Origin of the sequence: Pseudomonas sp. Irchel 3E19, assembly GCF_900187585.1 — a bacterium.
GTDB classification, from domain to species: domain Bacteria; phylum Pseudomonadota; class Gammaproteobacteria; order Pseudomonadales; family Pseudomonadaceae; genus Aquipseudomonas; species Aquipseudomonas baetica.
Map to the genome: position 1 here is coordinate 1 of NZ_FYDT01000028.1, position 88,958 is coordinate 88,958.

Consider the following 88,958-nt stretch of genomic DNA (forward strand, 5'->3'; position numbering starts at 1 on the left):
GCGTTCGGGCGGGTCTATACATGCCTGGATTGGTTGCACTGAAGCACAACAAAGCAATCATCGCCATGAAGGACCGCTTGAAGGCCAACGGCAAGGCCCCCAAGCAAATCATCTGTGCAGCGATGCGCAAACTCCTACATTTTGTCTACGCCGTTCTTAAATCGGGCCAGCCATTCGACCCGAAAATTGCCCTTGCCCGATGAGGGGCAAGACGGTATCTACAGGTTTATCCATGTAGGAGGGGCCGCAGGCTGCGATCTTTGCTTTAACGATGCAAAACGTACTGCCCGCTAAACGTCACCGCATCCTCATCACTCCCGGCATTGACGATCCGTGTATTCAACGTCAACCGCGCCCGCCCATAACGCTGATACATCGCCAGAAACTTCTTCCACACCGCCGCCTCCGGCGCCGGGCAAATCGCCGTGGCATCCCCCGTCACCGGCAGTGGATAACTGATCTGCCCCTCCTGAATCACGATGTGCCCGTCCGCAATCCCCTCTTCCTTCAAGCGCAGGTGCAACCAGCCCCAACCGGCCAGCACTGCGCCGCAATAGAGGCTGCCGCCGAACATGGTGCTCTTGTGATTGACGTTGGGCTCTAAAGGCAAATGCAGACTCAACTGCTGTGCCTGCCAGTCGAGTACCTTGAGGCCCATTTCCCGGGTCAGAGGGATGTCGTGATGCAGCACCGATTGCAGATAGTGAGTGTCCGGGTTCATTCGTTTTCCTCCCCATGGCTGCTGTCGCCGAAGTTGAGGCCGTGTTTGCGCAGCTTGTCGTGCAGGGTCTTGCGCGGAAGGCCCAGCGCTTCGGCGAGGCTGCGCACCGAGCTGTGGGAGCGCGCCAGTTCGGCGGCAATCAATGATTTCTCGAAGTTTTCCACTTGCTCGCTGAGGCCTCCGGCGTTGACTTCAACAGCCGTGCCGCCGCCTTCGGTGCCGCTGTTGTCCAGCGCCAGTTCCAGGCCGAGGGCGAAGCGCTCGGCGGCGTTCTGCAATTCGCGCACGTTGCCCGGCCAGGTGTGGCGCAGCAGCAAGGCGCGTTGCGCCGGTTGCAGTTCATGCGGCGGCAAACCGTGGCGGGCGCTGGCTTCATCGGCGTAATGCTGGAACAGCACCAACGCATCTTCGCCACGCTCGCGCAGTGGCGGAATACGCAGCGGCGCGACGTTGAGGCGGTAATACAAGTCGGCACGGAAGCGGCCCTGATCAGCCGCCTGGCGCAGGTCTTCCTTGGTTGCGGCGATCACGCGGATGTCCAACGGGATGAGCTGATTGCCGCCCAGCCGCTCGACCACGCGCTCCTGCAGCATGCGCAGCAACTTCACCTGCACGTCCATGCTCATGCTTTCGATTTCATCGAGAAACAGCGTGCCGCCATTGGCGAATTCGAACTTGCCGATGCGGCGTTTCTGCGCGCCGGTGAACGCGCCCGGTTCATGGCCGAACAACTCGCTTTCCACCACCGATTCGGCCAGCGCTCCGGCGTTGATCGCGACAAACGGGCCGTTGCGCCGGCTCGAAAGATCATGCAGCGCCCGAGCGACGACTTCTTTGCCGGCCCCGGTTTCGCCGAGGATCAACACGTCAGCCTTGGTCGCCGCCAGCGCGCCGATCTGCTCGCGCAGGCGCAGCATCGGCGTTGAGTGGCCGACCAGACGCGCGCTTAGTTCATTGCGATCGCTCAGGGCCAGACGCAGGCTGCGGTTGTCGAGCACCAGGCGACGCAGGGCCAGGGCACGACGTACGCTGTCGAGCAAAGCATCGCTGGCGAAGGGTTTTTCGAGGAAATCATAGGCGCCGGCGCGCATGGCCTGCACGGCCAGCGGCACGTCACCATGGCCGGTGATCAATAGCACCGGTAACTCAGGGTCTTGAGCGTGCAACTCGCTCAGCAACTCCAGACCGTCCATGCCCGGCATGCGGATGTCGCTGACCACCACACCTGGCCAGTCGCGTTCCAGTTGCCCGGCCAACCCTTGGGCTTCGGACAGCGGCAGAATTTTCAAGCCAGCCAGATCCAGTGTCTGGCCGAGGGCCTGACGCAGGTGCGGATCGTCGTCGATCAACACCACCTGAATGCGATTGTCGATGGTCATGCACTTCGATCCTCGGACGGTTGCAGGCTGACCCCGGGCGCACCGGCGCGCAGCCGCAGGGTAATCAAGGCGCCACCTTGCTTGTGGTTGGCGAACGACAGTTCACCACCGAAGGCGCGCATCAGGGTTTCACAAATGGCCAGCCCCAAGCCAAGGCCTTGAGTGCGGGTCTTGGTGGTGTAGAAGGGCTCGCTGGCGCGACCGAGGGCTTCCATGCAGAACCCCGGGCCGTTGTCGCGAATGTACAGATTGACGCCTTCGGCGGTGGATTCGGCACTCAGCCACAATTTGCGCGGCGGGCCTTTTTCGGTGAGGGCGTCGAGGGCGTTGGCCAGCAGGTTGCCGAGCACTTGGCGCAGGCGCGTTTCCCCGGCCTCGACCCACAAGGTGGCGGCGGGCAGGTCGCGGATCAACTCAACTTCCATGCTGCGCCGACGTTTGGCCAGCAGCGCCAGTGCATCGTCCAGCGCCGGTTGCAGGGCAACGCTTTCCGGGGCGTGGCGGTCGCGGCGGGCGAAAGCGCGCAGGTGGGCGATGATCGAGGCCATGCGTCCGGTCAGTTCGCTGATCAGTTTGAGGTTGCCGCGGGCCTCGTCGGTACGTTGGTGATCGAGCAGTACTTCGGCGTTTTCCGCGTAACTGCGGATCGCCGCCAACGGTTGGTTGAGTTCGTGGCTGATGCTCGCTGACATAGTCCCCAGCGCTGACAGTTTGCCGGCCTGCACCAGATCATCCTGGGCGCGCACCAGTTCCTGTTGCGCCTGCTCGCGTTCCAGTACTTCCTGCTTCAAACGGCGGTTGAGGCCTTCCAGATCACTTGTGCGTTCGGCGACGCGGCCCTCCAGCTCACGACGGGCCTTGGCCTCGAACGCGATGCGTTCCAGATAGTGGCGACGGCGCTGCATCATCAGGCCCACCAATAGCATCACCACCAACAGTGTGGCGCCGCCGATCGCCACCACCGTGCGCACCGGCCGGTCGATCAGTGTGCGCGGGGCGAGGATGCTGACGCTCCAGCCGGTTTCGGCGATGTCGTGGGTTTGCGTCAGCCAGGCGTCGTGGCTGAGATTCAGCGGACGCGGTTCGCGGGTCGGGTAGGGCTGGATGGCGGTGATAGCTGCGCGCTCGGTATCGCTCAAGACGCGGGTCGAGCGGAAGCGCCATTCAGGACGCGAGGTGAGGATGACCACGCCGTTATGGTCGGTCACCAGCAGTTGTTCCGGCGTTTTACCCCATAGGCTTTCGGTGTGGTCGAGATCGACTTTGATCACCAGCACGCCAGTGATCTTTTCACCGTTACGCACGGCAGCAGCGAAGAAGTAACCGCGCTTGGCCGACGTGGTGCCGAGACCGAAAAAACGCCCGAGACGCCCGGCCATGGCTTCGCTGAAATACGGGCGAAAGGCGAAATTGCGGCCGACGAAGCTGTCGTGTTTGTCCCAGTTCGACGCCGCCAGCGTTTTCCCGGTGGTGTCCATCAGGTACATGACTTCGGCGCCAGTCTGCGCACTGATATTTTTCAGCAGGCGGTTGGCATTGCCTTGGGTGACACCATCGTCCGGCGCCCCGAGTACAGCGCGTAGCGCCGGCAAGTCGCCGAGTATCTGCGGCAACACTTCATAGCGGTGCAGGGTGCCCAGCAGGTTGGCGACGTAGAGGTCGAGGGTCTGGCGATTCTGGCCGGCCAGTTCGCTGCGGTAATAGCGCTCGGCCAGATGCTCCAGCGGCCACAGTAAAGGGGCCAGACAAAGTGCCAGCAGGGCGAGGCTGCGCCAGCGAGGTCTGCGTGGGATAGATGGTTTCATGAGCCGGATGCGCCTGTAGTGACAGGCGCATTATGCCTAGGCTCAGGCGAAGACGTCAGCGTCCTTGAGCAGCGCGGCAGCCTGATCCTTGGCCGACAGCTTCGGCGCTTCGTCCAGCTGCCAGTCGATACCCAGAGCAGGGTCGTCCCAGCGAATGCTGCGCTCGGACGAAGGGTCGTAGTAGTTGGTGGTCTTGTAGAGGAATTCGGCGAACTCGCTCAGTACTACGAAGCCATGGGCGAAACCTTCCGGCACCCACAGTTGACGATGGTTTTCAGCCGACAGGCGCACTGCTACCGACTTGCCGAAGTGCGGCGAGCTGCGGCGTATGTCCACGGCCACATCTAGCACTTCACCGACAGTGACGCGCACCAGTTTGCCTTGGGTGTTTTCCAGTTGGTAATGCAGGCCGCGCAGCACACCTTTTTGCGAGCGCGAATGGTTGTCTTGAACGAACTGAGTGTCCAGACCAGTGGCTTGCTGGAAGGCCTTGGCGTTAAAACTTTCGTAGAAGAAACCGCGCTCGTCACCAAACACCTTCGGTTCGATGATCAGAACACCGGGCAAATCAGTGGTGATGACATTCATGAGGATTTCCATAGGCAGGTGTGAATGGCCGACATTCTTGCGCAAAGTGCCGGCGGATGCGAGCGCGCGAATAACCACGCTCAGGGGTTGCGCATCCTCTGAAGCAATGGCGATATAGGCGCCTGATAAAATTCCAGGGGTCGTTCCATGCCGCTCGCCATGTTGATTCACCGCGCCAGTTTGCCCAGCCCGCAGGTTTCACAGGCACAGGCCCTGCAATGGCTGACCGAACATTACGGGCTCAGCGGCACGTTGCAGGCCCTTGGCAGCCAGCAGGATCTCAACTATCGCGTCGACAGCGCACGCGGGCGGTTTGTGCTGAAAATCTGCCGGGGCGATTACGCCCTTGTCGAGTTGCAGGCCCAGCATGCCGGGCTCAAGTATCTGGCCGAACATTGTGCTGTGACCGTGCCACGGGTGATTGCCGCCAGTAACGGTCAGGACCTGCTGACGCTGCAAGTCGATGGCGAGCCGGTGCATGTGCGGCTGCTGGATTACATCGAAGGCCAGTCGCTGACCCATCTCGATCACTTGGGCCATGAGGTGGTGACCGGGTTTGGCCGGCTCTGTGGTGAGATGGATCTGGCACTGGCCGGGTTCGACCATCCGGGCCTTGAGCGCACTTTGCAGTGGGACGCGCGCCATGCCAGCGCACTGATCAGCCATTTGCTGCCAGTGATCAAGGACGACCAACAACGCGCATTGATCGCCGGCATCGCCGAACAGGCTGAGCGCCGCTTGCAGCCGCTGGCGGACAAACTGCCGGTGCAGGCGATCCACATGGACATCACCGACGACAATGCCGTCTGGCAGCGCGACGCCCAGCGCCATTGGCAGTTGCAGGGCGTGATCGATTTCGGCGACCTGATCCGCACCTGGCGCATCACCGATCTGTCGGTGACTTGCGCTGCGTTGCTGCACCACGCCGGCGGCGACCCGTTTGTGATTCTGCCGGCGGTGCAGGCTTATCATGCGGTCAATCCGCTGCAACCCGAGGAACTGCAAGCGCTGTGGCCCCTGATCGTCGCGCGGGCGGCGGTGCTGGTGCTCAGTGGCGAGCAGCAGGTCAGCATCGATCCGGGCAACGCTTACAGCCGCGACAACCTCACCCACGAGTGGGAAATCTTCCGCGTCGCCACCTCGGTGCCACTGGCGCTGATGGAGGCAGCGATCCTCACCGCCGTCGGGCAAGCCTTGCCGGAAATCAATGGCGAAGGTTTTGCGCCGTTGTTGCCTGGCTTGGTCGGGCGCGAATTCGCATTGATCGATCTCGGCGTTCTCAGCCCGCATTTCGAGGCCGGCAACTGGGAGCAGGAAGGTATTGATCAGCGCCTGCTGACCGAAGCGGCGGCCGTCCATGGTTTGGCGGCGAGTCGTTACGGCCAATACCGTTTGTCGCGTACTCAACCGGACAGTGCCGTCGAGCCGGATACCTTGCCGCTGCATGTCGAGTTGCGCGTGCCGAACGGTACTACCGTGGAAGCGCCGTTTGCCGGCGTGCTGCATCAAGCGGCAGACGGTGCGCTGCAACTCGATGGCCCGCAGCTCAGCGTGCGGTTGTGGGGCGTGACGCCTTCGCTGCACAGCGGCGCGGCGCTGGTCAAAGGCCAAGTGCTGGGCTCGGTGAGCAAGCCGTTGATCGTGCAACTGAGTCGCGGTGCGCAACTGAATGCGCCGCTGTTCTGCACGCCATCCCGTGCGGCGGCGTGGCAGGCATTATGTCCGTCGCCGGCAGCCTTATTGGGCCTGGCCTGCGATGCCGTGCCGGAGCTGGACGCGAAAACCCTGCTGGACCGCCGTGACGCCAGTTTCGCCCGCACGCAAAAGCACTATTACGTTGACCCGCCACGCATCGAACGTGGCTGGCGCAATCACCTGATTGACATGCAGGGCCGTTCCTATCTCGATATGCTCAACAACGTCGCGGTGCTCGGGCACGGTCACCCGCGCATGGCGGCGGTCGCTGCCCGCCAGTGGTCGCTGCTCAACACCAACTCACGCTTCAACTACGCGGCGGTGGCCGAGTTCTCCGAGCGATTGCTCAAGCTGGCGCCGCAAGGCATGGATCGAGTGTTTCTGGTCAACAGCGGCAGCGAGGCCAATGACCTGGCGATTCGTCTGGCGTGGGCCTACAGCGGCGGGCGCGACATGATCAGCGTGCTTGAGGCGTATCACGGCTGGACGATCGGCGCCGACGCGGTATCGACTTCGATTGCCGATAACCCGAAAGCCCTCGAAAGTCGCCCGGACTGGGTGCATCCGGTGACCGCGCCGAACATTTATCGCGGCGAATTCCGCGGCCTCGATTCGGCACCGGATTACGTGCGCAGCGTCGAACATCACTTGGCGAAAATCGCCGAGCACAAACGCCAACTGGCCGGGTTTATCTGTGAACCGGTGTACGGCAATGCCGGCGGCATCTCGCTGCCGCCAGGCTATCTGAAGCAGGTGTATGAGTTGGTGCGTGCGCAGGGCGGTGTATGCATCGCCGATGAAGTGCAGGTCGGTTACGGGCGCATGGGCCATTTCTTCTGGGGTTTTGAAGAGCAGGGCGTGGTGCCGGACATCATCGTCATGGCCAAAGGCATGGGCAACGGCCAGCCACTCGGCGCGGTGATCACTCGCCGGGAAATCGCCGAGGCGCTGGAGGCCGAGGGTTACTTTTTCTCGTCGGCCGGCGGCAGTCCGGTGAGCTGCCAGATCGGCATGGCCGTGCTGGATGTCATGGAAGAAGAAAAACTCTGGGAGAACGCCCAGGTGGTCGGTGGCCACTTCAAGGCACGGCTCGAAGCATTGATCGATAAACATCCGCTGGTAGGGGCGGTGCATGGTTCCGGGTTCTATCTGGGCGTGGAACTGATCCGCAATCGCGAGACTCTGGAGCCTGCGACCGAAGAAACTACGCTGCTGTGCGACCGCTTGCGCGAGCTGGGCATTTTCATGCAACCGACCGGCGATGATCTGAACATCCTCAAGATCAAACCGCCGATGGTCACCTCGCGGCGCAGCGTGGATTTCTTTGTCGACATGCTGGACCGGGTCCTCGAAGAAGGCCTGTGACCCACGATCCTTTGGAGGCGCTGTCGGAATTCAGATTTATATCGATCATTTATGTTGCTTTGCAGATCGAAGGTGATTTGTAAGCTTTTAAAGCCGATATTTATCGGTTATAAAGTCGCCGTTGCTTTGCTAACCCTCGATGGTTTCCAGGAGTCCTGATCCGATGACCACTTTGAAAAGTACCCCGCGCGCCGATGGTTTCCACATGCCGGCCGAGTGGGCGCCGCAGACTCAGACCTGGATGATCTGGCCCGAGCGTCCGGATAACTGGCGTCTGGGCGGCAAACCGGCGCAAGCCGCTCACGCGGCAGTGGCCAAGGCCATCGCCCGTTTCGAACCAGTGACTGTTGCGGTCTCCGCCGGCCAGTACGAAAACGCCCGTGCGCGTCTCGATGTACCGAATATTCGCGTGGTCGAGATGTCCAGCGATGACGCCTGGGTGCGCGACAGCGGCCCGACTTTCGTCATCAACAACAGCGGCGAAGTGCGTGGTGTGAACTGGGATTTCAATGCCTGGGGTGGTTTCGATGGCGGCCTGTACTCGCCATGGAACCGTGACTCGCAGGTCGGCGGCAAGATCCTTGAAATCGAGCGCAGCCCGCGTTATCGCACCGAAGGTTTTGTGCTGGAGGGCGGCTCGATCCACGTCGATGGCGAAGGCACGCTGATCACCACCGAAGAATGCCTGCTCAACCGCAATCGCAACCCGCATCTGGGTCGCGAAGAAATCGAAGCGGTGCTGAGCGCCAATCTGGCTGTGGATAAAATCATCTGGCTGCCGGACGGTCTGTTCAACGACGAAACCGACGGCCATGTGGATAACTTCTGCTGCTACGTGCGTCCCGGTGAAGTACTGCTGGCCTGGACTGACGATCCGCAGGATCCGAACTACCCGCGCTGCCAGGCGGCCATGAAAGTGCTGGAAAACAGCACCGACGCCAAAGGGCGCCCATTCACGGTGCACAAGATGCCGATTCCGGGGCCGCTGTTCGCCACCGAAGAAGAGTGCGCCGGGGTCGACCCGGTGGACGGTACGCAGGAGCGTAATCCGAGCGTGCGTCTGGCCGGTTCTTACGTGAACTTCCTGATAGTCAACGGCGGCATCATCGCCCCGAGCTTCGACGATCCGATGGATGTTCCGGCCCGGGAAATTCTGCAAAACCTGTTCCCGCAGCACGAAGTGGTGATGGTGCCGGGCCGCGAACTGTTACTGGGCGGCGGCAATATCCACTGCCTTACCCAACAGCAGCCAGCGCCGCGCAAAGAGTGAGTTGAGTCGTAACAGCCCTAGTTGATTCATAAATCAGCCGGGCGACGATTCACGCGCCCTGTACCTGAAGAAGCCCGCAGCCCGATTGGACTGCGGGCTTCTTTGTATCCGCTTGTCGACAAACCGCAGACCTTGGCATAGCTCTTGTATCGGACAAAGCGCACTAGGGAGGGAGGAGAACTTCAACAGTTCTGTCATAAACCTTGGATAACTTAGCCGCTCATGACCGGGGAGAGAGCGCTGAAATGAACGCCGAAGTGAACGTAGTCAGCGAGCGGACTTTGCATCCCATGGCCGTAAACGGCGAATCGCTCCAGATTGTCGCGCACTTTTTGAAGTCCAATGGAACGCGTCAGATCAGGGAAGCTGATCCGCGCCGGATGATGATCGAGCGCTACCCCGCTGGCCTGTTCAGCGAGGCCGAACTGGAAGCGTTGTGGGCTGTGATGCAAGGATAAGAAGTACAACAGGGATGGGTAAAAGCGCTGCCGGGATGGCGGCGCTTTTTTATGCACGATACAAAACCGATGTGAACACTGAACCTGTGGGAGGGGGCTTGCTCGCGAAGGCGTCGGGTCAGTAGACATCATGGTTCCTGACCCACCGCATTCGGAAGCAAGCCCCCTCCCACAGGTTTTTGCGCTGATTTAGAAGCTGTAGGTACCCGTCATCACCACGCTACGCGGTGCACCCGGCATGATCTGCGCGGCGCTGGTCGCCGACGCGTAGTACTCGCGGTCGGTGATGTTGTTCAACGCCCCACGCAAATCCCAGTCCTTGAAGCGGTACCCGACCAGCGCATCCCAACGGCCATAGCCCGGCAGCTCCGTGGTGTTGGCGTTATCGGCATAACGTTGGCCGACCAGGGTCAGGCCGGTTTCGCCGTACCAGCCCATTTCCGGCTTCCAGGTCAGGAACAGACTGCCGTTGTGCTTGGCGACGTTGTTGATGCGTTTGCCTTCCAGACCGTTGTTGTCCTTCTCGATGGTCGCATCCTGCACGCCGACGCCACCGCGCATGTACCAGTTGCCGACGAGTTTGCCGGTTGCGGTCAGTTCAATGCCCCGTGAACGTTGCAGACCGGTCATGACGGTCAGGGTCGGGTCATTGGGATCAACGGTGCGGCGGTTGTAGAGCTCCAGGTCATAGACCGCCAGCGTGGTACTCAGGCGATCATCCAGCCAGTCGCTTTTAACGCCGATTTCTTTCTGCTTGGTCAGCTCGGGGCTCAGGTCGTTGCTGTTGCCGGCCGCGCCCGGAGTGATGCCGATCAGACCACCGCCTACGGGCGAGAAGGTCTTGGACCACGAGGCGTAGAACGAGTGATTTTGCAGCGGCGTCCAGACCAGACCCACGCGCGGGCTGGTGCTGTGGCTGTCACGATCTTCGGTAATGTTCCTCAGCTTGTTGGTCGACTCGATGTCGAAGGTGTCGTAGCGCAGACCCGCCAACAATTGCCATTGATCGTTCAGCCGCAGTTGATCTTGCACGTAGACCGCGCGGCTTTCGACTTCGGTGTGGCTGTTGCTGGACAACTGCATGCGTCCGGTATGGCGCAGTTCGCGGTTGGGGTTGAACAGGTCCAATGCCGGCACCGGCTGGGAACCTCGGCCGGTGGCGGCGTTGTACAGCTTCGGGTCACGGCGCTGACTGCCGGTTTCGATACCGGTGAGCAGGCGATGCTCAAGGCCAAAGGTATCGAAACCGCCTTCCAGCTCGAGGTTGTTGTAGACGTTGCGGGTGCTCAGATCCTGTTGCCAGTGCTGGCGCGTGACCTTATTGGTCGCCGGGGTGTAACCGGTCAGATAGGTGTTGTCGAAATCGCTGTCGAGCTTGAACACGCCGAGGGTCTGGCGCAGTTGCCAGTTGTCATTGAGCTCATAGGTGAGTCTGGAGCGCAGGGACTGCGTCTTGTCGTCGATAAAATCGTGGTCGTTGCCGTAAGTCGTGTCGCGGCCCACGTCCGCCGGGCGACCGTTGACGCCTGGAATACCGCGATCCGGCGTGCGGTTGTAGCGGCTGTATTCGTACTGCACCAACCAGTTCAGGTCGGGTGTCAGTTGCCAGCTCATTGACGGCGCGAACAGTTGGCGGTTACCGCTGACGCCATCGCGGAAGCTGTTTTCATCCATGTTGCCCATGTTCAGGCGCAGGCTGATGTTCTCGCTCGGGTCGGTGCTGAGGTCGGCGTACAGGCTGCGCAGATCTTCGCTACCGCCTTGGGCTTCGATGGTCGAGCGACGTCCGGCCTCGGGTATTTTGCTCACGCGGTTAACGATCCCGCCCTGACTGCCACGGCCGTACAGCACGGCGGCCGGACCTTTGAGCACTTCGACGCGTTCGATGTTGTGCAGGTCGCGCTTGTACTGGCTGTCGTCGCGAATGCCGTCCAGATAGAAGTCATTGCTGGCGTCGAAGCCGCGGATGCGCAAGCTGTCGAAGCGGGTGTCGGCGCTGCTGCTGACGTTGGGCATGCCACTCAAGGCATCGCCGATGTCGTTGGTGCCGTAATTGGCAACGTTCGAGGTCTTGATCGAATCAATGGCCTGCGGCACATAGCGCACCGGGGTCGAAGTGCGGGTCGCGGTGTTGCTGACTTTGACGCGCGGGTCATCGGCCTCTTCTTGCGCCTGGGCGCTGATGGCGGTCGTGGGTAACTCGGTTGCAGAGTAAGCAAAACCACTCGACAGAAAGGCAGAAAGCCCAAGGGTGACGGGCGTGAGACGGAACGGGGCAGGCATTGAAAAGCGCATCCGAAAAGGTGGAAGAATTCTAGGGTGCGAATGGTAATGCTTTGCATTTACTTCCTTTAATTATTCGTGAAAAGTTCCCCGGTCTGATTGTTTCAATTTGTGTCGAAATGGACACAACCTGACCGTTCGGACAATTCGCCCGATTCACGAAACAGACTGAAAGCCATTACGGCGTTTTTCCGCAACGGCTTCAGGCTTAGGCTGCCGGCCTCGATTTTTCCCACATTCCTGCCGGAGTTTTCTGATGATCCTTCACTACATTTACGACCCTCTGTGCGGCTGGTGTTACGGCGCAAAACCGTTGGTGCAGGCGGCACAGCAAGTACTGCCGGTGATCGCTCATGCGGGAGGCATGATGAGCGGCGCCAACCGTCAGCGCGTTTCGCCACAGTTGCGCAATTACGTCATGCCCCATGATCGGCGTATTGCCGAATACACCGGACAGCCCTTTGGCGAGGCGTATTTCGAAGGCTTGTTGCGCGATGACACCGCCGTTTTCGATTCAATACCGCCGATCACCGCCGTCATGGCAGCTGAGACAGTCGACGGCCGAGGACTCGAAATGCTCGGGCGTTTACAGACGGCGCATTACGTAGGAGGGCGGCGAATTGCCGATGAGTCGGTCCTTCTGGAGTTCGCTACACAAATGGGCTACGTCGGGGAAACCTTTCAGGCTGCGTTTAAATCCGTTGATGCAGAGCCACATATAAAAGCCACTCGCGGGCTGTTGGCTCAACTCGGCGGGCAGGGATTTCCCACGTTTGCGCTGGAACATGACGGTCAATTCACGCTGCTCGACATCAGTCCCTGGCTGGGCAAGCCGCAAGACTTCGCCGATTGGTTGGCTGAGGCCGTTGAAGTCAATACAACCGGCGAATCCTCTGCGTTTTGTGGTCTCGACGGTTGCGCTTGAAGCGCACTGGATTCACTGTTTACGCGCATTTCCGTGCAAGGAGTCAGCGAAAAATTTACGTTTCTTAGACGATTTTCGCCTATTTAAAGACGATTCTTGAAATTGACACAATGTTCAGGGCACGGCTAGGATTCGCCCCAACGCCTGTGGCCAACCGCCATGACTCAAAATAATAAGAAGGCCCGCCACGACTTTGTCGTGGGCGGGCCTTTTTGTTTCGGGGTGAAAAAAGAGTGCTTTAGCGCCGTTTCAGCCGTTCGACACAGCGCGTTTCAACCCGTAATAAGGAAAACAAAATGTTGAACAAGCGGATCAGTCTGATCGCATTGGGGATGTTGAGCGCCACTTCGGCCATGGCTAACGACCAGGCCGAGTCCAAGGGTTTTCAAGAAGACAGCAGCCTCAAAGTGCTGCTGCGCAATGCCTACATCAATCGTGATTACAAGGACGGTAGCCCGGACAGAGCCGAGTGGGGCCAAGCGGCCATCGGTACGTTCTCGTCCGGCTTCACCCAAGGCACCGTCGGTGTCGGTGTGGATGCCTTTGGTCTGTACGCCCTGCGTCTGGACGGTGGCAAGGGGCGCAGCGGCGCTGGCGGCATCGACTTCTTCAAGCAGGGCGACAGCGGCAACGCGGCTGACGATCTGTCCAAATTCGGTGCAGCGGTCAAATTCCGCGTCTCCAATACCGTTCTGACCTACGGTGACCAGATGCCGGCGCTGCCGGTGCTGAACTACGACAACTCGCGCCTGCTGCCGGAAAGCTACACCGGTACGTTGATCACTTCCAAAGAGATCAAAGGCCTGGAGCTGAACGCCGGTCGTTTCACCGCCGAATCGCGCAAGAGCGCTGAAGGCCGTGACAGCGGTGGCTTGAAGTCGATCAATGTGTTGGGTGGTAGCTACCAGTTCACCGAACAGTTCAAGGCAGCGCTGTACGCTTCCGACGTCGAAGACGTGATGAAGAAACAGTACGTGAACGCCAACTATGTGTTCCCGATCGACAAGGATCAGTCGCTGACTCTGGACTTCAACGGCTATCGCACCAAACTTGACAAGTCCTATGCGGACATCAAGAACACGGGCGGTCAGGACAACAAAATCTGGAGCCTGGCAGCCACGTTTGCCACAGGCCCACACTCGTTCACCGTGGCACACCAGCGCAGCACCGGTGACAGCAACCTGGGTTATCCATACGGCGGTTATCAGAATGACGGTCGCCGTCAGGGTGACGGTGGCAACACCATCTACCTGGCCAACTCGTACTGGTCGGACTTCAACGCTGAAGACGAACGCAGCTGGCAGCTGGGCTACGGCCTGGACTTCGGCGCATTCGGCGTACCGGGTCTGAGCTACAACTTCGCTTACGTGCGTGGCGATAACATCACCACCGACACCAGCAGCGGCGGTACCGAGCGTGAGATCTTCAACCAGGTCAAATACGTCGTGCAAAGCGGTCCGGCCAAAGACCTCAGCGTGAAACTGCGCAGCTCGATCCTGCGCGTTTCGCAGAAATCCGCCGACTACAACAGCAGCGGTAACGAGTTGCGTGTATTCGTGGACTACCCGATCAACATCTTCTGATGCCTGATCAAGTGTAAGAAACATGAGAAAAACCCCGACTGGTTCGGGGTTTTTTTCGACGGTTTTTCGATGAAAACCAGAAGAAACCCGTGTTTTTGTCATGTAAAAGTTGTTTTTGAGGCGCTGCAAACGCCGTTTCAAACAGGGCTTTAAATGCCTGAAATTCTTTCTCATGGACGCAAATTCTCCACCTAATAGATTAGGCCGCTCAACGCAGCGGAGAATTTGGTAATGATCGTTTTGAACAGAGAAGTGGGCGAATCGCTACGGCGCGACAAATATGTCAACGTCCAGGGTGGTGACTTCAATCTCTACGGTCATTTTGCCGACTTCGTCAGACTGACCAAAAGTTGGGAAAACATGGAGCCTGACAGTTACTACGGTCAGGCCGAAGCCGGCATGCGTTACCGTCGTTACAGCGACTTCGAGTACAACCCCAAGACGCGCGAGTTGAAGCAACTCGAGCATCGCGCCTACGTGCAGTCGAAAGAGAACAACGCCTATGTTGGCGGCCTGGTCCGGCACTTTCAGGACTTCTCCGATGAAGTGATTACTTCGCCGGTGATGCGCAGCCTGATCGACACCGATTTCGAAGTGTACAAAAGCGTATTGCCGGAAGAGCTGCACGATGAAGTCTGGCAGTGCCAGATCCATCAGATCCGCATCGAGATCAAACCCGGCAAACAGCTGGAAATCACCCCTGAAGGGATTCACTGCGACGGTTATCCGTTCAGCGGTGTGCACTTCTGGGGCCGCAATAACGTCGAGGGTGCGGAAAGTCGTTTGTATGACACCCACGAGCATCAACTGGCGTCGACCACCTACGAGGAAATTCTCGACACCACCTACTTCCTCGATCGCGATATGCGCCACTACGTGACCCCGGCCCGCAACCCGCACACCCATGCGATGGCGTACCGGCAGATTCTGGCGATTTCCTTCTCGCGGCCCGGGACCGCTTTCGACATTGTTCGCTAATCAGATCACCCCAATCGACGGCGTCGAGTGCTCGACGCCGGTGGTGCTGCGACGCGCCACGGCCAAGGATGCGCAGCGCATGGAGCGCTTCTTCCGCCAGTTCGACGAAGTGTCCTTCTGCGAATGGCAGGACGCCAAATGCCTGCGCGGCGTGCTGATCCAGAAAACCACCACGGCCTATCTGGCCTTCGACGTCGCCGGCGAAATCGTCGGCGCGGTGTTGGGCGGCATGCTCGGCAGTCGTGGCACGATCAATCATTTGGCGGTCAGCCCGCGCTATCGCAGCCAGGGCGTCGGTCAACGTCTGGTTGAAGCGGCGTCGTCCGACATGAAACGGGTCGGGGTATTACGGATGTTTCTGTTCGTCGACGATGCTAACCTCGCAGGCAAGCGATTCTGGACGGCCCAGGGTTTTTGCGAACCCCATGGCGAGCGGACATTTGAGAGGGATCTATGAATGAAACGTCCGGCAGTGCGCCGCTGATGGTCAACCATCAGCCGTCACGCACGTTTGCCGAAGCCAGCCCGGTGGTGGCCGGATACTTCACGGTGGCGTTTGTGTTCGGCTTGATGGCCGTCAACGCCGGGCTGCCATTGTGGCTGCCGGTAGCGATGTGTTTATTCGTGTATGCCGGCGCGTCACAATTCGCCGCGCTGGCGTTGATCTCCAGCGGCGCGTCGCTGACCACCATTGTGCTGACCACTTTCCTGATCAACGCGCGGCACATGCTGATGTCGGTGTACATGGCCAAGGCCCTGCGTGCATTGGGACTCAGCCGTATGGAACGTTGGTGTTACGCCGGTGGCCTGACCGACGAATCCTTTGCCTTCCACAGCGTGAAACTCGGTACTGGCGCGCCGGTCAACGTGCGTTATCTGATCGGCTTCAACCTGTTCTGCCACACCGCGTGGGTGCTCGGCGGTCTGCTTGGCGCGGTCTGCGCACAGTACGCGGCGCACCTGATCAAATACCAGCTCGACTATGCCCTGACGGCGATGATGCTCTACGTGCTGGTGTCGCTGTGCAATACGCGCAACAAACTCATCGCCGCTGGGGCTGCGGTGCTGTGCATGGGCGCGCTGAGCCTGGTCGGCAATTCGCCGTTCAATGTGTTTATCGCCACGTTTGTGGGCTGCGGAGTGGGTGTATGCCTGACCAAACGTTCCTGATTCTGGTAGTGGCGCTGATGATGGCCGTGACCTTCCTGCCACGCGCCTTGCCCCTGCAAGTCAACACCGAGCACTGGCCGCCGTTCGTTGCGCGGGCGCTGGAATACCTGCCGGTGGCGATCGTCGCTGCGATCAGCCTGACTCCCTTGTTGATCAAGGATCAGCACATACAGCTCGATCGCCCGGAATTCTATGCCGCAATTCCGACGTTGTTATGTGCGTATTTCAGCAAAAACCTCTTTCTCAGTGTGGCGGTTGGGACGGCTGCGTACATTGCGCTCGGCTCGTTCATGTAACGGCAGATCGACGACATTGTTCAACGCCTGGCTCGACAACTCCGGATTGTTCACCGCCAGGCGCACTTCAAGGAAATCCTCGAATCCGGGGAAAATCGTCAGGCCGTTCTTCTGCGCAGCCTCGCGCGAGACCATGCCGACCGCGTCCATCTGCGTGATCAACGACAGCGTCAATGTTTCACTGCACGAATAGACCATGCGCTGACCGTTCTCGTGATTGCCCAGCCCGGCGTCGAGAAAACGCAAAAAGCTGTGGGAATACGGACAATCTTCCGCAGGACGCACCTGAAACTTATTGCCCAGCAACGTCAGCGGATCGTTCTCCTGCCCGCAATGCGCGCCAACCACCTGCACCTGTACATCGGGCAGGACGATGCTCGGCAACCCTGGCCGCTGCGGGCCTATCAGCACCGCCAGGTCGAAGTCTTCGTTCTTCAGCTTGCTGAGGTTTTCCATCGACTCGGCGTAGCTGAACTCCATCTGATAATCGGGAAACACCTCGATCAGGCGCCCGATCATTCGCCGATTGAAATCCGGCGACAAGGTGTTGTTCAACGCAACCTTCAACGTGCGCTGGCCCGGCACCTTCAGCGCCTCGACCTTTTCTTCCATCTGTCGCGTGGCAATCAGCACTTTGTCCATATAAGGCGTCAGCTCAGTGCCTTGCGGCGTCAGCGTCAGCCCTTTGTTGGAACGTCGAAACAAGCGGAAACCGAACTGCTCTTCGACCTTGTTCAACTGCGCGGCCAACGCCTGCACAGTCAGGCACGAATGCTCGGCTGCGGCCGACAACGAGCCGGTCTGCACGATGCGCATGAGGTTGCGTAAGGTTCTGCTATCCATGGGTAATGCCCTCTGAAGTGGGCTGGGTATTGTTGTTTACGAGACTGCCGGTCAGGCGCCATATGCTGGCTATATTCCTGTACCTGAGCATAGTTGTCGCGGGTTTAGTAGCGAATTGATGTCCTCGCCGATGGCTGGAGGCTGACACAGGATCGGGGTTTTTGGTGACGTGGGGGTGATGGGGGTCAAAAAAAGTGCGTGGTTTTGGTGCGTGGGGGCGATTTTTCACGGGGAAAAGGCTGACAACGTTAGTGGTTTTGGCCTGCGAAATACGTGGATGCGTCTTAGGCGAACTTGCGATCGAGCTGATAGCGGCGATTCGTCAAAGCAGATGAAGTAGCAGTGGTGAGGCATCAAGCCTATGTGGCTACAGATCTGTGTAAGGTAAGCGAAGTGATTGCATCAAAAGAAGCGGCCAATATGGAGTGCCAAGTTGGCAACAGGCTTCATCACGTTATTGAAATTCAGGAGCAACCGTCCATTGCACGAATTCCTACGGACAAGACTGCCCAAGCCATGTTGGAAGCACGAACTATTCGGCAGCGGTTCGATTCGGTCGACGAAATGCTCAAATCCGGTCATATCCGAATCCCAATCAACGGGGAATGTGGTAACCAGTAATACGCTTACGGAGCTTTTTTATCGATTTATTCGTATATGTACTAGTATCAAAGCAAGACAAATCTGGAGAGGCTCAATGACTACCTCATCCCCAGCCCTCACCCCACGCGAACAACTCGACGCCCCCGAAGCCGGCCGCGTTGCGCTGAAGTTCTTCTTCAACCTTATGGAGCGTTGGGGCTGCAGCGCAGAGCAGCAACGCACATTACTCGGCGGCGTTGGTAACACCACTTTCTACAAATACAAACACCTGCCGAACATACGTCTGCCTAACGACACCCTTGAGCGCATCTCCTATCTGATGGGTATTCACAAGGCGCTGAGCATCATCTTCAGCAATAGCCGTGAGCGCGCCTATACGTGGGTCAGCAGTCCAAACACAGCGGCGCCGTTCAACGGGCAAACTGCATTGGATTACATGCTGGCGGGGAGAGTGATCGACATCGCCGATGTGCGTCGCTATCTCGATGGGGTGCGCGGTTGAAGGCGCCCGATTTGGTTGATGTGCCGTGGCCGCGAGCCTACCGGATCGTCAACAGCAGCTTCCCGCCGATTGCGCTGTTCGAAGACGTGCTCGATCCCGAAGATCTGGAAGTTGCCTACGCAATTGAAGCGCTGACCAATGATCGTCTGATCGAGCAGGCCGGGGTTCTCGCCCGCGTGCGTCCCGAAGATCGACTTTCCGGTCCCGGCTCGACTCCGGTGATGGCTGCGTTTACCCACATCGGCAAACGCAGTCGTTTCTGCGATGGCACCTTCGGCGTTTACTACGCCGCCAGCAGTCAGGCTGCGGCCATCTCCGAAACCTGTTATCACCAGGAACGATTTCTTGCGGCGACTCAGGAAGCAGATCTTGAGTTGACCATGCGCACTTACGTCAATCGGGTGGTTAAACCGTTACACGACATTCGTCACGATCACCCCGAGCTGCACAATCCGGATCCTGAGGCTTACGGGCCGTCTCAGCTATTCGCCCGGCAACTGCGCGAAACCGAGTCGTGGGGTCTGCTCTACAACAGCGTTCGCCTGCCGGGCCATGAATGCATTGCCGCGTTTCGGCCGCCAGCGGTATCGATTCCGAAGCAGGGCAAGCATTTGCGCTATGTGTGGAGTGCGAGTCAGCAGAAGATTTCGTTTGTGCTTGAGATCAGTCAGGTCTGAAACGCAAAAGCCCTCGCATCGGCGAGGGCCTGAAACCGGCGTTTACATCAACGGCTTGTCCGGCGGCGCATCCATCACTTTCACTACATCATCGATCAGCGCTTTGCTTAACTCCTGCAGATACTGCGAGGCATAAGCGTGAAGATCAGGGTCCCGCGAGATTGAAGTGTCCGCAGTGAGCAGTCGTGAAATGTGAAGCAAGTGGGATGCGTGGGAAAGGGCGGCTATCACCGGCACACCACGGTTAGTGCGGAACATCGCTTGATTGGATTGGAAGGAAAAGTGGGTGAGGCCGAGGGTTTTCAGATCTTGAGAGTGGGTCATTTCGCTTCACCTGCCGTTCGAGAAGGACGGCGTGAAGTGACCGGGGTTACTGACGGATCGATGGCTTTCATTTGTGAACTCCCTGTATCAAATGAGAGCTGCCAATTCGTTATCAGACGAATGGGTGGCAGCTATGCGCGGGCTGATAAACCGGAGATACAGGAACCCGGCAGACCCGAAGGTCTCCCACGCACAGCCGCCATTGCACGATAATGCAGACACAAAAAATGCGCCGGCAAACGTGAGTTGGGGCGCTGGTGCGCCTGTATCTTACCCGGGTTATCAGGCCCGGTCGCTGAATTGGCAGCGACGGGTTTGACGGTAGCTTGTGGAGAACGGATGCGCAATCGTGGCCAGGTGGTGGCTGCTGGTGTTTCTTTATGGTGCAACATTTATGTTGCATGTGTAGCAAATATGTTGCACATTCGCTTTACCGAAACGGCGAGTGATGCACATGAAGTACAGCGAGTTTCGGCGATGGTTGAAAGCCCAAGGCGTAGAGTTCCAAAACGGCAAGGGTAGCCACTTCAAGGTTTCCTTGAACGGCAAATCAACTGTGTTTCCCGACCACGGAGCCAAGGAAATGGGCGAAGGGTTGAGAAAATCGATAATCAAACAGCTGGGCCTCAAGGATTGAGACCCAGCTGTACCCCATGAGAGGAATCGTGATGTTCGAATATGCGTTGGAAGTTCACGAAGAGCCGGACAGTGTCTGGTTATCCTGCGCAGAAATTCCAGAGATGCACGCCGTTGGCGACACCCTTGAACAGGCGCTCGACAGTGCTATCGATGCCATCGAGACCGCCCTGTCGATATACGTCGATGATCGCCGATTGATTCCGACAGGTGATGCGGGGGAGCAGAAAAGTGACGCGGTGTTGCGGCTGCCTGCACTGACTGCGGCAAAGGTTGCGTTGTGGAATACGCTTCTAGAGTCTGGGGTCAGCAAAGCTGAACTGGCACGACGCTTGGGTGTACAACGACCTCAGGTAGATCGATTAGTCGATTTCTTGCATCACTCCAAGATCGAGAATGTCGAGCGTGCTTTGCAGCAGCTTGGGCGTCGGATTTTGCTTTCGGTTGAGGCTGCGTAGGATTGTAGAAGGCCCCCGACAGCGATTGCTGTCGGGGGCTTTTCATTTGGGCTGGAAAAAAAACCAGAAACAACAAAGCCCCTGCATTTCTGCAGGGGCTTTGTTTTGTATGGTGCGGCACCAGGAGTCGAATCAAAAAATAAGTCATTGTTTTAAATATAGTTATCATGCGATCAAGTTCAGTTCTACCTCTTGGAATATCCTCAGTTTGTTCTCAGTTCTACATTTCCGGTGTCGCCGGCGACAACACATCAATTCGCCCCTGTCCGTTCATGGCGAATTTGCGCGTTGAGGCCCCTTTCGCCTCAAGGGTTGGATTCCGTGCCTCCTCTGCATCGCTTCAAATGAGGCTATAGTCGCCTCATAACCCTTTTTCAGCGCGTCAGCACCTCTTATCTTCTTCGGTCCTTTACGGTTTAGGCGCTAAACGGTAGTGTCAGTAGTGGCATTGCGCCGTCAACGATTCATGTGGGAGTCTGGGCATGGAAAGCCAACGTAAAATCGTCCTTCCAGAAGATATATTCGATCAATCCAATAAGTGGAATTGGGTTGCCAGATGATGCTACAGCCAATTTTTGAGGGCCAGCCTTGGACGTCCCTTAGCCAACGCGGCATGTCGCCAAATCCTTTATATAAGTCACGCTGTACAAATCAGATTCAGATTATCCAAGATAAAGATACAAGTAGGCATTTATGGATTATCACATGCTTGCTACGTCGTTTCGGTCTAGTTGCGCAGGCCGGAATGTAATTACATGCCAATTTGAAGCCGCAGATATTTAAATCTGCAGTTGAAGGTTTAGAACTATGGCGAAAAATAGTGTTGAAGCAAGCTTGCCTCATACAGCGGTTGCGACTTGGGGTGGATATATATATCAAGGAAAAATTGCGCTGTATCACTGCCTTAGTTTGATGTTGGAAAATGCGGTTGATAGTAAAAAATTCGCCTTGCAGCTTGATAGTATCGATGATTTTGCCATTTTATTAGATGGTGTATGTCAGTCCATGCATCAAGTTAAAGCGTATAAAAGCGATGACTTTTCCGCTTATTCTGAGGCGATAAGCGAACAAGTCGAAAAGTCAAAGGCATATCCTGGGTGCAAGGTCTTATTTCATGTCTCCAAGGACATTATCCTCCCTGCTGATTTCAGTAGTCTTTACTCGCCTGCAGTTTTTTATAGTTACAAGAAAATTGCACAAGCGGAAAGTTACTGTGCGCTATCAGAAGTTGACTCGCTACTGGAAAAGCTTATATGCGAGTTTTATAGTAAGTATGAGCCTGGCTCAAAACATAAAGCTGTATCGGATTATTTACAATGGTCGAGAAATCTTCTAGAGGATATTATAGTAAGTAAGATAATCTCGATGCACGCTGAAATCCAGCTTACCAAAGGGGCGGTTCAGCGTCAGATTGCAAATAGAGAGAAAATTAGTTTCTTGGATTTTTTCGATATTTTATCTGCCGAGTTAACTTCTGCCATACTTTGTGAGAGTTATTTCTTTTCGATAATAATTAAAGACATTGGTAGTTACTATTCCGATTTTTGCGATGAGAACGACTTGGCGCGTGAGGATTTAGATAAGTTAGGAAGGTGCGTTGCTAGGATTAATAAATTTGATATTGAAAAACTAAAGGTGTTTATGCGTTCAATTCTACCTAGTAAAAAAGGACGGTTTAACTCCTTGGCGGAATACAAGGATGAGTCTGTAAACTCTGATGATCTCCAGTATGGATTGTTTAGAGTTTTCGATGATCTAATTGAGCCTGACTTCAATGATGGGACACGGAACGCAGGTTTTTTCTGGGAGTTTTCTGGGTGCAGTTATTACCCAACGGCAATTCACCAAGGAAAGAAGAGTGCCGGTGCTATTTGTAAAAAAATTGTCGATAATGCCCTAAAGCATGATGTTGAATTTCTCTATGAAAGTGGAACATTGATAACTACTGATATAGATGCAGATTCTATATTTTCGGTCGCGAATGTTGGGCCGCGAGGTGGAGCACTTCATGATCATACTAAATTTAATAAGTTTAAAGATGTAGCGTTGGTGTCTATTGCTAATTTGCCAAGCGGGATTAAGAAATGAAGCAACTCTTAGCTGAATTATTCTCTAGACATAATTATTCAGAGACGTTGACTGAAGAGTTTAGCCTGTTCGCACCTGACGATATTAGTAAGGAGGCCTACTGGCTGGTTGTAGAGTCCTCGCCGCGAACTGTAATTGAAAACCAGCATTCCTGGCTGACTAAATGCCGAGAGATATACCGAAACCCTGCGATCGAGAAAAATACGAGCCTAGTTTGTATTTGGCCTGTCGAAAAAATCACGGATAAAATTATTTCTGAAGTTCATGCTACGGAAGAAGATTTATTTTTTTTCAAGAAACATGTGCTCTACCATACAGATGCCGAGATAGTTAGCCTCAATGAAAGGCTCGGAGAGGGGAATGTTGCAGATTTGATTTTAAGCTCGGTGAACAATCCTGATGTTTTTTCCAGTTATAAAAACTCTTTGGGTACTGAAAGCTGGGAGGAATTAATTTATAGGGTGGTCATAAAACTTGGATTCATAGATATCGGAGAAGGTGAGGCGGCTGATATAGAAGGGCTTTACATTCGACATCGCGAAAAAATTAGCAACACAAAACAACCGGAACTCTTATCCTTTATTGAGTCCAGTGTGCTTGATTTGAATGTTGATGGATTTGATAGCGCCGAGTCTCTATTGAAAAATTTGGTTGATAAAATAGCTGAGGCCGGCCATGAAGTTAAATATTAAGAAACTTGTTCTGAAAAACTTCAAAGCATTTGCGGGTCATCAATTTGAGATTGGTAGTTGTAACTTGGCAATCTTGGATGGGCCTAATGGGTTTGGGAAAACCTCTTTTTTTGATGCTGTAGAGTTTCTTCTGACCGGCGATATTGGCCGCTACAACAACTTGGAAAACTCCGTAGTTGATAAACGCTCGATAGCCTTAGGCAGCCCAATAGTCCATGACCAAGCGGTTCCAGGGGCTGAAATTTCAATTGTGGCGGAAATTGAAACCAGTCATGGACTATTCTATTTAAAAAGAAGCGCGAGTAAGGATAAGCTGGATAAAGGGAAGGGGCTTGGATTAAAGCTGTTTAAGCTCTATGAGTTGACTAGCATAGATGGGGAGGGGCGGTTAGTTCAGGATGAAGAGTCTTTCTTAGGAACAATACTTGGGGTCGGTTATCTACGAGATTTCAAGCTTTTTCATTACATCGAGCAAGAAGATAATACAGCTATTTTAAAGAGCAAAGCGTCGACTAAGCAGCAGAAAATTGACCACTTGTTTGATGTGGGGGATTACAGAGAGAAAATTAAAAAAATTGACAGCGCGAAAGAGTTGATCGCTAGCCTAAAGACAACTGCGAAAAGGGAAGACTTGAATTCGCGAAAAACAGAGATTGAGCAGTTGCATCGATCTGTTAATGTCGGGGATGAAAACGTCAGTGAACCTTTTCAAAGATTAATCCCTGCTACTCATCAGCCATGGGATCATGAAGATATCGTAGTCAATTCTTCAATTATAGCTACCTGGTTAGGTGATGAAGGGGCATTGAATAGGCTTAGGAAATTTATAGAAGGAGTAGATAATTTTATTAACTTCAAATATAACTCTAAGATTGATAAGGTCCTGAAGCCAAAGCAGGAGGCACTTGAGAGCCTACTAAGGTTTGGTGGTCGTCTGGATTCGATCGCAGTATATAGAAATGATGTCGCTCTTTATGATTTTGGTGTGGACTTTTTAAGTAAATTTGAAAGCGGGATTCCCTCGTCGTTAAAAGAAGATTTGAAGTTTGATTCTGAAGTGTTTGATAGTTTTGGTTTTGAGTTGAACTACAATGATTTTTCACAGGCTGTTGCTGAAATAAAATTGATTGTGGAGAACTCAAACGCCGTCGAACTTGCTTACAATGAATTGAAGGCTGCTAGAGATCTATTTGTTTCTAAGTACTCCTCTGAACATATAAATCATGATGATGCCAATTGTCCTGCATGTGGCTATGACTGGAAGTCGTACGACGAGTTACTGCGTCACATGGAATCCCAAAGATTAGTTCTAGAGACCCTTGTTGATGTTAATGGAGAAGCGCTGAAACGAAATATAGAACTGTTTGAAAGGAAAGTCTTAGGTCCTATTCGCAAAGCTATAGGCGAACACGCTACTGTTCAGAAAGACTCTATAGATTATAAGAAAAAAATCACAGAGCTTCGCGAGGAGCAGGTTTCGTATTTGCGTAAGCTTGTGCGCGCATACTTATCTTATGATATTGATGTAAGACCTTTTTACTGTATAAGCTTTGACTTGCAAGAATCTTTGGACGTTAACAGGCTTGGTGAGGCTGTTAGTGCTTTGTATCGCGTTGTCGATCATGATTCTATTGATGAGGATTTTCAAGAAATTTTTGAGCAAGTATTTCTGGAAGATGATAATGCGGCTTTAAGTATTGAATTGGATTCGATTGATAGAAAAATTTCCTATGTGAAGGCAGCCTATACTAGAAGTATCTATGGCGATATCAAGGACAAGGAAAAATCCTATAGTGCGGCCGAAGATATTTACAAGAAAGCCATTTATCTGGATAAGGCTCTAAGTAAGCTCAGGGGTATTTATAATGAGAATTTGAACTCTTATGTAGCGTCAATTGCTAAAGGCATTGAAGTGCTATTTCATATATATTCAGGGAGGCTTTTGCAGAACTTTCAAAGTGGTCTTGGAATTTTTATTGAAACCGATGGTAAAAATCTATCATTTCGAGAAAACCCTAAAAAATTGCATGATGTAATATTCTCTATGAGTTCAGGGCAGCTTTCTTCGTTGGTGCTTTCATTTACGCTGGCTTTAAATAAGAGGTACGCAAGGAACGCTATTTTGTTAATTGATGATCCTGTCCAAACACTAGACGATATAAATGTTGCTGGGTTTGTTGATTTGTTAAGGACGGAGTTTTCAGATAGGCAAATAATTCTTTCCACGCACGAAGATGAAATGTCGGCTTATATGCAATATAAATTCAAAAAGTATAATTTGGATGCTGAGGGTTTAGACTTTAAGCAAGTCTTTGCGGTTAATTAAGGGCTCTGATTTTTATGTGTGCCTGCTTCAGTTGTTAAAGAGACCATCTTGGATGGTCTCTGTATTATGTATTGATGGTGAGGTGCTCAATGTGGGTGGTTGGCTTTGCTGATGATTTGGAATTGCCAAGACTTTCCTAGGCGAAGAGTGAGTAAGTTTACGGTCAATATATAGTAATAGCGCGTTGATTCTGCTCGCTGGTTCACCTGCTGATTTAAGAACCAGACTAGATGTTTTCGCTGCCAAGTCCACGGATTGTCTCGGTGCCAGCGCACAGCTATAGCTTCTTGGATGGCTTTTGCTTGGTGTAGGTGGCGCTGACGTGTCGTTTGCGATCCGCTCATGACTCCCGCGAGGAATACCTCCATATCGAATGGCTTGCTCATGCTCGGCCACCGATGTAAGCCGAAACTACGTCGATACGACCGTGCCCCAGCTCATAGCTGATTTGTGCGCGTGCCTCCTGATCGAGGTGTTGGTCGAGCTGGTAGCAACTACCTCCTTTGATTGGCGCAAGTTGGTTTGTAATCTGCTCATACCGTTCGCATGCGTAGGCCGCACGCAATTCGTGGAATCCCTTGAGGTTGTGCGCGTGAAGGATGTCCCGTGCAGGGCGGATGATTCGCTGTTGAAAGTCTAGGTAGCTTTCGTTCAGTGCAAGCAAGTTGTCGCTTCCGACGGGAGAGGCCTGCTTGGCGTACGTGAGCGCTTCACGAATATGATTATCCACCCAGATCCAACGAGGCGCCGACGCACCCGAGCGGCCACCTTTGGTGCCATCTTGAATGTTGATCTTACCGTATCGTTCGGCCTCCCTTTGCAGTCGAGGAATATCAGCCAAAATGGCCTCTCGCAGGCGCATGCCGGTTGCTCGCGCCAACTGAGCGATGGCCGCGGCGCGCGGCTGCAGATGTTCGGAGAGGACGTCGACGATACGTTTTACGTGATCGCGGTCCTGGCCTTGCGGAGGCATGGTGCGGACGCCGGTGCGCGGCATCCTAAGCGCCTTGCTCGGACTCGCCACCCTTACATACTGATCACCACGAAGCGCGGCCATGGTTCTGTTGACGCTGGACAATCGGTTTTGCGCAGTCGCGATTGCAAGCTCACCATTTTCAACTTGCTGGCGTAGGTACCCGGCGTAGTCCAGCAAGGTCTGCCGATTGATCTTCCTCGCATCGTTGAATCCCGGCCCACCTTCGGACCGGCACCAGCGCACAAACGCCCGCCACCGATCACTGTGCGCTTTGACCGTGCCGTAATGCCCGCCGCCAAATAGATCTTTCAGCGCCTGCGGCCCGGCATAACTCAGTTGTCGCCCATAGCCAAAATTGCGCCCATCCCGTCTACCGACCAATGCCATGATCCAACTCCTCTCGAAGCCAAAATCCTTGAAGCTTTCCCCACGTCATCCCGCCACGGATGTTGAGTGTTATCAGGGATCAAGGCCCCTGCGACCTGTGAGGGTTGTCCACTAACGCGGGACTGGCGGCTCTTTACGACCGGGAGCTTGGGCATCTCATGATCTAACCTCCTGAACACCTCCGAAGAAGTGGGCGGGTGGAGGCTGCACCAGCTGACGAGACCGGTGCCGCGAGATCCTGAGTCGGGTGAAGGCAGTGAAGCGATGACCGGGGCATGCCTGACTGTCAGTCAGGTGCAGTCCACTCCGTGGGTTGCGGTACCATCATCTGCATCGCTGTTGCTGGTGACTTCGGTGTTTGTCACGCCGAATGTCACTAGAGGGACTGCCGCAAAGCCTTGTACGAATTGGGCTGCAGCAGCGGTAGGAGCGCCCGTCTCTTTCCGGAAGAAAGAGACGGGCGCAGGTTGGCACAAGGAAATGGCCAAGTGGATAGGTTGCTGCAGGACAGCTATGAAAGGGGATGAGTTGCCGCAGTGGGCACACTGGTAAAAGTAGGCATCCATCACATCGCTGTGACCGTGCGAGCCGCCGGACGCTAATCGCACTTTGGGAGAACCATCACTGTGTGGCGTAGACTCAAAGGTTCTGGCTACCTGGGTTGCTGTCAACGACAGCGCTTTGCCCGATCTTTTCTACGCCTGTGGATAATTCGTCATCTTGATCCTGGAGGAGTAACGTCCGCCCCGAACTGGCTCACTGAGATGATTGCTTTAACTGCACGGCAGAAATGCCGTCACTGAATAAAAATCAGCCGCGGCCTAACTCCCCTCAATCAAAGCCCGCTCTTCCAGCCAGATCTCTTGAACAAACTGATCTGTAATCGCGTAAATCCCATGCCCGCGTCGCATGATGATGTTCTCGGCAACCAGCGCAATCACTACCGGTTGAATTTCTTCGACCCGCACCTCTCGCCCGACGGACTTTGAATATTCAGCCGCTGCGTCTGTGGAAAAAATTCCGCGAGCATCGCCTTCTGTAGAGGCGATCTTGTTGAAAACAGCTTGAGCCAGGCTACCCAGTTGCTCGACTTTTTCCAGCTCGATGTTTGCCGCCGCCGAGCGTAGTGTGCTGGCGATTACTGGTAGGAAAACATCTGGCTCGCCCTCTTGCTGTAAGAGTTGGCGTAGGGCCTTCAGCATTTCTTCAGGTCGATTTCCCAAAGTGTTGAACGCTTCGACAGCGGCTTCGAGGGACGGCAACTTGTCCTTCTTCACTGTCATTGCGAGTCGGTTGAGCAGGAATTCAACGTAATCGCCTTTCAGCAACGGGTAGGCTGCGGACGTGGCGCCGGAAAAGGCGTGGTTGCGTTTGGCGGTCAGTTCGCTGACTTGCGCTCTGTGCGAACCGGTTCCGATAAATAGAAAGTACCCCGGCGTTTTCGGGCGAGGGTTGATGGCGTCGCGGGCAGCCTTGAGTGCCAGGAGCAGCTGATTGCCGTCGTCTGAGGAAATGGCGTGCTGCACCTCGTCAATGATCAACACCAGATCCGTCTTGGCTTGATCTACGACTTCGGTGAGTGCTTGCGCCAGTGTTGGGCCGTCGACGTTGCCAATGCTGTCTAGTTTGAAGCCGAACTTGAATCCAGCGGCGCCGATTTCAACATTGCTGACTCGCTTGAATGTTTCCAAGGCAGAGGAGCCCGGCGTTTGCAGATCTTTCAGGGTTTCCCGGATGGCGTTGTGCACAAGCGTTGCCGGGTTGGCCAGAGTGTCGCTCCATAAGTCGACGTAGATGACCAAAGCACCTGCTTCTTCCAAGGCCGGGATAAGGTCGTTCCTCAGAAACGTCGTTTTGCCTGTGCGGCGCAGGCCAGATAGAAATAAACCTGAGCGCAGACCTTCGTCGAGCACACCTGGATTGAGAAGCTGGTTAGCCATTGACTCGGCCAGTTCTGGGCGCTGAAAAATGCTGCTCATACGATTACACCTTTTTATGTGTACACCATAATTATTGCTATTTCATAATTTAGCATAAAGATGGAAATGTGAACCGTTGGTTCAAAGTCCGCGCTTTCGAAGTGTGTAAGAGGAAGTGTGGCGAGTCGGGGGAAGTGTGCGGGGAGGGGAGGCGCTATTTACGTTGAAGGTGAATTTGCCAGACATATAAATGCCCCAGAAACAACAAAGGCCCGCATTTCTGCGAGCCTTCGTTTTGTATGGTGCCGGCACCAGGAGTCGAACCCGGGACCTACTGATTACAAGTCAGTTGCTCTACCAACTGAGCTATACCGGCGTGTGGGCGACGATTATAGCGACTGGATAATTTCTGTAAACCCCTGAATTCAGACTATTTTTGCATCCGCTCGAATCAAGCCCTGCGCAGCACGTTTCGCAGCGTTTGCACTGCTTTCAATGTGCGGCTGTTTTGCAGGGCAGACAGCTGTGCTTCGGCCTGTTCGGCGCGTTGTAGAGCATTGGCCAGTTGTTGGGCGGTGTCGAGTTCACTGGCGCTGATCGGGTGGGCGAAGGCGTGGCCTTTGCACAGTTGGAAGTTGTCGAGGTTGCACGGCGGGATGTCAAAAGCCGGTTTGAGCTGTATGTATTCGTCGGCGAGGAACCAGGTGTTGAGGCCGTCGAACAGGATCGCTTGATATCCGGCGTCGGTGACCAGCGGTTCCCAAGTGTGATCGCGGTCCCATGGAGTTTCGATGACGATGATCCAGGGGCGGAAGCGAGTGAAGTCCATGCCGCGCAAGACGCTTTCTTCGTGGCCTTCGACGTCGATTTTCAGAAAGTGGATCGGCCGATCGGCGGCATATTGTTCGCAGATCGACGTCAGCGTACGGGCCTTCACGGTGAGGCTGCGCACGTCCATGCCTTGATTTTTGTGGTGCTGGGCGATCGCCGGATCGGCTGTGGACAGGCCGGTGTCAGGGATGGCGTAGAAGGTCATTTCGCCGGGCTGATCGCTGGCGATGCATTGCACGGTGGCGTCGCGGGGGCGTTGCTGGCAGAGGGCGTCGTGGTAGTCCTGCATCGGTTCGACGTTGACGCCTTGCCAGCCGTGGTCATAGAAAGCTTTGGTGACCGAGTCGTGATTTGGATCGTTGGCGCCAACATCGATGTAGAAGCCGTGTTCGACTTGCTTGAGGGCACGCCACAAGCGGACGTCTTCGAAATTCTGCGCATAAGAAATGAACGTCACGGTCGCTTCCTGTCGGTCTGATTGTTCTTATTTGGAGGTGCGCTGGCGGCACGCTGTGGACTTGTATAGCAAGGCTGGCGATGCGCCGCAATTATTCGATTCGAACCCGTGAATTTCGGCGGTTATGTCGTTTTTATTGGCGGCTTATGCACAACCGGCTGGCACGAATCCGTGCTTAAGCGGTTATTTGTGGACTCCTTCTCATTTTGTTTGCAAATCCCTGTTTTATTGGTTTTTTATCAATATGAACAAAAAATGACCAGCGCTGTTAAAGGCTCGAAACAGGCATGGATATTGGATCCACCGAGAATTCATCAACAGAGTTATCCACAGGGAGTCGATGATTTATTCGCGTTCGGCCAACAGCAGCAGATTACGTGGTGTGAGGGCTGTTTCGCAGAAGGTGCCAAGGCGTACGACGTATCCCTGCTCGGCGAGGAAAAGTGCCCGGTCCAGATTCAGCCAAAGCTCCAATGGCCGTCGGAATAATCCTCGCAACAATTCCAGGTTACGAACTTCGGCTAACCGCTGCCAACCGGCAGTTTCCAGTGCCGGCCAGTCTTGCCCGCCGATTGTGGATAACTCTTTGAGCGCAGCCAGATCGTGGCAGTAATTGGCGAACGGTTTGTCCAGCCAGGCGCTGGGCAGGGAGGGTGTTGGCAGGTATTCGTTGATGCCGCGCAATTGCCGTTGCAGGAGGTCGAAGGCCAGACGGCGGGCCATTGATGTGTCGCGCTGGCGTCGGACTCGCGCACCGGCAGTGACGGTTTCGCTCATTGGCAGGGCCAGATCTTCCTGCGACAGCTGTAGGGCGGATTTCAAACCGGCGCAGGACAATGCCTGATAGGTGGTGCGGTTGATCCGGTTGTAGCAGCACGGGGCGATGGCCAGTTGTTTGCAGCCGCTGGCGGAGGCGAGTTGCATCAGGCGCACATGCAGATCGCCGCAGGCGTGTAAGGCGACCGGTGTGTGTTGGGCGTTCAACACAGTCGCTGCATCTGCCGCCAAGACATCCTGCTCGACATGCAAGGCATGCAGACGATGGCGCTGGCTCAGCGCCTGACCGCTGGCAACCAACGCCGGATCGTATTCAACGCACGTCAGTTGTTGCCCTTCACGCAGCAGGCGTCGACCCAAATGCCCCTTGCCGGAACACCAATCGAGCCAGTGCGTCGGTTGCGAGGCAAAAGACAGACGACTGGCAAACGCTTCAATCTGCAGCCACTTGCGCCCCGGCACATCGACCTTCAAGCGATGTCCCGCAGCTTCCAGCGCATGCCCCGGCAACTCACCGACTGCGCTCAGCGCAGCCGATATCGCCGCCAGTGAGGCAAAAGGCTCCGGCGCATCCACAAGATCGGCAGGTTGGTTGTGTGTGTTTTCCGCATCGTCCAGCGACCGTCCGCGTAGCCACAAGGCCAACTCCGGGTAGGACGCTTCCCAGGCAAGCGAAAGATGAGTGAACGGACGAGGTTTCCACAGCGCCTGATGCTCAATCAAGAAAGCATCCAACGCGGTGAAGCGGGCGAGTAGCTCCTCGCCCGTCAGCACACAGGAGGAATCAGCGTCCTTGGCAGGCATCGACGCGTAACCATCGCTCCAGCTGTTTGAATGCCTGAACGAGAACAAACGACATCAGCAGGTAAATGACGCCAGCGGTAAAGAACATGTCCACTGTGAGGTAGTTACGGGCAATGATCGTGCGGGTAATGCCGGTGAGTTCGAGCAAGGTCACCGTGCTCGCCAGAGAACTGGCCTTGAGCATCAGAATGACTTCGTTGCTGTAGGCCGGCAGGCCGATGCGCGCGGCGCGGGGCAGGACGATATAGAACAATGCCTTGGCCTTGGACATGCCCAGTGCGCGTGCGGCTTCGATCTCGCCCGGCGGGATGGCTTGAATGGCGCCACGCAGGATCTCGGCGATATAGGCGGCGGTATGCAGGGTCATCGTGGCGACGGCGCACCAGAATGGATCTCGCAAGTACTGCCACATGAAACTGTCGCGTACGGCGTCGAACTGAGCCAGGCCGTAGTAGACCAGGAACAGTTGCACGAGCAGCGGAGTGCCCCGAAAGAAAAAGATGTAAGCGTAAGGAAATGCGCGAACAAACCAGAGCTTGGAGGAGCGCGCGATACCCAGAGGGATCGCCAGCAACAACCCGAGAATAACGGCGATGCCCACCAGTTCGAGTGTCAGGACGGCGCCCTGAAAGAACTTCGGCAGCCACTTATAGATGACTTCCCATTCCATTACGTCGTCCTCACGAAGCCACGAGCGGCGCGTTTTTCCAGGAAGTGCATGGTGACCATCGCCAGTATCGTCAGGCCCAGATACATGACGGCTGCGACCAGATAGAAGGTGAATGGATGTTTGGCGAAGGTCACCGCGTTCTGCGCATTGCGCATGATTTCCTCCAGGCCGATCACCGACACCAGCGCGGTGTCTTTCATCAGGATCATGAACAGGTTGCCAAGGCCTGGCAGGGCTATACGCCACATCTGCGGCATGATCAACCGGGTGAAGATCCGCCATTTCGACAGGCCCAGGGCCTGGCCGGCCTCACGGTGACCTTTCGGAATGGCCAGGATGGCGCCACGAAAGACTTCCGTGGCATAGGCGCCAAAGCACAGTCCGAGGGCGGTTACGCCGGCCACAAAGGGGCTTAGCGCCAGGTCTGGATTGCCAAAGTATTCGCCAATGGCATTCATCGTCTTGACGGTGCCGAGGTAGATCAGCAGAACCCAAAGCAGTTCCGGCACACCACGTACGATGGTCGAGTAGGTTTCGCCAAACCATTGCAGCGGCTTGTACGGGGAAGTCTTGGCCAAAGCGCCGAGCAGGCCGAGCACCAGACCCAGGCACAGGGCGGTGAGAGCGAGTTGGACGGTCATCAGCGCGCCGGCAGCGAGGGCCGGGCCGAATCCGTAGAGGTCGATAATCATGGGTTTCTGTTCAAATTGCGGCAGGCAAAGTCGGGAGCTGGCGCCGTCGAATCACGGCGCCAGTCCCACAGGTCAGGATCAATAGATGCTGAACGGGAAGTACTTGTCGTTGATCTTCTTGTAAGTGCCGTCGGCGACGATTTCCTTCAGCGCGGCGTTCAGCTTCTCGCGCAGTGGGTCACCCTTGCGCACAGCGATGCCGATCTTGTCGCTTTCTACAACCGGGTCGCCCTTGAACTCGTAGTTCTTGCCAGCGTCGCTTTTCAGCCAGTCATAGTTGGCGTACTTGTCGGCGAGAATTGCGTCGACACGACCGGAAGTCAGGTCGAGGTAGGCGTTTTCCTGGGTGTCATAGAGTTTGACGTTGACATCGCTGCCGTAGGTGTCATCCAGCCAGGTACCGGCCAGCGTGGCACGCTGCGTTCCGATGGCCTTGCCCTTGAGCGAGTCCTTGTCGGTCTTGAAGTCGACGTTTTTCGGTGCGATGAATTGCAGCTTGTTCGAGTAGTACGGGTCGGTGAAGTCCACCGCGCCTTTGCGCTCGTCGGTGATCGACAGCGAGGAGATCAGGAAGTCGAATTTCTTCGCGTTCAGGGCCGGGATGATGCCGTCCCAGTCGGACGTGACCACGGTGCATTCGACTTTCATCTTCGCGCACAGGGCGTCGCCGATGTCTTTGTCGAAGCCGACTACGTTGCCACTGGCGTCTTTATTGTTGAACGGCGGGTAAGCCGCTTCGATGCCCATCTTCAGGGTTTCGGCCATGGCACCGGCGCTGAACGCCAGGGTGACGGCGGCGGCCAGGAAGACCTTTTTAAAATTCTGCATGCATGTTGCTCCGTTAGCGGTTGCTGGACATGAATTGTTTGCAGCGCGCCGAAAGCGGGTTTTCGAACACCTGCTGTGGCGATCCTTGCTCTTCTATAAGGCCTTGATGAAGGAACACCACTTCGCTGGAGACCTGACGGGCGAAGCCCATTTCGTGGGTCACGAGCAGCATGGTGCGGCCTTCTTCGGCCAATGCGCGGATGACACTAAGTACTTCCTGAACCATTTCCGGGTCAAGTGCCGAGGTGGGCTCGTCGAACAGGATCACCTTCGGCTGCATCGCCAGCGTGCGGGCAATCGCCGCACGCTGTTGCTGACCGCCGGACAGTTGCGCCGGGTAAGCATGGCGCTTGTCGGCGATGCCGACCTTGGCCAGCAGCGCTTCGGCGACTTCGATGGCCTCGGCCTTGCTTTGGCCGAGCACGCGACGCGGTGCCTCAATGATGTTGTCGAGGATGCTCATGTGCGGCCACAGATTAAAGTTTTGAAATACAAAACCAATCTCGGAGCGCAGGCGATTGATCTGCTTGCCATCGGCGGCAACCAGTTCGCCATTTTTGGCGGCCTTGAGCTTGAGTTCTTCACCGGCCACCAGGATCTGGCCCTGGTGCGGGTTTTCCAACAGGTTGATGCAGCGCAGGAACGTGGACTTGCCGGAACCGGAGGAACCGAGGATCGAGATCACATCGCCGTCGCGGGCGGTCAGCGAGATGCCTTTGAGCACCTCAAGCTGTCCGTAGCGTTTGTGCAAGTTGCGGATTTCAAGCGCGGGCGTGGCCTCAGCCATGTGCGTTCCTCATATATGTTGCACTCCTGCTGTTGGTTGACCTTCCTGGCGAGGCGGCCAAGCTAGCATAGCGTTTCAATGGCAGCCAACAGCGCCGGGAGCGGTAAACGGATGGCATGTGACAGGTTGTCGCATCGGCGCAGCAGACTGTCGCCCCATCAACAACCGAACGGGTGCTTGATCGTGCAAACCCGTGAGTGTCGCGTAAAAAAAGGCGCGATGTTGCCAGCTTTGGCGGGGTGTTGGAAGCGCTATCCGGCCGAACGTTCCCGATTCGCCCTTTTATTGTGCATCCCACACTTTTTCAGTGTGTTTCTGGTGCGCTGATTCGTTTGAAAAGTGAGTCGCAGGGTAACGCTCTGGCGGATTGCCATTAAATCCAATGACTTGCGATGACTGTCGGGTCCCGCGCAAAGCCGCGGCACAGAAGACTTTGAAACATTTTGGCGCAAAACTTGCGTGCAGAATAAGGAACGCCCCGTTGGATTCTTTTTACGAGAAGGGAAAACCAGACGGGCCGGACGCAATCGCTTTCCTTGCAAAGGTAGTTCCGATGAGCAGTACCCCAAGCTCCAATGGCCTCGAACAGGGGCTCAAACCGCGTCATGTGACCATGTTGTCGATCGCCGGTGTTATCGGCGCCGGTCTGTTCGTTGGCTCCGGTCACGCCATCGCTGCCGCAGGCCCCGCCGTGCTGTTGGCCTACGCCGCCGCCGGTACCCTGGTGGTGCTGGTGATGCGGATGCTCGGCGAAATGGCGGTTGCTTCGCCCGACACCGGCTCGTTCTCGACTTACGCCGACCGTGCCATCGGGCACTGGGCCGGTTTCACCATCGGCTGGTTGTACTGGTGGTTCTGGGTATTGGTGATTCCGCTGGAAGCCAACGCCGCCGCAACCATTCTGCACGCCTGGTTCCCCGACGTAGGCATCTGGGCGTTTGCACTGGTCATCACCCTGCTGCTGACCGTGACCAACCTGTTCAGCGTGAAGAATTACGGCGAGTTCGAATTCTGGTTCGCGCTGATCAAAGTGCTGGCGATCATCGGCTTCATCATCCTCGGTCTGGCGGCCATCTTCGGCTACCTGCCAAACAGCCAGGTCAGCGGCGTTTCGCACCTGTTCGACAGCGGTGGCTTCCTGCCTAACGGCATGGGTGCGGTGTTGGGTGCGATCCTGACCACCATGTTCTCGTTCATGGGTACTGAAATCGTGACCATTGCGGCCGCGGAATCGAAGGACCCGGGCAAACAGATTTCCAAGGCCACCAACTCGGTGATCTGGCGGATCGGCCTGTTCTACCTCGTATCGATCTTCATCGTTGTGGCCCTGGTGCCATGGAACGATCCGACCCTGGCCAACCTCGGTTCCTACCAGACCGTGCTTGAGCGCATGGGCATCCCGAACGCCAAGATGATCGTCGACATCGTGGTGCTGGTCGCTGTAACCAGTTGCCTGAACTCGGCCCTCTACACTTCGTCGCGCATGCTGTTCTCCCTCGGCAAGCGCGGTGATGCACCGGCCATGTCGACTCGGGTCAACAAAAGCGGTACGCCTTACTGGGCGGTGATGCTGTCCACCGGCGCCGCTTTCCTCTGCACATTCGCCAACTACGTGGCTCCGGCTGCAGTGTTCGAATTCCTGCTGGCCAGCTCCGGCGCCATCGCGCTGCTGGTGTACCTGGTGATCGCGTTCTCGCAACTGCGTATGCGTAAACAGCGCATGGCGCGCGGCGAGAAAATCGCCTTCAGCATGTGGCTGTTCCCGGGCCTGACCTACGCGGTAATCATCTTCATCGTCGCGGCCCTGACCATCATGCTGTTCCAGGAAGCGCACCGCGTGGAAATCCTCGCGACCGGCCTGTTGAGCCTGCTGGTAGTCGCTGCCGGCCTGCTGGTGGCACGCCGCCGCAAGCTGGAAAAACGCGGCGCGGTGGTGTTGAACTGATCCGTAACGCGTAACGCGTAACGCAAAACGGCCGCTGTCAGTGATGACGAGCGGCCGTTTTTGTTTGAGAGCTTTGTTCAGTCGGGATGAACCCAGTCCTCAATGCGTAATCCGGAAACACGTTCAAATTCCCGCACATTGTTCGTGACCACGATAAGTCCAAGTGACCGCGCGTGGCCTGCGATCATTTGGTCGTACGGCCCAATGGGTGTTCCCGCTTTCGCAAGTTCAGATCGAATCATCCCGGTCTGTGCTGCTGCGTCATTATCGAAAGGCAAGATTTCCAATCGCGCAACGAATCCTTCGACAACCGCTAGATTCTTTTCTGGGGCCGCGGACTTTTCAGCACCGTAAATAAGCTCCATGAGCGTGATAGCGCTGATGCACAATTGCCCGGAATGTCGATTGAAAGCTTCCCGGACAATTTGTGGTTTGTTTTTAATGGTGAAGATGCAGATGTTGGTATCCAGCATGTATTTGATCATCAGAACGACTCGCGCTCCTGATCAGCGGGTTGACCACGGTCAGCCATGAAATCAGATGTAACGTTGTCGCCATCGAACCAGCTGTCCCAGCTTTCGCCCGCGGGCGTGATGACGCGAGTTCTACCAATGGCGATTACTTCTACGCGTTTGACATCGCCGGGCATCGCGACTGCCTTGGGAAGTCGAACAGCCTGGCTTCTATTGCTCATGAAAATTGTGGTTTGTTCCATATGCGTCCTCCAGGGGCTACGCCTGTGCTGGACCAAAGGATAGGTTGAGACTGGGATATGTCAATGGGATATACCTAACCCTCAGACGAAGGGTTATCCAATCTCCATACAAAACGGCCGCTGTCAGTGATGACGAGCGGCCGTTTTTGTTTGAGAGCGATGGTTACTCGCTCTTCTCTTCCTGCGACTTGCCGTAAGTATCCAGCGCAATCCCGAAATCGGTGATGAACTGCGGTTCGCTCAGCCAGGCCTGGGCGGTTTCGATGTCCATGCCGTCGGCCCACATGCGGTAGTCGATCAGCATGTCGGCGGCCAGGTGGGTGGCGGCCATGCCTTCGTTTTCGGCGTTTTCCATGTCCAGCAACTCAGGATGGTCAACGATGATGAACGCCAGTTCACGCAGCAGGGTCAGCAGCATCTCGTTGCGGCTGACGGCTTCGGCGTCGCGCATTTTGCTGAACATCGCCAAGGTGTATTCCGGGATCGGCTCGGCGAGGTGGCCGAGGTCTTCGTCCTGGTCCAGCGGCTTACGGCCGACCATACGGATTTGCTTGGCTTTGGCCTTGGCGCGTTTGGCGCGTTTCTGTTGTTTGTTCAGGGATGCCATGGGAACTCAGTTCTTCTGTTGGGTTTGTGCAGCGATCGCGTCGGACGCTGCCACATAGTCAGCCTGGAAGGCCGGGGATTCGATCCACGCCAGCGCGCCGGCCTCGTCGGTTTCCTGCGACCACTGGCGATACTCGATCAGCGCAGCGAGGATGAAATCCATTGCGCCTTCTTCGCCTTCCTGCTCGTAGACCAGTTCCAGCAGCGGGTCTTCGAGGAATGCGGTGCACATCGCTTGCTGGCTGACCTTCTCGGCGTCGATCATTTTCTTGAACAGTTCAGTCAGGTCCACCGACTCGAAGTCGATACGGTCGTCGTTCGGGTCCAGCTCGACCGGCGCCTCGGCGCGTTTGCTGCGGTTCTGCCTGGCCTTGGTTTTAGCCCGGGCGGCGCGTTTTTGCTGCTTGTTGGCGGAGGCCATGGTGTGTTCCGTCGTGCGTTGAAAGGGTTCAGCTGCGTGGCACTGGCCACCCGGGTGTATCGGGGGCCAGTGCGCCGGTTTGCAGCCAGGTCAGAGCGATAGGCCATAGTGTGGCTTGGTATGCGCTGCGAAAAAAGGCGAAATGTCCGACTTGTTGTTCGCCGATGTCCTGCGGCTCGATGCGCAGGTGAGTTTTTGCAGCGTTTTCGAAGTAACCGAGCAGGCGTTCGACGGCCGGGATTGTGCCGTAAGGATCGTCGCTGATGCTGATGGCCAGGGTTTTTGCGCGGACGTTAGCGAAGGGCAGGCGGCCCGTTTTCGCCAGCATCGCCCGGCCGCTTGGACGTCGTTCATAGCGCGGGGCAGGCGTGCTCCAGTCGCGAACGACACCCGCCGGCGTGTCTTCCAGCCAGCCGAGGCGTTTACCGGGGAAGTAGCCGCAGATCAGCGTCAGCAGCGGCATCAGCAGGTGCCACTTGCCGAACATGCGCCAGCGCTGTTCAGGGGCGTAATCGCGCCAGTAGGCGAACTGCGCGCCGACGGTGACCAGCCGTCGGATGATCTGTCCGGATTCACCGAGGCCTGCCGCGCAGCCACCAAAACTATGCCCGACCACATCGATGGGCTGTCCGGGAAATTCCCGCTGCGCGCGCCGGAGCATCGCCTCGAAGTCCAGCGCGCCCCAATCGGTCCATGAGGCGTTGAGGCCTTTGATTGAGCCGGGGCGCGACTCACTGATGCCACGGTAATCGTAGGTGATGACGTCGAAGCCATTGGCGAACAGATAGGCTGCGAAACGCGAGTAGTGACGGCAGCGCACCGAAGTGGCGGCATTGATGATCACCACCGGGCGCTGGGTGTCGGGCAGGGCCTGACGCCAGGTGAAACCTCCGAGTACAAAACCGTCGGCGGCTGTTTCCTTGAAGGATTGACTGACCGTTGCTGTATCGCGCGAACACGCTGTGCTGCATGAGCTCATGAGAACCGGGCCTTGGCGGAATCCAACCGAGAATGAACTTCAACGTGGTGATAGTGCAATGAATGGGGCGCACTGCAGTCCAGGTTTAGATTAATTGCATCTCGGGAATCTGTGACGCGGTGCGTCACGAATCGATCGCCTCGTTAAGGCGCAACCCACTTCGCGACCATAGCGATTAGTGGCGAAGGATCGACGCGAGTACAATCGCGCGCCTCATATTGGGATGGCAAAGGAAGTACGGCTTTGAAAGGGATTTTGCGTTTCGGCTCGGTAATATGCCTGTTTTTGATGATGGCCGGTTGTGGAACCATGATTGGTCGCTTGAACGGCGCCTCTGAAGAGTCTTACTACAAAGGCGTCGATGGCAACCTGCACTTGCTCGGCGTGAGAGGAGGAGACGGTATGGCAGAGGCTGTGATCTGTTACATCATGATCGTGTGTCCGTTGATCACTGTTGTGTCCCTTCCGGTAGATGCTGCGCTGGACACGGTCTTGCTGCCAGTCGACTACGTCAACACCCTCTGAGGGCGATCCTCGCTTATCGCCGAGTGCGCTTGCCTTTCGGCTTCTTCACAGGCTCCTGCACTTTGCGATAAATCCACAATCCGAACACCCCGATAAACAGCAGGAGCGCGGTGCCTAAGCTTTGCGACACGAACTCGATCCAGAACCGCCGGGGTTGCAGGGCCAGGGTATAGGTGTCTTTCGGGCCGCGATTGGTTGTGGTGATGGAACCGCTGGTCCAGCTGTCGAACAGCATCCAGATGGATGCGCCGATAGCGAAGGTAATCAGAACGCCAACGAGTACGGTCAGCCAGAAGGTCGCCCGGCTTTGGCGATACGGCGGCGGATGGGGCAGGGGGATGCGGGTTCTTTTCTGGTTCATCAGATGGCTCTGCGAAAGTCCTCTTCGCGGTCAGGAAACCGCTGTTTCTTGATGTTGTTCAGTCAGCATCTGCCACGCGTCTGATGATCGCCCGGCGAGGTGCGCGCACTCGGCAATCACCTTCAGAATTGCGATCACATCCGATGTCAGCGCTGTGCCAAGACAGATGCGCACGCCCGTGGTTGCATGCCCGTCGGCAAAAAAAATCCCGCTCCCGGCCACGTAACAACCGCGCTCGCTGGCCAACCGATCCAGCGCCAACATGTCCGTGTGTGCTGGCAACTCGATCCAGTGAATGAACCCCCCGCGAGGTGGCACATACACGGTCCCCGCAGGGAAATTCGTGCGTACCAGCGCTTCGACAAAGCTCGCATGCGAAGACAGTTGCGACCTGAGCCTGGCGCAGTGCTCTTCCATGTATCCGCGCCCGATAAATTCGTTGAGAACATTTTGTGCAAGGCTGGACACCGCCAGGTTGCGCGAAAATATCTGCGCCAGAATGGCATTGCGGTACTTGCCAGCCAGACACCAGCCAACGCGATAGCCGGGCGCGATGGTCTTGGAGAATGACGAGCAGTAAATCGTCTGCCCGCTGCTGTCGTAGCTCTTGATCGCGCGCGGGCGTTCGCCTTCCGGTACCAGGTCGAAGAAGATGTCGTCCTCGATGATCGGCACGTCTGCTTCGCGGGCGATCTGCGAAAGTCGTGCGCGGGTTTCATCGGGCATGATGAAACCACGAGGATTCTGCAGGGTTGGATTGAGAAAGATCACCGAGACCTTTTTCAGCTTCAACGCTTCTTCGAGATGATCGACGTCAAGGCCGAGTTTGCCGTGCGTGCGGATGGGCAAGGCGCGCATGCCCAGGCGTTCGATGGTCTGCAGAATGCCGTAATAGGTCGGGGTTTCGATGGCGACCGTAGCGCCTTTCGAGGCGACGGCTTCGAGGGCCAGTTCCAGGGCACTGGTGTCGCCCGACGTCACCAGAATATCGTCCGGCCCGCAGACCACACCGCGGGTCAGCATCAGCCCGGCGATGCGTCGTCGCAGCGCTGGCAGACCGGGTGGCGCGACCAGTCCGGTCAGCGAGTTGTCAGCCTTGCCGGCCAGCGCCGAAAGGCACTTGTTGAGGAGCACATCGGGTGTGAGGTCGCTGTGCAGCACCGCTGAATTCAACGAAGCAGTCGTGCGCGAGGCGGCTTGGGAGAGCATCGCGACCACTGCATGATTGACGTTGACCGTGACACTGGAGAAATCAAACCCACTGGCGGGTTTTGCCTGCCCTGAGGCTGAAACGAAGTAGCCGACGCGCGGTTTGGTCGAAATATAGGCATCGGCTTCCAGGTCAGCCAACGCGCGCTGAACGGTGGTGATGCTGGTTTCAAACATTCGCGCCAGGGTGCGGATCGAGGGCAGCTTTGCTTCGGCTGCCCACTCACCGCTGTCGATCTGACGAATAATCCAGTCCTTGACTATCTGCCAGCGCTTGTCCGGCAAATCAAACCTGTCCATAAGTTCTCTGTTGTGTCTCGAAACAATTCAGAGAAAGTAGAGTAAAACGCCCCCCGTTGCAGCAACTATGACGATGTTGAGCGCAACCAGGCCGAAGGCGAATCGGATCAGATTGTGCTCTTCATGCCGGTTGGCGCCCGCCAGCCCGGTGATCAGCGACAGAATCGACAGCGATCCCAGCGCCCCGTGCCCGGCGGCGCTGTTGACCATCGCGGCCAGCCACGCCCCGTGTTCGCTGCTCAGCGCGGCGATGGACGGCATGACGAGGGTGTTGCCACCAACGTTGGAACCAGTGACATAGCCGGCAAGCCCCGCCAGCACTGCGATGGTTGGCGCCAGGGAAATCCCCGACAACGATTGCAGCGTGCGCTGCGCTTCGACCAGGAATCCGGCGTTGACCATCACCTGCGAAAGTAGCAGGAACAGAAAAATCGTCGTGACTGGAAACTTCGCCCGGTTGAACAGAGCGCGCCACGGGAAGCCCGCCGCAGCGCTTTGCCGAATCGCCATCCACAAGGCGACGATCATCAATGCCAGCCCAGGGGACGCCAATGGCTTCCATGAAACGTGTTCGCCTTTGACGATCCACAGCGCATCCCAACCCGATAGAACAAACAATCCTCGCGACGCAACGCTCACCCCCAGCAAGGCCAGATAGGGCCACGCCGCGTTCGGCCAGTGCACCCGTTTTCTGCGTTGCGCGAACGAGATGCCCAAGCCAACGCAGGCCACGGCCAGACCGGCCAGCACACCGGAGACTTCCGGCCCGATCCACAGATTGATCGAAAACAGCACCGCGACAAACAGCGTCGTCACCCCGATTAGCCCCAGCCACGGCGATACGCTGCGGATGCCGCCCTGCCACATGGCAATCGCGGCCAGGCAGAGGAACACCGGCGCACTGATCAGCGCCGAATGACTGCCGAGGGTTGCCGCCGGCAAGTGCGCTAGCAGCGCGCCGATCACCGTCGCCAGCCCCAGCGTGCCCCACGGCATGATGACCATCCCGGCGAGCGCGATTTTCATCCCCGACTGTCGCGTGAACAGGCCCATCAACAGCGGCACCGTGGCGATCAGCGAGACGCCGAAACCCGTCATCGCTTCAAGTAACGGCGCCAGCCCCAGTACGATGAAGATAATCTGCGCCGGCGGTGTCCAGCCGAGCTCTTTGACCCAGGCGCCGATAGCCTGAGGCGCACCACCGCGCTCGACCAGAATGACAAAGGCCAGCCCCGGTACGATCACGCAAGCGGTGCTGAGGAACAGAATCGTGGTGTCCTGAAAGATTGCAGAAGTGATCGCGACGGATACGGCCCCTGCAGCGCCTGACAGCCACAGTACGAGCACCAGTGCCACGCCCGCCAGCGCGGCTTGTACCGGTGGGCGGCGGGCGACCAGAATTAATGCGATGACCAGAACGATGGGGGACATTTGCAACAAGAGAGCGCTCATGCACAGGTTTCCAGAAAACAGGTAATGCGCTCTGACGACTTGAAAGGTGCAGAGTGTTTGCGGGGCGCGAGGTATGGCCAGGCACGGGATCGCCAAGGCTTGGAGAAATACTGGCGAGTTTTTCTGTGCGGGGAGAGATACAGATTTCGGGTTTTTTCCAATACACCCGGGGGGGATGAATACCGAGAGAAGCGGGGCGAGGAGGAGGGGATCAAATCGCGGGCATAAAAAAACCCTGAATCTTGCGATTCAGGGTTTTCGGTATTTGGTGCCCAGAGACGGAATCGAACCGCCGACACGGGGATTTTCAATCCCCTGCTCTACCGACTGAGCTATCTGGGCAACGGGGCGCATTAAAAGGGTTTTTCGGATTCTCGTCAACGACTTTTTTAAAATTTCTTAAATTAATTCCGTCGCTTACGATCCGACCCCCGATTTTGTGGGCTTACTGCGCAGGCGGAACGTAGCCTTCGGCCTGAGCGTATTCCTCGCCGGAGAAGTACTTGTCCATTTCGCCCTGCAGAAATTTGCGATCTTCGGCGTTCATCATGTTCAGGCGTTTTTCGTTGATCAGCAGAGTCTGGTGTTTCTGCCAGTCGGCCCAGGCCTTGGCCGAGACGTTGTCAAAAATGTCCTGCCCTTTGGCGCCCGGGTACGGTGGGCGTTCCAGGCCTTCGAGTTGTTCTTTGTACTTGCGGCACATTACGGTGCGGGTCATGGCGACTCTCCTGCATTCAAGACGGCGGCCGCGCGTTCGAGCAAGGTTTTGACCGGGGCGGCGAGGCCCAGGCGCGGCGGGGTGGCGAGGTTATACCAGAGCCAGTCGGCCTCGGCCACGTGATGGCTGGCCTCCTGCACCTGAACCAGCCAGGGTTCGATGGACAGCTGGAAATGGCTGAACGTGTGCACGAGGCTCGGTAGTGCCTGTTGCTCGCCCAGTGCCAGCGAATGCTGATCGGCGAGATGTTGCAGGTCGTCGAGGTCGTCGAGTTCCGGCAGGCTCCACAGACCGCCCCACAAACCGGTCGATGGGCGGCGATAAAGCAGAATCGCGCCCTCGCCATTGGCCAGCATCGGCATCAGCGTGCGTTTCTGCGGGATGGCTTTGCGCGGCTTGGGAATCGGATAGCGCGTTTCCAGGCCAAGCATGTGCGCCTCGCAGCCACGTTCCAGCGGACACAGCAGGCAACTCGGCTTGCTGCGCGTGCACAGCGTCGCGCCGAGATCCATCATCGCCTGGGTGTAGGCGTTGACCCGATCGTGCGGCGTAAAGCGCTCAGCGTTGGCCCAGAGCTGTTTGGCGACCTTTGGTTCGCCTGGGTAGCCCTCTTGCGCGGTAAAGCGCGCCAGCACGCGTTTGACGTTGCCGTCGAGGATCGGCGCGCGCAGGCCCATGCTGATACTGGCGATGGCGCCAGCGGTGGACAGGCCGATGCCCGGCAGGTCCGTGAGCTTTTCGACGTCGCGCGGAAACTCGCCGCCGTACTGGCTGACGACTATTTTCGCGGTCTTCTGCAAATTGCGCGCGCGGGTGTAGTAACCCAGGCCCGTCCACAGGTGCAGCACTTCGTCCTCCGGCGCTTCGGCCAGTGCTTCGACGGTCGGCAGCGCAGCCATGAACCGATCGAAGTAATTGAGCACGGTGCTGACCTGAGTCTGCTGCAACATGATCTCCGACACCCAAACCCGATACGGGTTGATGCCTTGCTGCCATGGCAAATCGTGGCGGCCGTGGCGGTCGAACCAATCGAGCACCGCCTCTGAAAACTGCTCCGCTCTCATCGCTTGAACAGCCCCTTCAATGCGTTCTTCAATTCCGGGCTGACCTTGTCGCCGAGTTTCTCGTTGATCTTCTCGCTGAGCTTGTCGCCCGCCAGTTTGGTCGCGACCTGGCCGAGGCGGTCGTTGTCCACGCGGCAGGCCTTGGCGCCCAGTTCCAGCGGCCCACGGCAGCGCAGCGGCCACTCAATGCCGACGAACTTGTCGCCGACCTGACAGGCCGGATCCGGCATGGCGCTGGTGTCGCCTTCGACGATGATGCCGACGCGGTAATCCATGCCCAGCACGCGCAGATCGATATCGCCGTCACCGTTGACGGTCATGCCCGGAATGCGCACTTTCAGATCCGGGTTGCTGGCGATGCCGTTGCGCAAGGTCAGGTTGCCCTTGAGTTCCTGGAATGGCGTGTCCTTGCCGCGTGGCTCGCCGCTGAGGGTTTTGCGGTTGAGCGTGGCGATGCCTTTGCACAGTTGCTGTTCAAGGTTGGCGTTGAGCAGCACGCCGTTGTTGATCACGAAACTGGCGTTGCCGTTAAGCGTATCGATCAGCGCCTGCTGGCTGTTGCCGCTGCCGGTGATATTGCTGGTGAGGGTCACCAGACCTTTGACGGGCGGGTTCTTGCCTTGGCTTTCGATGATTTTTTCTACAGGCACGCGATTGAGCTTGGTCTGCAGGTTCAGCACTGGCGCGCTCGGGCGTACATCTAGGGTGCCATTGGCGGCGAAACCGCCGTTGTACAGTTCGCCGCTCAGGTTGGTCAGGGTCAGCAAGCCGCTTTGGCCGGTGGCTTTCAGTGCGGCGTTCTGGATCGGCAACTTGTCGATGGTCAGTTGGCCAAAAGTCAGGTCGGCGTCGACGTCGAGTTTGGCCAGACGCTCAACCGGTAGCAGGCGCTCGGTGCTCCAGGCGGTTTTGCTCGGTTTGTCCGGCAGCGGCGTGGAGCCGGCACCGGCCATGGCATCGGCTTCGGTGCTGGCGACTTCGGCCTGACGCACTTGCGTGGCGCTGTTGGCTTGTGCCGATTTCGGCGGCAGGTAGCGGTCAGCGTTGAACGTATCGGCCTTGAGAATTGCCCGCAGCGATTGTTTGGCGAAGTCTTCGACGGCGATGCGGCCGCTGAAGCTGCTGTCGTCGAGTTTCAGGTTGATGTTGTCGAAGGCGACGCTGGTCGGCGTCGCGGCAACGCGGCTGACCAACTCGACTTTGCTCAGGCTGCCTTCGGCCATGGCCGGTAACTTTTGGCCGATGCTGTCGATGAATTTCGCCAGATCGAACTGGGCGATCGAGATGCCGCCGCTGATCTGAGGGGTCTTATCCAGATCGTTGGCTTTCAGTTCTCCGAGGGCACGCAACTGGTTGGCGGAAATCTTGATCCCGGTCCATTCGGCGACGTTCGCCGCTTTATCCAGCAGCATCTGCCCTTGGGCGGAGAAGGTCATGGACTTGCCTTGCAGCGGGTCACCGGTCAATTCGCCGGACAGCTTCAGGTCTTCGAACTTGTAGCGTTGCAGGGCGCGTTCGATGCGTAACTCGCCATTGAGCTCGGTGCGTACCCGCAGCACAGGCTGATTGGTGCTGAGAAATGCGGTGGCTTTCAGCGGGATATTGGTCGAATCGTGTACCGCGCCGGTGCTCAACTGGATGCTTTCAGCGCTCAATTGCTTGCCGGTCTGCTCGTCGTTGTACTGCACGCGGGCGTTGTTGACGGTCAGGCTGTCGATGTCGAGGCGGATCGGCTGCGGCGGTTTTTCCGCCTGGGCGGTGGCCTCGGCAGCGGGTTCGCTGGCAGGCGGCGGGCTGCCGGCAGGGGTGGCAGGCGTCGGCAATTTGCCGATGTCTTCCCAGTTGCCATGGCCGTTCTTGTCGCGGTTCAGGCGCAGGTTCAGGCCTTCGACGCGCACGTCGCTCATCTGTACTTCGCGGCGCAGCAGTGGCAGTACGCGCACGGAAAGGCCGAGCATCTGCAAGTCGGCGAACGGTTCGGCGGGTTTGATCAGGGTCGCGACGCTGGCCTCGTGCAACTCCAGGCCGAGCCAGGGGAACAGGCTCCAGCCGATGTCGCCATTGAGCGTCAGCTCGATGTGGGCCTTGTCGCGGGCTATCTGGCGGATCTCGTCTTTGTAATCGTTGGGATCGAAGAGGTGGGTCAGGGCAAAGCCTGCCGCCACAATGATCAGCAACAGCCCGAGAAGTACCAGACCCAGGATTTTGCCGAACGCTTTCATGGGCGAGTCCTTGTAGTTAGTCGAATTCGTAATTTAGCCGGGGAGTATAGCGCTGCAACGGCCCGGTTCGGGGTGAAGTCATGTTGCCAGTGCCTCCAGCGGCACGTGCAACTTCGCGGCGATTGCCTGGGCTTAAAGGTGTCCGGCAGGCGCCAGCAGGCGCAGTTCGGCCCCCGCTTGCGACGCCATTTTCTGCGCTTGGTTCAACAATCGCTCCGCGACCCCACGGCGCCGGGTAACTTTTCGCACGCATAAATGGGACAAATACCAAACGTCGTCGTGCCTTTGCAGACGGCCGGCACCGAGCAAGCGGTCGTTGAAGCGTCCGGCGATCAATGCACTATCGGCCAAGGCACTTTCAATCAGGTCGGCCCCTCCGGAAAACGACGCGTACAACCATTGCGGCGCATCGAGGTAGATCTTTTGCAGATCCTGCTGATCCTGATAGCTGGCGTCTTCAAGCATCTGAACGATAACTGGCATGGATTTTCCCGTGTGCGAGGCCCTGTGTAGGAGCTGCCGAAGGCTGCGATCTTTTTCAAAATCAGGATCAAAAGATCGCAGCGTTCCGCAGCTCCTACAGGGGAGGAGATCAGATGATGCAAAAAAGGTGATATCAGTTTGGTTTTTCTGTCACGTGCAAATGGTAACCTTCGCCGGTTCGTCCGTCCTTCTGCGACTTAACGTCGCGCCTTCAAGGAGCTTCACCCCAAAAAAGGTCATGCCTGCGTGCATAAGGCCGGGGGTGAACAGTGGCTGGCGAACCATACTAATAATTGGGGGATACACAATGAGCACGAGCATCACGGCGGACGGCCTTCGCGCCGACCAGCCCGCGTTCCTGTCCAAGGAACGCATCATCGCCAAGCCCGGTTTCAACCGCTGGCTGGTGCCACCGGCCGCTCTGGCCATCCACTTGTGCATTGGCATGGCCTACGGTTTCTCGGTGTTCTGGTTGCCGCTGTCCAAGGCGTTGGGCGTCACCGCTCCGGTGGCTTGCGCACCGGACATGAGCTTCATCGCACAGGTTTTCTCTTCGCAATGCGACTGGCCGATCTCGATGCTCGGCTGGATCTACACCCTGTTTTTCATCTTCCTTGGCTGCTCGGCGGCCATCTGGGGCGGCTGGCTTGAGCACGCAGGGCCACGCAAGGCTGGCGTTGTGTCGGCATTGTGCTGGTGCGGCGGTCTGCTGATCTCGGCGCTGGGTATCTATACCCACCAGATCTGGCTGATGTGGATCGGCTCCGGCGTGATCGGTGGTATCGGTCTGGGCCTGGGTTACATCTCGCCGGTGTCGACGCTGATCAAGTGGTTCCCGGACAAGCGCGGCATGGCCACCGGCATGGCGATCATGGGCTTTGGTGGCGGCGCGATGGTCGGTGCGCCTCTAGCGACCGCGCTGATGAGCCACTTCGCCTCGCCTGAAGGTGTTGGTGTGTGGCAAAGCTTCGTGGCCATGGCTGCGATTTACTTTGTGTTCATGATCGGTGGCGCCTTGGCCTACCGCGTGCCGCCAACCGGCTGGAAGCCTGAAGGCTGGACTGCTCCAGCCAAGAAAGCGTCGAACTCGATGATCACCCACCGTCACGTACACGTGAATGTGGCGTGGAAAACCCCGCAATTCCGTCTGGTGTGGCTGGTGCTGTGCCTGAACGTATCGGCAGGTATCGGCATCCTCGGCATGGCTTCGCCACTGCTGCAGGAAGTGTTCGGCGGCAAATTGCTCGGTGTTGATGTGCCGTTCGGTCAACTGGATGCCGGGCAACTGGCTTCGATTGCCGCGATTGCTGCCGGTTTCACCGGTCTGCTGAGCCTGTTCAACATTGGCGGGCGGTTCTTCTGGGCGTCGTTCTCGGACTACTTGGGCCGTAAAAACACCTACTTCGTGTTCTTTGCGCTGGGTTTTGCCCTGTACGCGCTGATTCCGAACATGGGGCACTTGGGTAACGTTGCGCTGTTCGTGGCGGCGTTCTGCATCATTCTGTCGATGTACGGCGGCGGTTTTGCCACCGTTCCGGCGTATCTGGCCGACCTGTTCGGCACGCAGATGGTTGGCGCGATCCACGGTCGTCTGCTGACTGCCTGGGCTGCGGCCGGCGTGCTCGGTCCGGTGCTGGTGAACTACCTGCGTGAGTATCAGTTGAGCATCGGTGTTGAACGCGCTGCCGCTTACGACATCACCCTGTACATCCTTGCCGGTCTGCTGGTGTTGGGCTTCCTGTGCAACCTGCTGGTGCGTCCGGTGGCCGACAAGTACTTCATGACCGATGCTGAACTGGCCGCTGAACAGGCGCTGGGTCACGACAAAGGTGCTGATGCGAACACCGTTCTGGAGTGGAACGCCGCACCGGGCAGCAAGCCATTGGCGATCGCTGCGTGGCTGGCGGTGGGTATTCCGTTGGCGTGGGGTGTGTGGGTGACCCTGCAGAAGACGGCGGTATTGTTTCACTAAGTAAACGGTAAACGCAGTACCCCTGTGGGAGCGAGCCTGCTCGCGAAGACGGAGTGTCAGTCGACATCAGTGTTGGCTGATATACCGCTTTCGCGAGCAGGCTCGCTCCCACATTTGTTTTTAGGGTGTCCGAAACGAGTTGTATGGACATGTCTACCCGCGACAGCCGGGGGTTCTATCCGTCTGCCATATCACGTCTCGTGTTTCTGTTTCGGCCCCGCGCCCCTATAATGGCTGCCTTTTTCGCCCAATGATTTTGCGGAGCTGGTGATGGCCGAACGTAAGGCGTCTGTCGAGCGCGACACTCTGGAAACCCAGATCAAAGCCTCGATCAACCTTGATGGCACCGGAAAGGCCCGATTCGATATCGGTGTTCCTTTTCTTGAGCACATGCTGGATCAGATCGCCCGTCACGGGTTGATCGACCTGGATATTGAATGCAAGGGCGATCTGCATATCGACGACCACCATACGGTGGAAGACGTCGGTATCACCCTCGGCCAGGCGTTTGCCAAAGCCATCGGCGACAAAAAAGGCATCCGTCGCTACGGTCACGCCTACGTGCCGCTCGATGAAGCGCTGTCGCGTGTGGTGATCGACTTCTCCGGCCGTCCAGGCTTGCAGATGCACGTGCCGTACACCCGCGCCACCGTTGGCGGCTTCGACGTTGATCTGTTCCAGGAGTTCTTCCAGGGCTTCGTCAACCACGCGCTGGTCAGCCTGCACATCGACAATCTGCGCGGCACCAATACTCACCACCAGATCGAAACCGTGTTCAAGGCTTTCGGCCGCGCCTTGCGCATGGCTGTTGAGCTGGACGAGCGCATGGCCGGGCAAATGCCATCGACCAAAGGCGTTCTGTAATGCAGACGGTTGCAGTTATCGATTACGGCATGGGCAACCTGCACTCGGTGGCCAAGGCCCTCGAGCACGTGGGTGCCGGCAAAGTGCTGATCACCAGCGATGCGGACGTGATCCGCGAAGCTGACCGCGTGGTCTTCCCCGGCGTCGGTGCGATTCGCGATTGCATGGCAGAGATCCGTCGCCTCGGTTTCGACTCGCTGGTGCGTGAAGTCAGCCAGGACCGTCCGTTCCTCGGCATCTGTGTCGGCATGCAAGCCTTGCTCGATACCAGTGAAGAAAACGACGGCGTCGACTGCATCGGCCTGTTCCCGGGCGCGGTGAAGTTCTTCGGCAAAGATCTGCACGAAGACGGCGAACACCTGAAAGTGCCGCACATGGGCTGGAACGAGGTGAAGCAGAAGGTCAGCCACCCGCTGTGGCATGACATTCCAGACCTGGCGCGTTTCTACTTTGTGCACAGCTACTACATCGCCGCTGCCAACGCGCGGCAGGTGGTGGGCGGCGGTCACTACGGCGTCGATTTTGCTGCAGCACTGGCCGATGGCTCGCGTTTCGCCGTGCAGTTCCACCCGGAAAAGAGCCATACCCATGGCCTGCAATTGCTGCAGAACTTCGCCGCATGGGACGGTCGCTGGTAAATGGCCGCCAAGAAGTCCAAGCCGCCGATCTTGACCCTCACTCCCGAACAGGAGAGCGAGGCCAATCACAAGATCAAACGCTTCATGGAGGATCGCTTCGAACTTGACCTGGGGTCATTCGAAGCGGCCGAGATTCTTGAGTTGTTTACCCGCGAAATTGCTCCGCACTATTACAACAGGGCGATTTTCGATGTGCAGACCCACCTCAAAGAGCGGTTTGAAAGCATCGAAAGCGACCTGTGGGCGCTCGAGAAAAACTGATTTTCGAGCCAAGCTGAACATTCGAATTTGAAGGTTTGCCAGATGCTGATTATTCCCGCTATCGATCTTAAAGACGGTGCCTGCGTACGTCTGCGCCAAGGCCGCATGGAAGATTCCACAGTGTTCTCCGATGACCCGGTGAGCATGGCTGCCAAGTGGGTGGAGGGCGGTTGCCGCCGTCTGCATCTGGTCGATCTGAACGGCGCGTTCGAAGGCCAGCCAGTCAACGGCGAAGTGGTCACCGCCATCGCCAAGCGCTACCCGACCCTGCCGATCCAGATCGGCGGCGGCATTCGCTCGCTGGAAACCATCGAGCACTACGTCAAGGCGGGCGTGAGCTACGTGATCATCGGCACCAAAGCGGTGAAAGATCCGGCGTTCGTCGCTGAAGCGTGCCGCGCGTTCCCGGGCAAAATCATCGTTGGCCTCGACGCCAAGGACGGTTTCGTCGCTACCGACGGCTGGGCTGAAATCAGCACCGTGCAAGTCATCGATCTGGCCAAGCAGTTCGAAGCCGACGGCGTGTCGTCGATCGTTTATACCGACATCGCCAAAGACGGCATGATGCAGGGCTGCAACGTGCCGTTCACCGCCGCGCTGGCCGCTGCCACCAAGATCCCGGTGATCGCTTCCGGCGGCATCCACAATCTGGGTGACATCAAGTCGCTGCTCGACGCCAAGGCGCCGGGCATCATCGGCGCAATCACCGGCCGGGCGATCTACGAAGGCACCCTCGACGTCGCTGAAGCGCAAGCTTTCTGCGATTCGTACCAAGGCTGAGGACTGACCATGGCGCTGGCCAAACGCATCATCCCTTGCCTGGACGTGGATAACGGCCGGGTCGTCAAAGGTGTGAAGTTCGAGAACATCCGCGATGCCGGCGACCCGGTGGAAATCGCCCGTCGCTATGACGAGCAGGGTGCCGACGAGATTACCTTTCTCGACATTACCGCCAGCGTCGATGGCCGTGACACCACGCTGCATACCGTCGAGCGCATGGCCAGCCAGGTGTTCATTCCGCTGACCGTCGGCGGTGGCGTACGCACCGTGCAGGACATCCGCAATCTGCTCAATGCCGGCGCGGACAAGGTGTCGATCAACACGGCTGCGGTGTTCAACCCGGAATTTGTCGGCGAAGCGGCGCAGCATTTCGGCTCGCAGTGCATCGTCGTCGCGATCGACGCCAAGAAGGTCTCGCTGCCGGGCGAAACCCCGCGCTGGGAAATCTTCACCCACGGCGGGCGCAAGCCGACCGGCCTCGACGCCGTCGAGTGGGCGAAGAAAATGGAAGGCCTCGGTGCCGGCGAGATCCTGCTGACCAGCATGGATCAGGACGGTATGAAAAACGGTTTCGACCTTGGTGTTACCCGCGCCATCAGCGATGCGCTGGGTATTCCGGTGATCGCTTCCGGCGGCGTTGGCAACCTGCAGCATCTGGCCGACGGCATCCTCGAAGGTCACGCCAGCGCAGTGCTGGCGGCGAGTATTTTCCACTTCGGCGAATACACGGTGCAGGAAGCGAAAGCGTATATGGCCAAACGCGGCATCGTAATGCGCTAAACCGTACAGGCCAGTGGACAGCATGGCGTACCCAAGGCACTCTTGGGCACGCCATGGATTCCGGTAGCCCGACATGATCAAACGCCTGCTTCTCGTTCTCGCCAGTGCTGCTGTGTTGCTGGTCAACACGGCCCGTGCCGAGGACAGTCCCGACACCGATCTGGTGCTCCTTACCGAAAACTTCCCGCCGTACAACATGGCGAAGAATGGCAAGAATTTCGCCCAGGGCGAGAACATCAACGGCATCGCCACCGATATCGTGCGCGAGATGTTCCAGCGTGCCGGCCTCACTTACAGCCTGACCCTGCGCTTCCCTTGGGAGCGGGTGTACAAACTGGCGCTGGAAAATCCCGGTTACGGTGCCTTCGTCATGGCGCGGCTGCCGGATCGCGAGAAACTCTTCAAATGGGTCGGCCCGATCGGCCCCGACGACTGGATCCTGTTGGCCAAGGCCGACAGCAAGATCACCCTCGAAACCCTCAATGATGCGCGCAAATACAAGATCGGTGCCTACAAGGGCGATGCGATTGCCGAAACGCTGACCAAGCAGGGCTTGAAGCCGGTGGTGGTGCTGCGCGATCAGGACAATGCCAAGAAACTGGTTAACGGTCAGATCGATCTGTGGGCCACTGGCGATCCGGCCGGGCGCTATCTGGCGCGGCAGGATGGTGTGACCGGGCTCAAGACGGTGCTGCGCTTCAACAGCGCTGAACTCTATCTGGCGCTGAATAAAGATGTGCCGGACGAGACAGTGAAAAAGCTCCAGACAGCGCTGGATCAGATGCGCAAGGATGGCGTGGTGGACGACATCATGGGGCGGTATCTCTAACCCCAGCGTCACCGCGATTCAATTGTGTGTGGGCTTGCTCGCGAAGGCGTCGTGTCAGGCAGCTCAGATATTGACTGAAGCATCGCATTCGCGAGCAAGCCCGCCCCCACATTTTGTTTTAGGGCGTTGCGGATTCAGCGATAAACGCCATCCTTGCCATGAGCAGCCGTGGCCTTGTTACTGCGCACACTGATCATCTGCCGGATATCGATCCACTCAATCCCCTGAGCCTTCAGCTTCGGCAATTCGCGCTCCAGTACCGCCAGGGTCTGCGGATACGGATGGCCGATCATCACCGCCGAACCCTGCTTGCGCGCCAGGCTGATCGCCGTCTGCAACTGTGTGGAGATCGCCGCCTCGGTGCGTTCGTCGTCGAGAAACACATCCCGTGAAACGCTGGCCAGATCGATCTTCTGCGCCTGCTGTGCGGCCACTGTCTGCGCGCTGGTGCGGCTGTCGACGAAGAACTTGTGGCGGCGTTGCAACTCGCCCATCAACCAGGCCATCGCTACCGGTTGCGCGGTCATGCGGCTGCCCATGTGGTTATTGATACCGGCCGTGAACGGCACCCTTTTGAACGCAGCGTTCAGGCGTTTTTCGAGTTCTTCGATGGGCAGTTCGGGGTGCCAGGCGAACGGCCCGGTGGCCGGATCCATCGGCATGTGCAGGATGACGGTCTTGCCGGCGCGATGGGCTTCGCGGGCGAATTCGGTGGCGTGCGGGGTGTCGGGCATGATCGCCGCGGTTACCGGGCCGGGCAGGGCCAGCACACGGCGATCCCGGGGCAGGTTCTGCCCCAGGTCGTCGATGATCAGTGTCAGGTAGGCTTTGTGTGGCTTTGGGCTGACGGGTTCTGCGTGAACAGCACCCGCCAGACAGCACAACAGAACGAAGACGAAACGCAAACTCATCCTCAACGGCCGGATGTGATGCTCAGCCCTTTGAGCAGGCTCAGGGCCTGGGCCAGTTGGTAATCGTCATCCTGCGGCATGGCCTTGGCCTTGCCTGCCGAACCGCTTGGTTTGTCGGCGCCGCCGTTGCCGTTGCCCAAATGGCCTTGCAGATCGGCTTCCTTGAAGTATTCGCCGTCCGCCTCGCTGGTGATCTTGGCTTTGCGCACTTCGATGTCCGGGACGATGCCCTGGGCCTGAATCGAACGGCCATTGGGTGTGAAGTACAGCGCGGTGGTGATCTTCAGCGCCCGGTCGTTGTTCAGCGGCAGCACGGTTTGTACCGAACCTTTGCCGAAACTGGTGGTGCCCATGACCACAGCGCGTTTCTGGTCCTGCAGAGCACCGGCGACAATTTCCGACGCCGAGGCGCTGCCACCATTGATCAGCACGACCATCGGCACTGCTTCGCTTTCGTCTTTGCCGGTAGCAGAGAAACGCAGCTCGGAGTTGGCGATGCGGCCTTTGGTGTAGACGATCAGACCTTTGGTAATGAAGTGGTCGACCACTTCCACCGCGGCCTGCAAAACGCCACCCGGGTTGTTGCGCAGGTCGAGAATGATGCCGTTGAGTTTCTTGCCGTTGTCCTTGCGCATCTTCGCCAAGGCCTTGGAGACCTCATCGCCGGTCTTGACCTGGAACTGAGTGATACGGATATAGCCGTAGCCCGACTCAAGCAGTTGCGACTTGACGCTCTTCACTTGAATCACGGCGCGCGCCAAAGTCACGTCGAATGGCGTGCCGCCGTCGCGGACCAGGGTCAGGGTGATTTTCTGACCGATCTTGCCGCGCATCTTGTCGACGGCTTCGGTCATGGTCTGGCCGCGAGTCGGCGCGCCGTTGATCTTGACGATGAAGTCACCGGCCTGAATGCCGGCCTTCGACGCTGGCGTGTCATCGATTGGCGAGACGACTTTGATGAAGCCGTCTTCGGCACCGACTTCGATACCCAGACCGCCGAATTCACCGCTGGTGCTTTCCTGCAACTCGGTGAAATCTTCCGGGCCCAGGTAAGCGGAGTGCGGATCAAGGTTGCTGAGCATGCCCTTGATCGCGTTTTCCAGCAGGGTCTTGTCGTCCACCGGCTCGACATAAGCGGCTTTGATCCGGTCCATGACCTCGGCAAAGGTGCGCAACTCTTCCAGCGGCAGCGGCGCCTTGGAGGTCGCGGCAGTGCCTGCCGGAGCGACGGCCGGGGCTGGTTGTGCGGCGAACGCCAGAGGCGCGCCGATCACCAGAGCGATCGTCAGAGCCAGCGAGGTAAGGCGGGACAAATGCAGCATGTCGAACGAACTCCTGAATTAGGCGGCGCGCTTATCCTTGCGCGCGGCACCATTGCGCCGGATCACTCGGGTGACCCTGCTGACGAATTGCGAAATACAGTGCTGGTGTGTCCTGACCGCCACTGTTACCGACAGTGGAGATGGACTCACCGGCTTTTACCACGTCACCGGCCGACTTGAGCAGCGTCTGGTTGTGACCGTAAAGACTCAGAAAACCGTTGCCGTGATCGAGGATCACCAGCAGCCCGGCGCCCCGCAGCCAATCGGCAAACACCACGCGCCCACCGTGTACGGCATGCACCTGGCTGCCGGCGGAAGCGCTGATCATCACGCCATCCCACTTGGTCCGGGCGTCATCGCCACGGCTTTCACCGAAGCGTGCCAACAGTCGACCATCAACCGGCCACGGAAGTTTTCCCCGGGTTGCAGCAAAAGGGCCACCGAAGGTCTCGCCGCTGCTGGAGACCAGTGCGCCGGGTGTTGATCTGGCTGGTTTTCGTGGGGCGTCGCTGTTTTCAGCCTGCGCCTCACGCAAGCGCTTTTTTTCCGCTTCCTGCTGGGCGATCAGCGCTTTCTGCCGCGCTTCTTCTGCCTCACGGGCCTGGCGGGCCAGAGTTTCTTCAATGGTTTTAAGGACTTTAGACAGGTCTGCCTGATCCTGCTCGCGAGAGGCGAGTTTCTGATCGCGGGCCTTGACGTCGTCGTTGAGCTTGGCAAGGACTTGCTGGCGTTCCTTACGAACCTTGTCGAGCTCTTCGCGCTGGCTGTCGAGGCTGCTTTTCTGGACGAGCAATTGCGCTTGCTGCAAGCCGATGTCTTTCTCGACATTGGCGAGTTGGCGCAGGGTTTCGTTGAAGTTCTTCAACTGCTCCAGGCGGGCCTGGCTCAGGTAGTCGTAATAGGTGAGGGTGCGGGCGAATTTCTCGGGATTTTGCTGGTTGAGCAGCAGCTTGAGGTATTCCTGCCGACCGTTCTGGTAGGCCGCGCGGGCCTGGATGGCGATCAGTCGCTGTTGTTCAGTGCGCGCGCTCTGGAGTTTTTTTTTCTCCGCATCGAGCCGTTGCAGCTCGGATTCACTTTTCTGCAGTTCTTTCTGCAGGGCATCGACCTGCTTCTGCAGCTTGCCCATCTCGGTTTCGGTGCCCTTGAGCTCTTTCTGCACGCCGGATTTTTCTTCCTGGAGCTTGCCCAGCAGCTTTTTCAGCTCGGCAATGTCCTGACGCGTGGCGTCCAACTGCTGTTGGGTTTGCGCGCGCTCGTCAGCGAAGGCCGGTTGGAGCAGGCAGGTCAGAGCGAGGGCAATCAGGACGCGAAGCATAGGGGCGGGCGGCACCAGGGTAAGGGACGGCCTAGTATGCCCGCCCGAGGCTGCAAAAAAAACGCCCAATTGGGGCTGTGTGATAACTGGAGCAAGCAATACAGCGAATTCCATTTCGAAAACTCCATAAACCACTGTGGGAGCTGGCTAGCCAGCGATGGCGTCTGCACATTCAACATAGATGTTGGCTGTCAGATTGCTATCGCTGGCAAGCCAGCTCCCACAGGGTTTTGTGGTGCGTGATCGAGCGGATTACACCAGGATAGACGTGCCAGTCATTTCCGCCGGTTTTTCCAGGCCCAGCAGCTTCAGCATGGTCGGCGCCACGTCCGCCAATACGCCGCCTTCACGAACCTTGAGGTCACGCTTGCCGACGTAAATGAACGGCACCGGCTCGGTGGTGTGTGCAGTGTGTGCTTGCCCGGTGGACTCGTCTGCCATTTGCTCGACGTTGCCGTGGTCAGCGGTGATCAGCGCTTCGCCGCCAACCTTTTCCAGTGCTTCAACGATGCGGCCAACGCAGGCGTCGAGGCATTCAACCGCCTTCACTGCCGCGTCGAACACGCCGCTGTGGCCGACCATGTCGCCGTTGGCGTAGTTGACCACGATCACGTCGTAACGCTGGTTTTCGATGGCGTCGACGATGCGGTCGGTCACCTCGAGCGCGCTCATTTCCGGCTGCAAGTCGTAAGTGGCGACTTTCGGCGACGGGATCAGGATGCGCTCTTCGCCCGGGAACGGTTCTTCACGACCGCCGGAGAAGAAGAAGGTCACGTGGGCATATTTCTCGGTTTCAGCGATGCGCAGCTGGGTTTTTCCGTTCTTTGCCAGATAGTCGCCCAGCACGTTTTCCAGGCTGCCGGCGGCGAAAGCCGAAGGTGCCGGAATGCTCGCCGCGTATTGGGTCAGCATGACGAAACCGGCCAGTTTTGGCTGGCGCGCGCGTTCGAAGTCCTTGAAGTCATCCTCAACGAACACGCGGGTCAGCTCGCGGGCACGGTCGGCGCGGAAGTTCATGAACACCACGGCGTCGCCATCTTCGACTTTCACCGGTTCACCGATGGTGGTGGCTTTGACGAATTCGTCGCTCTCGCCGCGAGCGTAAGCGGCTTCCAGGCCTTCCTGAGCGGTGGCAGCGTGGAATTCGCTGTTGCCGTCGACGATCAGGTTGTAGGCCTGAGCCACGCGATCCCAACGGTTGTCACGGTCCATGGCGAAGTAGCGGCCGACGATGCTGGCGATGCGGCCCTTGCCGAGCGCCTGGAAGGTCGCGTCGAGCAGTTCGATCGACGAAGCGGCGCTTTTCGGTGGGGTGTCACGGCCATCAAGGAAGGCGTGCAGGTAGATTTTTTCGGCGCCGCGCTTGAAGGTCAGTTCGGCCATGGCGATCAGGTGATCCTGGTGGCTGTGTACGCCGCCATCCGAGAGCAGGCCCATGAAGTGCACGGCTTTGCCGGCGGCCACGGCTTTATCCACAGCGGCGCAGATGGTCGGGTTCTCGAAGAACTCGCCGTCACGGATCGCTTTGGTCACACGAGTGAAGTCCTGATACACCACGCGACCGGCGCCGAGGTTCATGTGGCCGACTTCGGAGTTGCCCATCTGGCCGTCCGGCAGGCCGACGTCCATGCCGCTGCCCGAGATCAAGCCGTTCGGCACGGTGGCCCACAGGCGATCGAGCACTGGCTTGTTCGCCGCAAAAACGGCATTGGATTCGGGGCTGTCGCTGTGACCGAAGCCGTCGAGAATGATCAGGACCAAAGGTTTAGGCGTGGTAGTCATGGAATCCACTCGTGGCTAATAAAGAAGAGGGCGATGGAAAAGGGAGTTGGAGTTTAAAGCCAAGTTCAATCCACGTCACCGCCGGACGGGGTTTGGCCCACCATAGTGGCTGTGTATACTGGCCGACATTTTAACGCCCTGGAACCTCCTTCGATGGTTGCTCACCTGATTGAATTTGCCACTAACCACTACATTCTTGTCGGTATCTTCGTCGTACTGCTGGCTCTGCTGCTGGCGCACACGATGCAGGGCGGCGGTAAAAGCCTGAGCACCGGTGAGCTGACCGCACTGGTCAACAAAGATGCTGGCGTGGTGGTGGACATCCGTCCGGCCAAGGATTTCGCTGCCGGCCACATCGTTGGCGCGATCAACATTCCTCAAGACAAGCTGGCCGCGCGCACCGGTGAGCTGGAAAAACACAAGGCCAAGACCATCATTCTGGTCGACGCTCTGGGCCAGACCGCCGGCACCCACGCCCGCGAGTTGATGAAATCCGGCTTCACCGCCGCCAAGCTGTCCGGCGGGATTTCCAGCTGGAAAGGCGACAACCTGCCGTTGGTGAAGTGATATGAGCGAAGTCATCGTCTACTCCAGCGATTACTGCCCTTACTGCTCGCGAGCCAAATACCTGCTCGAGAACAAAGGCGTGGCCTTCAAAGAGATCAAGGTCGATGGCAAGCCGCAGGTGCGCGCCGAAATGACCCAGAAGGCCGGCCGCACGTCCGTGCCGCAGATCTGGATCGGCAGCAAGCACATCGGCGGTTGTGACGATTTGTATGCCCTGGAGCGCGCCGGCAAGCTCGACGCGCTGCTCAAGGCCTGAACGGCTGCACCCACGTACAGCAATCCCTAAAGACCCAAGATCAGAAAGGATCTGAGATGACTGACCAACAGAACACTGCAGCCAGCGAAGAAGAAACCGCACCGCAATTCTCCTTGCAGCGCATCTACGTACGCGACCTGTCCTTCGAAGCCCCGAAAAGCCCGGCGATCTTCCGCCAGCAGTGGGATCCGAGCGTCGGTCTGGATCTGAACACGCGCCAGAAAGAACTGGAAGGCGATTTCTTCGAAGTCGTACTGACCTTGTCCGTGACCGTGAAAAACGGTGACGAAGTGGCTTTCATCGCTGAAGTGCAACAGGCCGGTATCTTCCTGATCAAGAACCTCGACCCGGCTTCTATGAGCCACACCCTGGGCGCGTTCTGCCCGAACATCCTGTTCCCTTACGCGCGTGAGACCCTCGACAGCCTGGTGACCCGTGGTTCGTTCCCGGCACTGATGCTGGCTCCGGTGAACTTCGACGCCCTGTACGCGCAAGAGCTGCAGCGCATGCAGGAAAGCGGCGAGACGCCAACCGTTCAGTAATTGATCTGAGCGTTGACGCAAGTCCAATGTGGGAGCGGGCTTGCTCGCGAAAGCGCAGTGTCAGGCGACATAGATGTCATCTGATACGACGCCTTCGCGAGCAAGCCCGCTCCCACATTTGTTATGTGCGGTTACTGGAAGCCGTTCTGGCGCCAGGCTTCGTACACGGCCACCGCGACGGTGTTGGACAGGTTCAGGCTGCGGCAGCCTTCACGCATCGGCAGGCGCAGGCGCTGCTCGGCGGGCAGGGCGTCCAGTACCTCTGGGGGCAGGCCACGGCTTTCCGGGCCGAAGATGAACGCATCGCCCGCAACGAACGCGGCATCATGGAATGGCCGCGAACCCTTGGTGGTGAACGCGAACAAGCGTGGGTTACCCAGGCTCTCCAGACAACTGGCCAGATCGGCATGACGTTGCAGCGTGGCATATTCGTGGTAGTCGAGACCGGCCCGGCGCAAGCGCTTGTCGTCCATCTCGAAGCCCAGCGGTTCGATCAAATGCAGGTGGCAGCCGCTGTTGGCGCACAGCCTGATAACGTTGCCGGTATTCGGCGGAATTTCTGGTTGAAAAAGGATGACGTGAAACATGCACGGCTCCGAAGGTAAAGATGAGCGGCATTCTACGCCGCCTGTGGACAACCGTTCGAAACTATTGCCGCGAGTGATCGGCTCGCTAGCGATTGTCGGCGTGATGATTGGTTTGATGATCGGCCGCCTCACTACGCCTGACCCCAGCGTGCTGCAGCAGGTCGAGGTGACGGATGGCGGTCTGGTGGTGTGGTTCAACAACGAACCGAAGCTGCACGGCGAGATCGTCGAGGGTGCAGTGGCGTTGTTGTTTCAGGCTGAAGGACCGGCGCAAAAAGGCCAGCTCAAGCTCAATGGCAAGGACGTGAACTGGCGTACGCGAGCAAGTGACGGTGGGTTGTTGCTGACGGTGCTGGCGGCGCGGCCGCTGCAAGGAGACTGGGCCGGGAGCGAAGTCGATGACCGCTGGCGGCTGGAGATCCATCTCCGGGAGCAATAAAAGCGGGAATCCCTGACCTGCCTGTATCAGGGCTCCCAAAAGGCTGGACTTCGCTAGCAGCGTCAGTCCGGTGTAAAGAGGGAACCCCCGGCCTGCCTGTACCAAGGATCCCAAAAGGGTGGGTGCATCGCGAAGCGGTGCGAGCCCGGTGTAAAGAGGGGAATCCCCGGCCTGCCTGTACCAAGGTCCCCGAAACGGGTGGTGAAACGAATCACCTGTGAGAGGTATTGCAGGGTGCGTGCCAGGTTTTAATCTGTTGAAACAAAAAAGTTGAACGGAAACGCGAAAGCCCCGGGATTCGGGGCTTTCGTTATTGTTGAAGGGTGAGCTTTTAATGTTCTGAGGTGGTCTTTCGAAAGACTGGCAGTGCCCGATCACAGGTCATCGTGCATTCATGCGGTGCACGGAGAACCCAATGTGGGAGCGGGCTTGCTCGCGAAGGCGTCGTGTCAGTCACCCTATATTTCAATGACCCACCGCATTCGCGAGCAAGCCCGCTCCCACAGGGGATGTCGGGTGCTCGCCTATTATGTGTTAACCCTCATCCCCCTCCTCATCATCCCCACCATCAACCTTCATCCCCAGTTCCTTGATCTTGCGCGTCAGGGTATTGCGCCCCCAACCGAGCAATACCGCGGCATCGCGACGACGCCCAGCGGTATGTTTCAAAGCGGTCTCGATCATGATCCGCTCAAACGCCGGCACCGCACTGTCGAGCAAACTCGACTGGCCACGCGCCAACGCCTGATCCGCCCACTGGCGCAACGCCTGCTCCCAATTGGTCACCGGCGCCGAGTCCTGCGGCAGGTTGAGCAGTTCTGGCGGCAAGTCGCTGATATGCACTTCGCGCCCGGAAGCCATCACGGTGATCCAGCGGCAGGTGTTCTCCAACTGACGTACGTTGCCGCCCCACGGCAGGTTTTTCAGGTATTCCTCGGTCTCGCTTTTCAGCAGCTTCGGCTCCACTGCCAGTTCCTGCGCGGCGCGGCTGAGGAAGTGCTTGGCCAGGGTCGGAATGTCTTCACGACGATCCGACAGGCGCGGAATGTGGATGCGGATCACGTTGAGACGGTGGAACAAGTCTTCACGGAATTTCCCGGCATGCACCAGGGTTTCCAGATTCTGGTGGGTCGCGGCGATGATCCGCACGTCGACCTTGACCGGCAAATGACCGCCAACACGATAGAACTCGCCGTCAGCCAATACGCGCAACAGACGCGTCTGGGTGTCAGCCGGCATGTCACCGATTTCATCGAGGAACAGCGTGCCGCCATCTGCCTGTTCAAAGCGACCGCGACGCAGGTTGGCGGCGCCGGTGAACGCGCCTTTCTCATGGCCGAACAGTTCGGATTCCATCAGATCCTTGGGGATCGCCGCCATGTTCAGCGCGATGAACGGTGAGGCTGCGCGCGGGCTGTGGCGGTGCAGGGCGTGGGCGACCAGTTCTTTACCAGTACCGGATTCACCGTTGATCAGCACGGTGATGTTGGAGTGGCTCAAGCGGCCGATAGCGCGAAACACTTCCTGCATCGCCGGCGCTTCGCCGATGATTTCTGGCGTGCGGGTCAGCGCTGGCACCACTTCCAGGCCTTGCTGCTCTTGGGCGTGCTGGTTGGCGCGCTTGACCAGCGATACTGCCTCATCAACGTCAAAAGGCTTTGGCAGGTACTCGAACGCGCCGCCCTGATAGGAGGCGACAGCGCTGTCCAGATCGGAATGAGCGGTCATGATAATGACCGGCAGGCGTGGGTGCTGCTCGCGGATCCGCGCCAACAGGTCCAGACCGCTGGCGCCCGGCATGCGGATGTCGGAAATGATCACATCCGGCTGCTGCCGAGCCAGCCGACTCATCACGCCATCGGCGCTGTCGAAACTCTGGGTGGTCATGCCTTCCTGCTGCAAGGCTTTTTCCAGAACCCAACGGATAGAACGGTCGTCATCGACGATCCACACGGTTTCACTACGGCTCATGTCGATGTGGCTCCTTGTTCCAGTGGCAGAAAGATCGAGAACGTGGTGTGGCCTGGGTGGCTGTCACACTCGATCAGGCCCTGGTGCTGGCTGATGATGTTCTGGGTAATGGCCAGGCCCAGCCCGGTACCGTCCGGACGGCCGCTGACCATGGGAAAGAAGATGGTTTCCTGAAGTTCCGCCGGGATGCCCGGGCCGTTGTCGATGATCTCGATCTTGGTCACCAGACGATGGCGGACGTGGCCAATGGTGAATTGACGCATGGTTCGGGTACGCAGGCTGATGCGGCCCAGACGCAGCTCGTTCTGGCTGCTGATCGCCTGCATCGCGTTGCGCACGATATTCAGCACGGCCTGAATCATTTGCTCGCGGTCGATCAACACGTCGGGAATGCTTGGGTCGTAATCGCGCACCAAGGTGATGCAACCCTGGCTTTCGGCTTCGACCAATTGGCACACACGCTCGAGCACCTCGTGAACGTTGCACATGGCCAACGACGGCAACTTGTTCGAACCGAGCATGCGGTCGACCAGATTGCGCAGGCGGTCGGCCTCTTCAATGATCACGTTGGTGTAGTCGCGCAGGCTGTCTTCCGGCAGTTCGCGGGCCAGCAGTTGCGCCGCGCCACGGATGCCGCCGAGGGGATTCTTGATTTCATGGGCGAGGCCGCGCACCAGCATCTTGCTGGTTTCCTGTTTCGACAGCTGCGCCTCTTCCTTGGTAATCCGCAGCAGGCGATCTCGCGGGTGGACTTCCAGCAGGAGCAGGGTCGCGCCGTTGCTGAGGATCGGCGTCACCGCGTAATCCACCGTCAGGGTCTGGCCGGTGAGGGCGGTGAGCATCGCTTCGCGCTTGGTGAACGGATGCGCCTGTTCAACCGCCTGGCGCAGGGAGTTGAGCGCCTCGGTGGACTCGGTAAATAACTCGCTGATGAACTGCCCATGGCTACGCTGGCCGCTGATGGCCAGCAGCATTTCCGCCGCCGGGTTCATGTACTCGAGGCGCAATTCGGCGTCGAGCAGGATGGTGGCGGTGGTCAGGTTGTCGAGCAGTAAACGATGAATTGCGTCACTTATAGTCATCAGGGCCTCTTTTGGGGCGGAGCGTGCGCAAGAAGCAAGCGTCGTGAAACGGAAAATGCAAAAACCAAACCAAGGCTCCGAAAAGAAGCGTTCAACCCCTGAAACGGGCGTTTGACGCTCGTTTGCGTGGCAGTCCGCCAGCCTTCGCGGGTACTTTCGAACCAAAATGGGTTGGTATGTGGGAAGCGTGGAGCTTACTGCACCAATATAGTGCGCAAAGCTGAGCGGCGTTAGAAGAAACGCAGGAAAGGATTTTTCGGTTCTTCGGGTTTATCTTTCAGCGGGCATTCCGCACGTATGCCGTAATCTTTGGCGACGCAGGGTTTGACCTGGCGCTTTTGCGCCAACGAAATGCGCAGCATGTGGAAGGGCTGATTAGCGGTGCGTTCTACGGTGCGGCCCTGCGCATCGAGAATCTCGACGGAAAGGCTGTGGCTGCCACGGTCGATGTTGTTCAGTGGAAATACCGGGCTCAGGCCTGGCTCGCCGGTGGCCTTGCCGTCCAGCAACAGGCGATAGCGATGACCTGCTTGCAGACCCGGCTCGCTGGTCACGCTGACGATCACTTCGCCAGCGCTGCTGCGAATGGTCGCGTCCGGCTCGGGCACCAGAACACGGAGCATGTCGTAGTGGAACAACGGTTGCTCCGGGGATTTTTTCGCCGTTGTGATCGGCGCGGCCGCGGTGGGGTTGGCCGGCATGCGATTGCTGGTCGCCAGCGGCACGCGCTTGGCATTGCCCCGTGGCTGGTCGGTGTAGACGCGATTGCCTTGAGCATCGATGTAGGTGAACACCTCCGCCGAGGCTTGCAGCGCGGTCAGGGCCAGCACAGCGATCAGCCACGCGCGGCTCATGGCTTGTGCACCCGTTGCACGGTAAAGACCACTGGTGGGCTCTGCTGGATGATCGTCTGGCCATCGATCACCTGCACTGCGAGGCGATGATCGCCGCGATCAACGTTAACCAGTTGCAGGATCGGCACATTGCTCGGCTGGCCGTAGGGTTGGTCGTCCAGCACCAGTCGCAAAAGGTGCGCCGGTTGCAGGCGCGGCTTGATCAGCACATTGACCGTGAACGTGCCGTTGTTGGCGCGCAGGGCTTCTTCGGTGGGCAGGCCGGCGAGTTCGAGAATGGCGTAGGCGCTGCGCGGTGGTTCGCGGTTATCGGTGCTGGGCGCCACTGGTGCACTCGGCGGCTGAGATTCGACGCTGTTTAGCGGCGGCAGCTCCACCGCCTGCGCCTTCACGCCGTCCGGCGAATGATCGCTGTACACCGTGTTGCCGTTGGCATCGGTGTACTTGTAGATCTGTGCGGCGGCGGGCAGGGCGATCAGCAGCAGAATGTAGAGAAAGGTGCGACCCATGAAATCGACCGGGATTGAAAACGATGGGTGCAGCATAGGACAGACGCGTCAGTTGGCCTAACCCGGCACACATCCAGAGATCATTCAGGCGCCAAAATCCCCTGTGGGAGCGAGCCTGCTCGCGAAGACGTCGTGTCAGTCGCCATCTCTGTCAATGACCCAGCGCATTCGCGAGCAGGCTCGCTCCCACAGTGGATTTGCGTCACTTCATAAATTGCGGCAATAAAAAAGGCCTCCCGAAGGAGGCCTCTTTTTGTCACGCCGCGTAGCGCAGCGCTACCGGATCAGCAGCTGTAGTACAGCTCATATTCCAGTGGGTGTACGAAGGTGCGGACTTTGATTTCTTCTTCGGATTTCAGCGCGATGTAAGCGTCGATGAAGTCGTCGGAGAACACGCCGCCCTTGGTCAGGAACGCACGGCCCTTGTCCAGCTCTTCCAGGGCTTCTTTCAGGCTGCCGCAAACTTGTGGGATCTCTTTCGCCTCTTCAGGCGGCAGGTCGTACAGGTTTTTGTCAGCGGCATCGCCTGGGTGGATCTTGTTCTGGATACCGTCCAGGCCGGCCATCAGCAGAGCTGCGAAAGCCAGGTACGGGTTGGCAGCCGGATCCGGGAAGCGTGCTTCGATACGACGGCCGCGTGGGCTGTTGACGTAAGGAATACGGATCGAGGCGGAACGGTTGCGGGCCGAGTAGGCCAGCATGACCGGAGCTTCGAAGCCTGGCACCAGACGCTTGTAGGAGTTGGTAGCCGGGTTGGTGAAGCCGTTCAGGGCCTTACCGTGCTTGATGATGCCGCCGATGAAGTACAGAGCGGTTTCGGACAGGCCCGCATAGCCTTCGCCAGCGAAGGTGTTCTTGCCATCTTTGGCGATGGACATGTGTACGTGCATACCCGAACCGTTGTCGCCGTACAGCGGCTTCGGCATGAAGGTAGCGGTGCGGCCGTAGGCGTCGGCAACGTTGTGTACAACGTATTTCAGCGTCTGAACTTCGTCAGCTTTCTTCACCAGGGTGTTGAACTTGACACCGATTTCGTTCTGACCGGCAGTTGCCACTTCGTGGTGGTGAACTTCAACGGTCTGGCCCATTTCTTCCAGTGCGTTGCACATGGCAGTACGGATTTCGTGGTCGTGGTCGAACGGCGGAACCGGGAAGTAGCCACCTTTGACGCCTGGACGGTGACCTTTGTTGCCGCCTTCGATGTCCTGGTCGGACATCCACGAGCCTTGTTCGGAGTAGATTTTGAACATCGAGCCGGAGATGTCCGACTTGAACTTCACTTCGTCGAAGATGAAGAATTCTGGTTCTGGACCGGCGAACACAGTGTCACCGATACCGGTGGTCTTCAGGTATTCCTCGGCGCGGTGAGCGATGGCGCGCGGGTCACGATCGTAACCTTGCATGGTCGACGGTTCGATGATGTCGCAGACCAGAATCAGGGTCGCGTCTTCGGTGAACGGGTCGAGCACGGCCGTTTCGTCGTCCGGCAGCAGGATCATGTCGGAGGCTTCGATGCCTTTCCAGCCCGCGATGGAGGAACCGTCGAACATCTTGCCGACTTCGAAGAAGTCGTCTTCCAGCGCATCGCGAGCCGGCATGGTCACGTGGTGCTGAGTGCCTTTGGTGTCCGTGAAGCGCAGATCAATCCACTTGACGTCATGATCTTTGATGAGTTGAACCGACTTCGACATAGTGTCCTCCGGGTGGCTTAGGGCTTGGTAGTGGATGCCCTTAATATGGGTGATGCCGGCGCAGATACTCTGCCAAGGCAACCTGCCTCACAAGGGAGCAAATTGCATGCCAGTGCCCCAGCATGGGTTTTTTGCCCCAAATTCACGCTTCTAAAGGTGCAAAGCGCCGTGAAGGCGAAAATATCGCCCCCTAATGTAGCGTGCGAATTGAAAAATGACCCGTTTTGGTGCGCGCAAAACGTTCTGCACATTAACTGGTTAAACCTTGAGCAATTTCCGCTATAATCCGCGCCCCCCTTTTTCGGCTGGCCCTGCGCGCGCTGTTTTCATGAAACTAATCGTAAAAGTCTTCCCCGAGATCACCATCAAAAGCCGACCTGTCCGGACGAAATTCATCCGCCAGCTGGCCAAGAACATCCGTGCCGTGCTCCGCGATCTGGACCCGGCTGTGGTGGTGAACGGTGTGTGGGACAACCTCGAGCTGGAAACCCGCGTTACCGACCCCAAAGCCTTGAAAGAGATGGGTGAGCGTCTGACCTGCATGCCGGGCATCGCGCACTTTTTGCAGATCGACGAGTACCCGTTAGGTGACTTTGACGACATCACCGAAAAGTGCAAACAGCACTACGGCGATGCGCTGGCCGGGAAGATTTTCTCGGTGCGCTGCAAGCGTGCAGGCAAGCACACGTTCAGCTCGATGGACGTAGAAAAATACGTCGGCAGCAAGCTGCGCCGTGAGTGCGGTGCCGCCGGGATTGACCTAAAAGCGCCGCAAATCGAAGTTCGTATCGAAGTTCGCGACAAACGGTTGTTTGTCATCCACAGCCAGCACAACGGCATCGGCGGTTACCCGCTTGGTGCGTTGGAGCAGACGCTGGTATTGATGTCCGGCGGCTTTGACTCGACCGTTGCGGCCTACCAGATCATGCGCCGCGGCCTGATGGCGCACTTCTGCTTCTTCAATCTCGGCGGGCGGGCCCACGAATTGGGCGTGATGGAAGTCGCGCATTTCATCTGGAAGAAGTACGGCAGCTCGCAACGCGTGCTATTTGTCAGTGTTCCATTTGAAGAAGTGCTGGGCGAAATTCTCGGCAAAGTCGATAACAGTCATATGGGCGTCGTATTGAAGCGTATGATGTTGCGCGCGTCCTCCGCCATCGCTGACCGCCTGCATATCGATGCGCTGGTCACCGGTGAAGCGATCTCCCAGGTGTCGAGCCAGACGCTGCCGAATCTGTCGGTGATCGATTGCGTAACCGACAAACTGGTCCTGCGCCCGCTGATCGTCGCCCACAAGCAGGACATCATCGACACGGCCAACGAGATCGGCACCGCCGATTTTGCCCGGCACATGCCGGAATACTGCGGGGTCATCTCGGTCAATCCGAAGACCGCCGCCAAGCGTGGCCGCGTTGAGCATGAAGAGAAAGAATTCGACATGGCGGTGCTCGAGCGTGCGCTCGCCAACGCCAAACTGGTGGCGATCGATCGAGTCATCGACGAATTGGGCCAGGATTTGCAAATTGAAGAAGTCGGCGAAGCATTGGCCGGTCAAATCGTCATCGACATCCGTCACCCGGATGCCGCTGAAGACGAACCGCTGGAGCTTGCCGGCATAGAGGTACAGACGATGCCGTTCTATGCAGTGAACGCACGTTTCAAGGAACTGGACCCTACTCGCCAGTACCTGCTGTATTGCGACAAAGGCGTGATGAGTCGCCTGCATGCCCACCATTTGCTCAGTGAGGGGCATGCCAATGTGCGCGTTTATCGACCGAGCTAAGTGCCCGGGGCTGTTTGCCTGTGGCCTGCGTCACCGGCCCCCCGACACCGCCGTCAAGCTGTAACGGCCATGCCGGACACTACTGCTAATCGCTGCCAAGACTTGTCAGCAAACCGAATCCTCTGATCGAGATACACAAGTGATCGAAAATCTACGCAACATCGCCATCATTGCCCACGTTGACCATGGTAAAACCACCCTGGTAGACAAACTCCTGCGTCAATCCGGCACCCTGGAGCGCAACGAGCTCAACGACGAGCGCGTGATGGACTCCAACGACCAGGAAAAAGAGCGCGGTATTACCATTCTGGCGAAGAACACCGCCATCAACTGGAACGGCTACCACATCAACATCGTGGACACCCCGGGCCACGCCGACTTCGGCGGCGAAGTTGAACGCGTAATGTCGATGGTTGACTCCGTTCTGCTGCTGGTTGACGCTCAAGACGGCCCTATGCCGCAAACCCGTTTCGTGACCAAGAAGGCTTTCGAAGCCGGCCTGCGTCCAATCGTGGTGATCAACAAGGTTGACCGTCCAGGCGCGCGTCCGGACTGGGTTCTGGACCAGATCTTCGACCTGTTCGACAACCTCGGTGCTACCGAAGAACAACTGGACTTCCAGGTTGTTTACGCTTCGGCCCTGAACGGCATCGCCGGTCTGGATCACACCGCCATGGCTGAAGACATGACCCCGCTGTACCAAGCGGTCGTCGACCACGTTCCGCCTCCGGCTGTTGACCGTGACGGCGCGTTCCAGATGCAGATTTCCGCTCTGGACTACAACAGCTTCCTGGGTGTTATCGGCGTTGGCCGTATCGCTCGTGGTCGCGTCAAGCCGAACACCCCGGTTGTGGCTATCGGTGCTGACGGTAAGCGTCGCAACGGCCGTATTCTGAAGCTGATGGGTCACCACGGTCTGCACCGCGTCGACGTTGAAGAAGCTGCAGCAGGCGACATCGTCTGCATCAGCGGCTTCGACGAGCTGTTCATCTCCGACACTCTGTGCGATATCAACACCGTCGAGGCGATGAAGCCGCTGACCGTTGACGAGCCAACCGTTTCCATGACCTTCCAGGTAAACGACTCGCCATTCTGCGGTAAAGAAGGCAAGTTCGTGACCTCCCGTAACATCAAGGATCGTCTGGACAAAGAGCTGCTGTACAACGTTGCACTGCGCGTTGAAGAAGGCGACTCGGCTGACAAGTTCAAGGTTTCCGGCCGTGGTGAGCTGCACCTCTCGGTACTGATCGAAACCATGCGTCGCGAAGGCTTCGAGCTGGCGCTGGGCCGTCCTGAAGTGATCATCCGTGAAGTTGACGGCGTGAAGCAGGAACCGTTCGAAAACGTAACCATCGACATCCCTGAAGAATCGCAGGGCAAGGTCATGGAAGAGATGGGTCTGCGTAAGGGCGACCTGAGCAACATGGTGCCGGATGGCAAGGGCCGTGTTCGTCTGGAATACAACATCCCTGCTCGCGGTCTGATCGGTTTCCGTAACCAGTTCCTGACCCTGACCAACGGTGCTGGCATCCTGACCTCGATCTTCGATCGTTACGCGCCAGTGAAGTCGGGCCACATGTCCGGCCGTCAGAACGGCGTTCTGGTTTCGGTTGAAACCGGCAAGGCACTGACCTACTCGCTGGAAACCCTGCAGGCTCGTGGCAAGCTGTTCGTAGAACACGGCCAAGAGATCTACAACGGTCAAATCGTTGGTCAGAACAGCCGCGACAACGACCTGGGTGTGAACCCGACCAAAGGCAAGAAGCTCGACAACATGCGTGCTTCGGGTAAAGACGAAACCATCGCTCTGGTTCCACCAGTGAAGTTCACTCTGGAACAAGCTCTGGAATACATCCAGGAAGATGAGCTGTGCGAAGTGACGCCTAAGTCCATCCGTCTTCGCAAGAAGATCCTGGACGAAAGCGAGCGTACCCGCGCTGCCAAGAAAGCCAAGAACTGAGTCATTAGTTCAGGCTGAATGAAAACGCCCCCGGTCGCGAGACCGGGGGCGTTTTTGTTTGTCCGGGATTTAACCTAGACGGGTGCGGTGTTTTTGCTGGCCTCTTCGCGAGCAAGCCCGCTCCCACAGTGGATCTCTGGTGTACACAAAATGTGTGTTCACTGAAGATCTAGTGTGGGAGCGGGCTTGCTCGCGAAGGCGGCCGATAAGCCGCCGAAAATCTCAGGTCAGATCAAAACTTCTCGATCGCGCGGAAATTCTGCTCGCGCACCACTTCCTTGGGCTTGTACGCGCAATACCCCGGCCGCGGGCCGATTTTCGGGTGATTACGGCAAGTGTCCGGGCGCTTGTCATAAATGGTGCACAGGCGGCTCTTACGATCCAGGTAGTAGCAATCGTTGTTGCTCATGCGCTGGAGGGTGAAGATGCCCGACTTCTGATTGAAGCGCTCGACCAGCCCTTCCTTTTGCAGACGCTTGGCGATGTTCTTCGGCGGGTCGCCCAGTTCGAACTCGTCGACCACACCGATGCGCACCAGATCCTTGATCTTGACCTCGACCGGCAGCGTGCAGCAGCTGGACATGCAAGAGCCACACATCGGGGCCGAATATTTGGCCCACGTATCGAGACGATCGATCTCGGCGGCGGCAATCAGGTTGGGCTTCATCATCGGGAGTTACCAGGCGTGTGTGCATCAGGGCGCGCGATCATACCGGGACTGGTGGATTTTTGAACAACCTTTCGCCAGATTTTTTCCTGGCGGCCAATATCAGGGGGAGAATTCGGCACGGCCCCTGCATTCATTAGCGCATTCGCCAAGCGATTGCCGGACGATCTCAGCGTCTCAGGAAAAACTGCCGAACCTGCGCCGCTACCGTCGGTCAGACCGTCTAGGCTCAGACAATTCCCCGCTCGCCCGAGGTCCTATCGATGACTCAAGAACCACTAGTTCGCGAAGCAGAGGTGGCCGCATTTCGCGACGCCGTCCTGACCAAACTCACCTACGCGGTGGGCAAAGACCCTGATCACGCCTTCGACCATGACTGGTTCGAAGCCATTGCCCTGGCGGCGCGCGATCACATGGTCGAACACTGGATGGACCACACCCGGCAGATCTACCGCAAAGGCCAGAAACGCGTCTATTACCTCTCGCTGGAATTCCTCATCGGGCGCCTGCTCTACGATAGCCTGAGCAACCTCGGCCTGCTCGACGTTGCCCGTGAAGCCTTGACCGAACTCGGTGTCGATCTGGAACGCATCCGTTTACTGGAGCCCGACGCGGCGCTCGGCAACGGTGGCCTCGGTCGCCTGGCGGCATGTTTCATGGAAAGCATGTCGACCCTCGGCATCGCCGGCCACGGCTACGGCATCCGCTACGAGCACGGCCTGTTCCGCCAGGCCATCGTCGATGGCTGGCAGCAGGAGCAGACCGAACACTGGCTGGATTTCGGCAACCCGTGGGAGTTCGAACGGCCGGAAGTCGTTTACTCCATCGGCTTCGGCGGCAGTGTTGAAACCGTCACCGATGCCAGCGGCAAAACCAGACAAGTCTGGTCGCCGGCGGAAACCGTGCGGGCGATTGCCTACGACACGCCGGTGGTCGGCTGGCGCGGGGCGAGCGTCAACACCTTGCGGCTGTGGCGCGCCCGGGCCATGGAAGATTTGCATCTGGAGCGCTTCAACGCTGGCGACCACTTGGGCGCGGTCGCCGAAGTGGCCCGCGCCGAAAGTATCTCCCGCGTGCTCTACCCGGCAGACAGCACCGAAGCCGGGCAAGAACTGCGTCTGCGTCAGGAATATTTCTTCGTCGCCGCCTCGCTGCAGGATCTGCTGCGTCGTCACCGCAATATGCACACCTCGGTGCTGACCCTCGGCGATCACGCCGCCATCCAACTCAACGATACTCACCCCTCGATTGCCGTCGCCGAACTGATGCGCCAACTGGTCGACGTCTATGACGTAGCCTGGGATGCGGCGTGGCAAGTCACCGTCGACACGCTGTCGTACACCAACCACACGCTACTGCCGGAAGCGTTGGAAACCTGGCCGGTGGGCTTGATGGAGCGCATGCTGCCGCGGCATATGCAGATCATTTATCTGATCAACGCCCAGCACATCGATTCGCTGCGGGCCAAAGGCATCCACGATTTCGACGTGCTGCGTGCCGTGTCGCTGATCGAGGAAGACAACGGCCGCCGCGTACGCATGGGTAACCTCGCCTTCCTTGGTTCGCACAGCGTTAACGGCGTGTCCGGATTGCACACGCAGTTGATGCGCAGCACGGTGTTTTCCGAGCTGCACAAGTTGTATCCGGATCGGATCAACAACAAAACCAACGGCATCACCTTCCGCCGCTGGCTGTATCAGGCCAACTCTGAGCTGACCTCTATGCTGGTCGACGCACTGGGCCCGGACTTGCTCGACAACCCTGAAGAGCGCCTGCTTGATCTCGAACCGTTCGCCGAGAAAACCGCGTTCCGCAAGGCCTTCGCCGAACAGCGCCTGCACAGCAAAAAGGCCCTGGCCTATCTGATTCACGAACGGCTGGGAATCGCGGTCAACCCGGCGGCGATGTTCGACGTGCAGGTCAAACGCATCCACGAATACAAACGCCAGTTGCTCAACCTGATGCACACCGTGGCGCTGTATCAGGCGATTCGCGCCGAGCCGGAAGTCGACTGGGTGCCGCGGGTGAAGATCTTTGCCGGTAAGGCTGCCGCGAGTTATCACCAAGCCAAACTGATCATCAAACTGACCAACGACATCGCCCGGGTGGTCAACAACGACCCGACCGTGCGTGGCCTGCTGAAAGTGGTGTTCCTGCCCAACTACAACGTCAGCCTGGCGGAAAGCATCATCCCGGCAGCGGATTTGTCCGAGCAGATTTCCACTGCCGGGTTCGAAGCCTCGGGCACCAGCAACATGAAGTTCGGCCTCAACGGTGCGCTGACCATCGGCACGCTGGATGGCGCCAACGTGGAAATGTGCGAGCGCATCGGCGCTGAGCATATGTTCATCTTCGGCCTCAGCGCCCAGCAGGTTGAAGCGCGCAAACAGAACCACGAGTTCAGCGCTGCGCCGGACATCGCTGCGTCCCATCGCCTCAACGATGTGTTGCAAGCGATCCGCAGTGGCGTGTTCTCGCCGGATGATACGTCGCGCTACACCGGGCTGATCGATTCGCTGGTGGACTATGACCGCTTCCTGGTCTGCGCCGACTTCGATTCGTACTGGGAAGCGCAGAAACGCGTCGAAGCGCATTGGCACGACAGCAATAACTGGTGGCGTTCGGCAGTGCTCAACACCTCGAGAATGGGCTGGTTCTCCTCCGACCGGACGATTCGCGAGTACGCCACGGATATCTGGAAAGCGCTGGAGTAACTTTTCGCCACAAATGTGCGCAAGGCCCGACGTTTGTTGGGCCGGATCGATATACTGAGCGCCGGTTACCGGGCCGTATCAGTCGTCACGAGACCCCTTGTGGGAGCGGGCTTGCTCGCGAAGGTGGTGTGTCAGTCAATTTTAATATCGACTGACACAACGCCTTCGCGAGCAAGCCCGCTCCCACAGTAGATTGTGCCTAGACTGAAGCAACTGCCGGGATTGCCCCATCATGGGGCCGCTTAGGGATATCGACCATGCAATGGATGTTCATGTTGATCGGGCTGGTGCTCGGCTGGCTGCTCGACGAGTCGTTCAGTGATGCGCTGCTGGGCGCGTTGCTGGGGTTGGCGATCGGGCAAGCGCTGCGGATCGCGCGGCTGGGCGCGCAGGCTGCGCAACAGCAGCATCAACTTGAACAGGCGAAGGTTGCCTTGCAGGGCATTGAACAGCGCCTGTTTCTGCTCGAAGGTGCGCCGGTTCATGCTGCTCCGCCACCGAGTGCGGCACCGGTTAGCGAGCCATTGGCCGAACCTGTCAACGTCGTCGAAAAGGCCCCGGCCCCCGAACTGGTCTGGGAACTGTCGGCCGATCTGGAACCACTGTCCGCCGTCGCTCGCGAAACCAGCCAACCGTTGCCGGACGATGTCTGGCGTCTGGACGCCGTCACGCCCGAACCTGAACCCAAGCGCCCCGCCGAACCCCGTGGCCCGAACCTCATCGAGCGCGCAATTAGCGCGGCACGCAACTGGCTGTTCGGCGGCAACACCGTATTGCGGGTCGGCGTGGTGTTGTTGTTCTTCGGTCTGGCCTTTCTGCTGCGCTACGCCACCGAAGGCATGGTGGTGCCTATCGAATTGCGTTATGCCGGGGTCGCGGCTGCGGCGCTGGGCTTGCTGGCGCTGGGCTGGTGGCTGCGGCACCGCAACAGCAGCTATGCGTTGATGCTGCAAGGCACCGGCATCGCGGTGTTGTACCTGACGGTGTTTGCGGCGATGCGCCTGCACCCGTTGCTGGATCCGTCCGCCGCCCTGGGCTTGCTGGTGGCAGTGACGGTGTTCTCGGCGATCCTGGCGATTACTCAGGACTCTCTGGCGCTGGCGTGTGTCGCGGCGCTGGGCGGGTTCGCGGCGCCAATCCTGACGTCCACCGGCGCCGGCAATCACGTCGCGCTGTTCAGCTATTTCGCCCTGCTCAACGCCGGCATTCTCGCCATTGCCTGGTTCAAAGCCTGGCGCCTGCTCAACCTGATCGGCTTCGTCGGCACCTTCGGTATCGGTTTCGCCTGGGGCCTGCGTTCGTACACGCCGGAACTGCTGTGGAGCACCGAGCCGTTCCTGATTCTGTTCTTCCTCATGTATCTCGCCATCGGCCTGCTGTTTGCCCGGCGAAAACTGCTGGATATGCCGGACGCTCCGGCGGATGGTGATCGTGAAGCGCTGCTGAAATGGTCGGCGCGCAAGGGCGATTACGTTGATGGCACGATGCTGTTCGGCCCGCCGATTGTCGGCTTCGGTCTGCAGTTCGCGCTGGTCCAGCATCTGGAATTTGCCGCCGCGTTCAGTGCCCTCGCGCTGGGCATGATTTACATGGGCCTGGCCAAAGTGCTGATGGGCGGTCGCGCGGTACTGCTGGGCGAAACCTGCCTGGCATTGGGGGTGATTTTCGCCAGTCTGGCGATTCCGCTGGGCCTGGATGCGCGTTGGACCTCGGCCGCATGGGCCGTGGAGGGCGCGGGGATTTTCTGGCTGGGCCTGCGTCAGTATCGACCGTTCGCCCGGGCCTTCGCCTTGCTACTGCAACTGGGTTCGGCGCTGGCGTTCATCAGTCAATTGAATGTCGGCGAAAGCAGCCTGCTCGACGGTGCTCCGCTTGGCGCGCTGATGCTCGGTGCGGCGTTGCTGTTCAGTTTCTATCAATTGCGCAAGGCCTCGCCGGAGCAGACCTCGCCGTGGGAGCGCCAAGGCCTGCCGGTGTTGGCGTGTCTGGGCCTGACGTTCCTCTATTTGCTGGCGCCGTTGTTCTTCTTTGTCCAAGGTACGGCGATCAGTTGGGCGCTGGCCGGTCTGGCGACGTTGTTCGTCGGTCTGCGCCTGCAATCGCGCACCTTCCTGTTCACTGCATTCGCTGTGCAACTGCTCGGCGGCGCGTTGTTCCTGCTGCGTCTGCAAGGCGCGGGCGAGGATTCGGCGGCGGTGTTCAGCGCCGGCTGGAGCGGTTTGCTCAGCGCGTCTCTGATCGGTCTGGCGCTGATCGCCGGCATGCTACTCGCGGCGCGCGACGAGATGGTGCGCGGCGATGTGCGTCTGCTGCGCGGTTTGTCGGTGGTGCTGCTCGCCGGGCTGGTGCTGATCAATCTGGCGGTGTTGTTCGTGCTGCCATGGCAGACCGCGAGTGCGGTGTGGGCAGCCAGTGGTTTGCTGATCATCTGGCTGAGCCTGTACCTCAAGCAGCGGGTGAGTTTTGTTTTCGGTCTGCTGTTGCAATTGATTGGCGGCGCGGCGTTTTTGCTGGCCGGCCCCGAGTGGCTCGGGCCGCTGTCCAGCGAAGGGCTGCGACCGCTGGCCCATGGTGGATTCTGGACGCCACTGGTGCTGGGTCTGGCGGCGATGATCGGGGCCTGGCGTCTGCAACTGGGTAATCACGCTTCGGCGTTTGATGTGCTGAGCTTGCAACGACTGTCCGAAGTGTTGTTGATCTGGGGCGCCGCCTGGTGGGCGTTGGCGTGGTTCAGCGAAGTCATGCGTTTTGCGCCGATGAATCTGGAAAATTCGCTATTGCTGCTGGTCGCCGCGTTCATGGTCGCGTTGTGGACGGTATTGGCAATGCGCCTGAAATGGCCGTCGCTCGCTCTGCTCTGCACCTTGCTGATTCCGGTGGCTGGGCTGGTGTTGCTGGTCTCGTGGCATTCGCGTTTTCACCCGGCTGCCAATTTCGGCTGGCTGGCATGGGCGGTGGTGTTTGCGGTGCATTTCTTCAGCCTGCGGCGTCTGGCGCCGATGCTGCCGACACGGGCTTTGCGCACTGCGCATGTGCTCGGCTGCTGGCTGCTGATCGGTGTGCTGGCGCTGGAATTGCGCTACGGCTTGTTGCTGTTGTCGGAGCAATACAACGCTTGGCGTTGGCTGGGCTGGGCGATTCTGCCGAGCCTGTATCTGTTGCTGGCAGCCGCACCGCGCCACTGGCCGTGGCCGGTGTTGGCATTCCCGCGCGAGTACCGCTTGTACGCGGCCGCACCGTTGGCGGTGTTGATGCTCGGCTGGTTCTGGCTGGCCAATGGCGTCAGCGATGGCAACGCCGAACCGTTGCCGTATGTACCACTGCTCAACCCGTTGGAGCTGGGCCTGCTGTTCGCCTTGTTCGGCGTTTATGTGTGGTCGCGCAGCGCGGTGTCGCAACTGTCGATCCGTCAGGACTACGCCGATTACGCTACGCAACTGGTCGCCGGGGTTTCGCTGTTCGCTTTCTGCACCGCGTTGGTGACCCGCGCCGCGCACCATTGGGCCGGCATTCCGTTCGAGCTCGATCAACTGCTCGCCTCTATGCTGGTGCAGGCCGGATTGTCCATCGTCTGGACGCTGATGGCGCTGGGGCTGATGATCGGCGGACACCTGCGTCATCGTCGCGAAGTCTGGCTGATCGGTGCGGCGCTGATTGCGCTGGTGGTGGCCAAACTGATTTTTGTCGAATTGAGCAACCGTGGCGGCCTCGCCCGGATCGTCTCGTTTATCGGCGTCGGCGTGTTGCTGTTGGTGGTGGGCTACTTCGCGCCGCTGCCACCCAAACGCGTCGAAGCTGACCCGGAGGCAGGAAAACCAGCCCCGGAAACCGAAGGAGTTGCATCTTGAGTCGCATGCTGAATCTGGGGTGGTTGGCGTTGGGTGTGGTGATGGTCGCCGGCGCTCAGGAAAAACCGGCGGACTTCGCCACGCAGGTGCCGCTGTCGGTGACGGGCGATGGCCCGTGGTATCGCCTGGAGTTGCCGCTAAACGCGCAATTGCAGGCGCGCCAGACCGACCTCAGCGACTTGCGCGTATTCAACGCTGCCGGCGAACCTCAGGCTTACGCCTTGGCCCGCGAATCGGCGCAAACCCGCGACGATGGTCAATTGCACGAGGTGAAGTGGTTCCCGCTGTACAACGCCGCCGACGCCACAGAGCGTGAGCCGAACGTGCGCGTGCAATCGACCACCACAGGCACGCTGGTGGAAGTGCAGCCGTCCAGTCAGTTGGAGGCCGGTGAAGAAGTGCTGCGCGGCTGGCTGCTCGACGCCAGTTCGATCAAGGCGCCGTTGCAACAGTTGATCCTCGACTGGACCAGCGAACGCGACGGCTTCCAGCGTTTCAGCATCGAAGCCAGTGACGACTTGCAGCACTGGCAGCCGTGGGGCGAAGGGCAAGTGGCGCGGCTGACCTTCGCCGATGAGCGCATCGAGCAACACGAGGTGAACTTGCCGGGGCAGTCGGCGCGCTATGTGCGCTTGCTGTGGGATTCACCGAGTTCGGCACCGATCCTGACCTCGGCGCAACTGAAAAGCAGCGACCCACGCAACCTGCCCCTACCATTGGTCTGGTCGCAGTCATTGGCGGGCAGCAGCACCAAGGCCGGGGAATACACCTGGCAGTTGCCGATGGGGCTCAATGTCGAGCGGGTGCAGGTTGAGTTGAAGCAGCCGAACAGTCTGGCACCGGTGACGCTGGCGGGCCGACGTGAGAGCAGTTTACCTTGGCAGACGCTGAGCAGTGGTTTGCTGTATCGCCTGACGCAGAATGGCCAGGACGTGGTGCAGAACGAATTGCAGCTTTACGGGCAGACCGTGCAGCAGTTGAAACTGACTGTGGATGAGCGCGGCGGTGGTCTGGGCGAGCAGGCGCCGAGTGTGATGTACGCGGTGCGGGCGACGCAGGTGATTTTCCTCGCGCGCGGCGCCGGCCCTTACAGTCTCGCGCTGGGCAATCCGAATGTGAAAACGGCGAATCTGCCGTTGGCGACGCTGATTCCGGATTTCAAACCGCAGAAGCTGGCGACGTTGGGCAAGGCGGTGGTTCAGGGGGAGGCGATGGCTACGCAGACTTCGACGGCAACCACAGCGGCGGTAACGGAGACCAACTGGAAGAAGATCGGGTTGTGGGCGGTGTTGTTGCTGAGTGTGGTGTTCCTGGGGGCGATGGCGTTCAGTTTGCTGCGCAAGCCTCCCGCCAACTCCTGATAATGGCTGCGCTGCGCGCCATTCGCGAGCAAGCCCGCTCCCACAGTGGATCTTCAGTGGACGCCAATTTTGTGGTCACCACAATTCCCTGTGGGAGCGAGCCTGCTCGCGAAGGCGGCCGATCGGTCGACAAAAATCCGGAGCTACCATCCATTCCGTTTCCAACTACGCTAAACCCGGTACCTGAACTCTCCAGGCCGAATCACGTCTCATGCAGGCAATTACACCCCAACGCACGTTACCGGGCGTCTTCGCTCGCTACGTTTTCAGACTCCCTGTAAACTGCGCGGGTTTTTAGCCCCCCATTCCACCGGAGCCGTCCATGTCCCGCGTTACCTTGAGTCGCTATTTGATTGAGCAGACCCGCAGCAACAACACTCCTGCCGATCTGCGCTTCCTGATCGAAGTGGTGGCGCGTGCCTGTAAGGAAATCAGCCACGCCGTGTCCAAAGGCGCCCTGGGTGGTGTTCTGGGCAGCATGGGCACTGAAAACGTACAAGGAGAAGTGCAGAAGAAGCTCGACGTGATCTCCAACGAGATCCTGCTCGAAGCCAACGAATGGGGCGGTCACCTGGCCGGCATGGCGTCCGAAGAAATGGACAATGCCTACCAGATCCCGGGCAAATACCCGAAAGGTGCGTACCTGCTGGTATTCGACCCGTTGGACGGCTCGTCGAACATCGACATCAACGCCCCGGTCGGCACGATCTTCTCGGTACTGCGTTGCCCGAACGAATACCTGACCCAGAACGAGCCGCTGAACGAAAAGGCTTTCCTGCAGCCAGGCACTCAGCAGGTTGCTGCCGGCTACGCGATCTATGGCCCGCAGACCATGCTGGTGCTGACCTTGGGCCACGGCGTCAAAGGCTTCACCCTGGACCGCGAGATGGGCAGCTTCGTGCTGACCCACGAAGACATCACCATTCCTGAATCGACCCAGGAATTCGCCATCAACATGTCCAACCAGCGTCACTGGGAAGCCCCGGTACAACGCTACGTAGGCGAGCTGCTGGCCGGTGAAGAAGGTCCGTTGAAGAAGAACTACAACATGCGTTGGGTCGCGGCGATGGTTGCCGACGTGCACCGCATCCTGACCCGTGGCGGTCTGTTCATGTACCCGCGCGACAGCCGTGAGCCGTCCAAGCCGGGCAAACTGCGTCTGATGTACGAAGCCAACCCGATGTCGTTCCTGGTGGAACAGGCGGGCGGCGCGTCCACCGACGGCCACCAGCGCATCCTCGACATTCAGCCTGAAGGCCTGCATCAGCGTGTTGCAGTGTTCCTCGGTTCGAAAGAAGAAGTCGCACGCGCTACGGCCTACCACAAGGAATAAACCATGAACGCACCCTGGCAGCTGTTGCTCGATTGGTGGTTCGGACATGCCGAATCCCCCGACGAGATAGCGGCTGACAAGGGCAAGTTGTGGTTCGGCAAGCGAGACAGCCAAGACCTCGAAGCGCAGACGCGTTTCGGGGTCTTTGTCGATCAGGCCCTGGCTGGCGAATTGACCGAGTGGACGCAACGTCCAGAAGGTTGGCTGGCGGTGGTGCTGTTACTCGATCAACTGCCGCGAATGATCTATCGCGATACTCCCAAAGCCTTTTCCGGTGATCTGCGCGCGCAGAAGCTCGTCGCGCAAGGCATTGCTGCGGATTTCGATCGGCAGTTGAAGCCGATCCAGCGGGTGTTCATCTATCTGGTGTTCGAACACTGCGAAAACCTCGCGGTGCAGAATGAAGCGGTTTCGCGGTTTATCGATCTGGTGGCTGAGCAGCCGGAAGCGCAGCGCGCGGTGTTTGCCGACAACCTGGATTATGCCGAACGGCATCAGAAAGTGATCGCGCAGTTTGGACGGTTTCCGCATCGCAATGCGGTGTTGGGGCGGGAGTCTACAGCTGAGGAGTTGGTGTTTCTCAGTCAGCCTGGGTCACGGTTCTAAATCAAGGATTGCCTCGTAGAAGCCGTTTCATCAACAGTGCTGGCAGACTTTTTCGCGTATCGACAATGATATGGATGAAAATGGTTTTTTCTCGCACCTCATAAATAATCCGGTTCATTCCCAAGACAATCTGGCGGTATTGACCGAGATTGAGCTTCTCGATTTCTTCGGGCATCGATCCTGAATAAGGCAGATCTGCGAGACCCAGAATCGCAGTCTTGAGATCGGCATAAGTGCTTTGCCAAATTTGGGATGAGAACTGTCTGACGAGGTAGGTGCGAAGTTCTTTGAGATCTGCTTGCGCTGACTGAAGAATAACGACCTTTAAGCTCATTGATGATCGGCCTTGTCCAGTTCGGTAAAGACGTCTTCAGCGTCACTGAACTTGCCTTCCTCAATCTCCCGATTACCCATCGCCAAGAGCTTCAGCAAGGCCATCGTGCCTTCTTGCTCTTCAAAACTTTTCACATCCATAACCACTAGCTTGGCTTCACCGTTTTGCGTGATTACCAGCGGCTCGCGGCTTTCTGTGATTGATTTGACGATTTCGGCCGTATGGCTTTTCAGGTAACTGATCGGTTTTATTTGCGATGAAAGCTTCATGATTGAATCCCGCCAAATTGAACAGGACTGAGTTTAGTCTTAATTCAGTCACACCGTCAGTGTGAGCTGACCAGCGTGTTTCAATTCAACATTCTTTCGTCGCTAATGCCGCTTTCGCGAGCAAGCCCGCTCCCACAGGGATCTTCGGTGTTCACACAATGTGCGTTACACCACAAAACCCTGTGGGAGCGGGCTTGCTCGCGAAGAGGCCCGTGGCAGCGCCTTAAATTCTGAAACTACCCACCAACTGCTTCAACCGCGCCGCCTGCTGCTCCAGATCCGAACACGCCCGCAAGGTCGCCTGCAAGTTCTCCACACCTTCCTGATTCAGCGTGTTGATCTCGTTGATATCCACGTTGATCGACTCGACCACAGCGGTCTGTTCTTCAGTCGCGGTCGCTACCGACTGATTCATCCCGTCGATCTCGCCGATGCGCTGGGTCACGCTGCCCAGGCGTTCGCCGGCCTGGTTGGCGATGCCGACGCTGCTTTCGCTCTCGCGCTGGCTCTCGGTCATGATGCTGACCGCCTGGCGTGCGCCGACTTGCAGTTCTTCGATCATCTTCTGCACTTGCTGCGCCGAATCCTGGGTGCGGTGCGCGAGGTTGCGCACTTCGTCAGCAACCACGGCGAAACCCCGGCCAGCCTCACCGGCACGGGCTGCTTCGATCGCGGCGTTGAGCGCGAGCAGGTTGGTTTGCTGGGAGATGCTGGTGATCACTTCCAGAATCTGGCCGATGTTCACCGTGTTGCTGTTCAGGGTTTCGATGTTGCCGCAGGAGTCGCTGATCTTCGCCGACAGCTGTTGCATCGCGTGGATGGTTTTATCCACAACCTGCTGACCGTCGACCGCCAGGCTGCGCGCCTCGCTGGAGTGCTGCGAGGCGAGGGCGGCGTTCTGGGCTATTTCCTGCGCGGCGGCGCCCAGTTGGTTGATCGCCGCAGCGACGCTGTTGGTACGGCTGGATTGTTGATCCGAGTTATACATCGAGGAGTTCGACGCGGCGACCACGCGCAGGGCGACTTCGTTGACCTGACCGGTGGCCGAAGCCACTTCGCGGATCGAGGTGTGGATCCGTTCGACGAAACGGTTGAACGAGGTCCCCAACGCGCCGAACTCATCGTTGCCGTGGATCACCAGACGCTTGGTCAGGTCACCTTCGCCTTCGGCGATGTCGTGCATCGCGCGGCCCATGGTCAGCAGCGGTTGCATCAGCACACGAATGAGCATGCCGAGCAGAGTGATGATGATCATCACGGCAATCACCATCGCGATCAGCGCCGAGGTGCGGAATTCGCTGAGCATGGCGAACGCGGTGTCTTTGTCCAGCACCAGCGCCACGTACCAGTCGGCCGACGGCACACCGTTGACGTGGGTGAAGGAGATCAGTTGCGGCTTACCGTCGAACTCGACCTCTTTCAGGCCCGGGCTGACCTTCGGCGCACCGTTCGGATAGGCCTCGGCGAGGGTCTTGAGTACCAGTTTGCTGTCCGGGTGGATCAGGATTTTGCCCTCGGCACTGACGATGAACGCGTGGCCGTGGCCGCCGAAGTTCAGCGAGTTGATGATCGCGCTGACACTGGTCAGGTCGATGTCCGCACCGGCCACGCCGAGCATCTGGCCCTGACGCTGTACCGGGGTGGCAACGGTGATGACCAGTTTGCCCGACGAGGCGGCGATGTACGGTTCGGTGACGATGGTCTGCTGCGCGCCGTTGGCCGCTTTATACCAGCCGCGGGCCCGCGGGTCGTAATCCGGCGTGCGATTGCCGGCAGGCACGGAGAACATCACGCCATCCGTACCGCCGAAGTAGCTGAGCTGGAAGTTACCGGTGTAGGCCGGCAGGTCGATGATGCGTTTCAGGCTGGCCGGGGCGTTACCGTCAATGGCTACCTGCTGGGACAGCGATTGCAGCAATTGAATGCGGCTTTCCAGCCAGGTCTGGATGTTGCTGGTGGTCAGGCTGCCCAGCTCCTGCATCGAGGCTTCGGTACTACTGCTCAGGGCTTCGCGTTGTCGATAGTCGTTGAAAAAAATGAAACAGGCGAATGCAACAGCCACCACGAGGGCGGCAGCCAACAAGATTTTGTGGCTGAATTTCATGTTTCTGGTCATCGAATGAACTACCGCGAAGGGGCTGGTCAAGAAAGGGCGGCAATTTGCCACACCTTGGGGCTTTGCGCTGCTCTTATTTCGACCGCCGTGCGCCAAAGATTAGGCGTGTCGGATGAAATGCGACGAAATGCTCAATAGCCCTACAAAGTGTCTGATTTAAAGGCAAAAGCCAGACGGGCGGGCTAATAAATAGCCATCCGCCCAGGGAACCAGATGAGGGTTTTCTCTTCTAAGCTTCTGGTTGGCACCATGCCATCCCCCCTCGTTCCAGGAGTTACACCATGTCGCTGCGATCTATCGCCCTTCTGACGTTTTGCGTGCTGTTGGCCGCATGCAGCAAGGTCAATCAGGAAAACTATTCGAAGCTCTCGGCTGGTATGGCCAAGGCCGAAGTCGAGACTCTGCTCGGCAAGCCCACCGATTGCTCGGGCGCGCTCGGCATGTCCAGTTGCACCTGGGGCGACAAGAACAGCTTTATCAGCGTGCAATACGCCGGTGACAAAGTGCTGATGTTTTCCGGCCAAGGCCTGAAGTAAACCGGGGCTTCGCGCCCACGGAGAAGAAAAATGAAGCGGTTATTGCTAATCCTTTTTGCCGGCCTGGTACTGGCCGGCTGCGCCACTTCCGGCGTCGACCCGTTGGCGCCGAAAACCGTCAACAGCGTCAATCTCAAGCGCTATCAGGGCACATGGTACGAGCTGGCGCGTTTGCCGATGTACTTCCAGCGCAATTGCGCGCAATCCGAAGCTCGCTACACCCTTCAGCCCGACGGCAACATGGCGGTGTTCAACCGCTGCCTGACGACAGACTGGGAGTGGGAAGAGGCCAAGGGCACCGCTTATCCACAGGTGCCGGGCAAGACCGACAAGCTGTGGGTCGAGTTCGATACCTGGTTCTCACGGCTGATTCCGGGTGTGGTGAAAGGCGAATACTGGGTGTTGTACGTCAGCGATGACTACAAGACCGCCATCGTCGGCGACCCGAGTCGCAAGTACATGTGGCTGCTGTCGCGTACACCGACTGTCAACGGTGTGGTGCGCGAAGAGCTGCTGAGCAAGGCGCGTCAGCAGGGTTACGACACCACGCGGTTGATCTGGCGCGCGTCGGATCGGCAGATGGCCAAGACTTCGAATTAAAGAACACTGCAAAACCAAAGTGGGAGCGGGCTTGCTCGCGAAGAGGGTGTGTCAGTCGACTGAAGTGTTGACTGATACACCCTCTTCGCGAGCAAGCCCGCTCCCACATTGGTTATGCGTCAGCCCAGAAGTTCACGCAGGACTTGGGTGAAGGCGCGATTGCTTTGTTCTTCGCCGGCATGCCGGCCATCACGCACCACCCACTGGCCATTGACCAGCACATCGCGAACCTGACGATCGCCGCCGGCAAACAACCAGCGATTCAAAATCCCGTCGCCGCTGGCCGTTGCCAGATACGGATCGTTGCCATCAAGCACAATCCAGTCCGCACGCTTGCCGACTTCCAGCGCCCCGATCGGCTGCCCCAACGCCTGCGCGCCGCCGTCCAGCGCCGCGTCATACAGCGTGCGCCCGACCATCGGCTGATCGGCGCCATACAAACGGTTGCGTCGCTGATCGCGCAGGCGCTGGCCGTATTCCAGCCAGCGCAATTCTTCCACCACACTGAGTGACACATGGCTGTCGGAACCGATGCCCATGCGTCCGCCCTGAGCGAGGAAATCCACCGCCGGGAAAATCCCGTCGCCGAGGTTCGCCTCGGTGGTCAGGCACAGGCCGGCGATGGCGCCACTCTTTGCCATCAGCGTGACTTCTTCCGGGTTGGTGTGGGTGGCGTGAACCAGACACCAGCGCTGATCGACTTCGGTGTTTTCGTACAGCCATTGCAGCGGCCGACGACCGCTCCAGGTCAGGCAGTCATCGACTTCCTTCTGCTGTTCGGCGATGTGAATGTGCACTGGGCATTGTTTGTCGCTGGCGGCCAATACTTCGCTGATTTGCTGCGGGGTGACCGCGCGCAACGAGTGGAAACACAGGCCCAGCGATTGCGCCTTCTGCTGCGCCAGCAGCGGCTGCAAGCGTGATTGCAGATTGAGGTAGTTTTCGGTGCTGTTGATAAAGCGGCGCTGGCCATCATTGGGCGTCTGCCCGCCGAAACCAGAGTGGCTGTAGAGCACCGGCAGCAGGGTCAAACCGATGCCGCTTTCGCTGGCAGCCTGACTGATGCGCAACGCCAGTTCAGCCGGATCGGCATAAGGCTGACCATTGCTGTCATGGTGAACATAGTGAAATTCAGCGACCGAGGTGTAACCGGCCTTGAGCATTTCGATGTACAGCTGTCGGGCGATGACGCCAAGTTGATCCGGGCTGATTTTTCCGACGAGCCGATACATCAAATCGCGCCACGTCCAGAAACTGTCGTTGGGATTGCCAGCCACCTCGGCCAGCCCGGCCATCGCGCGCTGGAAGGCGTGGGAGTGCAGATTGGGCATCCCCGGCAGCAACGGACCGCTCAGCCGTTCGGCGCCATCTGCGGTGGAATCGGCCTGGATCTGGGTCAGCAGGCCAGCGGCGCTGACCTCAAGACGTACATTATTGGCCCATCCATTAGGCAGCAGCGCGCGTTCGGCAAAGAAGGCGGACATGGTTCAGCACCCCATCGTGTGTTATTTGTATATACATATACAGACGTTTGCCTGCCCGGTAAACTCCGGCAAGCTAGCAACCTCTACCGACGAACAAGGATCCACCGTGCCGACTCCGCCTCCAGTTTCCCCGTTGGCCGCGAACATGGGCGACATTCCGGCGCCCTTGTACGCCCGCGTCAAACAGATGATCACCCAGCAGATCGACAGTGGTAACTGGCCGCCGCACTACCGCGTGCCGTCGGAAAGTGAACTGGTCAATCAGCTCGGTTTCAGCCGCATGACCATCAACCGCGCCCTGCGCGAGATGACTGCCGACGGTCTGCTGGTGCGCATGCAAGGCGTCGGCACGTTCGTCGCCGAGCCGAAGAGCCAGTCTGCGTTGTTCGAGGTGCACAACATCGCCGACGAAATCGCCTCCCGTGGTCATCGCCACACCTGCCAGGTCATTACCCTCGAAGAAGAGGCCGCCGGCTCCGAACGCGCGTTGGCGCTGGACATGCGCGAAGGGCAAAAGGTTTTTCACTCGCTGATCGTGCATTACGAAAACGACATTGCGGTGCAAATCGAAGACCGTTTCGTCAACGCGCTGGTGGCCCCGGAATACCTCAAGCAGGACTTCACCCTGCAAACGCCTTACGCCTACCTCAACCAGGTGGCGCCGCTGACTGAGGGCGAGCATGTGGTCGAAGCGATCCTCGCTGAAGCGTCCGAGTGCAAGTTGCTGCAGATCGAAAAGGGCGAGCCATGCCTGCTGATCCGCCGTCGCACGTGGTCGGGCCGTCAGCCGGTGACCGCTGCGCGCCTGATTCACCCCGGTTCCCGTCATCGTCTGGAAGGTCGGTTCCATAAATAGAGAGCATAAATGAGTGAAGTGAAGTGAAGGTTTTACGCGCTGAAGGTTACCCGCGCATGCCGTGGAAAAACGGCGGTGGCAGCACTGAGGAAATCACTCGTGATGCCGGTGCAGGGCTGGATGGTTTCGGCTGGCGCCTGTCGATTGCCGACATCGCTGAGTCGGGCGGATTTTCGACTTTCGCCGGTTACCAGCGGGTGATCACCGTGTTGCAGGGTGACGGCATGACCCTGTGCGTCGATGGCGACGACACGCGGCCGCTGTTACCGCTCGACCCTTTCGCCTTCAGCGGGGAGAGCCAGGTTTCCTGCACGCTGCTCGGCGGTGCGATTCGCGACTTCAATCTGATCTACGCGCCGCAGCGTTACAGCGCGCGCTTGCAGTGGCTGGACGGTGAGCAACGGTTTTTCAGTTCGGCTTCGACCGTTTTAGTGTTCAGTGTCGCTGAGCTGCTGGAAGTGGCGGTCGGTGAAAAGACCGCACAACTCGGTCGTCATGATTGCCTGCAATTGGACGGTAACAGCGGGCTGGTTGAAGTCGCCATTAATGCCTCGTGCTGCGTGATCGAACTGACTGCGCGCTGATTCAAGTAACGTCAAAAGATCGCAGCCTTCGGCAGCTCCTTGTATCTCGACTATCGCTCCATCAGGAGCGATAGTTCTCGACTGATCATCGAGGGAGGGATTTGGAAGCCGTGCAGCTCCTTAGGCTTTTTGCCTGTGATGTAGATCGTGCTCCAGCCC

Annotated in this window: 82 protein-coding genes, 2 tRNA genes and 2 pseudogenes; 41 read left to right on the plus strand and 45 right to left on the minus strand. The window is 58.1% G+C overall.

All coding sequences use genetic code 11. The features are described 5' to 3' along the window. A pseudogene (locus CKW18_RS17965) lies at positions 1 to 203 on the plus strand (IS110 family transposase); the annotation flags it as partial. 62 nt (positions 204 to 265) lie between these two features. Here CKW18_RS17965 and CKW18_RS17970 read toward each other — a convergent pair. Genes CKW18_RS17970 through rfbC form a run of 4 tightly spaced genes read right to left on the minus strand, consistent with a single transcriptional unit; the run spans position 266 to position 4,493 of the window. Beyond that, positions 266 to 721, minus strand: coding sequence for a YiiD C-terminal domain-containing protein (locus CKW18_RS17970; RefSeq protein ID WP_095190033.1), 456 nt, complete (start codon positions 719 to 721; stop codon positions 266 to 268). Next, positions 718 to 2,100 (minus strand): sigma-54 dependent transcriptional regulator, encoded by a 1,383-nt coding sequence (locus CKW18_RS17975; protein WP_095190034.1) that lies wholly within the window; start codon positions 2,098 to 2,100, stop codon positions 718 to 720. Before CKW18_RS17975 ends, CKW18_RS17970 begins: the two co-directional genes overlap by 4 nt. Beyond that, complete coding sequence (locus tag CKW18_RS17980) at positions 2,097 to 3,905, minus strand: ATP-binding protein (protein WP_095190035.1); 1,809 nt, start codon at positions 3,903 to 3,905, stop codon at positions 2,097 to 2,099. Before CKW18_RS17980 ends, CKW18_RS17975 begins: the two co-directional genes overlap by 4 nt. A 42-nt stretch (positions 3,906 to 3,947) precedes the next feature. Next, complete coding sequence (rfbC, locus tag CKW18_RS17985) at positions 3,948 to 4,493, minus strand: dTDP-4-dehydrorhamnose 3,5-epimerase (protein WP_095190036.1); 546 nt, start codon at positions 4,491 to 4,493, stop codon at positions 3,948 to 3,950. A 147-nt stretch (positions 4,494 to 4,640) separates the two neighbouring features. On the opposite strand from rfbC, the gene CKW18_RS17990 reads away from it, so the two are divergent. The 3 genes from CKW18_RS17990 to CKW18_RS18000 all read left to right on the plus strand — a co-directional run bounded on the left by CKW18_RS17990 (position 4,641) and on the right by CKW18_RS18000 (position 9,281). Next, entirely contained in the window at positions 4,641 to 7,553 is a 2,913-nt protein-coding gene (locus tag CKW18_RS17990) for an aminotransferase (RefSeq protein ID WP_095190037.1), read from the plus strand. 163 nt (positions 7,554 to 7,716) lie between these two features. Beyond that, positions 7,717 to 8,823: an agmatine deiminase gene (gene aguA / locus CKW18_RS17995; RefSeq protein ID WP_095190038.1), complete on the plus strand. Its 1,107-nt coding sequence runs from the start codon at positions 7,717 to 7,719 to the stop codon at positions 8,821 to 8,823. 245 nt (positions 8,824 to 9,068) lie between these two features. Then, positions 9,069 to 9,281 (plus strand): hypothetical protein, encoded by a 213-nt coding sequence (locus CKW18_RS18000; RefSeq protein WP_095190039.1) that lies wholly within the window; start codon positions 9,069 to 9,071, stop codon positions 9,279 to 9,281. Between the two features lie 189 nt (positions 9,282 to 9,470). Here the strand turns inward: CKW18_RS18000 and CKW18_RS18005 are convergent, their stop codons facing one another. Further along, positions 9,471 to 11,564 (minus strand): TonB-dependent siderophore receptor, encoded by a 2,094-nt coding sequence (locus tag CKW18_RS18005; RefSeq protein WP_095190040.1) that lies wholly within the window; start codon positions 11,562 to 11,564, stop codon positions 9,471 to 9,473. A 256-nt stretch (positions 11,565 to 11,820) separates the two neighbouring features. Between CKW18_RS18005 and CKW18_RS18010 the strand changes: the two genes are divergently transcribed. The 6 genes from CKW18_RS18010 to CKW18_RS18035 all read left to right on the plus strand — a co-directional run bounded on the left by CKW18_RS18010 (position 11,821) and on the right by CKW18_RS18035 (position 16,516). Further along, positions 11,821 to 12,489 carry a DsbA family protein gene (locus CKW18_RS18010; protein ID WP_095190041.1) on the plus strand — a complete coding sequence of 223 codons (669 nt, stop codon included), beginning with the start codon at positions 11,821 to 11,823 and terminating at the stop codon, positions 12,487 to 12,489. A 296-nt stretch (positions 12,490 to 12,785) separates the two neighbouring features. Further along, positions 12,786 to 14,072: an OprD family porin gene (locus CKW18_RS18015; protein ID WP_095190042.1), complete on the plus strand. Its 1,287-nt coding sequence runs from the start codon at positions 12,786 to 12,788 to the stop codon at positions 14,070 to 14,072. Between the two features lie 231 nt (positions 14,073 to 14,303). Then, positions 14,304 to 15,050, plus strand: a complete 747-nt coding sequence (locus CKW18_RS18020) for a 2OG-Fe dioxygenase family protein (RefSeq protein WP_095190043.1) — start codon at positions 14,304 to 14,306, stop codon at positions 15,048 to 15,050. A gap of 79 nt (positions 15,051 to 15,129) precedes the next feature. After that, positions 15,130 to 15,507, plus strand: coding sequence for a GNAT family N-acetyltransferase (locus CKW18_RS18025; RefSeq protein WP_008080517.1), 378 nt, complete (start codon positions 15,130 to 15,132; stop codon positions 15,505 to 15,507). Then, the gene (locus tag CKW18_RS18030) at positions 15,504 to 16,220 is read left to right on the plus strand and encodes an AzlC family ABC transporter permease (RefSeq protein WP_095190044.1); all 717 of its coding nucleotides are present in this window, start codon (positions 15,504 to 15,506) and stop codon (positions 16,218 to 16,220) included. The genes CKW18_RS18025 and CKW18_RS18030 overlap by 4 nt, the downstream gene beginning before the upstream one ends. Then, entirely contained in the window at positions 16,199 to 16,516 is a 318-nt protein-coding gene (locus CKW18_RS18035) for an AzlD domain-containing protein (protein WP_007952614.1), read from the plus strand. The genes CKW18_RS18030 and CKW18_RS18035 overlap by 22 nt, the downstream gene beginning before the upstream one ends. Here the strand turns inward: CKW18_RS18035 and CKW18_RS18040 are convergent. Further along, positions 16,433 to 17,359: a LysR family transcriptional regulator gene (locus CKW18_RS18040; protein WP_095190045.1), complete on the minus strand. Its 927-nt coding sequence runs from the start codon at positions 17,357 to 17,359 to the stop codon at positions 16,433 to 16,435. The genes CKW18_RS18035 and CKW18_RS18040 overlap by 84 nt on opposite strands. 697 nt (positions 17,360 to 18,056) lie before the next feature. On the opposite strand from CKW18_RS18040, the gene CKW18_RS18050 reads away from it, so the two are divergent. Then, positions 18,057 to 18,464 (plus strand): MbcA/ParS/Xre antitoxin family protein, encoded by a 408-nt coding sequence (locus CKW18_RS18050; RefSeq protein ID WP_095190046.1) that lies wholly within the window; start codon positions 18,057 to 18,059, stop codon positions 18,462 to 18,464. Between the two features lie 11 nt (positions 18,465 to 18,475). Then, a complete protein-coding gene (locus tag CKW18_RS18055) occupies positions 18,476 to 19,141 on the plus strand; it encodes an RES family NAD+ phosphorylase (protein ID WP_095190107.1) in 666 nt (221 codons plus the stop codon). A 42-nt stretch (positions 19,142 to 19,183) separates the two neighbouring features. Here CKW18_RS18055 and CKW18_RS18060 read toward each other — a convergent pair whose 3' ends face one another. Next, positions 19,184 to 19,465, minus strand: coding sequence for a DUF3077 domain-containing protein (locus tag CKW18_RS18060; protein ID WP_095190047.1), 282 nt, complete (start codon positions 19,463 to 19,465; stop codon positions 19,184 to 19,186). A gap of 454 nt (positions 19,466 to 19,919) precedes the next feature. On the opposite strand from CKW18_RS18060, the gene CKW18_RS18065 reads away from it, so the two are divergent. The 5 genes from CKW18_RS18065 to CKW18_RS18085 all read left to right on the plus strand — a co-directional run bounded on the left by CKW18_RS18065 (position 19,920) and on the right by CKW18_RS18085 (position 25,665). Next, a complete protein-coding gene (locus tag CKW18_RS18065; protein WP_095190108.1) occupies positions 19,920 to 20,102 on the plus strand; it encodes a type II toxin-antitoxin system HicA family toxin in 183 nt (60 codons plus the stop codon). Positions 20,103 to 20,133: 31 nt separating this feature from the next. Further along, entirely contained in the window at positions 20,134 to 20,559 is a 426-nt protein-coding gene (locus tag CKW18_RS18070) for a type II toxin-antitoxin system HicB family antitoxin (protein WP_095190048.1), read from the plus strand. Positions 20,560 to 21,366: 807 nt separating this feature from the next. Further along, positions 21,367 to 22,647, plus strand: coding sequence for an ABC-three component system protein (locus tag CKW18_RS18075; protein ID WP_141233116.1), 1,281 nt, complete (start codon positions 21,367 to 21,369; stop codon positions 22,645 to 22,647). Then, positions 22,644 to 23,339 (plus strand): ABC-three component system middle component 1, encoded by a 696-nt coding sequence (locus tag CKW18_RS18080; RefSeq protein WP_095190050.1) that lies wholly within the window; start codon positions 22,644 to 22,646, stop codon positions 23,337 to 23,339. The genes CKW18_RS18075 and CKW18_RS18080 overlap by 4 nt, the downstream gene beginning before the upstream one ends. Continuing rightward, complete coding sequence (locus tag CKW18_RS18085; RefSeq protein ID WP_095190051.1) at positions 23,323 to 25,665, plus strand: AAA family ATPase; 2,343 nt, start codon at positions 23,323 to 23,325, stop codon at positions 25,663 to 25,665. Before CKW18_RS18080 ends, CKW18_RS18085 begins: the two co-directional genes overlap by 17 nt. Before the next feature lie 382 nt (positions 25,666 to 26,047). Here the strand turns inward: CKW18_RS18085 and CKW18_RS18095 are convergent, their stop codons facing one another. The 9 genes from CKW18_RS18095 to CKW18_RS18140 form a co-directional block, all read right to left on the minus strand. Continuing rightward, the gene (locus tag CKW18_RS18095; protein WP_095190053.1) at positions 26,048 to 27,028 is read right to left on the minus strand and encodes an integrase domain-containing protein; all 981 of its coding nucleotides are present in this window, start codon (positions 27,026 to 27,028) and stop codon (positions 26,048 to 26,050) included. Between the two features lie 821 nt (positions 27,029 to 27,849). After that, positions 27,850 to 29,007 carry an AAA family ATPase gene (locus CKW18_RS18105; RefSeq protein WP_095190055.1) on the minus strand — a complete coding sequence of 386 codons (1,158 nt, stop codon included), beginning with the start codon at positions 29,005 to 29,007 and terminating at the stop codon, positions 27,850 to 27,852. A 240-nt stretch (positions 29,008 to 29,247) separates the two neighbouring features. Next, a tRNA-Thr gene (locus CKW18_RS18110) sits at positions 29,248 to 29,323 on the minus strand. A gap of 75 nt (positions 29,324 to 29,398) precedes the next feature. After that, positions 29,399 to 30,235 carry an FkbM family methyltransferase gene (locus tag CKW18_RS18115; RefSeq protein ID WP_095190056.1) on the minus strand — a complete coding sequence of 279 codons (837 nt, stop codon included), beginning with the start codon at positions 30,233 to 30,235 and terminating at the stop codon, positions 29,399 to 29,401. 345 nt (positions 30,236 to 30,580) lie between these two features. Beyond that, positions 30,581 to 31,816, minus strand: a complete 1,236-nt coding sequence (locus CKW18_RS18120) for a methyltransferase (protein ID WP_095190057.1) — start codon at positions 31,814 to 31,816, stop codon at positions 30,581 to 30,583. Beyond that, positions 31,797 to 32,486, minus strand: coding sequence for an ABC transporter permease (locus CKW18_RS18125; RefSeq protein WP_095190058.1), 690 nt, complete (start codon positions 32,484 to 32,486; stop codon positions 31,797 to 31,799). The genes CKW18_RS18120 and CKW18_RS18125 overlap by 20 nt, the downstream gene beginning before the upstream one ends. Continuing rightward, a complete protein-coding gene (locus CKW18_RS18130) occupies positions 32,486 to 33,178 on the minus strand; it encodes an ABC transporter permease (RefSeq protein WP_095190059.1) in 693 nt (230 codons plus the stop codon). The genes CKW18_RS18125 and CKW18_RS18130 overlap by 1 nt, the downstream gene beginning before the upstream one ends. A gap of 78 nt (positions 33,179 to 33,256) precedes the next feature. Then, positions 33,257 to 34,006 (minus strand): ABC transporter substrate-binding protein, encoded by a 750-nt coding sequence (locus tag CKW18_RS18135; RefSeq protein ID WP_095190060.1) that lies wholly within the window; start codon positions 34,004 to 34,006, stop codon positions 33,257 to 33,259. Positions 34,007 to 34,019: 13 nt separating this feature from the next. Then, positions 34,020 to 34,793 (minus strand): ABC transporter ATP-binding protein, encoded by a 774-nt coding sequence (locus CKW18_RS18140; protein ID WP_007909167.1) that lies wholly within the window; start codon positions 34,791 to 34,793, stop codon positions 34,020 to 34,022. Between the two features lie 553 nt (positions 34,794 to 35,346). Here CKW18_RS18140 and gabP point away from each other — a divergent pair. Next, entirely contained in the window at positions 35,347 to 36,738 is a 1,392-nt protein-coding gene (gene gabP / locus CKW18_RS18145; RefSeq protein ID WP_095190061.1) for a GABA permease, read from the plus strand. Positions 36,739 to 36,815: 77 nt separating this feature from the next. Here gabP and vapC read toward each other — a convergent pair whose 3' ends face one another. From vapC to CKW18_RS18170, 5 genes are all read right to left on the minus strand, one after another. Then, positions 36,816 to 37,223: a tRNA(fMet)-specific endonuclease VapC gene (vapC, locus tag CKW18_RS18150; protein ID WP_095190062.1), complete on the minus strand. Its 408-nt coding sequence runs from the start codon at positions 37,221 to 37,223 to the stop codon at positions 36,816 to 36,818. Next, positions 37,223 to 37,453 (minus strand): type II toxin-antitoxin system VapB family antitoxin, encoded by a 231-nt coding sequence (gene vapB, locus CKW18_RS18155; protein ID WP_095190063.1) that lies wholly within the window; start codon positions 37,451 to 37,453, stop codon positions 37,223 to 37,225. The genes vapC and vapB overlap by 1 nt, the downstream gene beginning before the upstream one ends. A gap of 163 nt (positions 37,454 to 37,616) precedes the next feature. Continuing rightward, entirely contained in the window at positions 37,617 to 38,060 is a 444-nt protein-coding gene (locus CKW18_RS18160; RefSeq protein WP_095190064.1) for a hypothetical protein, read from the minus strand. Positions 38,061 to 38,066: 6 nt separating this feature from the next. Further along, the gene (locus CKW18_RS18165; RefSeq protein ID WP_095190065.1) at positions 38,067 to 38,480 is read right to left on the minus strand and encodes a hypothetical protein; all 414 of its coding nucleotides are present in this window, start codon (positions 38,478 to 38,480) and stop codon (positions 38,067 to 38,069) included. Between the two features lie 28 nt (positions 38,481 to 38,508). Beyond that, positions 38,509 to 39,459: an alpha/beta fold hydrolase gene (locus CKW18_RS18170; RefSeq protein WP_095190066.1), complete on the minus strand. Its 951-nt coding sequence runs from the start codon at positions 39,457 to 39,459 to the stop codon at positions 38,509 to 38,511. Positions 39,460 to 39,768: 309 nt separating this feature from the next. Between CKW18_RS18170 and CKW18_RS18175 the strand changes: the two genes are divergently transcribed. Further along, positions 39,769 to 39,984, plus strand: coding sequence for a YceK/YidQ family lipoprotein (locus tag CKW18_RS18175; RefSeq protein WP_256587009.1), 216 nt, complete (start codon positions 39,769 to 39,771; stop codon positions 39,982 to 39,984). Between the two features lie 13 nt (positions 39,985 to 39,997). Here the strand turns inward: CKW18_RS18175 and CKW18_RS18180 are convergent, their stop codons facing one another. From CKW18_RS18180 to CKW18_RS18220, 8 genes are all read right to left on the minus strand, one after another. Then, positions 39,998 to 40,345, minus strand: coding sequence for a hypothetical protein (locus CKW18_RS18180; protein WP_095190068.1), 348 nt, complete (start codon positions 40,343 to 40,345; stop codon positions 39,998 to 40,000). Positions 40,346 to 40,375: 30 nt separating this feature from the next. Continuing rightward, positions 40,376 to 41,854 carry a PLP-dependent aminotransferase family protein gene (locus CKW18_RS18185; RefSeq protein WP_095190069.1) on the minus strand — a complete coding sequence of 493 codons (1,479 nt, stop codon included), beginning with the start codon at positions 41,852 to 41,854 and terminating at the stop codon, positions 40,376 to 40,378. A gap of 27 nt (positions 41,855 to 41,881) precedes the next feature. Next, positions 41,882 to 43,306, minus strand: coding sequence for an L-lactate permease (locus CKW18_RS18190; RefSeq protein ID WP_095190070.1), 1,425 nt, complete (start codon positions 43,304 to 43,306; stop codon positions 41,882 to 41,884). A 266-nt stretch (positions 43,307 to 43,572) separates the two neighbouring features. Then, positions 43,573 to 43,648: transfer RNA gene (locus CKW18_RS18200), tRNA-Phe, on the minus strand. A 103-nt stretch (positions 43,649 to 43,751) separates the two neighbouring features. Further along, positions 43,752 to 44,024, minus strand: coding sequence for an oxidative damage protection protein (locus CKW18_RS18205; RefSeq protein ID WP_095190072.1), 273 nt, complete (start codon positions 44,022 to 44,024; stop codon positions 43,752 to 43,754). After that, positions 44,021 to 45,088, minus strand: a complete 1,068-nt coding sequence (gene mutY, locus CKW18_RS18210) for an A/G-specific adenine glycosylase (protein WP_095190073.1) — start codon at positions 45,086 to 45,088, stop codon at positions 44,021 to 44,023. Before mutY ends, CKW18_RS18205 begins: the two co-directional genes overlap by 4 nt. Next, a complete protein-coding gene (locus CKW18_RS18215; protein WP_095190074.1) occupies positions 45,085 to 47,310 on the minus strand; it encodes an AsmA family protein in 2,226 nt (741 codons plus the stop codon). The genes mutY and CKW18_RS18215 overlap by 4 nt, the downstream gene beginning before the upstream one ends. A gap of 132 nt (positions 47,311 to 47,442) precedes the next feature. Continuing rightward, positions 47,443 to 47,793, minus strand: a complete 351-nt coding sequence (locus CKW18_RS18220; protein WP_095190075.1) for an acetyl-CoA sensor PanZ family protein — start codon at positions 47,791 to 47,793, stop codon at positions 47,443 to 47,445. Positions 47,794 to 48,100: 307 nt separating this feature from the next. On the opposite strand from CKW18_RS18220, the gene CKW18_RS18225 reads away from it, so the two are divergent. The 7 genes from CKW18_RS18225 to CKW18_RS18255 all read left to right on the plus strand — a co-directional run bounded on the left by CKW18_RS18225 (position 48,101) and on the right by CKW18_RS18255 (position 53,917). Further along, on the plus strand, positions 48,101 to 49,765 hold the full coding sequence (locus CKW18_RS18225) for an OFA family MFS transporter (RefSeq protein WP_095190076.1): 1,665 nt from the start codon (positions 48,101 to 48,103) through the stop codon (positions 49,763 to 49,765). A gap of 270 nt (positions 49,766 to 50,035) precedes the next feature. Further along, positions 50,036 to 50,629, plus strand: a complete 594-nt coding sequence (gene hisB / locus CKW18_RS18230; RefSeq protein WP_007909204.1) for an imidazoleglycerol-phosphate dehydratase HisB — start codon at positions 50,036 to 50,038, stop codon at positions 50,627 to 50,629. Continuing rightward, positions 50,629 to 51,267, plus strand: a complete 639-nt coding sequence (hisH, locus tag CKW18_RS18235; RefSeq protein ID WP_095190077.1) for an imidazole glycerol phosphate synthase subunit HisH — start codon at positions 50,629 to 50,631, stop codon at positions 51,265 to 51,267. Before hisB ends, hisH begins: the two co-directional genes overlap by 1 nt. Continuing rightward, on the plus strand, positions 51,268 to 51,528 hold the full coding sequence (locus CKW18_RS18240) for a DUF2164 domain-containing protein (protein ID WP_095190078.1): 261 nt from the start codon (positions 51,268 to 51,270) through the stop codon (positions 51,526 to 51,528). A 42-nt stretch (positions 51,529 to 51,570) separates the two neighbouring features. Continuing rightward, positions 51,571 to 52,308, plus strand: a complete 738-nt coding sequence (hisA, locus tag CKW18_RS18245; RefSeq protein ID WP_003220753.1) for a 1-(5-phosphoribosyl)-5-[(5-phosphoribosylamino)methylideneamino]imidazole-4-carboxamide isomerase — start codon at positions 51,571 to 51,573, stop codon at positions 52,306 to 52,308. A 9-nt stretch (positions 52,309 to 52,317) separates the two neighbouring features. Next, positions 52,318 to 53,088, plus strand: coding sequence for an imidazole glycerol phosphate synthase subunit HisF (gene hisF / locus CKW18_RS18250; protein ID WP_095190079.1), 771 nt, complete (start codon positions 52,318 to 52,320; stop codon positions 53,086 to 53,088). A gap of 73 nt (positions 53,089 to 53,161) precedes the next feature. Then, positions 53,162 to 53,917 carry an ABC transporter substrate-binding protein gene (locus CKW18_RS18255; RefSeq protein WP_095190080.1) on the plus strand — a complete coding sequence of 252 codons (756 nt, stop codon included), beginning with the start codon at positions 53,162 to 53,164 and terminating at the stop codon, positions 53,915 to 53,917. Positions 53,918 to 54,051: 134 nt separating this feature from the next. On the opposite strand, the gene CKW18_RS18260 is transcribed toward CKW18_RS18255, so the two are convergent. The 4 genes from CKW18_RS18260 to gpmI all read right to left on the minus strand — a co-directional run bounded on the left by CKW18_RS18260 (position 54,052) and on the right by gpmI (position 59,250). Further along, entirely contained in the window at positions 54,052 to 54,828 is a 777-nt protein-coding gene (locus CKW18_RS18260) for a divergent polysaccharide deacetylase family protein (protein WP_095190081.1), read from the minus strand. Positions 54,829 to 54,830: 2 nt separating this feature from the next. Further along, positions 54,831 to 56,150, minus strand: coding sequence for a S41 family peptidase (locus CKW18_RS18265; RefSeq protein WP_095190082.1), 1,320 nt, complete (start codon positions 56,148 to 56,150; stop codon positions 54,831 to 54,833). A 31-nt stretch (positions 56,151 to 56,181) separates the two neighbouring features. Beyond that, positions 56,182 to 57,468 carry a murein hydrolase activator EnvC gene (locus CKW18_RS18270; RefSeq protein ID WP_095190083.1) on the minus strand — a complete coding sequence of 429 codons (1,287 nt, stop codon included), beginning with the start codon at positions 57,466 to 57,468 and terminating at the stop codon, positions 56,182 to 56,184. Positions 57,469 to 57,720: 252 nt separating this feature from the next. Next, positions 57,721 to 59,250: a 2,3-bisphosphoglycerate-independent phosphoglycerate mutase gene (gene gpmI, locus CKW18_RS18275; protein WP_095190084.1), complete on the minus strand. Its 1,530-nt coding sequence runs from the start codon at positions 59,248 to 59,250 to the stop codon at positions 57,721 to 57,723. A gap of 153 nt (positions 59,251 to 59,403) precedes the next feature. On the opposite strand from gpmI, the gene CKW18_RS18280 reads away from it, so the two are divergent. Genes CKW18_RS18280 through secB form a run of 3 tightly spaced genes read left to right on the plus strand, consistent with a single transcriptional unit; the run spans position 59,404 to position 60,615 of the window. Further along, complete coding sequence (locus CKW18_RS18280; RefSeq protein WP_095190085.1) at positions 59,404 to 59,817, plus strand: rhodanese-like domain-containing protein; 414 nt, start codon at positions 59,404 to 59,406, stop codon at positions 59,815 to 59,817. A 1-nt stretch (position 59,818) separates the two neighbouring features. Continuing rightward, on the plus strand, positions 59,819 to 60,073 hold the full coding sequence (gene grxC, locus CKW18_RS18285) for a glutaredoxin 3 (RefSeq protein WP_038359971.1): 255 nt from the start codon (positions 59,819 to 59,821) through the stop codon (positions 60,071 to 60,073). 56 nt (positions 60,074 to 60,129) lie between these two features. Next, positions 60,130 to 60,615: a protein-export chaperone SecB gene (gene secB / locus CKW18_RS18290; protein ID WP_095190086.1), complete on the plus strand. Its 486-nt coding sequence runs from the start codon at positions 60,130 to 60,132 to the stop codon at positions 60,613 to 60,615. A 131-nt stretch (positions 60,616 to 60,746) separates the two neighbouring features. On the opposite strand, the gene trmL is transcribed toward secB, so the two are convergent. Beyond that, on the minus strand, positions 60,747 to 61,202 hold the full coding sequence (trmL, locus tag CKW18_RS18295) for a tRNA (uridine(34)/cytosine(34)/5-carboxymethylaminomethyluridine(34)-2'-O)-methyltransferase TrmL (protein ID WP_095190087.1): 456 nt from the start codon (positions 61,200 to 61,202) through the stop codon (positions 60,747 to 60,749). Here trmL and CKW18_RS18300 point away from each other — a divergent pair. Then, a complete protein-coding gene (locus tag CKW18_RS18300) occupies positions 61,201 to 61,641 on the plus strand; it encodes a hypothetical protein (RefSeq protein WP_095190088.1) in 441 nt (146 codons plus the stop codon). The genes trmL and CKW18_RS18300 overlap by 2 nt on opposite strands. 534 nt (positions 61,642 to 62,175) lie before the next feature. Here the strand turns inward: CKW18_RS18300 and ntrC are convergent. From ntrC to glnA, 5 genes are all read right to left on the minus strand, one after another. After that, positions 62,176 to 63,612, minus strand: coding sequence for a nitrogen regulation protein NR(I) (gene ntrC / locus CKW18_RS18305; protein ID WP_095190089.1), 1,437 nt, complete (start codon positions 63,610 to 63,612; stop codon positions 62,176 to 62,178). After that, positions 63,609 to 64,694 carry a nitrogen regulation protein NR(II) gene (glnL, locus tag CKW18_RS18310; protein ID WP_095190090.1) on the minus strand — a complete coding sequence of 362 codons (1,086 nt, stop codon included), beginning with the start codon at positions 64,692 to 64,694 and terminating at the stop codon, positions 63,609 to 63,611. The genes ntrC and glnL overlap by 4 nt, the downstream gene beginning before the upstream one ends. A gap of 230 nt (positions 64,695 to 64,924) precedes the next feature. Beyond that, positions 64,925 to 65,548, minus strand: coding sequence for a DUF4124 domain-containing protein (locus CKW18_RS18315; protein ID WP_095190091.1), 624 nt, complete (start codon positions 65,546 to 65,548; stop codon positions 64,925 to 64,927). Further along, the gene (locus tag CKW18_RS18320) at positions 65,545 to 66,057 is read right to left on the minus strand and encodes a DUF4124 domain-containing protein (RefSeq protein WP_095190109.1); all 513 of its coding nucleotides are present in this window, start codon (positions 66,055 to 66,057) and stop codon (positions 65,545 to 65,547) included. The genes CKW18_RS18315 and CKW18_RS18320 overlap by 4 nt, the downstream gene beginning before the upstream one ends. A 284-nt stretch (positions 66,058 to 66,341) precedes the next feature. Then, positions 66,342 to 67,748, minus strand: coding sequence for a glutamate--ammonia ligase (glnA, locus tag CKW18_RS18330; protein WP_064117048.1), 1,407 nt, complete (start codon positions 67,746 to 67,748; stop codon positions 66,342 to 66,344). Positions 67,749 to 68,076: 328 nt separating this feature from the next. Here glnA and thiI point away from each other — a divergent pair, with 328 nt between their 5' ends. Together thiI and typA are read left to right on the plus strand one after the other, a co-directional pair. Next, positions 68,077 to 69,531, plus strand: a complete 1,455-nt coding sequence (gene thiI, locus CKW18_RS18340) for a tRNA uracil 4-sulfurtransferase ThiI (RefSeq protein WP_095190094.1) — start codon at positions 68,077 to 68,079, stop codon at positions 69,529 to 69,531. 139 nt (positions 69,532 to 69,670) lie between these two features. Next, the gene (gene typA, locus CKW18_RS18345) at positions 69,671 to 71,491 is read left to right on the plus strand and encodes a translational GTPase TypA (RefSeq protein WP_095190095.1); all 1,821 of its coding nucleotides are present in this window, start codon (positions 69,671 to 69,673) and stop codon (positions 71,489 to 71,491) included. Positions 71,492 to 71,723: 232 nt separating this feature from the next. Here typA and CKW18_RS18350 read toward each other — a convergent pair whose 3' ends face one another. Next, complete coding sequence (locus CKW18_RS18350; RefSeq protein ID WP_065615414.1) at positions 71,724 to 72,161, minus strand: YkgJ family cysteine cluster protein; 438 nt, start codon at positions 72,159 to 72,161, stop codon at positions 71,724 to 71,726. A gap of 260 nt (positions 72,162 to 72,421) precedes the next feature. Here CKW18_RS18350 and CKW18_RS18355 point away from each other — a divergent pair, with 260 nt between their 5' ends. From CKW18_RS18355 to CKW18_RS18375, 5 genes are all read left to right on the plus strand, one after another. After that, the gene (locus tag CKW18_RS18355; RefSeq protein WP_095190096.1) at positions 72,422 to 74,872 is read left to right on the plus strand and encodes a glycogen/starch/alpha-glucan phosphorylase; all 2,451 of its coding nucleotides are present in this window, start codon (positions 72,422 to 72,424) and stop codon (positions 74,870 to 74,872) included. A 257-nt stretch (positions 74,873 to 75,129) separates the two neighbouring features. After that, a complete protein-coding gene (locus tag CKW18_RS18360; protein WP_095190097.1) occupies positions 75,130 to 78,720 on the plus strand; it encodes a DUF2339 domain-containing protein in 3,591 nt (1,196 codons plus the stop codon). Continuing rightward, positions 78,717 to 80,081, plus strand: coding sequence for a DUF3999 domain-containing protein (locus CKW18_RS18365; protein ID WP_095190098.1), 1,365 nt, complete (start codon positions 78,717 to 78,719; stop codon positions 80,079 to 80,081). Before CKW18_RS18360 ends, CKW18_RS18365 begins: the two co-directional genes overlap by 4 nt. 322 nt (positions 80,082 to 80,403) lie before the next feature. Next, a complete protein-coding gene (locus tag CKW18_RS18370) occupies positions 80,404 to 81,414 on the plus strand; it encodes a class 1 fructose-bisphosphatase (RefSeq protein ID WP_095190099.1) in 1,011 nt (336 codons plus the stop codon). Between the two features lie 3 nt (positions 81,415 to 81,417). Next, the gene (locus CKW18_RS18375) at positions 81,418 to 82,020 is read left to right on the plus strand and encodes a DUF924 family protein (protein ID WP_095190100.1); all 603 of its coding nucleotides are present in this window, start codon (positions 81,418 to 81,420) and stop codon (positions 82,018 to 82,020) included. Position 82,021: 1 nt separating this feature from the next. Here the strand turns inward: CKW18_RS18375 and CKW18_RS18380 are convergent, their stop codons facing one another. From CKW18_RS18380 to CKW18_RS31515, 4 genes and pseudogenes are all read right to left on the minus strand, one after another. Continuing rightward, complete coding sequence (locus tag CKW18_RS18380) at positions 82,022 to 82,354, minus strand: type II toxin-antitoxin system RelE/ParE family toxin (RefSeq protein ID WP_095190101.1); 333 nt, start codon at positions 82,352 to 82,354, stop codon at positions 82,022 to 82,024. Continuing rightward, the gene (locus CKW18_RS18385) at positions 82,351 to 82,623 is read right to left on the minus strand and encodes a type II toxin-antitoxin system Phd/YefM family antitoxin (protein ID WP_095190102.1); all 273 of its coding nucleotides are present in this window, start codon (positions 82,621 to 82,623) and stop codon (positions 82,351 to 82,353) included. Before CKW18_RS18385 ends, CKW18_RS18380 begins: the two co-directional genes overlap by 4 nt. Positions 82,624 to 82,846: 223 nt before the next feature. Then, entirely contained in the window at positions 82,847 to 83,611 is a 765-nt protein-coding gene (locus CKW18_RS31510) for a methyl-accepting chemotaxis protein (RefSeq protein ID WP_371857639.1), read from the minus strand. A 93-nt stretch (positions 83,612 to 83,704) separates the two neighbouring features. After that, positions 83,705 to 84,739, minus strand: a pseudogene (locus CKW18_RS31515) (cache domain-containing protein); the annotation flags it as partial. Positions 84,740 to 85,020: 281 nt separating this feature from the next. On the opposite strand from CKW18_RS31515, the gene CKW18_RS18395 reads away from it, so the two are divergent. Beyond that, positions 85,021 to 85,275 carry a hypothetical protein gene (locus CKW18_RS18395; protein ID WP_003220802.1) on the plus strand — a complete coding sequence of 85 codons (255 nt, stop codon included), beginning with the start codon at positions 85,021 to 85,023 and terminating at the stop codon, positions 85,273 to 85,275. Between the two features lie 30 nt (positions 85,276 to 85,305). Beyond that, positions 85,306 to 85,875: a lipocalin family protein gene (locus CKW18_RS18400; protein WP_095190104.1), complete on the plus strand. Its 570-nt coding sequence runs from the start codon at positions 85,306 to 85,308 to the stop codon at positions 85,873 to 85,875. 119 nt (positions 85,876 to 85,994) lie between these two features. Here CKW18_RS18400 and CKW18_RS18405 read toward each other — a convergent pair whose 3' ends face one another. After that, positions 85,995 to 87,359 carry a formimidoylglutamate deiminase gene (locus CKW18_RS18405; RefSeq protein ID WP_095190105.1) on the minus strand — a complete coding sequence of 455 codons (1,365 nt, stop codon included), beginning with the start codon at positions 87,357 to 87,359 and terminating at the stop codon, positions 85,995 to 85,997. A 145-nt stretch (positions 87,360 to 87,504) separates the two neighbouring features. Between CKW18_RS18405 and hutC the strand changes: the two genes are divergently transcribed. After that, positions 87,505 to 88,215, plus strand: a complete 711-nt coding sequence (gene hutC, locus CKW18_RS18410) for a histidine utilization repressor (protein ID WP_170947282.1) — start codon at positions 87,505 to 87,507, stop codon at positions 88,213 to 88,215. Between the two features lie 23 nt (positions 88,216 to 88,238). Continuing rightward, complete coding sequence (locus CKW18_RS18415; RefSeq protein ID WP_371857638.1) at positions 88,239 to 88,799, plus strand: HutD family protein; 561 nt, start codon at positions 88,239 to 88,241, stop codon at positions 88,797 to 88,799. Positions 88,800 to 88,958 lie beyond the last annotated feature (159 nt).

Coding starts and splice junctions, on each gene's coding strand:
- CKW18_RS18315 (WP_095190091.1), bottom strand. CDS start 65,548: ATGAGCCGCGCGTGGCTGATCGCTGTGCTGGCCCTGACCGCGCTGCAA.
- CKW18_RS18010 (WP_095190041.1), top strand. CDS start 11,821: ATGATCCTTCACTACATTTACGACCCTCTGTGCGGCTGGTGTTACGGC.
- CKW18_RS18185 (WP_095190069.1), bottom strand. CDS start 41,854: ATGGACAGGTTTGATTTGCCGGACAAGCGCTGGCAGATAGTCAAGGAC.
- CKW18_RS18375 (WP_095190100.1), top strand. CDS start 81,418: ATGAACGCACCCTGGCAGCTGTTGCTCGATTGGTGGTTCGGACATGCC.
- CKW18_RS18000 (WP_095190039.1), top strand. CDS start 9,069: ATGAACGCCGAAGTGAACGTAGTCAGCGAGCGGACTTTGCATCCCATG.
- CKW18_RS18380 (WP_095190101.1), bottom strand. CDS start 82,354: ATGAGCTTAAAGGTCGTTATTCTTCAGTCAGCGCAAGCAGATCTCAAA.
- CKW18_RS18175 (WP_256587009.1), top strand. CDS start 39,769: ATGATTGGTCGCTTGAACGGCGCCTCTGAAGAGTCTTACTACAAAGGC.
- secB (WP_095190086.1), top strand. CDS start 60,130: ATGACTGACCAACAGAACACTGCAGCCAGCGAAGAAGAAACCGCACCG.
- CKW18_RS18370 (WP_095190099.1), top strand. CDS start 80,404: ATGTCCCGCGTTACCTTGAGTCGCTATTTGATTGAGCAGACCCGCAGC.
- CKW18_RS18130 (WP_095190059.1), bottom strand. CDS start 33,178: ATGATTATCGACCTCTACGGATTCGGCCCGGCCCTCGCTGCCGGCGCG.
- CKW18_RS18160 (WP_095190064.1), bottom strand. CDS start 38,060: ATGGCATCCCTGAACAAACAACAGAAACGCGCCAAACGCGCCAAGGCC.
- hutC (WP_170947282.1), top strand. CDS start 87,505: ATGGGCGACATTCCGGCGCCCTTGTACGCCCGCGTCAAACAGATGATC.
- CKW18_RS18395 (WP_003220802.1), top strand. CDS start 85,021: ATGTCGCTGCGATCTATCGCCCTTCTGACGTTTTGCGTGCTGTTGGCC.
- mutY (WP_095190073.1), bottom strand. CDS start 45,088: ATGAGAGCGGAGCAGTTTTCAGAGGCGGTGCTCGATTGGTTCGACCGC.
- trmL (WP_095190087.1), bottom strand. CDS start 61,202: ATGTTTCACGTCATCCTTTTTCAACCAGAAATTCCGCCGAATACCGGC.
- CKW18_RS18080 (WP_095190050.1), top strand. CDS start 22,644: ATGAAGCAACTCTTAGCTGAATTATTCTCTAGACATAATTATTCAGAG.
- CKW18_RS18350 (WP_065615414.1), bottom strand. CDS start 72,161: ATGATGAAGCCCAACCTGATTGCCGCCGCCGAGATCGATCGTCTCGAT.
- CKW18_RS18020 (WP_095190043.1), top strand. CDS start 14,304: ATGATCGTTTTGAACAGAGAAGTGGGCGAATCGCTACGGCGCGACAAA.
- CKW18_RS18065 (WP_095190108.1), top strand. CDS start 19,920: ATGAAGTACAGCGAGTTTCGGCGATGGTTGAAAGCCCAAGGCGTAGAG.
- glnL (WP_095190090.1), bottom strand. CDS start 64,694: ATGACTATAAGTGACGCAATTCATCGTTTACTGCTCGACAACCTGACC.
- CKW18_RS18320 (WP_095190109.1), bottom strand. CDS start 66,057: ATGGGTCGCACCTTTCTCTACATTCTGCTGCTGATCGCCCTGCCCGCC.
- CKW18_RS18180 (WP_095190068.1), bottom strand. CDS start 40,345: ATGAACCAGAAAAGAACCCGCATCCCCCTGCCCCATCCGCCGCCGTAT.
- CKW18_RS18060 (WP_095190047.1), bottom strand. CDS start 19,465: ATGACCCACTCTCAAGATCTGAAAACCCTCGGCCTCACCCACTTTTCC.
- gpmI (WP_095190084.1), bottom strand. CDS start 59,250: ATGACTACCACGCCTAAACCTTTGGTCCTGATCATTCTCGACGGCTTC.
- CKW18_RS18015 (WP_095190042.1), top strand. CDS start 12,786: ATGTTGAACAAGCGGATCAGTCTGATCGCATTGGGGATGTTGAGCGCC.
- CKW18_RS18280 (WP_095190085.1), top strand. CDS start 59,404: ATGGTTGCTCACCTGATTGAATTTGCCACTAACCACTACATTCTTGTC.
- CKW18_RS18070 (WP_095190048.1), top strand. CDS start 20,134: ATGTTCGAATATGCGTTGGAAGTTCACGAAGAGCCGGACAGTGTCTGG.
- CKW18_RS18075 (WP_141233116.1), top strand. CDS start 21,367: ATGGCGAAAAATAGTGTTGAAGCAAGCTTGCCTCATACAGCGGTTGCG.
- CKW18_RS31510 (WP_371857639.1), bottom strand. CDS start 83,611: ATGTATAACTCGGATCAACAATCCAGCCGTACCAACAGCGTCGCTGCG.
- CKW18_RS18025 (WP_008080517.1), top strand. CDS start 15,130: ATGGAGCGCTTCTTCCGCCAGTTCGACGAAGTGTCCTTCTGCGAATGG.
- CKW18_RS18170 (WP_095190066.1), bottom strand. CDS start 39,459: ATGAGCTCATGCAGCACAGCGTGTTCGCGCGATACAGCAACGGTCAGT.
- CKW18_RS18405 (WP_095190105.1), bottom strand. CDS start 87,359: ATGTCCGCCTTCTTTGCCGAACGCGCGCTGCTGCCTAATGGATGGGCC.
- hisH (WP_095190077.1), top strand. CDS start 50,629: ATGCAGACGGTTGCAGTTATCGATTACGGCATGGGCAACCTGCACTCG.
- CKW18_RS18225 (WP_095190076.1), top strand. CDS start 48,101: ATGAGCACGAGCATCACGGCGGACGGCCTTCGCGCCGACCAGCCCGCG.
- CKW18_RS18035 (WP_007952614.1), top strand. CDS start 16,199: ATGCCTGACCAAACGTTCCTGATTCTGGTAGTGGCGCTGATGATGGCC.
- CKW18_RS17970 (WP_095190033.1), bottom strand. CDS start 721: ATGAACCCGGACACTCACTATCTGCAATCGGTGCTGCATCACGACATC.
- grxC (WP_038359971.1), top strand. CDS start 59,819: ATGAGCGAAGTCATCGTCTACTCCAGCGATTACTGCCCTTACTGCTCG.
- gabP (WP_095190061.1), top strand. CDS start 35,347: ATGAGCAGTACCCCAAGCTCCAATGGCCTCGAACAGGGGCTCAAACCG.
- rfbC (WP_095190036.1), bottom strand. CDS start 4,493: ATGAATGTCATCACCACTGATTTGCCCGGTGTTCTGATCATCGAACCG.
- CKW18_RS18030 (WP_095190044.1), top strand. CDS start 15,504: ATGAATGAAACGTCCGGCAGTGCGCCGCTGATGGTCAACCATCAGCCG.
- CKW18_RS18205 (WP_095190072.1), bottom strand. CDS start 44,024: ATGACCCGCACCGTAATGTGCCGCAAGTACAAAGAACAACTCGAAGGC.
- CKW18_RS18355 (WP_095190096.1), top strand. CDS start 72,422: ATGACTCAAGAACCACTAGTTCGCGAAGCAGAGGTGGCCGCATTTCGC.
- thiI (WP_095190094.1), top strand. CDS start 68,077: ATGAAACTAATCGTAAAAGTCTTCCCCGAGATCACCATCAAAAGCCGA.
- CKW18_RS17980 (WP_095190035.1), bottom strand. CDS start 3,905: ATGAAACCATCTATCCCACGCAGACCTCGCTGGCGCAGCCTCGCCCTG.
- CKW18_RS18005 (WP_095190040.1), bottom strand. CDS start 11,564: ATGCCTGCCCCGTTCCGTCTCACGCCCGTCACCCTTGGGCTTTCTGCC.
- CKW18_RS18220 (WP_095190075.1), bottom strand. CDS start 47,793: ATGCCAGTTATCGTTCAGATGCTTGAAGACGCCAGCTATCAGGATCAG.
- CKW18_RS18120 (WP_095190057.1), bottom strand. CDS start 31,816: ATGCCTGCCAAGGACGCTGATTCCTCCTGTGTGCTGACGGGCGAGGAG.
- CKW18_RS18400 (WP_095190104.1), top strand. CDS start 85,306: ATGAAGCGGTTATTGCTAATCCTTTTTGCCGGCCTGGTACTGGCCGGC.
- CKW18_RS18135 (WP_095190060.1), bottom strand. CDS start 34,006: ATGCAGAATTTTAAAAAGGTCTTCCTGGCCGCCGCCGTCACCCTGGCG.
- CKW18_RS18040 (WP_095190045.1), bottom strand. CDS start 17,359: ATGGATAGCAGAACCTTACGCAACCTCATGCGCATCGTGCAGACCGGC.
- CKW18_RS18260 (WP_095190081.1), bottom strand. CDS start 54,828: ATGAGTTTGCGTTTCGTCTTCGTTCTGTTGTGCTGTCTGGCGGGTGCT.
- CKW18_RS18265 (WP_095190082.1), bottom strand. CDS start 56,150: ATGCTGCATTTGTCCCGCCTTACCTCGCTGGCTCTGACGATCGCTCTG.
- CKW18_RS18165 (WP_095190065.1), bottom strand. CDS start 38,480: ATGGCCTCCGCCAACAAGCAGCAAAAACGCGCCGCCCGGGCTAAAACC.
- hisB (WP_007909204.1), top strand. CDS start 50,036: ATGGCCGAACGTAAGGCGTCTGTCGAGCGCGACACTCTGGAAACCCAG.
- vapC (WP_095190062.1), bottom strand. CDS start 37,223: ATGATCAAATACATGCTGGATACCAACATCTGCATCTTCACCATTAAA.
- CKW18_RS17990 (WP_095190037.1), top strand. CDS start 4,641: ATGCCGCTCGCCATGTTGATTCACCGCGCCAGTTTGCCCAGCCCGCAG.
- hisA (WP_003220753.1), top strand. CDS start 51,571: ATGCTGATTATTCCCGCTATCGATCTTAAAGACGGTGCCTGCGTACGT.
- CKW18_RS18300 (WP_095190088.1), top strand. CDS start 61,201: ATGCACGGCTCCGAAGGTAAAGATGAGCGGCATTCTACGCCGCCTGTG.
- CKW18_RS18240 (WP_095190078.1), top strand. CDS start 51,268: ATGGCCGCCAAGAAGTCCAAGCCGCCGATCTTGACCCTCACTCCCGAA.
- CKW18_RS18085 (WP_095190051.1), top strand. CDS start 23,323: ATGAAGTTAAATATTAAGAAACTTGTTCTGAAAAACTTCAAAGCATTT.
- hisF (WP_095190079.1), top strand. CDS start 52,318: ATGGCGCTGGCCAAACGCATCATCCCTTGCCTGGACGTGGATAACGGC.
- CKW18_RS18105 (WP_095190055.1), bottom strand. CDS start 29,007: ATGAGCAGCATTTTTCAGCGCCCAGAACTGGCCGAGTCAATGGCTAAC.
- glnA (WP_064117048.1), bottom strand. CDS start 67,748: ATGTCGAAGTCGGTTCAACTCATCAAAGATCATGACGTCAAGTGGATT.
- CKW18_RS17975 (WP_095190034.1), bottom strand. CDS start 2,100: ATGACCATCGACAATCGCATTCAGGTGGTGTTGATCGACGACGATCCG.
- CKW18_RS18095 (WP_095190053.1), bottom strand. CDS start 27,028: ATGGCATTGGTCGGTAGACGGGATGGGCGCAATTTTGGCTATGGGCGA.
- CKW18_RS18190 (WP_095190070.1), bottom strand. CDS start 43,306: ATGAGCGCTCTCTTGTTGCAAATGTCCCCCATCGTTCTGGTCATCGCA.
- aguA (WP_095190038.1), top strand. CDS start 7,717: ATGACCACTTTGAAAAGTACCCCGCGCGCCGATGGTTTCCACATGCCG.
- ntrC (WP_095190089.1), bottom strand. CDS start 63,612: ATGAGCCGTAGTGAAACCGTGTGGATCGTCGATGACGACCGTTCTATC.
- CKW18_RS18050 (WP_095190046.1), top strand. CDS start 18,057: ATGACTACCTCATCCCCAGCCCTCACCCCACGCGAACAACTCGACGCC.
- CKW18_RS18270 (WP_095190083.1), bottom strand. CDS start 57,468: ATGCTTCGCGTCCTGATTGCCCTCGCTCTGACCTGCCTGCTCCAACCG.
- CKW18_RS18360 (WP_095190097.1), top strand. CDS start 75,130: ATGCAATGGATGTTCATGTTGATCGGGCTGGTGCTCGGCTGGCTGCTC.
- CKW18_RS18140 (WP_007909167.1), bottom strand. CDS start 34,793: ATGGCTGAGGCCACGCCCGCGCTTGAAATCCGCAACTTGCACAAACGC.
- CKW18_RS18215 (WP_095190074.1), bottom strand. CDS start 47,310: ATGAAAGCGTTCGGCAAAATCCTGGGTCTGGTACTTCTCGGGCTGTTG.
- CKW18_RS18255 (WP_095190080.1), top strand. CDS start 53,162: ATGATCAAACGCCTGCTTCTCGTTCTCGCCAGTGCTGCTGTGTTGCTG.
- CKW18_RS18385 (WP_095190102.1), bottom strand. CDS start 82,623: ATGAAGCTTTCATCGCAAATAAAACCGATCAGTTACCTGAAAAGCCAT.
- CKW18_RS18125 (WP_095190058.1), bottom strand. CDS start 32,486: ATGGAATGGGAAGTCATCTATAAGTGGCTGCCGAAGTTCTTTCAGGGC.
- vapB (WP_095190063.1), bottom strand. CDS start 37,453: ATGGAACAAACCACAATTTTCATGAGCAATAGAAGCCAGGCTGTTCGA.